The sequence below is a fragment of the Arthrobacter sp. R3-55 genome, from assembly GCF_054161505.1.
This window is the reverse complement of record NZ_CP096423.1, coordinates 2516044-2631386: the sequence shown is the minus strand read 5'-3', so window position 1 is coordinate 2631386 and position 115343 is coordinate 2516044. Positions and strand designations below refer to the sequence as shown.

Sequence of the window (115343 nt, the reverse complement as noted above, 5' to 3'; positions counted from 1 at the left end):
CGAGTGGTTTAGCCCCGCTTGTTGCCGGTGACAAGTTCGTCGGCGGGGAAGGGAGTCAACCGTTTGAACCACACCTGTAGGTCTTCGGCAAAAGCTTCGATTTCCTTCGCTGCGTAGTGAGCAGGATCCCAGGCGGCAAAGAAGTGGACTACGAGTGGTTTTCCTTGGTGAACCACGAAGGCATGCTGCAGGTCATAGGCGGCAGGCTCGATGACGACCGCATTTCCGCGACCCGCTGCTGCCATGGCTTGGGCAACGATGGGATCTGTAGTCGTCGTCGCCAATGACAAGTCGAGGCCAGCACGATCGGCGGTTAGTCTTACCTGGCTTTCCACGGCCCTGCCGTACCCCGGCAACAACACCGGATAGCGTACGACCTCAGCCAGTTCGGCGTTTCCGTCTTGCACTGGGAAGGGTGGAGTCCCTGAGTACTGAACTTGAATCAAGGTCGAGCTCAAGGTGTGCGAGGCCAGGTGGGCCGGAGGCTCGGAGGTATTGATGGCTACATCCGCACCCTTCCTGAGTTCCCCATAGACCTCCGATGGAATAGCTGCACGAATAGCGGCAACGGGCGCCCCACCGGCTATGAAAGGGGCGATGAAATGATGAGCCGTCATTTCCGGGCACGTCAATGTGAAGGACCTGGCCCCGAAGCGCAATGCCTCCATGACGCCGGCAGCTCTTTCGAGGCGGTTGCGCATATCCAAAGCCATCTCCCGCAGATGGTCACCCGCTGGAGTCAGGATCATGCCGGTGGGTGTCCGTCGAAAAAGTTGCACCCCGAGTTGGCGTTCGAGCGTGATCACCCGGCGCGAAACCGCAGGTTGCGAGATGTGCATCGATGCCGCCGCTCCGCGAACTGACCCAGTCTCGGCAACGCCCAAGAAATGCATGACGTCCACGTAGTCCATAACTTCAGGTTATCACCTGAAGCTGAAATGGTATTGGACAGTTATCACTCCGGATCCGAGGATGGAGATATGCATCACACGCATGTGGGGATGCGGTGGGAGGAGCTCGGAGCTCCTCCCACGCCAGTGAACCCGAGTAACACCGGAGCTGAACCATTCTCCGTTCACGCATCTAGCCTGCCGGTTCCGGTCAGTTGATCCGGACCCCAAGTCTGAACAAGGAGCACCCATGAGCACCTACATATTGCAGTCCTCCAATCACAGTTCCTCCGTCACTCCGGGGGTGAGCATCTGATGCGACTTTCTGTATCTGAACACTCACCGGGGGTGCGTCGAAACCTGGTAGTTGGAGCGCTGTCCCTCGGCTTGGTCGCTGCCTTGTCTGGCTGCGGCAACACTTCAGGTTCAGCCAACGCGGCGTCCGAGACGACGCCGCGGATTGCCTACTTCATGGGAGAGCGATCGAACAGTTACATGTCCGCTTCGCTCGAGGGAATCGAAGAAGTGGCCAAGAAGTACGGTGGCACCGTGACAGCCTTCGACGGCAACTTCGACCCTGCCACCCAACAGGCGCAGATCCAGGACGCTCTGGCGTCCGGGAAATTCAACGCGTTCATTGTCGGCCCCGTCAACAACACGGCTCTTGTCCCTGTGCTTGAGGATGCCATCGGCCAGGGCATCAAAGTCGCAAGTAACGGCTTTCCGCTGGGGCCGGATATCGGCACCAACAAAGCTCAGCTCCAGGGACAGGTCATGAGCGCTGTTGGATCGTCGACTCGCTATGGAGAGTTGATCGGTACCGCCACCGGGGAAGCCTGCGCAAACAAGAACCCCTGCAAAGTGGTCTATATGAGCGGTGATCCCAAGATTGCTTTCGAGAAGATCAAATTCGAGAGCTTTGAAAAGGCCATCAACGGGTTCAAGAACATTGAGGTGGTGACCAGGGTCCAAAGTGAGTATCTGGCTGACCCGGCCCGTCAAGTGATGCAGGACGTCTTGCAGTCCCACCCGGACATTGACGTCGTGGCCTCCAACGGCGATCAAATGGCGGACGGTGCAGCTCAAGCAGGTACCGCGGGCGGCGGCCACTTTGTGGTCATCGGACAAGGAGCCAGCGATATCGCGTACAAGGGAGTCCAATCCGGAAAGTGGTATGCGTCCGCAATTGGCCTTCCCAAAGACGAAGGCGTCCTCACGGCCGAAGCAGTCGCCAAGGCACTCAAAGGTGAGGACGTCTCGCCTGACTTCGCGGACCCCGCGGCCGTGGCCGGCTACACCAAGGGACTGCTGACCAAGGAATTTATTGAGCAGCACCCGGACTTCAAGCCGCAGTGGTCAGGCTAATGAACCACCAGACATCAGAACAGGTTTCACTCAAACTCGGCACGCCACAGCGCGACGATGTCATTGTGGCAAGAGGCATCTCCAAGCGCTTCGGTGGCGTTCTCGCACTGGACAGTGTTGATGTGTCTGTGCAGCGCGGGCAGGTCCATGCCCTCGTTGGCGAGAACGGCGCAGGGAAATCGACCCTGGGCAAGCTAATGGCTGGTGTTCATCTTCCGGATGGAGGCTCTCTGCTGGTGGACGGACGAGAAGTTCGGTATGGCGCACCCAGAGATGCGCTCAATGATGGGATCACCCTCATTGCTCAAGAGCTTGCCTTGGTTCCCGAACGCTCTGTCCTTGAAAATGTCTTTCTGGGCGCCGAAGGAGGGACGGCTGGCTTCGCGTCACGCAAGAACCTTCGTGAAAGATACGAAGAGCTGAGTGAACGTTCCGGGCTGAGGGTGGATCCCCGCGCCCGGGTTGGCTCACTTCGCGTCGCTGCGCAGCAGAAGATCGAGATACTGCGGGCGCTTGCGCGAGGGTCGAAAGTCATCGTAATGGACGAGCCCACGGCTGCCCTGACGCGGGAGGAAGCTGGTCAGTTGCTGCAAATAATTGATCAGCTCCGCAGCCAGGGAACCACCATTATTTATGTCTCGCATTTCCTCCACGAAGTACTGGAAATCGCAGATCAGACGACGATCCTTAAGGACGGGCGCTTGGTCCGAACCACCCTGGCGAGAGACGAAACCCCGGACACCCTCGTACAAGCGATGCTGGGTCGGGCCGCGTCTGTTGCATTTCCTGAGCGTCAACGCCCAAAATCTGATGCACCCGTGGTCTTGGCAGTTGACGATCTTAAAAGGGGCTCAGAGGTCATCAACGCCAGCTTCGAAATCCGGGCTGGCGAGATTGTTGGCATAGCCGGTCTGGTGGGTTCAGGTCGTTCTGAACTGGCGCGCCTTATTTTCGGGGCAGACCGCCCCACGGGCGGCAAGATATTCGTTCACGGCAAGGAAACCCGGTTACGGTCACCACGGGCAGCTGTCCGTGCCGGGATTGCCATGCTGCCGGAGAGCCGCAAGGACCAAGGCCTGGTTGTTGGAGCGACTGTTCGAGACAACGTGCTCATGGCACACCGTCCGACGGTTTCGAAGTGGGGCATTATTCAGTCAGCGAAGGCACGAAAGGTTGCTGAACGCACCTTACGGGACGTGGGTGCAACAGCCGGGCGACAGAATGTTCCCGTTTCAACGCTTTCGGGCGGAAATCAGCAGAAGGTCGCCTTGGGGAAGTGGCTAGTCAAACGCCCCGACCTGCTGGTTGTAGACGAACCGACTCGAGGCGTCGATGTCGGAGCGAAACGGGCCATCTACGAGTTGTTGATCAGATACGCCGCTGAAGGTATAGCAATACTTCTGATCTCGTCAGAACTTGAGGAAGTGCTCGGCCTGGCACATCGCACGCTAGTCATGCGACGGGGAGAAATCGTGGACCAAGTAGACGCCGATGACGCGACAGAGGAGATCGTCATGCCGATGATCTTGGGTACAGGGAGAAAATCATGAGTGGAAAATTGGATGAATTGCGGCCCACTAACTCCAATGTCGGTCTTGCCAGATTCAGATTCAGCCGCGGCAACCTGAGCGAGTATGGGATCATACTCAGTTTCCTGGTCCTTACGGTACTTGTCTCTGTATCAAGCGACGTCTTCTTGACGCCAAGAAACGCTTTGAACATCTTCGACCAGTGGGCACCTGTGGGGATCATCGCCCTCGGGCAAACACTCGTGATTATTGCAGGCGGATTCGACCTATCAGTGGCAGCAATCTTTGCCGTCGGTGGCGTAATTGCGGCACAAACCACGAATACGACCGGTTCAGTAGTGTTGGGTTGGCTCGCCGGGGCTGTTGCAGGCGCGGTACTTGGTGCCATCAACGGTGGTTTGGTGACATTTGGGCGGATCAACCCACTCATCGCCACCCTGGCTACGTCTTTGGCCTTCGGCGGACTTGCTCTTGTCCTGACAGGGGGCACTCTCATCACTGTGGAAGACCAAGCCTTCAGAATCCTGGGAAGGGACAGTTTCCTGGGCATCAAATGGACCATTTGGCTCTTCCTGACGGCGATCATCATCGCAGGCATTGCCTTGTCGCGGAGCAACTTTGGCCGCTACATATTCGCCACAGGCGGTAACAGCGAAGCTGCACGGCTATCCGGAATTCGGACAGCCCAGATTTCTGCCGCTACCTACGTCATTTCCGGCCTATGCGCCGGAGTGGCGGGCGTCATCGTCGCAAGCCGCATCGGAACCGGTCAGGCCGACGCGGGTGCTGATTTCGCACTCACGTCCATCGCTGCTGTCGTCCTGGGGGGCACGTCCATCAAAGGCGGCTACGGTGCTATCTGGCGCACCGTGCTGGGTGTCCTCATGCTCGCCGTCATCGGTAACGGGTTTAACCTGCTTGGGGTCAACCCCGTCTATCAGCAAATGGTTATGGGAGCAGTCATCGCATTGGCTGTAAGCATCGACGCCTGGGCAAGGAAGCCGGAGTAATTGTGATGACAGTCGAGAGCGGGACAGTGTCCTATTCATCCACAAGCCAAGGCAACAAGAAGAGAATGAACTTGCACATGCCAATAAACCACACATCTCCCGCTCGCGCAGGATTGAATTCATGAGTGTCGCACCGGGGCGGGTCGCTGGTAGGGTGGCGCTGGTTACGGGAGCCGCCAATGGAATCGGCCGGGCAACTGCGATGCTACTTGCCGAGGAAGGTGCTGCTGTTGCCTGCGTCGATATTGACGGGCACCGGGCGGAAGCAGTAGCCGGGGAAATCGTCGCTGCTGGCGGACGGGCCTTTGGTTGGGCCGCCGATGTTTCCACGATCGAGGGCACGCAATCAATGGCAGCCGCGACAGTAGAACGATTCGGCAGAATTGATATTCTCCACAACAACGCTGGCATCGCCGGTGTCTATGAACCCGTTCATACGTACCCGGTGGAAACGTGGGACAAGGTGATTGCCACGAATTTGACGAGCGTGTTCCTCGGATCGAAGGCCGTCCTGCCCTTCATGCTGCAACAAGGAACCGGCGTCATCATCAATACGTGCTCGGTCTTTGGCAGTTTCGCCTCCCGTACGTTGCCCGCCTATCACGCGGCCAAGGGCGGTGTACTCATGCTCACGAAGCAGATGGCTGTCGACTACGGCCCGGCAATCCGAGTCAATTGTATTTCGCCGGGAACAATCGACTCGGCAATGATGCGTTCGGTCATTGCACAATCCGACGATCCAGCCTCCCGTGAGCAGGAGTACAAGGACTCGAACCCAGTCCTTAAACGGATAGGGGATCCGCGGGAGATTGCTTATGGCGTTCTCTTTCTGGCCTCGGACGAGTCTTCCTTCATGGTCGGTGCCGACCTCTTCATGGGCGGCGGCCAAGGGCTCTTTTCCTCTCCCTGACAACACAGCCACCCGCGCCGCCTTTAGGGTTCGCTGGCCTCTCAGCCACCCGTGGTACTCAAACGTACCCAAAATTGATCGTAATTCAGAGAAAGATGACAATCAGGTGAGTTCAACTATCAACCCAAACATGAACCTCGACCTTCGCGGGAGAGTTGCCCTCATCACCGGCGCTGCCCGAGGACAGGGGCTTGTCACTGCCGAGTACATGCAGTCCCTGGGTGCACGCGTAGTGCTGACGGACGTCGACACTGAACCCGGATTGGAGGCGGCGAAAGAGCTCGGCAACGGAGCCGTCTATATTCCCCTCGATGTCTCCGACGCCGAAGCATGGACCGAATGTGTGGCAGAAGCTTCCAAGGTGTTCGACGAAGCGCCCACCATTCTGATCAACAATGCCGCTTTTTACAGGCCGGGGGAGGTAGCAGACGTTTCACCAGCTGATTTCATGAGCCACATCAGCGTCAACCTTCACGGTGCCTTGCTCGGGATTCAAGCCCTGCTGCCGGCAATGACCCAGGCCGGCCGTGGGTCCGTAGTGAATGTTGCCTCTGTGGCGGGTTTGGGCGGCTTCGAGGGCATTGTGGCATACAGCGCGTCAAAGTGGGGTTTACGAGGTCTCACGAAGGCCTGCGCCAAGGAACTGGGCCCCCGTGGAATCCGGGTCAATACTGTGATTCCAGGACTGATTGAGACACGGATGGCTTCCTTGAATTCGCCAGAAACCAACGCCGCCTATATAGCGGATTCACCGCTGCAGCGCATCGGTCAACCTTTCGAGGTTGCCACAGCTTCAGCATTCCTGGCTTCCGATTCAGCAAGCTTCATCACCGGAGCCGAACTTGTGATTGACGGAGGCCTAACACTGTCGTGAGTAAAAAGCGCATAACCAATTTCAAAACTAAGCAGAGGACACCATGCCACTGAATCTCCCCGGAGGGAAAAGACTGGCCGTTAACATCGGACCAGACTTCGACGCACACTCGGCGTGGCACGGAGCTTTCGCCAGGAATACGCCGTCTTACCTTTCACGCGGCGAGTTCGACGCCGAGGTAGGTGTTCCCCGGCTGCTCGCGCTCTTCAACAAATACGACATCCAGGCAACCTTCTTCACGCCAACCCACACCATGGCCACGTTCCCAGCCCGGCTCGAGGACGTTATGGAGGCAGGTCACGAGATTGCTGCCCACGGCTGCTACCACGAGAATATTCCGAGTCTGGATCCTGACGAAGAGCGCCGGCTGATGGAAATCTCAATCGGCATGCACGAAAAGTATGTCGGCAAACGCCCCCGAGGTTTTCGATCGCCGGCATGGGACTTCAGTGATGCAACGTTTGACATTCTCGAGTCATGGGGTTTCGACTACGACTCGTCACTCATGGGTCGAGATTTTCAAGCCTATGTGCCGCGCAGGGTGCACATCGACCTGGAGAAAGGAAACACTTTCGGGGACCCCGTGAATTTGGTCGAGCTGCCAGTCTCTTGGTATCTGGATGACTTCCCGCACCTCGAATTCATACCAGGCATAAATCACGGTCCATTCACGATAGACCAGCTCGCCAAGGACTGGACTGCCCAATTCGACTACGCATACGAGTTTGAGCCCGGCGGTGTATTCTGCCTCACTGTCCATCCTGGAACTATTGGCCGCGCTCACCATCTTGTTGCCTTCGAACGATTCATCCAACACGTCATCAAGCACGATGACGTCTGGGTCACCTCATTGGCAAACGTGCGGGACACGTGGTCAACGTAATGCGCCATCTTCGCGGACCGGGACCCGGCATTGAGTTCGTTCCGTACGAATCCAAGGCTGCAATCAAATATCGGATGCCAGCAGATACAACTAGGGACAGAGAGCAGTAAGTGAAAGAAGAAGCCTTTTTCATTCAGGGTGCTCAAGGGCAGATATCGGTCGCCATCGACGAGTGGGGCATTCCTCACATCGAAGCAGGAAGCTCACAGGATGTGTTCTTCGGACAAGGCTTCGTGACGGCCCGGAACCGAATGTTTCAACTGGACTGGTGGCGCCGCAAAGGTCTAGGCAGAATCGCTGAGATTCTAGGGCCGGATTACATAGAAAGGGACCGCGCTGCACGTCTTTTCCTGTACAGGGGAGATATGCGTGCTGAATGGCTGGCATACGGGAATGACACCCGACGGATCATTGAGGCGTTCACAGCCGGTATCAATGCCTGGATTGATCTGACTCACAAGGATCCTTCCAAGCTGTCACCGGAATTTGAGCTCTTGGGATATCAACCTGACCGTTGGGAACCCAGCGACATCACCAGAATTCGGAGCCATGGTCTCTACGCAAACCTGGAACAAGAGGTTAAACGTGCGGTCACCATCCGCGACTTCGGACTAGGCGCCGAAGAACTCCGGCGCCATTTGAATCCGCCGGTGAAGCTAGCCATCCCTGACGGCCTCGATCTCGACCTTATTAGCGAGGACATTCTCTCGGTATACCGACTAGCCACAGGCCACGTTGGTGTCAATGAGAATCAAACACCAGCCCCGGAAGGAAGCAACAACTGGGTCGTTTCCGGAACCAGGACCTCTACAGGGCGCCCAATCCTAGCCAACGATCCGCATCGAGCCATGACAGCCCCCTCACTCCGGCAAATCGTTCACCTCAAATGCCCTGAGTTCGACGTCATCGGTGCTGGCGAGCCACAATTACCCGGCGTCTCGATCGGGCACAACGGCGCCGTTGCATTCGGTCTGACGATCTGGAATGCCGATCAAGAAGACCTGTATGTCTATGAAACGCACCCGGACGATTCTTCGCTGTACCGCTACAACACCACATGGGTTCGAACGGAAAAGCTTGTCGAGTCCATCGCCGTCAAAGACGCCTCACCAGTGGACGTCGAACTTGAATTCACGCGCCACGGGCCAGTCATCCATACTGACCAGAACCGTACGGCATCCTTCGCAGTCCGCGCGGCGTGGCTCGAACCGGGCATGGCACCCTACTTAACGAGCCTTCAAAACCTCAAATATCGGAGTGCGACCGATGTACGCAGCGCCCTCAACAGGTGGGGCGCACCCGGAGTCAACCACGTCTATGCCGACACCAATGGCTCGATCGGTTGGTCACCCCGCGCACTAGTGCCCATCCGACCAAACTGGAACGGACTCCTACCCGTGCCTGGTGATGGTCGTTACGAATGGGACGGATTCCAGGACGCAAGCTCGCTGCCGAACATCATGGATCCGGAACGAGGCTGGGTGGCCTCAGCAAACGAAATGAACCTGCCAGACCCGAACAATTGGGACCCCGTGGAAATCTCCTACGAGTGGTATGCGTCCTACAGAATGGAACGAATCTGCGAAGTCCTGGGTGACAGCACCGCCGTAGATATCTCCGGCTGCATGAGCCTCCAGAATGACTACGTCAGCCTCCCCGCACGGGAAATCTGCCGCCATCTGCCTGACCGTCCGTTCGGCTCGAACTTGGCTGAGACCGGTCGTCGTATGCTGAGCGCATGGGACGCCCGCATCACCGCGGAATCCGGGCCAGCCACACTCTTTGAGCGATGGGTCCGAGGCCCACTTAGGAAGTACTTGCTTGCTGATGCTTTGGGCGGTCTTGTCGAGGATCGCGAAATTGCCGACGCAGTGATGAGCATTTCTCCGAAAGAGGACGTCATCGGTGATCTGACCATCGACTTGGAGCTGTTTCGCCAACTATCGCTCGATCCAGAGCGCTTGGGCGCCGTCATCGAAACTACGCTTGAGAAAGCAGTAGCAGACATGCGGGTGGAATTCGGCGAAGACCCGATCAACTGGGAATGGGGCAATGCAAACCAATCGATGATTCGGCACCCCCTGTACCCAATCCTGGATGCCGGCGAGGAATGGCTCTCGATTGGCCCACGGCCCAAGTCAGGTAACTCCGAGACAGTCGGTCTGGCCGCTCCGACCCCTGCGACGGGATTGCAAGCCACAGGTGCCTCATTCAGAGTAATTGTCGACGTCGGAGACTGGGACCGCTCTGTCGCCATCAACACCCCGGGGCAAGACGGTGATCCCCGGAGCCCCCATTACTCGGATCTCTACGATCTCTGGCTCAAGGACGGTTACTTCCCCTTGCTGTACTCAAGTAGCGCTGTGAATGCCCACACGTCGTCCCGGCTAGTGATCAATCCCGAATAGGGGGGGCAGGACGCTCGGCGCACCTATGGTCCCGGATTTTGATCGGGACCGTAGGTGCCGCACTGAGGGGAGTCTAGTTCGCACTCAGAATCAGACCGGCCACAGACGTCCCTTTATCAATAGGAGCGCGCTCGGCTCGCTGGCGAACCTGACCGGCACATCGACGTTGGCGTCCCGCCTCATCTTGTGGCTGAACTCTTTCCAGTCATGTCTTTTCGAAACCCCGCTGCAGGTTAAAGTCTCGTTCGGCTAAGAGGGACGGGCGTCTGACTTTCCCGGGCGTACCTCCAAACTTAAGCAACAGCAGCACGGGGTGCTGGCGTTCTGGGTTCAAGGGGGTCGACAGCGTAGGCGCGAACGCGGTCGAACTAGCCGAACCACTTCCGGGGCCACTAACCAACCTTCCTGGACGATACCCAGACGCAAGAACGGACAGTGGACCGCTGGGCAGAACTCCTTTTCAGCTGATCTTAAGGAGCCCCTTTTCGGCTTCGGCCTTCAGTGCGGTGAACAACGGCTGTCGCAACTCTGGCACAGGCAGGTCCGCTTCAGGGTGCCACTGGATGCCGACTGTCCAGTTGTCGTCCACCGACTCGATGGCCTCAAGCAGACCATCATCGGCCACAGCGGTGATACGCAGACCCTCGGCGAGGAAATCGACGGCCTGATGGTGGAAAGACGCTACCGGAATCCGGGATACACCGTTGAATGCGACGGCAACGCGGCTGTCCCGCTGGAGTTCCACCTCATGGACGGAGAAGTCCCTGGCGCCTTCTTCGCTTTTGCTTACATGTGAGACGCTGCTTGGTCCCAAGTCGACGTGCAGGGAACCGCCATAAGCAACATTGAGAAGTTGCATTCCACGGCAGATGCCCAGCACAGGGATTCCATGGTCTATGCCGTACCTGATGACAGCGAGGTCAAGGCTGTCTTGTGCCTCATCAACGCCAAAAAGGGAAGGATCCTCGGCCGATGCACCGAATAGGACCGGATTGACGTCGCCACCACCCGGGAGTACGAAGCCTTGGCAGGAAGCGAAGGTTGCCTCGAGCTCCGCATCGCTGGCTGGACCGATAATGACGGGTTCAGCGCCGGATTCCTGGATCAGGGCGACCACTGCATCAAAGGCCCTTTCGGCCTCCTGCATGACCGGGTCCGAAGCTCCGCAACTGAGGCCAGAGAGGCGGATTGGAATGCCAATCCTGGGGGAGTTCGTTGCAGATGTGGCCAAAATATGCTCCTGAGCGGTGTCGACCAGTTTTAAATGGTTGTGGATAAGTTTAGGTATTAGGTACGAGCCAAATACCTTAACAGAATGACGGCACTCGCTAGCTCCTGTCAATTGGATACGACGCTCCCGTGGAGGCTATCCTTGCTCAACTCTTGACACCTGAAAGTGTGTCATGTTTCATAGTTGGAAGGTCAATGGACCAGACCTCAGACCTTTACACCGAAGATGGGCTGTCCATTCACTGCGGCCTAAGTCGCACCTGCAGACCGCCGCCCTTTCTCACTACTCCCTGGAGCTTTAGATGAAGAAGCAATCCCTAGCCGCCGTCGCCTTGACGATCGGTGCCCTCGCCCTCACCGCCTGCGGTGGCTCGGCAAACTCGAGCTCGTCCAGTAATGCCTCCGCCTTCGGAGACTGTAAAGTCACTGGGCAGCCGGACAGCATCAAGCTCAAAACCCAGAAACCCGATGTCCTGACGGTCGCCGTCGTACTGCCAAACCCAGGCTGGTCCAATGGCACCAGCCCGGACACGGTCAAGAGCGGATTCGAGTACTGCATGGCCGCAGATATTGCCCACCGGGCAGGACTCAAATCGGTCCAGCTGAAAAACTTCGCCTGGGACCAGTTCATCTCTGGGACCGCATCAGGCTACGACATCGGACTGGCAACGGTGACAATCACCGATAAGCGGAAGGAAGTATTTGACTTCTCGCAGCGGTATTTCTCATCAAACCTTGGCATAGCCACCAAGAAGGATTCAAAGGTCACCGCGGACACCCTCCGTGACTCAAAGATCGCCGTTCTGCAAGGCAACGTTGGCGCACAGTGGGTGGCGGACGTGCTCAAGCCCACCAAGTCGGCCGCAGTCTTTCAGTCCGCCGCGGATATCTTCACAGCGCTCAATGCCGGGCAGGTCGACGCAGTTGTTACAGACACAACGATCGCTCTGACCAGCGTTAAAGAAACGGGCGGTGCTCTGGCCGTAACGGGGCAGATAGCTCTCGACCAGGGCTACGGGGTTGTGCTTCCTCGCAACTCGGAGAATACCTCGGCCGTCGACAAGGCCATCGGCGACCTGGATTCTGACGGGACGTTGAAGACTCTGGCTGCAGACTACCTTCAGCCGACGTTCGGAGTTGACCCCAATTCCGTCCCGTTCTGGGTAGTGAAGTGACCTCGGTTGCTGCCTCGCCTCTAGCTGCGACCCCACGTCTCAGCCCTCCGCCTAAGAGTCGAGCGCTTTCATCGGCAGCGGCCGTATTTGCCTTGGTCCTTGTCTTGGCAGTCGCGGCCCTCGGTGCAGCAGCCATGAATGGAGCCGAGGAGGGCACCACCCCCTACGCTATTGGCTGGCTTTTGAGTACTGTCGGTGTGCTCTTGGCTGGGGCGGTGCTGTGGATCGCAGTGCGGTCACTGCGTCGGTCTCTTCGCGCGTCCAAGGAAGTGAGTGAAGGGCGGATTCTCGACGCCCGGGCGAGCGGTGCATCATCGCTCCATGATGCAACGTTCACCTTCGGTCTTGGCATTGCCGTCCTTATAGCCATCACCGGTGCAGTGATGCTCACCGTAAACGACGCAGTCATCCAGAAGACGTTCCTCCGCTGGGATTTCATGGCTGAAAGCGCCGGGGACGTCCTTGCGGCCTTCGGCCTGAACATTTGGATCGCCGTCATCACCGAGATTTTCGTCCTCGCATTCGGGCTGCTGCTGGCAGTAGCCCGCCTTGCCCCTGGAAAATCCTGGCGCCCGGTACGGGCCATTGCCATTGCCTACATCGACTGCCTGCGGGCAGTGCCGGCAATCATCGTCATCTATCTGGTGGGATTTGGACTGCCGCTACTACAGCTACCCGTACTGTCGGACCTGCCGCCGGAATGGTTCGCCATCATTGCGCTGACTCTGACGTTCAGCGCCTACACCGCCGAGACATACAGGGCTGGCATAGAAGCCATCCACCCGTCACAGTGGTCCGCTTCCCGTTCGCTCGGGTTCTCCTTCGGAAAGACACTGCGCTTCGTCATCTTGCCTCAAGCCGTGCGGGGGGTCATCCCGCCCCTGCTCAGCTTGTTCATCTCGCTACAGAAGGACACTTCGCTGGTAAACATTATTGGCACGATGGACGCGTTCAACCAGGCCAAGTTCTATTCATCGGCGAACTTCAACCTTTCGTCAGTCACAGTAGTGGCCGTCCTCTTTGTCTTGATCACCATCCCGCAGACCCGCTTCGTTGATTGGATGCTGGCGCGAGGCGTTTCCCGCCGTGGACGAAAGGGAAGCAAATAATGTCTTTCATTGAATTGGTCGGCCTGCACAAGAGCTACGGCGCCCATACCGTGCTACAAGGTATCGACCTGCAGGTCGAGCAGCATCAAGTCGTCACTCTGATTGGTGCCTCCGGATCCGGAAAATCCACCCTGCTGCGATGCATCAATGCCCTGGAGCCGATAGATACAGGCGAGATCCGCATTGACGGAGACGTGGTCAGTGGATCCGGCGTGAATGTCAACAGTCTTCGCCGGACCGTGGGGATGGTATTCCAGTCCTTCAACCTCTTCCCGCATATGAGTGTCTTGGATAACGTTGCCATCGGTCCCATCAAACTCCTGGGACTTCGCCCTGAGGTCGCGCGTGAACGTGCCTACGCGCTACTTGAACGGGTCAACCTTGGAAATCGCTCGAGCTATTTCCCGGAGCAGCTTTCCGGTGGTCAGCAGCAGCGCGTAGCGATTATGCGGACACTCGCGATGGAGCCCAAAGCTGTGCTCCTGGACGAAATCACTTCCGCCCTTGACCCGGAGTTGGTGGCCGAGGTCCTTAACATCGTTCGTGAGCTCGCGGCGGATGGGATGACCATGATGCTTGCAACCCACGAAATGCACTTTGCTCGCGAAGTATCCGACCTTGTCGTCTTCTTGGAGCAGGGACGGCTCCTGGAGCAAGGGCCTCCGGAGCAGGTGTTTGGTGATCCAGTGCAACCACGCACGCGTGAGTTCCTTCGCCAAATTGTGGAGGCCGGCAGGCTCTAAATCTGGATTCATCCACGAGGTACATCCAACCGTTGGATTGGTTGTCCCGCGCCCGGCAGCGCTTCCTGAGGGGAGGCCTGCCGGGCGTTCTTTGTGGGCTTTCACTTATGAATGTGGAATTTTATGCGCATGCAGGGCATGAAGAATCTGTGGGCAAGACCGGAGGGGCCACAGCTCACGCAGGGGCGACAGGTGATCCCGGGAAGTCGGTGCCGTGACCTGGCAAATGTTCCTAGGTCTCACCAAGGGAACATCCCTACGTGACCTGTTCAGTTTCAGATTTGAGTATCCTCAGGATCTCGTGACGCGTGTGCTCAATGTGATCCAGCATGGCTTCATGTGCGAGCAGGGGAGCCCTGTCCTTGATGGCTTCGAACACACGTCGGTGCTGACGCTGATCATCCTCGACGGGATCGGGATGTTCCAGCATGTCCGCCGGACTGAAGAACTCGCTGCGCGCATTTCGAATGGCAGCCTCCAGCCGCTTACTCCCTGCCGCCCTTGCTACTGCATCATGGAAGGCAGAATCTGCAAGCCTGTATTCGGCCCGATTGGAAGCGGCGGCCTGTTGGTTGATGGCGGCCATCATGGCCTCGAGGTCGTCTTCAGTTCGCCGTGTGGCGGCCAGAGTCGCCGCGTGGGACTCCATTGCAACCCTCACGGTGGTCAGGTCGTCCAGCTCTTCCTCTTGCTCCAGAATGTTGCGACGCCACTCTGCAAGTGGCTGGCTCAAGGCCGTCACGAAATTGCCTCCGGTCTTGCCCCGCCGGACCACAATGTAGCCCTCCTCTTGCAGTTGCTTGAAGGCTTCCCGGAGGCTCACCCTTGCTACGCCCAGGGATTCAGCAAGTTGCCGCTCCGGCGGAAGCCTGTCTCCGGGTCCTAGTTCGCCTCGCCGGATCAATCCCTTGACGTACTCTGCGACGCCTTGCGGAACTGACACTGAATTCACTTCTTTGGGCATGGTTCCATCTTAAGGCCAAATAGCGATGCCGGGTTGCTCGCCAGGCCGTGTTGGTGGTGTGGGAAGATTTCTGCGACGATCCGGCTTCCGCTAGTTCGATCTTCAGCTACGCAGGCAGACGTCGGGGCTAACCCGGAGTCTGCCTGCGCATTTCGTATAACCCCATGACACCGTTCGGAAGGTGAAAGGGAAGAGCTTTCCTACGCCGCGACTGTCTCGTGGAGCGGGGCTGCGGGCAGCTGCGGCAGTGTGCGCTGCCACACGTAGCCGCTGGACCTGTTCTGGAAGCACTGCTACGAGGCGACCTCGGTGAGTCAGCTGTGCGTTGGCATCGGAATCAACCCACCGAGCCTGTATGCGGCGTTCGGCAGCAAAGCGCAGCTGTTCATAAATGCCGTTGATCACTGCGAGCCCATCTTCTTGGATCCGGAGTGGAATACCTTCGATCAAGAACCTCGTGTCGCGGAAGCCTTCAAACGATTCTTCGAAGATTTCGTGGACGTCATAACAGCGCCAGGACCTCATCTCGGGTGCTTGGTAGTCCATTCTGCGGTGAGTTTGGAAGACCGCGAAAGTGACGTCGCACGCGCACCGCAGCTAGGGGACGAGGCAGCGCGTCATTTTCAGGGCAAGCTCGATTTCGGTGTTCGAAGCGTCCAGATCCTCGCTGGGATGGATACGCTCGCGCATGCCGTCAACATGATTTCCGAAGGACTCGCACTCCGAACGCATGATGGCACGTAGGTGGTGACTTGAAAAGGTTTAGACGGGAAATCCTGTGGTTGACTCTCGCACGACGAGTTCTGTTCCGATAAGTGTGTGGCGGGGGGATTCGCCGGCTATCCCTGCGAGGAGCAGCCGGACCATTTCGCGGGTGATGTCGTCAAAGCGCTGGCGCATGGTGGTCAGGGAAGGGCTTACGGCCGGGGCTATCGAGCTGTCGTCGAATCCGATAATGGCAATCTCTTGGGGCACCTTGATGCCGCGGTTGCTGAGTTCGTCGAGGGCGCCTGCGGCCATGAGGTCGTTGGCGACGAAGACAGCATCGATGGTGTTGCCCGAATCCAGAAGCCTAGCCATGGCGAGGGATCCGCTGGAACGCGTGTAATCGCCCTCGGCGGTGATTGGTGTGCTTTTGCCTATGGCTAGTTGGTAGCCAAAGAGGCGCAACTTGGCGCCGGCGATGTCGGCGGGGCCTGTGATGGTTGCTAGGGCTGACCGGCCGAGAGAGAGAAGATGTTCGGTTGCTCGGCGTGCGCCGTCGACTTCGTCTGAGGAGACGTAGCTGACGGTGTCGGGCACGCCGGCAGGTATGCCGCAGACAACCAATGGAACGTTGGCTGTCGAAAGTTGTTCGAGTATTCCGTATTCGTCGTGGGCGGAGACCAGAAACGCGCCATCGACTTTGTTCGACTGGATCATCTCGATGGCGTTGGCCCGTTCTGTCGCTGTGCCTGCAATGAGCAGGCACAGCGACATCCCGGTTTTCTCGAGTACCGCTGCGATGCCCTCGATGATGACGGCAAAGTTGGGATCGGTGAACAGGCGGACTGCAGATTCGCAGAGCACCAGGGCGACCAAGTTGCTGTGCTGCCGGCGGAGGTTTCGGGCGTGTCCGTTCACTCGGTAGCCGGTAGTTTTAACGGCAGCCTCAACTGCGCGGCGGGCTTCGTCACTGACCCATGGCTTACCGTTCATCACCCGTGAGACGGTGCCTCGCGAGACGCCTGCCGCTGCTGCGACGTCGTCAATCGTGGATCGCACGCGGGGTACGGGGTGGTTGATGGCCATGGGTCTATTTCCTACTTAGCGGCTGTTGGTTGGTCTTTGTATGCTGCGTCCATCTTTTTGAGCACGCTTTCAGGGGTATCTTGGCCGCTGAACATGCCTTGGATGCCGGCGAACATTGCGGGCTGGACGGTGGTGCTCGGCCATAGTTGGTCCGGCCACGTGGAGTACTTCTCGGTGCTGGCGTACTCGTTGACCAAGGTGGCTACCTGGCTGTCCTGTTTAAGGTCCCCTGGCATGGCTGCGGTATCACCATAGGCGTTGGCGTATGCGATCTGTGTTTCGGGGGAAGCCAGCCATGCCATGAACTGCTTGGCTAGATCGGCATTTTTCGACTTGGAATTGACGGCAAAGGACGGGCCCGTCGTTGCCGAGAGAAAGTTCTCGTCCTTGTTGTCCGTGGCGGGGAAGGCGGCGTAAGACACTTGCAGGTCCTTGGGTCCTGTTTCCTTGATCGTGTTCGATTCAGCCGCGACGGTAACGGTTGCCAGGGTGTCACCCTTGCGGATGGCGTCCTGTACGGCGGAGTAGGGGGTGCCTGCCGGGGAGTCGTTGAAGCACTTGTTCTTCTCCATTTCGAGGTACTTATCCAAGGCAGTGCGCCATCCGGAATCGGAGAAGGACACAGAGCCTTCGGTCTGTTTCTTCACGAAGTCGCGGTCCTGCCCGTAGACCAGGGAAGCGGTTAGTGCGTACGGGATCAGCTGTGTGGTCCATGCGTCGGAGAGTCCAAGGCCGAAAGGTACCTTTCCTGCTGCGCGGGCGTCTGAGCAGAACTGAATAACTTCACTCCAGGTGCTGGGCTGCTTTAGGCCGAGCTTGTCCAGCTGGCCTTGGTTGTAAACTACGCCGATGGAAGAGAACGTCATGGGGACGGCTACGAGCTTGCCGTCGGAGGTCGACAATAGGGGCTTGGTGGACTCGGGTACCTCGGATGCCCAGGATTCTCCCGAGAGGTCAGCGAAGTAGCCGCGGCCACCGGCGATGACGGGGCTGACGTTGTTGCCGTTGCCCGGGAAGACCTGAAGGATGTCGGGGGCGGTGCCGCCGGTGAGCTGGGTTCCCGTCACCTGCAGGTAGTTCTCGGGGGAGTCTCGGATTTCTACGGTGACGTCGGGGTGTTCCTTCTCGAAGGCTGCGACGATGGCCTTCATGGGGGCGCCGCCGTTGGTGCCGACTGTCAGTACGTTCTTTGACCCGGAATTGGTGCTGGTTGAACAGCCAACGAGCCCGGCTCCAAGGACGGCGGCGCAAGCGCCCGCTGTCAGTACTTTAAGGAATGTCTTGGATGACATGGTGCCTACTTTCAATGGTGGGTGATGCGAGTTGGGAGAGCAGAGGTTTACTTAAGCCCGGACGCGAAGCCCTTCATGATGAAGCGCTGCATCAGGAAGTACGCGATCAGGATGGGGATGACGGAAATGATCAAGGTGGAGAAGACCAGGGGCCAGTTGGCGCCGTACTGGCTGACGAATGTGTAGACCGAGAGAGGGGCTGTTTGGGTTCCGCTGCCGCTGAGGTAAAGAAGCGGGGTGAAGAAGTCGTTCCAGATCGCCAGCGCGGTGAGGATGCTAACGGTGCCTGTCACCGGGCGCAGGAGCGGGAACACCACGGCCTTGAACATCCACAACGGGCGGGCACCATCTATAACGGCTGCCTCTTCGTAATCCTTGGGAAGGTCCCTGAGGAACACCGAATAAAGAAAGACCGCGAAGGGAACGAACCCGGCCACGTTGATCAGGATGACGGCAATCGGTGAGCCGACAAGACCCACCGACGCGAACGCCAGGTACAGGGGAACCAGAGCCAACTGTCCGGGGAAGATGAAACCGACCAACAGAAGGTAAAAAACGCCTTTCGACCACCGCTGGGTGCTCCGCGTGAGGGTGTACGCGGCAGTGGATGACACTGCGATGATGAGCACCACGGACACCGAGGTGATCATGAGGCTGTTCAGGATGCTGGGCCCCATCGCCGCCTGGGTCCAGGCGGTCCCGAAGTTTCCAAAGTTCAGCGGCCAGGTGAAGCCAAGGAACCCTGCATCTCCGCTGGTGTCTCTGAGTGCCACTGAAGCCAGGATGACGAACGGTATGAAGAACACCACCGCGGCCAGGATGAGGCTGATCTCGAGAGCCAGGCTACGCCAGGTGTAGCGGTTCATGCGAGGGCTCCCTTACGCTGGGTCAGCCGGAACTGGACGAAAGCAATGACGCCGACCAAGACGGTCAGGATCACGCCCTGGGCGAGGGCATTGGGATAGCGCAGGTAGGTAAACGCTGTCTTGTAAACGATGGTTGCCATCGTTTCGCTGGCCGACCCCGGTCCGCCTTCGGTCATGGAGAACACGGTGTCGAATTGTTTAAGGTTGCCGATGACGCTCAAGAGCATGTTCACCACGATGGATCCATTGATCAGCGGAATGACGATGCTGATTGTGCGGCGAATGGCACCGGCACCGTCGATCGCGGCGGCCTCAAGCGCTTCAGCCGGGACGGCCTGAAGGCCAGCCAGATAAATGACCATGGAATAGCCTGCGCCCTGCCAGATGATGGCGACGCAGATGGCGTAGATGACCAGATCCGGGTCGCCCAGCCAATCCTGCCGCAGGAATCCCAGGCCCATTCCTTCAAGGGCGGAGTTGAGTGAACCGCCGGGAGTGAGCAGGTACTTCCACAGGTAGCCGGCCACGATCGGGGTCAGCACGACAGGGAGGAAGAAGACCAGGCGGAGGATGTATTTGCTTTTGATTCGGGCGTTGAGCCCCAACGCCAGCAAAAGCCCGACGATGTTCTGGCCCAGGGTCACTACCAAGGTGAGAAGGAAGGTGTTGCCAATGGCGCGCATCGAGTTCGGATCAGCGAAGACGCTGCCGAAGTTAGCAACGCCGACCCAGTTCCAGGTTGTTCCGAATCCGTCCCAGTCGGTGAATGAGTACAACAGGCCTTGGATGTTGGGCAGGAACACCACTGCGACATACAGCAGCACTGCGGGCAAGACAAACCAGACCGGGGGCCGCAGTCCCATGGCCCTACGACGGCGGCGTGCTGCCTGAGCTGGCGCCCGGGTGGACGTTCCTGCGGTCTGGGGGGCGGTGACGGTCATGTGTTGACGTCTCCTCGGACGGCGGGCGAGGTAGTCACGGCGTCATCTCCTTCGATGCGGTATTGAACTAAAAACGTTCACAGCTTCTGGAACGATTCAAACTGTAGCCTTTGTCACTTATGCTGGTCAAGGCCCTATTTTCAGGCACCTTCCGACTGATAACGTTTTTAGGTAGGCTCTGACTTGAGTTCCCAATCCTCCAGATCCCCCACCACTGTGAAGGCCCCCCGTGACTGATCTTTCTTCTCCCCTCGTCCTGCGGCATCGCCCGTGGGAAACGCCGCTGACCCGCCCGGCAATGTCCAATTCCGAGGACCGTCACCAGCGTGTGGCGATCACGTCCCGATACGTCGAAAGAGACGGACGGCCCTACATCCCGGTCTCTGGAGAGTTCCATTTCAGCCGTGTGCCGCGCCGTGAATGGGAGCGCCGGCTCCGGTTGTTGGTCTCCGGAGGCGTGAACACGGTGGCCGCGTACGTGATCTGGATCCACCACCAGCCGACTCCGGAAGATCCTCGGTTCGACGAGAACCGTGACGTGGCCGCTTTCATCGAACTGTGCGGCTCGCTGGGCCTTGATGTCGTGCTTCGGATTGGGCCGTGGTGTCATGGGGAGGTCCGTAACGGAGGCTTCCCTGATTGGGTGCAGGAAGCGCCGGTGGCCCACCGTACCGACGACCCCGGATACCTTGCGTTGGTTCGGCCCTGGTTGGCCGCTCTCGGCTCGCAGCTGTCATCGCTGTGTGGTCCCGACAGTCCGATCACCGGCATCCAGATCGAAAACGAGCTGTACGATCAGGCGGGCCACATCGCCACGCTCAAACATCTGGCCCGGAATGCGGGGCTCACCGCCCCGCTTTGGATGGCCACCGCCTGGGGCGGCGCTGAGCTGCCCGGCGATGAAGTCCTGCCTATGTTCGGCGGCTACGCGGACGGCTTCTGGGTTGCCCCGGATGCCCCGTGGGACTACACGTTCCGGGAGCATTTCTTCTTCTCGCACGTCTGGGACGACCCTGGAATCGGCGCGGACGTCCGCAAAACCGTCGGAGTTGCTTTCGAACCGGATCCCCGTTCCCCGTCAGAGGCGTTCCCCCCGGTTACCTGCGAACTCGGCGGCGGGATGGCTACCGCCTATCACCGAAGGCCTTTGCTGACTGGGGACCAAATCGCTGCCGTGGCGAACAACAAACTGGGAAACGGATCAGCCTGGCAGGGCTACTACATGTACGCAGGAGGCCTTAACCCGGCCCCGGACATGCAGGAAAGCCACGCCACGGGGTACCCCAATGACATGCCCCAGTTCGATTACGACTTCCATGCACCGGTCGGCGCCAGCGGACGGACCGGTCAGGCGCACGCGCCGCTGCGGCTGCAGCACGCATTCTTGTCCGCTGTCGGGGATCGCCTTGCCCAGATGCCTTCCACGCTCCCGGAAGTCCTGCCCTCGGGGGTTGATGACGCCCGCACGCTGCGTTGGGCCGTTCGGAGCAACGGGACAGCCGGCTTCGTGTTTGTCACCATGTGCCAGCCCCACGAGCCCCTGGACGACATCGCCAACGTCCAGTTCCAGATCGAACTGCATGACCAGAACCTCGTGTTCCCCCAGGAACCTGTCACCATCCCGGCAGGAACAGTTGCCCGTTGGCCATTCGGATTCGCCACGGCCGGACCTGAACTCCGGTGGGCGACCGCATCCCTGGTTACCGTGCTGGAAGAACCAGGACAGATCCAAACCGTCGTCCTCGCCGCTGAGAAAAACGTCCCGGTCGAGCTGGCATTTGCCCCAGACACGGACATCACTTCCACGGACGAACTCTGTTTCCTCGAGCCGGGCATTGTTCGGCTGCATAACGGGCGGACAATCCTGACCGCGGGAGGAGTCCGATTCCTGGTACTTTCTTCCGACGATGCCGCCAAGACCTGGGTCCTCGACGTCAACGGTGCCCGACAGCTGCTGGTCAGCTCAGAGGAACTGACCATCGATGGATCGGATTTGATCGTTACGTCATACGGGGCCCGCAGCAGTGTCGAAGCCTTCGACCGCGCCGCTGGCCGGTTCGCCCCCCTATCTGTTCCGCAGGGCTTGCAGCCTGAACGAGCCGAAACACAGCTCATCCGCCCCGCAACGGCTCCACTTTCGGAGTACGGCGAACAAGACGGACGCCCCTCGGCACCCGGGTTCGCCGAAATCGATGAGCGGGCAGCACGGTTCTCCCTTCAGATTCCTGACTGGGCCTCAGATCCAGGCACGGACGCCGTGCTCGAAATCGAGTGGACAGGAGACGTGGCCGTGCTGAGCGTAGACGGGGTGAAGACTGCAGACCGCTTTGGTGATGGGTCGCTTTGGACAGTGAACCTGCGCGATATAGCCCCCACCGGTGGATCTTTGGAAATCCAGATCCTGCCGCTGGCCTTGGACACCCGAGTCTGGCTCCCGGCCGGTGCCCGCACCGAACTACCCGGCGCTGAGCCGGCTGTAAGCGTCAGCGCGCGCCGCCGGACAGAACACCGCTCGCCCCTGCCCACCGCGGCGCTGGCGGGCGCACGATGATTTCCGCCTACGGGCTCAGGGCAGACGGCCGCCATAACCCCTTGGGTGTCAGCACGGCAACGCCTTTCCTTTCCTGGCGGCTCCGCGGTGCGGCCAGCACAGTTGAAGCCATCAGTGTGCGGATTGACGCTACAGATGAGATTGTTCCCGAAGCGGGAACCCGGATCCTGAACCTTGTGCCTGGGACGACATCGGTGGAATGGCCTTTCGCGGCATTGTCTTCCCGGCAATCTGTGGCGTGGTCCGTGGGCGTGACCTCCGGTGGGCAAACCCGGTGGAGCGCGCCCGGGTGGATCGAAGCGCCATTATGGAGCGATGACGAATGGGAAGCCGCGGCCATCACTCATCCGGCGTGGACCCCCACGGCGGACCCCAAACTCCGCACGGGTTTTCCGGAGCTCGCCACCGACATCGAGGTTCGTCAGGGACTCCGGAAAGCACGCCTGTACATCACCGCCACCGGCGTTGTGGAACCGACCATCGACGGCATTCAGGCACTGCCGGCCGTCCTCGAACCCGGATATGCCCGACAGGATGGATCCACACCTGCCGTCGTCTGGGACGTCACAGAAGGCTTGGCCCCCGGCTACCACCGACTAGTCCTGAGCCTGGGCGGGGGAGCGGCCTACGTGCCCCGGATCGATGGCCGCTACACCAAGTACTCCGACGACGGTTCGTCCCTGCCCTCAGCCCGGGCGCGGCTGGAGCTGAGCTACGCCGATGGGAGCACAGACGTCGTTGCCACGGGCGAATCATGGCACTCACGTCAGGGACCCACCACCGTCGCCCACTGGTACGGCGGGGAAGACCACGACGGCACTGCAGCGGGAGCCTGGTACCCCGGCTCGGCCAGGGTCGCGGCAAGGCCGGTCTTCTGGCGCAGCGCACCCCCCGTGGTGCCCGGTAACCTGATCACACCGGTTGCAACAGATCGCGCCGCCGACGGCCGGCGCTTGCTGGACCTGGGTGTCAACGTCGTCGGACGTCCGGTCATCCGGACCAGCACAACAAACCCCGGAACCACGGTGAGGGTAGCGCCGTCGGAACTCCTGGACGACCAGGGCCGGATCGATCAGTCCACCACGGGCATGCCGATCTGGGATTCGGTCGTCATCCACGCCGACACAACTGAGTGGAGACCTTCCTTCGTCTACCACGGAGGCCGCTATTTGGAAGTCACCGGACTGGACAGCGCCGAACCCGCAGATGCCGTCCAATTCGAAACGATGCGAGCCAACAATAAAGCCGTGCAGGCCTTCACGATCGAAGATTCTTTCCTGCAACGGCTGCACGACATCATCGACAGCGCAGTCCGCGGCAACATGTTCAACGTCTTCACAGACTGCCCCCACCGGGAAAAGCTGGGGTGGTTGGAGCAACTGCACTTCTGTTTCGACAACCTCGCTCGCGGCTACGACGTCCAAGCGCACCTGAAGGACGCCGTCGGCCATATGGTCGCCGCCCAGACACCGGCGGGATTGATTCCCAACATCGCCCCTGAACAAGTCGTTTTTGACTTCTTTCCCTCCCGCGGCGACTACACGGCATTCCGGGACGACCCCAACTGGGGCCGCACCATCATCGAACTCCCCTGGAAGCTCTACAGCCACTACGGAGACCTCACTTCGGCACGCATCGCGGAACCGGCCATCGAACGCTACCTCGCCTACCTGCAGGACCGATCCACGGATGGACTGCTGGAGTACGGCCTCGGTGACTGGGTCGAGATCGACGAATCAACCCCCGTAGCGCTCGTCGCCACGTGGGGCTGGGCGCGAGCACTGGACACAGCGGCAAGACTTGCCACAGCTCTCGGCGATGTCCCCGCCGCCCACGCGCGGCAGCAACGGGCTGATGAGGTCTGGACCAGATGGCGGGAAGGGTTCTTCAACGAAGAATCCGGCCGGTGGGGAACAGGCAGCCAGGCTTGCCACGCTCTTGCCCTCGATTCACGCGCTTTGCAACCAGGCGAAGAAACCCACGTGTTCAGCCAACTGGTCGCCAGCATTGAGTCCGCCGGGCAATCCATCACCGTTGGCGAAATCGCCCTCCCGTCGCTGATCAGCGCGCTGTCCGACCGGGGCCACGATGCCCTGATCTACAATCTGATCCGGCGGGAAGACATAGCCGGCTACGGACACCAGATCGCCTCCGGTGCCACCTCGCTCACGGAATCATGGCAAGCCAACACCGCCACCGAGGGCGTCGCTTCCCAAAACCACTTCATGCTCAGCGCCATCGACGAATGGATCGTCGGTCGGGCCGGAGGACTGCGCAGGGACAGGAGCGATATCGGCTGGAGAAAAGTCGTCATCGACCCGGCACCTCTGTCGATACCGTCGGCATCTCTGCGCTTCGATTCACCTGCCGGACTTTTCGATATCCAATGGCACCGCAACGGGAGCACCGTCGAGCTGACCTACGACGCTCCACCTCACGTCGAAATAACCTTCGGCCGGGACGTCAATGCCGCCCGGCGGACGAGCGATGCCAGGAATCCGATCGAGCAGCCGGCATAGCAACCGGACCCATAGAAGCAATGGAGTCTCCGTCCCGACGGAATCGGAACTGGGATTCCTTTGCGTGATCGGATGCTCTAGCCGGCGTTGGCCGCCGAAGAGGACGTTCCGCTGTCATCCAGGACCACAGCCACTGCCGAGAAAGCAGGAACGGCAACATCATGCACTGTCACGTTCCCAGCCTTCACCGCAGCAGGGTTGGCATGCGTCGGCAGGTCACCGGTGTTCAACCCCGTATCGGCCGTGTAGACCCTTACGGTGACGTTCTTCGCGGTGTAACCGGTGGCCTCCAGTGTTGCATCAACTTCCTTGGGGGACGCCGTGTCATTGACCAGGATCACGCCCTTCTGGCCATGCACATTGGTGAAGGCAACGGCGTTGGTCAACCCACCGGCGGTGGTTGCCACGGTGGAAAATTCACCGTCACCGAGACCGGCGTCAACAGACATCAACCGGTAGGCGCGGGCTTGAGGCCAAAGGGCTGCTGAGTCGCCGTTCCAATCGTAGATCGCCTGATTGATGATGCAGCCAGGGCAATTCTCGACCGGATCCAGCTCGACGTTGCCCGGAACGGAGGACATGAAGCCCGCACCAGTGATGATCGGCTGGTTGGCGAGATTGATCAGAGTACTAGCAACAAAGGTTGTTGCCTGCCGTCCAACAACCTGCGGTGCCGTGGTGTCACCGAAGTAGTTATGGTTCCACTCGTTGAGATAAATGGGAATGCCGGCGTGACCGGTTGCCTCCAGAAGTGCCTTCAGCTCGGGGAGTTTGGCGTTGGCGACAACATCAGGGGAGTACACGTGGAAGGAGACGAACTGGATGTCGGTTGGCGACAGCCGGGGATCGCGCAGAATGGTCCCCATCGCTCCGAAGTCGCCGCCCTGCTTGTCGTCACCGTCGCCGCCGACGATGACACTCTGGTTCACCGAGCGGATCGCTTTGACCGTGTATAGGTATAGATCCGCGGCAGCGGACTGCTGGGAACGGTAGGGGCTTCCCGCGCGGGTAACCATCGGGGAAGTCATGGGCTCATTCAAGATGTCAATCTGGTCGATTTTGGCCGCATTGCGTTCAACTACCTTGCGGACTATGTCCTGCCAAATACTCCAATCTTTCGGGATCCCGCTGTTCGTTCCGCTAAACGTCAGCCAGGCGGGAGCCTGAAGGATGTTCATTTGGGTAGTGATTCCACGGGCCTTGGCCTGGTCCAGCCAGGAAAGAATGCTCCAGTCCCAATTGTCAGGGTTCTGCACTTCCCCAACGTTGCTCAGGTAGTCCTGAACGGTCATATTGGGGAATTTGTCGGTGAACAAACGGTCCATGTGAATGGTGCCTCGTTGAAGCTTCACACCCACCCGCTGGAACAGCGGGTACACCGCATCCTGATGCGCCCGGCTCGGCTCATTCGCCAATCCAAACAGTGACGGCTTCGCCGTCGGGTTAATGACCTGCGTGTAGTCGGCGTTTACCACGACGCTTTCGATGGCGGTAGCGCCGCTGTCTTCGGCAGGCGCTGGGACGGTGGACATCGCAGCTCCTGCCGCAGTGAGGACCGCGGCAACTGCGGCAGTCAGGGTTCCGGTTGATTTCACAGGAATTTTACTCCGATGTCGACGTTGAAAAAGAGACACATGTCTACTAAAAACGCTTGAGTTGAAGCTTCTCTGGATGTCAGCCACTTCACAGGGCATTGACAACGTTGGGCTGCAAGATGTCGGGTATAGGCTGAAAGCGGTTGCAGAATCGGGCCCGGTCTAGTGGTTGGTGTAGTGGGCTGATCGAAGGATGATGGATAAACGAGGGAGTTCCATGGAAGAGCGGGCGCTCACCAAGCCAAGGCCAAGAAGGCCTGGCCGGGCCGTGACGATCCAAGATGTCGCGCGGGTTGCCGGGGTCTCCAACGGCACTGTTTCGCGGGTAATCAACGGACATGACTGGGTAAGTGCCAAGACCCGCGCGGCCGTCCTGGAAGCTGTTGAATCCACTGGTTTCGTAGCAAGCGCCAGTGCAAGATCGCTCGTCAACAGCCGGACAGGACTCATTGCCTTCGTCCTGGGCGCCCCGCCGGTGCGCTTGTTCGAGGATCCGAACTACGCGGTCCTACTCCAAGTTGTTGGCGAGGAGCTGGCCAAACATGACTATGCTCCGATGCTCCTCACGGCCGCATCACCATCCGAGCGCGCCCGGGTGGCACGTTTCGTCAACGCAGGACACGTCGACGGCGTCATCCTCGTCTCTGTAGGAGAAGGGGAAAATGATGAGCTGACCGCGCTGCTGACGAATCACCGCATGCCGGCAATTGCCTGTGGGCATCCATTCTCCGGCGAGGACCCTCTGCCGTTCGTCGCCGCGGACGATGCTCCGGGAGCGCGGCAACTAGCACGCCACTTTGTCGCCCGGGGTTATCGCCAGACCGCCGTAATCGCCAGCCATCTCGAAACCAGCGGCACACAGTCGCGCGTCGCTGCCTTTACAGATGCGGCGCCCGGCCTCGTTCAGAAGGACCGGATCATTGATGCTGGCGAGTACTCACGCGCTGCCGGAAGAGCGGCAATGCAAAGGCTACTCACTAAACACCCCGGCATCGACTCAGTATTTGCAGCCTCTGACCTCCTCGCAGCGGGCGCTCTGGACGTCCTGCACGAGTCACGCATCCCCGTTCCAGGTCAGATCGCACTGGCCGGATTCGATGACTCAACCATTGCAGAGCAAACCAGCCCGCAACTGACAACTGTTCGACAATCACTCGCCGATGTCGCACGTCAGATGGTCGTTCAGTTGAAGATAGGCCTCGATGGAGGCGCCATGGCCTCCGTCACGGTGCCTACCTCCCTAGTAATCCGAGAATCTGCCTGAAAACTTGGACAAAACAAGCCTGCCCACGCAGTACGCATCGCCGCACTCTCGACGTTTGGGATCTTTGCTTCCCGGTAGGCTTGGTTTGTATGTCACACGGCACGGAATACTCCTCGTCAGAGTGTTTTTGCTCCAATGTTCGCGCATTGGCCGCTGCAGCCCAACGGATCGTAATTTAGGCATCATGTCTCAACTTCGCCGGCTGCTCGCGCGGCTCTTGTACCGGACCAGAAGCTAGCCCGACGAAGTCTCTGCGGATCGAGGGTGGCTATAGCGACTACCCAGCGGTGGACGGTCTATTTGCCACCGTCGGAGTACCAAGCGTCATGGTGTCCAGCACTACCCGGGCAGCTAGTTGACCGCCCCCAATGAACCCTCCATCCGATCGCTGCGTTGACAGTTTGACCGATAGGCCGCGACTTATGATCGGCAGTGAGTGTTCATAAATCGCCGCCCGCACTCCAGAGAGTACCTCGTCACCCAGGTACGCCATATCGCCGCCCAGGATGACGGTTCTCGGATTGTAGAAGTTGGCAGCGGAGGCAATGAGTTCGCCTGCCAGTGACGCATACTCGCGAACCCGGTCCAAGGTGGCCGGGTCACCCTGCCGAAGCCTGAGTCTCAGTGCCGCCATTCCGGATTCCTGATCCTTCTCATCCAGGAGGCCTAAATCCGCAAGCACTGAGCGTCGGGTAACTTTTTCCCCGAGGCATCCTCTGCGGCCGCAGGCACACAGTTTCACGGACCTGTTTCCAATTCTCTGATGCCCGATATCTCCCGCAACGCCGTCTGCACCCCGGTAGAGCTCACCATCGGCGCCTATGATTCCGGCTCCTATCCCTGTGGAGAGGTGAACGTAAATCATGGGACCAGCCCCCGGAGCATTCGTCGATTCGCAGATGGCACGTAGGTTGGCATCATTCTCCATGGTCACGGGAACATCAGTGTGGAGCACAATCTCATCCCGCAACTTCACGCCATCCCACCAGTAACCGGACCGCGACACGGACTCGGCAACATCGCGGAGCGCATCTACCGGAGAAGGAACACCAAGGACCAGCCAACGAAGGCCGTCATTTTGTCCAACGCTACTGAGCACTTCCTTTATGGAGGAAACAACGTGGCCAGTGGCATCCTGCACGGAGGCCATCGGCCGTGTGGGTACGGACTTTCGCGCCAGTATGGTTGAGCCCAAGTCCAATACGGCAATGTGCGCAGAGGTTGAGTCAAGCTCAACGACGGCCACCACGCCGGCCTTTTCGCCCAGTTTCAGACGCCGTGAGGGACGCCCACTGCCCCTGTTCAATTCGGCACTCTCAACGAGCCAACCTTGGGTGATCATCCGGTCTACGTATATGCCCACCGTCGATCTCGCCAAGCCCGTGATGCGAGCAATACCTGCGCGGCTGGTTGCTTGTCCCATCACTACCGGTACAAGAATCAAACCATTACTTCCTTCATGCCCAAGAATCTGCAAGTTTCATCCTTTGTTCGATATCAAATTTATCCCGGCATCTGGTGAACAATCTTAGTTTCTTTCAATATTGAAAAGAAGCCAGTAAAAAACCCGCAGAGATACGAGCGGGCCGGATGGAACAAGGAAAATGATGAACATCAATAGGAACCGCATTGCCCTTAACCCTCTCCAGTACATGGCCACGGACGATGGCTGGATCGACCCCAGCATCGCCCCACCGTTGGAGCAGCAATTGGACTACATCGCCTCTCAAGGCTTCGAGTTTGTCCACTGCGCCGTGCCGGCGGGAATGTCCCCTGACACGTATCGCAAGAAACTTGAGAGCGCTGGGCTTGCTGCGGGACCGGGATACGTTGGACTTAGGTGGTCCGACGACCCCGAACTTCGCACGGAACACTTGCGGCGTAGTAAGGCCACAGCGGAGGCAAACGCTGCCGCAGGCAGCGAGCTGTCATTTCTCGCGCTGGGTATGGCCTTGGGCAGCGCACGCGTAGATCAGCATTCGGCTGTTGGGCATCAGTATTCGGATGACAGGATGAACATTATTATCGACTACGTGGGAACCGCAGCTGAGGTTGTGACCGCAGCCGGGGTGGTTCCAGCCCTCCATCCCCACGTGGGGACCTGGATAGAAACAGAATCAGAGACGCGCTCCGTGCTCGATGCCATACCGTCCAGCCTGTTGAAGTTCGGTCCGGACACTGGCCATTTGGCGTGGGCAGGGGCTGATGTCACGTCAATCCTGGCTGATTATGCTGATCGGGTGGAAGGTGTCCATATTAAGGACCTCTTTATGGACGCGGCCAGGGACGCCAGGTCTGAAAAGCTTGATTACAAGAGCGCAGTCCAGAGAGTCCTATGGACGGAACCGGGCACCGGCGACACGGACTTCAACGAGATTTTCGGCGCCCTGCTTCCTGGATATTCGGGCTGGACTGTGATCGAGGTGGACAAGGGGAACCGTCCCACGGCTGAAGAAAGCATCAAAGTTTGCGGTGACTGGTTCAAATCACTGTCATGAGCCTTCCAAGACAACGCCGTGACCATTACGCGTGAGGGAGACCGAAGTGAACAATGAGCAATTAATTGCGTTGAGGCGAGAACTTCACAGGCACCCCGAACCAGCGTTCGCGGAAGTGGGCACTGCTGCCAGGGTAGAGGCGTCTCTTGCTGGGCTGCCCGTAAACATCACCTCAGGCGCCGCCGCCAGCAACCTCAGCCAGGTAGTTAACTTCCCTACGGCGGACACGATGGCCGCGTGGACGGACCTCGCCGTCGAGTCGGGAATTGCGCCCGATAGGGCCGTCTACTTTCGCGATAACGGCACCGCCCTGGTCGTTGATCTTGCAGGTGATAGGGCCGGTCCACGCTGGGGCTTGAGGGTTGATATGGACGCTCTGCCCATGTTCGAGTCGGTTGCTGAGGGGCACTTTCCTGCTGACCAGGGTTTCGCTTCAAAAGTCGGTGCCATGCATGCTTGCGGTCACGACGTGCATACGAGTATTGGGGTTGGGCTGTTGCATCGGCTTTCCGACCAAGGTTTCCCGGGATCGCTCCGTGTACTTTTTCAACCCGCCGAAGAGGGCGTCCGCGGCGCTCAAACGATGATTGATGCAGGGGTTGTGGACGGAATTGACCACATGCTCGCGATTCACGTCGCAGGCGGAATGCCCTTCGGAGATGTTGTTGGAAGCTTCACGGGCGGGATGGCAACACGGAAGCTTCTGGTTAATTTCTCGGGCCGCGCCTCTCATGCAGCTGGAATGCCGGAAGCGGGAAGGAATGCACTGATTGCCGCCTCCACAGCAGCAATCGGGATAATGGGTATTCCCCGGTTCAGCACGGCGGATACCAGAGTCAATGTTGGCACCCTGAATGCAGGCGAGGGTGTAAACATCGTTCCGGCTTCGGCAACCATGACCTGTGAGGCACGGGCAACCGACGACGACGTCGTTGAGGAGGTTACTTCAAGGATCCGGGAGATTGTCGCGGGAGCAAGCCTTGCCCAGGGGGTGGAGCACGAGGTTTCCGTCATGGGACAATCGGCCACAATCCGCCCGGATGAGCAGATGATCGACCTCGTCGTCGACGCTTTCGCAAAGCATCCTCAGGTCCAAACAATCCACAGGACGCAAACACTGGCTGGCAGCGATGACGCTAATCTCATGATCCGACGAGTTCAACAGCAAAACGGCATCGGGGCGTACCTCATGGTGGGCGCGGCCAGCTCTGGTCCTCATCACAGCGCCACTTTTGACGCGGATGAGAGAACCATTCCTTTGGCCGTGGACGTCCTGGAGGCACTCCTGCGAGGGTGACCCTCAGCGCGTGATACTGTCCCACAAAACTTGGGGGTTCAACACTAAGTGCACGGGCCGGAAGCTGGTAGCCTCCGGCCCGTCTTTCTTACAGCTGCTTGGCTAGTGCTTAGTGGCCTTGGAACGCCTCCGCCAGCCACCACGATCCGCCGTCGGAGGCGATTTTCGCGTCGATCACCAGAGGCCGGTCCTGGGTTCCGGCTTCGTAGGCCGCGATCCACGGACGCACAGCTTCCAGGTCCGCCACGGTCCGTACCGTCACACCTTCAGCCCCGAATCCGCGCGCAATTGCAGCTATGTCCGTCTCCGGGAACACCACGCTGGCGAGCTCTGCTTCGGAGTGTTCCGAAGCGAAGTGATGCACCTCGGCACCGTAAGCTGCGTCGTTGTAGACGATGCACACCAGGGGCAGCTTCAGCCGGGCGGCTGTTTCGAGTTCGCTGATGCCCATGAGGAAGCCTCCGTCTCCGGCACCCAGCACGGGCAGGCGGTGTGGTTGGGCCAGGGCCGCCCCGACGGCCGTGTAGAGGCCCAGCCCGATTGCCTGGAACGCTTGGGTGAAGCAAAAACCGAATTCATCCGGCACGGCGAGGTATTGGCTGGGGTAGCCCATGAAGTTGCCCGAATCCACGGCCACGATCCGTTCCGCAGGGAGCAGGGTATCGAGTTCACGGGTGAGGACGCGGGGATCGATAGCCATGGAGGTGGACAGATCAGGGGTTTCTACATCCCGCCACCTTGAGCCCTGCTTGATGGCCAGGGCGTTGGCTTCAGTGCGGTACTTTTCAGCCGGCTCGGACTGCCCGGAGCGCAGGGCCGTCAACGCATCCGCGGCAGTGAGCGCTGAGTCCCCCAGCAGGCCGAGGGTGATGGGCCGGTTGGCGCCGAGCGCGGAATCTTCGACGTCGATCTGCACTACTTTGGTGCCGGCGGAGATCAGCCGTCCGTGCCGCATGGTCCACATGTTCAGCGCGCATCCCCACCCCACAATCAGGTCCGCGCCGCTGATCAGCTCGGCCGTCAGCGGTGAGGAGAAACCGCCGGAAATTCCAAGGTTGTGGGAGTCACCGTTGAACAGACCGCTCGCCACAGCGGACGTTGCCACCAGCGCGCCCGCGTGCCGGGCCAGCTCCAGGATCTCTTCCCGTGCGCCCCTGCCGCCGCGTCCGGCGACGAACACGGGCCGTTCCGCGGCAGAAATCAGCGACACCAGCTGCTCAACGGCGCCAGTATCCGGGCGAACCTTTAAAGGCTCAGGCACGACGGCGGCACTCACCTCATCTGCCGAACTGGCACCTTGGACATCCAGCGGCAGGCTCAGGACCACCGTGCGGCGCTCGTTCACAGCCGTCCGGAAGGCCCTGACAGTGTCCGCAACAGCGCTTGCGGGGGAGTGGATGCGCTCGGCCACAGCTCCTACGCTGCGGGCTAAGCCGTCCTGGTCGATCTTGAAGTTGGACCTGATCGCGGCGGCCTGGGTGTCAGCGGTCAGCACGATCATGGGCGTGCGGCTTTTGGCTGCTTCGCCGATCCCAGTGATGGCGTTGCTCAGCCCGCACCCCTGATGGGTGGAGACCACACCCACCTTGCCGGACATCCGAGAGTACGCGTCCGCCATGGTCGCGGCGCCGCCCTCGTGCCGGGCCGCGGTGAAAGGAATTCCTTCGGCCATGAGGGTGCCCGTGACATCAAAATTACCGGAGCCCACCACACCGAAAACGTGTCCGACGCCGAGCTTCGCCAGCGTCCTACCCACCAGCGTGGAAACCCGTACCTGCTCGCTCATGCCTTTTCCACCGCATCTTTTTCAATCAGTGCGTACACGCGGCTGGGACTTCCCGTGCCGCCCACGATCGGCAGCGGCGCCACCACCAGCGTGGCGCCCGTGACGGGGAGCCGGTCCACGTTCCGCAGCGAGGTCACACCATACTTGTCCGCGCCCAGGAGGAACGAGTGCACGGGAAACATCGGATCCAACGAACCGGCCTGGCCGGCGTCGATCCCCACGGTCTCCACACCGAAACCGCTGATCGAGGCGTTGCCCGCAAGCCACTTGGCACCCGCGGCTGAGACCCCGGGAGTGTGGGGACCGGCGTCGTCCGCGTTGACGAAAGCCGCAGCGTCAGCGCCGCGGGCCGCCCAACCGGTGCGGAAAATGACCCAGCAATTCTCAGGGAACAACCCATGCTCAGACTGCCACTGCTCAAAGTGTTCCGGTTCAAGGAGGAAGTCAGGGTCCGCGGAAACCTCGGCGGTCTTGTCGATCACCGCTACCGGTCCCACCAGGCGGTGCGGCTCGATCTGGTCCACGGACTTGCCGTCCTTGCCCGTGATCCAGTGCACCGGAGCATCCAGGTGCGTCCCGGCGTGTTCGCCCACGGTGACGTCGTTCCACGCCCAAGCCGGTCCGGCGTCGTCGAAATTGCTCACCGGGGAGACGGAAAGCCCCACCGTATTCGCGAACGGCTGCGGCAGGTTCAGGATGGGGGTCTCGGAACTCAGGGGCGTGGTGAGATCGATGATTTCCACCGAACCACTCGAAAGGGCTGCAGTGAGCCCGGCCAGAACAGACATTGTTCTCCTATCGCTTGCTGCGTAAGTTGGTGTGAAGAGGACTTCACGAAAATGGGGTGATGACTTCAGGCGGTGGTGTCAAAGACGGCGTCGAATACGTGGCCTTCATCCAAACTGTCCGGGTCCGGGAGCTGAGCGGCCAGATTCCACTCACGGGAGGGCCAAGCACTGTCGGTTGGTACGGTGATCCAGTTCAAACGGCCACCCGCTTCGTGCTCGGGGCAGACACCCTCGTTTCCGGGACAGCCCGCTGTCACCGCTTTGACCCCACGTCCCAGGAGGCCGGCGATGACAAAATGGCCCAGCATTGAGCAGCCATCGGTGACCAGGATCCGCATGCCACTTGGGTCGCCAAGGAAATCGTCCTCTTGCGGTCTGGAATGTGACGTGCTCGAGGCCAAGATTTGGTTTGCGGGCCGAGCAACCACCACCCCACGTCCGGCCGGATCCAATCGCAAATCCATGAGCACGGGCTCGCCTGGTAAACATCCCTTCAACAGGTGGGCCAGGATGGATGGTCCTTCCTGGGACGCCACTGTTCCGACGGTCCATGGCAGTCTTTCCTGAAAGTAGGGTTCGTTACTTGCATGAATTGTGGTTTTCGCTGACAGGACCCCTCTCCGATCAGCGTCTTCCCAGACCAATTCAATCCCCAGGCAATTGTGGCAGGCGTCCCGTGGCGGGTATTGCACCTTGCTGCAATCCTGGCATCGCTGCAGGATGAATCGCCCGGTTGCGGCGCCCCGGACCAAGCCCGCCGCCGCCACGCTTCGGGCGTGTGCCGGGTGCGTCCCGTTGAAGGTAGTCATGAGTTGCTCCTGGAGAGGACAGCAGCTGCGGAACACAGGCCGCGGTCGTAATTGATCATCCCGAAACCAGAAACCACGCCGATTCCGTTTCTGGCCGGGAGTTGTTTAGGTGCAGTGTCAGCGAGTTGTCGGATTGCTTCCACCACTCCCAGATGGCCTCCGGCAGCTCCGGCCTGTCCGGTGGAGAGCTGGCCGCCGGAAGTGTTGTGCGGGAAGGTGCCGTCAACGCCGAATTCATGCGCCCGGACAAAGTCCGGTCCTTCGCCCTTGGCGCAGAAGCCGAGATCCTCAAATTGGAGCATCGAAATGACGGGGTAGTCATCATAGGTTTGGACGAAGTCCGTGTCCTCCGGGCGGATGCCGGCAGTGGTCCACAGTTCACCGGCGTCTACTGACCAGCCACCGCGGTGTTGGACCACGTCACCGGAGTATGCGTTGTGGCGTTCGATGGTGCCCCTGATGCGAGCGAAGGGGATTCCCAGGTCCTGGGCCATGTCATCGCGCATAATGAGGAACGCTTCCGCGCCCGCACAGGGCAGCACACAGTCGAAAAGCCGAAGAGGATCCGCTATGGGCCGGGCGTCGAGGTAGTTGCGCATTGTTAACGGCTTCTTCAGCAGGGCCCACGGCGTGGCGGAAGCATTCTCCCTCTGTGAGACAGCCAGCTTCCCAAAATCCTCGGCCGTCGCACCATAGGAACGCATGTAGTAGTCCGTGAGCAGGGCGAAGTTTGCATTCGGGCCAGCGCCCCCGTAGGGATAGGAAGCATCTTGTGCGAACCTACTGAAGTTGGACACCAGGCTCCGGAATGAACCAGGACGATTCGTATCGGCGGCAATGCAGGCAATAACGTTCGCATCACCTGCCTGTACAGCCCTTGCGCCTCTTCGCAGTGCCACCACACCCGAGGCTCCCCCCAAAGCGATTCCGTCCAGCCAGCGCGGGGAAAGGCCCAAGTGCTGCGTGATGCTAACGGGGTTGTCGGGGGCAAGGGTGAAGCTTGACAGGGCAAGCCCGTCAATCTGCTGCTTCGCTAGTCCGGAGCCGTCCAACAGCATCTTGAGTGCTCTGGCGATCCACCATTGTGCGGAGTTATTCGAAAATCTCTCGTACGGCACCGTGACCGGCACGGCGACGGCGACGCCGTCGTACTTCATTCGCGGGGAAGACATGCTGCAACTTTCTTCGATGGGGAATTGGTTCCCGACTTTTGGTCGTCAACGTTTGACGATGTATCCGTTCTGTTCCCTGTCCCAGGTGGTCGGGGTAATCCCAGATTCGCGCAGCTGGAATTTCTTGATCTTGCCGTTCTCGGTAACAGGCAGTGCCTCGACAAAGTCGACATAGCGCGGAACGGAGAAGTAGGAGATCAACTGCTGGCAGTGGTCCAACAATTCCTCGGCAGACAGGCGCGCGTTGTCACGAAGAATCACCGCGCACATGACGTCGTCTTCTGCGAGCTCGGACTGGACAGGGAATACTGCGGCCGTCTTCACTGATGGGTGGAGGGCTATGGCCTGCTCAACTTCGTACGAGGAGATATTCTCACCTCGTCGGCGGATGACGTCCTTGATCCGGTCGACGAAGCGGAAGTATCCGTCCTCGTCGCAGACGACGCGGTCGCCAGTGTGCAGCCAGAGGTTGCGCCACGCTTCCACCGTTTTGTCCGGCATCCCGAAGTAGCCGGTGGCGAAGGCGAAAGGGTCCTCTGCCCGAAGAATCAGTTCACCGGGCACGCCCGGTTGAAGCTCGTTGTCCAGTTCGTCGACGACTTTTGCGTAGAAACCCGGCCGGACTTTGCCCATGGTTCCCAATCTCCTTTGGCTGGGCGGTGAGCCAATGACGAAGTTGGTCTCGGTGGATGCGAAACCGTCGATGAGCTCCACCCCGAATCTGCTGTCAAAGGCGATGGAAGCTGCTGCTGGTACTCCCGGTGCGAGAACTGTGCGCAGATGGTGGTTGCTGTCCCGGTCCGTGCCAGGTGTGGATAGCAAAATCGGAACCATCGCACCTAGCAAATACGTCACGGTGGCCTTGCTGGCCTGCAAGGATTCGAGGAATCCGGACGCTGAGAAGCGTTTCTTGATAATGAGCTTGGATCCAGTGATCAGCGCTTGGAAGAAGGCGCTAAGTGCGTTTACATGAAAGAGTGGAAGGGTTGTCAGTAAAACGTCCCCTTGCTGCAGTTCCAGGACCTTGGCACTGTTCGTTGCCCACCAAAAGTACTGTGCATGGGGGCAGAGAACGCCCTTGGACAGGCCCGTTGTCCCGGAGGTGTAGAGGATGGCCAACGGTTCATTTGGGTGAATTTCGGACGGCCCTGAAACTGATTCGTGCGAAATCGCCCACCGTGCTGTCGGAAGCGAAGTGCCGTGCGTTGGATGGTCCCCGTCGCTTGGAATAGTGAGGATGCGCTCAAGCGCGGTGGCAGTGACGGAGACCGATGTCAGACGGGCAAGGAACTCGGTCTCGCTGATGAGGAGGCGGGCTTCGGAGTTTTCTAGAATGTGTTGAAGCTGTGCCCCCTTGGAGGCTGTGTTCAACGGAACGGTGATGGCGCCGAGCCAGGATGCTCCGAGGAAGACTTCGAGGAATTCCGGACGATTTCCGCATATAAGAACAATACGGTCACCCTTTTTAACGCCAGCGTGTTCGAGTGCTGCGGCCCCGCGCCGGGCCAACGATACTGCTTGGTTGAAGGAGATCTCTCCGGAGTCGAAGGAGCACAGCGCTCGGTCGCCGTAGAGGGCTGCTTGCGCCAGAAGCATGGCGGGCACCGTACGTTCTTCGGGGGGAAATTTCTCAGTGAGACCAATCCACGGTTCAGCGTCCGGTTCGTGGAGCTCTGACGTCAGAGTCCGCCGTGTTTGATGGTCTTGGATCTGTGGTTCTGGAGGGGTCATTGCTTTGCGCCTTTGGTAATTGCCACGCCTGCGAAGATAGGGCTGGCCAGTGACTTTGAAGGAATTGGGCATGAAGGATCAACCGGCGGAGTCCGCAATTCACTGAAGTGACTGGACCGGGCCGCCGGTAATGACAGGAAAGCTAGGGGGTCAGCCCGGGGCGTCTCGTGGCTGGTTCCCTTCACTGAAAGCGGCCTTCATCTGGTGGACCAGGTCCGGCGAACCCAGCAGCTGAACGGCTGTCATCGCCAGGACCAAGGCGCCATCCACTACAGCCTGGTCTCCCTGTGAACTACCGGCCAGAGCCGACGCTTCCCTGCTGTGAAGGCCAACACCGGCCTCCAATTCGATGACGGGATGGATTGACGGTATGTGCTGGCTGACATTCCCCATGTCGGTCGAGCCTGGCAGGACATGACGGAGAGGAGGCTCGGGCTTCCGGCCAACGCGAAGAAAATTGGACTCAACTAATTGGGCCAGGATTGGATTCGGCGTCATAGCCGCATACGGTGGGGCGGACGAGGTGATCTCCACCGTGGTGCCTGTGGCCAAAGCGGCGCCCCTGGCGCAGTCTGAAACCCGGGGAACGAGGTTGTCCATCAGCAATCTGGTGTCTGGCGCGCGGACAAATGCCCGAATGGAGGCAGTTTCGGGAATGATATTTGGTACATCGCCACCGTGAGTGACGATTGCGTGCACCCGCACATCGGAGGGTAGTTGTTGGCGCAGCAAGCCTATGGCGGTGAGGGTTAGAACGGATGCATCAAGAGCATTGATGCCCTTTTCCGGGCTCACTGCGGCGTGCGCGGCCTTGCCGCGGAAGTTGAAGTCCAGCATGGCACGGGCCAAAGTGGTCATGGCAGACAACGTGTATCCTTCCGGATGGATCAACATTGCAGCATCGATGCCGTCCAAAGCATTGCCGTCCAGCAGCAGAGCCTTACCCCCTCCGCCTTCCTCGCCCGGGCTGCCGATGACCACTACCTTCCCTGGCCACTGCGGATTTTTCATCAACCACCTTTTAGTGAGCAGTGCTGCACCAATTCCGGCTGCTGCGACTATGTTGTGCCCGCAGCCGTGTCCGATCTCTTCCAAGGCATCGTACTCACAGAAGAACGCCAGCGTGGGGCCGCCTTCACTGACTGTGTACTCTGCACGAAACGCCGTGGGTAGACCTGCCAGGTTCTGCGTAACCAGAAAGCCTTCCGAGCTGAGTTTGTCCACCAGAAGTTTGGAGGCGAAGTACTCCTCGAATCTGGTCTCGGGCCGGGAATGGATAGCATGGCTTATGTCCAGAAGGGCTTCGCTGATCCCATCGAGTTCAGCACGCAACAGCTCATCGTCCCTGTGGCCAAAGTCGGGCGTGCCCCCGCGATATGTGGATTCGCCGATCATGCAATTTCTCGATTCTCGTCTGAAGTAAACTCCGTTACATCAGGATCGAGGGAGAATCCAGGCGTCCCCGGAACTGCCCTGAGCAATGACTGAGTGTAGGGATGCTGTGGGGCAGCGAACAGCTCCGACGTCCCGCGATGTTCCACAACCCGACCTTGGTACATGACAGCTACCTCGTCGCTGACCTGCCGAACCACCGCGAGATTGTGGGAGATAAAGATCATTGTCAGGTTCAAATCGCGGCGCAGGCCAGAGATCAGGCTGAGAATTTCGGCTTGGACGGAAACGTCAAGAGCAGAGGTAATTTCATCCGCGATCACCACAGTGGGCTCAGGAATCAGCCCGCGTGCAATGGCTACCCGTTGTCGTTGCCCTCCGGAAAATTCGTGCGGGTACCGGTACATGGCGTCAACGGGCATTTTGACCCGCTCGAGCCATTCGGCAATAACATTCCGGTGTTTCTTGACGTTCGCATGCCGTGGGTCCAGGGCTTCGGCCAGAGCTTCACCGATGGTGTGCCTTGGGTTGAGGGAGGAGAACGGATCCTGCGGGATCATTTGCAGAACTTTCCTCCTGAGCTTCAAGCGTTCGGCGCCCCGCACGGATGAGACATTTACGCCGTTGATCGTGACTGCCCCACCGGTTGGCGTGAGTGTCCCAACCAAGGTCTTGGCGAGCGTTGATTTACCGGATCCTGACTCTCCCACGACGCCCACCGTGCACCCGGCGGGGACATCCATGGAGACGCCGTGCAGGACCTGGACTGAGCTGCGTCCCCAGCCGTACCTCACGTCGAGGTCCTTGATTTCGATGACATTGCGGGGTTCAGACATGGAGTACTCCCTCACTGGAGTCGATGATGGCACGTCTTCGGTCAGGCAAGGGATCGCTGATGTCCGGCGTGGCCGCCAAAAGGGATTGGGTGTACTCGTGCTGCACTTGGTCCACCGTCAGCTTGGCGGCGTCGATCGTTTCTACGATCTCTCCGCGGTACATGACGACCACCCGGTCGCATAGGGCTCGAACAACGCCGATGTCGTGTGAAATGAACATCATGGACGTCCTATAGTCCCGATTAATGCGCTTGAGTTCCCGGAGAATGTCAGCTTGAACGGTGACGTCCAAGGCGGTGGTGGGTTCATCGGCGATGATCAACCGAGGCTCATTTGCCAAGGCGGAGGCGATCATCGCCCGTTGCCGCATGCCGCCTGAGAGCTCGTGGGGGTGTTGCTTCATCCGCAACTCAGGAAGGGTCATCCTTACCATGCGAAGTGATTCAAGAACCCGTCTGCGGGCCTTCGTTTTGGTCATCCCCTTGTGCGTTGTCAGTACCTCTGTGAGCTGTGTCCCCATGCGCAGTGAGGGGTTGAAGGTTGAGCCTGGATCTTGGTAGATCAGCGCCACAGTCTCAGCCATGCGACGTGCAGGAACCGGGCCCAGGAGGTCCAGCTCATCAACCGTCAGCTGCGAAGCCCGTGAAGACAGACCGTCCGGAAGCAACTTCGCCAGAGCCATGGCGGTCAATGTTTTGCCTGATCCGCTTTCACCTACGATCCCAAGGATCTCGCCCTCTTTGATGTCCAAGGAGACCCCCTTGACCAGGGGCACGCACCCTGCTGAGATCTGCAGGTCCCTGATGCTTGCCGCCAAGTTTTTGTCCTCATTCTGCGGCATGACGTTTCCGCTGGAAACGGTCAAGGCAGGTGCACGCTTCATCGATGACCGAGGATTCGCCATGGCGGCAAGACCGTCGCCTATGAGGATCGCGGCGATGCCCGTCATGATGATCAGCGAAGCCGGTCCCACCATCTGGTAGGGACGACCCGCCAGAAGCGATGGGAGCGCTTCGTTGAGGAGTTTGCCCCAGTCGTACGCCGGTGATTGCACGCCAAGGCCCACGAAAGACAGCGCAGAGATTGCGGTCAGCGACTGTGCAAACGTTGATGCTGAAAGCACCAGCAGGGGCTCTGCCATATTCGGCAGCATGTGCTTCACCACGATTCGGGTGTTCTTGACTCCGAGCAGGCGGGCTGTAGTGATGTAGTCCTGCTGGGAGACTTTGGCGGCCAGGTTGCCGGTCAGCCGCGCAAAGTACGGGACGCCGGCAATGCCAATCGCCACCACAGCCGATGTGCCTCCTGCCCCCAGGACAGCAGCCACCACGAGGGCCAAAAGCAGGGCGGGAAAGGCCACCATACCGTCGATCACTCGCAGGCAGACCTCCCGGGTCCGGCCTCTCATGAGCCAGACGCTGGTACCCAGCAGGACCCCTGCCACGACGGCAATGGCCGTGGCGCCGATGGTCATGAGCAGTGTTAGCCGGGTTGCCACCAGGCTGCGGAGCAGCATGTCATGTCCGGCGGTGTCGGTTCCCAGCCAGTGCTCTGCCGAAGGTCCTTGGCGTGATCCAGATTCTTCCGCAGCACTTCCGAAAACAATGGGTGCGACGACGGCGATCACGACTATAGCCAGGAAGAGCAGCAGGCCGGAAATCAACCCTGCGTTCCATGTCATCCGTCTGCTACGCGTTTGCATGGCTACCTCCAAGGTTTCGGGAGTCAATGAGGCCAAGCACGACGTCCACCAGCAAATTGATCGCTGCGGCGATCATGCCGATGACAATGACCATGCCTTGAATGACTGGGTAATCACGGTCAAGAATCGCTTTGATGATTCCCGTTCCAAGCCCGGGGAGTGCGAAAACGGATTCGATGACAATGGCTCCGCCTATCATTCCGCTGAAGATCAGTCCGCTCAGTGTGAGCGTCGTGGTCAGTAAGTTCGGAAGTGCCCACTTCACGTACTGCTTGGAGGCCGGAAGTCGCCATCCTCGTGCTGTTCGCATGTAGTCGTTTTCAAGAACTACAGCAGTCTCGCGCCGAACTACTCTGGACACGGTGCAAATCGGCCCGATGACGAGTGCTGCCACCGGGAGCATGAAGGATTCAGCTACCATTCTGGTGGAGTAAGCGGGTGGAAGCATCGGGAAGATTCCAATGCCCAAAGCGAAGAGAACCACAAGGAACGTGGCCACGATGTATCCCGGGATGGAATCGAGGAAGCCCGTGACGACTCCGAACCCGGTATCCAACCAGTTCCGCCTACCGCCTCGGGTGAGCAGTCCCACAAGCATGCCTAGTGGGATGGCGATCAACAGCACAGTGACAATGCCTGCGACTGCGATTGTTGCTGTGAATGGCAAACGGCTCAAAATGACGGTGGCCACGGGTTGGCGGTAAATGAACGATGTTCCCAGATCACCGGACAGCACCTGGCCCATGTAAGTTATGAACTGCTGAGCAAGGGGAAGATCAAGGCCCAGTTCCTGGCGAACCCGCTCAACATCGGCAAGGTCGGCGTCGGCACCGGCGATAGCGAAAGCCGGGTCGCCAGGAATAAGTTGAACGATCAGGAAGGACACCACCACCAGAGCCAGGAACGTGACGATAAGGCTCGCTCCGCGCCGGATAGCGAAGGACAGCCAAGGAGGCATTGCCCTTGGCGGTGTCTGCACAGCGTTGGGCGGTGGAAATGCTTCGAGGACAGAGGCCTCTGAAGATTGAACCCCCCGGTTTGTGTTTTCAGTCATCTCAAAGCTGCTTTCAAACTGGGATGGAAATGCTATTTGTCGATCCGAATCGTGGCTGGGTCCATGTATTCACCAAACTGGCGAATGCTGAATCCTTTGGCAGCGACGGTGACAAACGGCAGGGTGGCCAGGGGAACGGCGTCTACACGCTCGAGGAAGGAAGTCTGTGCTTTCATGAATGCGTCGCACTGCTTTTCTGCATCAACGGCATTCATGCCTGCCACGAGAGCCGCGTAGCCTTCCTCATTGACGGCGCCGGTTTTGTTGCGGCCTCCGGTCTCGGAAGGAGGGCCCATCACCCGTAGCAAAGAAGAAGGCAAGGTGCCCATCAGGTTGTTGTCGCCTTGGACGTTGATATCCCAGTCGGTGCCGCCCTTGCCCGTCAGTGCAGACCACGCGCCATTGTCCAGTGACTTCACGTCCACATCGGCTCCGGCCTTGCGAAGGGCTTCGGCAACATATTCATTTCCTTCCGTCAGGAAGGTGGTGCCCACAATGCGGATCTTGACTCCGGCTAGGACCTTGGCTGCGGCATCAGGGTCAAGAGGCGTGATTAGGGCAGTATCCGTGTTCACGCACTTGATGTTTTCCGATCCGACAGAGAGGATCGGCTTTCCCCTCGAGTCGCTAATGATATCGCTGAAGGCCTTTGGGTCGATCGCTTGAGCGACTGCCTTTCGAAGGTCGGGCCTGTCAGCAAACGCGGTGCCCGGACGTTCGTTGAAGAGTATGTACGTGGTGTTGTTAGCCGCGCTTTGCTGGGTGAATCCATCGTTGTCTTTGAAACGGGCAACGTTTTCGTCGGCCACGCCTCCGATGTCCAAGCTGCCAGCGAGCAATTGGGTGGCGATCGTCGAGTATTCGCTGATCGGTGTGAAGACCAGGTTCTTCGCTGGAGTGCCTTCCAAGGGTTTGCTGAACGCGGGCCATGCACTGTAGTCGCCCCGGAGTGCGAGCTCATACTTAACAGCCGGTTGGGCAGATTCCACGGTGTAAGGTCCCGAGAAGGCACCCTGAACGGTGCCAGCAGACAAGCCCTTGAGATCAGCGAGACCGGCCGGACAAACGATGCCTGATTGTGGCAGGGCCAGCCCGGTGAGGAAATCAGACCATCCGGCCGACAGCGTCACTTTGACGATCTTGGCAGCGTCGTCCGCGGCGAAAGTGGCTTTCGCGGCTCCAAATGCGAGGGACCGGCCAGACGAGCCGGTCTCAGGCGACGCGAATCGGCTGAGGGAAGCCGCCACCACGGCCGGCGTAATAAGTGTGCCATCGGCACACTTTGCATCGTCGCGGATCTGGAGCGTGTAGTTGGATGCATCGACTGCTTCCCACTTGCTGGCTAGGCCCCCGACCAAGGCTCCATCGTCGTCTTTGCGGAGGAGAGTGTCGAAAAGAAGCGGAGCCATAGTGTAGTCATCCGCGCCTCGTGCAAGCGTGGGGTCAAAGGATGACGGATCAGTGGTGAGAGACATGTTCACGGTGTCCGTCGCGGCCGTAGCGCCGCCATCGGCGCCGCCACTGCAGCCGGAAACCACGAAGACGGCCGCGGTAACGGCGGCAACTGAAAAATACGCGCGGTGATGCATTCGATCTCCTAGGTGGGTACTTAAGCCGGGGCCCAAGGAATGTGCTTTCAAGCCTAGGGGAGCCGCCACGTACGGGGTGTTTTCTGTCACACAAGTGCAAGATATTGCCATTTCCAGCAATAAGGGCGCATGATCCTGTTCATGGCGGACGCTCTGGATTTCCAAATTATCAACGCACTGCAGATTCACCCCCGGGTTTCCTGGGCTCAGCTCAGCAAGGTCCTGGCTGTAGATGCTTCCACAATCTCCCGGCGATGGAGCACTCTGGTTTCCGAAAGACGGGCGTGGATGACCTGCTACGACAGTGGTGCGCAGAAGACGCGTAATGGTGGTGTGTCCGCGCTCGTAGAAGTGCGCTGCATATCCGGCCGTCGCGGCGAGGTGATTGAAGAGCTGGCCAACAAGCCCCCGATCTTTAGTGTCAATTGCACTTCTGGATCACGCGATCTGTTCGTACTTATCTCCACACCCAGCCTCGTCGAAACTGATCGCTACGTTGATGAGCATATAGCCTCGATACCCGGGATAATCGCCACCCAAACCCATTACCTGCGCAAGGTGTTCTTCGAGGGTTCGAGTTGGCGTCTTCAAGCGCTCAGCCCCGCGCAAATCAAGGCGCTTGAAAATCTGAAGCCTCCAGCGAAGAGCGTGGAGCGGAAAGCCTCCTACCAAGAAATCATCAAGGCACTCGAGACTGACGCTCGCAGAACAGCGGCTGATGTCCAAGCCGAGACCGGGAGGTCAAGTGCGGTAGTTGCACGGGATATTGAGGCCGTGCTCTCCGCCGACTGGGTGCGTTGGCAGGTCGACTTCGCGCAGCAACTCATGGGATGGTCAGCTGCGGCGGTGTTGTGGCTCAACGTCAACCGAACCGATCAGGACCGAGTGGTGGACTCCCTGACGAGGTTGAACCAAGCCCGGTTCTGCGCCTTGGTGACAGGCCAGGCAAACCTTGCGGTCCTTCTTTGGCTTCATGATTTGGAAGAGTTGGACAACATCGAGCACAGGATCACGTCCGCATATCCGCATATTGAGATCCATGACCGCTGGATCGTTCCCCGGATTGCGAAGAGACTGGGTCATATTCTAGAAGTCGATAGTAGTCACCGGAGATTTGTTCCACTGAACGGAAACGAGAATGTTCTTGAGGTTTGATCTGCCAGGGTGCGCCGTGTGAAGCAAACAATAACTGGCGCCAAACTACCGATCTCACGGCAGTTCGCCGTGCACGTAAGGGCCGGGCCTCTCCCAGATCTCCAACGTAGCAGTCGCACCGAAGGCTCTGTTCAAAAAGTCTCAGAATAATCATGCAGCCTCTATCCACGGCTGCAACGGAAATCAGAAATGACGAGCCATGAGCGATCGTTGCTGTGTTGCTAGGAAACGTTGAATGGGTTCTGACGCTGTGTTCCTTAGGTTTAGGACGAGTTGTTGCGCGTCTTCTCCGGGCTCAAGAGTCGTTGCCGCGATCGCTGCGCGACTCATTGGCTGATCAGCCTAAAGAAGTTGGCGAGATGGGTCCATGCGTATCCTCATCGCCACGGACAAGTTCAAGGGATCACTGACCGCCGCCGAAGCCGCGTCAGCCATGGCCGAAGGCGCCCTCCGTGTTTACCAGGGTGCCATGACCACCCAGCTCCCGGTGGCCGACAGTGGCGAAGGCACGCTGGATGCCGCTATCGCCGCCGGCTAAGAAGAGCGAAACAACGCAGTCGTGGGCCCCATCCTTAAGCCTGTCGGAGCTTCCTGGGCGATCCGCAAGGACGCTTTAGGCGGGGCCGGCGCCGTCACTGAGACCGCGATGGCTTCAGGCCTGGCGCACATCGCTCAGAGCACTTCTATGTGCGCCCTGACGTGGCTGCCATCGTCGGAGAGCCAGCCCTTACCGGCGGCATAGACCAGCATGTTGGCAAAGCGATAGTTCCAACCCATACCGATACGGCCGGCGCATTCGTTCTTGAGCCAGGCCACGGACACAAGAACACCGTCATCATCCAGTCGGCCAGCGGAGCTTGATGAGAGCAGTTCCGGCAGCGCTGCTCGGGCATTCTCCGCCAGTGATACCTTGAACTTGGTGCAGTCATCGGGTTCATCCAGGGCTATGGATCCCGGGCTGACTCGTACGTGCATGCGGCTCTCCTTTTGGGCTGATCGTGGGATTCCACTATGCCCAGCGGCCTTCCCGAGCCGGAAGACGAGCTTTTTGATACAGGGTATTCGCTCCGCTTATGCCGGCTCATGCCCAGTGGCGGCCGGTACCCTCGCTTGCAGGTAGGAGGCCACCATCTCAGAGAGATTGGAGGCTATATCTTCCCAAGCCAGATCACCACCGCCCTCCTCAGTGCTCCCGAGGCCTAGCCTCCGCGCCACAACGCTGTACACCACGTTGAAGCACCAGTCGATGCCTGATTGGTCCAGGGTCGCCAGTTGCCAGCTTGCCAGGACTCGGCAGAAGTGTCCGTCGAGCGCTGCATGTGATGCGATGCCCCGGCGTGAAATGGCGGGATCATGAGTGGCACGGAGCATGAATGGCCGCAGGATATCTGCATAGCGCACCAGCACCGCGATCACCTGATCTATGGCCTCCCGGGCTACATCCTGCAGCTCTGCGGCTGGCCGTAGTGGCAGCGGGGCAAACAGGTGCTCGGACACGGCGTCGATGTCGTCCATTTTGCGGTCGTGGGCGACGCTAAGCAATCTGTCCTTGCCGTCGAAGCGGGCATAGATCGAGCCGATGGATACCCCCGAGCGGCTGCTGACCTCGGCCAAGGTGAACTCATCGTTGCCGCGCTCTTGGAGCAGCGCCAGGGCCGCTTCAATCGTCTTTTCGAACGATTCGCGGCTCCTGGCCTGCTTGGGCTCACGGTAGGTGCTGTCCGGAGGAGTCACACCCCGATCCTACAGGCGATGCCCGGGCTGCCCGCGTCGCGCGCCACACGGAGTTCCCACTCTCCGCGTGGGATGGTCCAGTTGGAAGCTTCAGCATTCCACCGGCGGAAGCTGAGGGGATCAAGGACTACGTGGACGGTGGTGGAGTCGCCGGCATCCAGATGAACGGTGGCGAATCCCACCAGCCGTGATTCGTCCTCGCCCGGGGCTTTGCCGTAGACCTGAACGATGTCCCGGCCCGCAGCCTGACCGACGTTGCGAACCGTGACCTCAATGAACAATCCGTCGACGCCGTCCACTGGGAAGCTGACCGGGTTCGGCGGGACCGGGCCTGCCTGCGCTCCCTCGAGCTCGAACGTCGTATATCCGAGACCGTAGCCAAACGGATACTTCGGCGCCCTGCCCGTGGCCTCGAAGTGTCGGTAGCCTAGCGGCTCTCCGGCGGCATAATCGAGGGTGAGGTCTACGTCAAGGCCGACACCCCAACCTGGAATGTCTTCGTTGTTTTTGGGGAACGACAAGGGAAGCCGCCCGCAGGGGGCGGAGCGGCCGGTCAGGACAGCAGCCAAAGCCGGTCCAAATTCCTGGCCCGGGAACCATGCCATGAGAATGGCTTGCACGTCGCCGGACCAAGGGAGGAGCACCGCCCGGGACGCATTAACCACGGCGACCGTGGCGGGATTGGCGGCGGCTACAGCACCTAGTAAACGGTCGCAGGCAGGCTCAAGTGCCGCCGTCGACCGGTCAGCGCTCTCCCTCGAAGACCCCTGTTCGTCGCCTATTACGGCGATGACGACGTCGGCTCGCCTGGCCAGGTCCACAGCGTCAGCCAGCAGGTCGGATCCTGTCTCCGGTATGGCTACCGCTGTGATGGCTTGAACTCGGCCGGGCTGGAAGGCCATTTCGATGACGACGTGGCTGGCGCCGCCGGGCAAGTCAACAGGCACTTGCGTGGTTTCCGCGCGGGCCACCACACCCATGACATCGTCCGGGGCAGGGGGTGGTACTTCCAGTACGTTAGTGCCGTTGACCATCAGGGAGGTGATCCCGGTGCCGCCTGCTCCAAGCTCCCATCGCGCAGCTTCCGGCAGGTGAAGCTGCGCGGTGATCCTTGCCCGGCCGGGTACTCCGGCGCCGAGCCCGGGGACTGGGCCGAACCATACGAACGATGATGCACGGCGAACTTCACTGTACACAACGCGGTCGGGCCCGTCAGTGGCCGGCAGCAGGATTTCCAGGAGGGCCCCGGGGCTACCGTCAGGGGAGGTGCTGCCCAGTTCCGTCAGGGACAGCGGTGCCGAAGGTGCCGCCCCCGGTGCGTAGAGCACGTTCACTTCCGGGCCAAACGCATCGTGGATGGCATCGAGGGGTGTCACAACGTCTCCCTGGGGCCTCACCGTGGCGAAGGTCCCGCCTTGGAAGCAGGGGTTCACGGCATTGGGACCGACCACCGCTACGGTGCGGACCGTTTCGGGGTTCAAGGGCAGGAGTCCATCCCGGTTTTCCAGCATCACAAACGATTCGGCGGCGGCACGCTGGAGTAGTTCGCGTTGTTCCTCTCCGCTGCGCAGCCGCGCAGGTGCCGGAAGGGGCTGCCCGCTCCGTCGGCCGGTACGGTCCGCGAGCAGGGTAACGCGCTCGACGGCGTCGCGCAGACGTTCCGCGGGAACGTTGCCATCGGTAACAGCCTGGGCGAATCGTTGACCAAGGAACGTCGCGGGTCCTGGCATCTCAAGGTCAAGTCCGGCGTTCGCGGCGTCCAGGGTGTTGTCCACCCCGTACCAGTCGGAGACCACCACGCCGTCGTACGTCCACTCGTCCTTGAGGATGCCGATCAGCTCTGCATGCTGTGAGCAATGGAGGCCATTAACACGGTTGTAGGCCATCATCAACATCCACGGATTGGCCAGCCGCACAGCAGTTTCGAACGGCCTCAGGTAGGTCTCCCGCAAGGGGATGGACTCCACGCTGGAGTTCATCCTGCGGCGTTCCTTTTCGGTGTCGTTTGCCACCACGTGTTTGGCGCAGGAGCCCACGCCTTGGGACTGGACACCCTCCACCCACGCGGCACCCAGAACGCCGGTAAGCAACGGATCTTCGGAGAACATCTCGAAGCCGCGGCCCGTCAAGGGGGAGCGGGGCATGTTCAGGTTGGGACCCAGGATTGCTGAAACTCCGCGTTCGACGCCTTGCTGACCTATGAGCTCACCGATCTCGGTAACAAGGTCCGGGTTCCAGGTGGCGGCCAGAGCTGTGCCCGACGGCATGAGGAGGGCTGTGTCCCGTTCGTCCATGGCTTTGCTGACGATGCCCAAAGGGCCGTCCAGCAGCACCATCTCTTCCACGCCCAAGTCCGGGCTGGCCGTGGTGCTCCAGCCGTTGAGGCCGCCAGTTAGCTCGGCGCCAACCAGCACTGATTCGCCGGATTCGTGTGGCGCCGTGTCAGTTGCTGCTCGGGCCGTCACAGCGCAGCTGCTTTCTCAAGTTCGTTGGCGCGGAGGAGGGGCTGGACGCGGTCAGCGAACAACTGCATGGACTGGGCTGTGAAGCGCTGCCGTTCTTCGGTGAGGGGACCGCCCATCATGGCCATCAACACATTGCCAATGCCCAGGTCTGCGTACTTCTGAAGTTCGGCGGCCACGGTCTCCGGGCTGCCGTAGAGGCACCAGGTTCCCTTGTAGCCGGCCGTCCGGGCATCCGGGGTTGGGCGCAGGTCCACGCCGCTGATCGCCTCAGCCGCTTTGTTGGCGATGTACTCGTGTTCCACCGTCTCCTGGTACTGGGCAAGGATAACGTCCATCTCGGCAGCGGCCTGCTCATCCGTCTCGGCAATGTGGACGTGCTGATACGAATGTGTGGTCCACTCCAGAGCGGCAGCGATAGCTTCCTCAGAATGGCCGGCAGCCTCAAGCGCCGTCCGATAAGTGGCAAAGTTCCGCTTGACTTCTTCGTAGGCATTGCCGCTGTCAATGACGGGTGGGGTGAACGCCAGGATGAATGCCGGCTGTGCTTTCCTGGCGGCTCGCTCGACACTCGATGGGCGAGCCGCAACTGACATTACGCAGGGTTCGGGCTTGCTGAAGGGAGTAGGGACGATGCGGGAAACGACGGCGCCGCGATAGTGACCGTTGTCGAAGGACACAGGTTGGTCTTCAGGCTTTTTGGCCCATAGTTTTTCGACGATCTCCAGGTTCTCATTGGCCAGCCGTGAGCTGTCTTGGTAGTTGACGCCGAAGCCGATCATCTCCTCGGGGGTCGTGCCACTTCCGACACCCACCAACAGTTTGCCGTCCGTCAGTTGGTCCAGGATGGCCAGGCGTTCGGCGAAGCGGACCGGGTGGTGCAGGGCCAGGGTCTGCACAGAGAAACCGAAATGCATCCGCTCAAGTTTGCCCGCCAGAAAGGCGGAAAAGACGAACGGATCACTGGCGGGAGGGGCGTAGCCGGTGAAGTGGTGGTCCGGCATGAACACCGCGTCAAAACCCTTCTGCTCGGCGTCCACAGCATGTTCGATCATTGCTTTCATGACGGGGCGATCCTCTTCCGGGCCGCGGGAACGGGACGTGAGGAACAGGGAAAAATGCATGGAAACTCCTATATGTCTGTTGAAACAAGGGGCGGGCGGTCTAGGACCGCGGTGGATAGTTCTGGGACCGGGGCGAAGTCAGTGTCCGCGTTCACGGGATCGTGAGGGTTGATGGGCTTTAGCCTGGCCCCGGCTGAGGCAACCAACCGGCGGAACCACTGGTGTCCGGGGTCGGCGGATTTGGAGGGGTGCCACCAAGCGCATTCCACCAACGTGGGCAGGCTGATGGGCAATCGCATGATCTGAATGTCAGCCACCGCGGCGAGCTTCAGAGCTATGCGCTCCTGAACCAGGGCCAGCCGGTCCGTCCCAGTGACCGCGAACGGAAGCATCAGAAAAGTGTCCACAATAACGTCTGTGCGTTCACCCAACTGCAGGTCGTAGACGCGCCGGTCGGCCAGGGTTGAGTTCACCTCGGTACCGAATAGCCTCGCCCATCTGGCGTCACGCATATCAGCAACTGTCAGCTCACGGTTCTGAGTGCCCGATCCAGTGACGCACACCCAGTTGTCCGTGAACAGTTCTGTGTGGGGATACCCGGAGAAATGGCCCTTGGGAATCAGAATCAGGTCCGCGGCCTGAAGGGTATCCTTGATTCGTTCCACCGCGAACGGAGTCACTGCGTCAAAGTGGACTTGAACGCCCGGTGCTGCTTCCCGCAGCATGGGCATCAGCTCCTCGGATAGTGCGGTCAAGCAGTAGTCCGAGGTAACCACCCGGAAGCTCCGGGTGGAGGACATCGGATCAAATACCGCCTGAGTGTCAAAGGTCCGCTCCACCCGCCTGAGGATGTCTGCTACGTCGTCCTTGAGGACCTGCGCCAAGGGCGTCAATTCGTAGGCAGACCCCACGCGGGTCAGCAGTTCATCGTCAAACTGCCGGCGCAGGCGCTGCAATGATGAGCTCATGGCGGGTTGGCTGATACCGATCCGTGCTCCAGCCCGGGTGACATTCCGCTCCAAGAGCAGAGCATCGAGGGCCACCAGCAGGTTCAGGTCGGCTGTCAGCAAATTGACCACGGGAACTCCGATGTCCAGGGGATCGACTTAGCTATTGAGGCGTCATCGACCCAAAATCACGAATTAGAATACTGATACTAATTATGAGTCATGCGGTATCCGACGGTCAATGGCTCCGTCAGCAGCCGGATTGGTCAGCGAGGATATTCACCGCCGATGCTGCGGGTGATGGCTTCTGCGGTTGCCAGCATTCTGTCCCTGCACTCCAACAACGCCTCCGCGGACTCAGTGCCGGAGAAGCCGTTGACGGTCACGGTGATGGCCACCTGTCCGGCGGCATCGAAAACGGGAGCGTGCAACGATGTGACGCCGTCCGGATTATCGATGGTTGCCGGTCCCGATGCTTTAAGGTGAGCCAGCAGTTTTGGCAGTACCCCGCTCAGGTCCGGGGCTTCGCTGTCGCTCGGCGCCAGAACGATTCGCTCGAACTCCGCCGCAGCGCCTACGTCTACCGAGACGGAGTATCCTCTGGCCCGCGCCTGCGTCAGCTCGGAACGGGCGAGGTCTGGGTCCACATTTCCAATGATGTCCTGAGCGTTATCAAGCCACCGGGCTTCAGCAACGTCGCCGGCCCAGGCCACGTGAAGCGGCGCCAAAGGAGCGGCAAGTCCAAACGAGACACCTACCCGCGACGGCGAACCGCCCGCGGATTTGTCCACTCCAGCAGCCGCCAGGACCACCAACGAATCCTCCACCACTCCACTCACCATGACTTCCAGGTTCAGCTCTGCGGCAAGAGCCTCGATTTCAGGGCGGGCGGCATCGGCGGCTTTGACATGGCGCGTCAACGCCGTCGCGGGGGAAATGATTGAGGGAATGCTGAACGAGCCGTATCCCCCTCGGAGGAAAAGGAGGGGCAAGTCTTTTGAGGCTCCTACGCCGAGGGCGTTCACCTTACCGATCACGATGTCGTGGTCGCCGGCGCGAATCACGTCGACGATCTCACAGTCGACCCACGCTGCGGCGTCCACCAGCCGTGGGCTCCCCGACGGAGTTTGCGCCCACTCACTGGCAGAGAATCGGTCCTCGGCTTTGCGTGAAAAGGCGCGGCATACGTCCTGCTGGCCCGCCGTGAGAATGTTGGCGCAGAACGAGCCAGCCTCGCGGATCTTAGGCCAGCTGGTGGAGCGCACATCAGGCATGAATGCCACCAGCGGCGGTTCCAAGGAGACGGAGCTGAATGTACCGACCACCATTCCTGCGGCTTCGCCGGCGTCGCTGGTGGCGGTAATGAGGGTCACCCCGGTTGGGTATTGGCCCAGCACGTATCGGAACCAAGCCGCGTTCTCCGGGCTGGTTTCCTGCGTTTCGGCCGTAATCTGCGCATTGGCTGTTGTCATGGAAGTTCTCCTCCTCGTTGAGATCCCCTTCAGTAAACGGTGCCGTGGGACATGCAGGGAAATAGTTCCCGGGTATGCGCCCTATCGGATTTTCCGATGCCAGGAATTCTTGACCTGCGACCAATCCGCGATGGTAGCTTCGACAAGACGCTGGGACCCGAAAGGGTCCGTCGGCCGGGGCGGATGTTCCCCGTACGCGCAGCTGGCCGGTGTCGAGCCAGTCTTCTGGCTTAGCCAAAAAGAGGTTGCGGTGCGCCGTTCCGATCCACACTTGTCTCCTGCGCTCAACCCGTCCGTCGAGGCGAGTCCTGCGTCCGCGACGCACGTGAGTGCGGGCGTTTCAGTGGTCCGTATCGGACCCACCTACGCGGCCCTGCTGATCATCGTCTTGTTAGGCGCCTTGGACCACACCATCGTGGCGACGGCCTTACCCACTATCATCGGCGAGCTCGACGGTGCCAGCCACATGGCGTGGATCGTCACTGCCTACGCCCTGGCCATGGCCGTGGGCATGCCCGTGTTCGGCAGACTGGGGGACCGGTTCGGCCGTTCCATACTCGTGATGGTGGCGCTCGCAGTCTTCCTGGGAGCTTCTGTGTTGTGCGGATTTGCTCAGGACATGATTCAACTGGCAATCTTCCGCGGGCTGCAGGGTCTTGGTGGAGCCGGCCTTGCCGTCCTGCCGGCGGCCATCATTGCCGACCTCGTTCCGCCAAGGCAACGACCGAAATACCTCGGTCCCTTAGGGTCAGTGTTTGGCATCGCGACCATAGTCAGTCCTTTGGTGGGCGGAGCCATAACTGATTCGGTGGGCTGGCGATGGATCTTCTGGATTAACCTCCCCATCGGTCTGCTGGCACTGGCTATGGCCTTCTCCCTTCGCCGCCTCCGGACCTCCCGCGGCAAAGGCGGGGTGGACTGGCTTGGGACATTGCTGGTGGTCATCTTTACGTGTTCGCTGGTGGCTGTTGCCACGAGCCTCACGGGTCAGGAGTCCCCGGCGTGGCTGGTTTGGTCCCTTGGTGGTGCCACAGTTCTTGCTGGTGGTCTGTTCATTGCCGTGGAAATCCGTTCGGACCATCCCCTGATCCCCATGACGATGTTCCGCAGTTGGCCGGTAGTAAGTGCTGCCAGCTTGGGGCTGGTCATTGGGGCGGGGCTTTTCAGTGTTGTGGCTTATTTGCCCACCTACGTTCAGATGGTCTACTCAACGTCGGCATCAACGGCCGGACTCATCCTGCTGCCCATGGTGCTGGGCATGATGTTTTCGAGCAACCTCAGTGGCTGGATTGTCACCAGAACCGGCCGGTACAAGATCTTTCCCCTCGTCGGCTGCACACTGGCAGCTGCAGCCGCTGTGGGTTTGCGTCTTCTGCAGCCGGAGACTCCGCTGCCCGTGGTGGGGTTGTTGTTGGCCGTTCTGGGTCTGGCCGTCGGAAGTTTCATGCAAGTCACTGTTGTAGCAGCACAGAATGCCATGCCGCACTCTGTGGTTGGAGGAGTGACAGCCTCCTTGGGCTATCTCAAGGAATTGGGAGTCACCGTTGGAACCGCAGTCTTCGGTGGTCTCTTCGCGGCTCAATTGGCATCAGGCGCCGTCGGGAACCGTCTGGGGCTGGACCCTGCGACTGTTACCGATCCGGCCGCGGGCTTTGGTTTGACGGCTTCACAGAAGGCAGGTGTGGCGGAGATCTATGCAAACGCTTTTCTGCCAATTTTCGCTTTGCTGGCCGTCATTTTCGCGGCTGGCGCTGTGGTGTCGTTCCTTATGCCTGAGCAGCGGCTGGCGGAGACCGCGAAGGCTGACTGACTGGCAGCTACTGACCCTGGGTAGAGCCGCGCGCAACGGCATTTCGATGATTCGTTTATTTATCTGACCACGGCGGAGGGAGTGCTCTTGCGTCGCGTCAGGGGTCGAAGCGCTGTGGTGATGGCATCCTCCATCGTCATTCGTAAACCCTATGCCGAGCATGCCGTTTGCCGATGAAGAAACCATATCCATGGCCCCGGCAGCGTGCCTATTCTGGAGTCAGGTAAGCGGGTGAGCTTGATCACAGCTTGACAGGCAAGGTTCAAAGAACCTCAGCCGGCCGCCCCGATCAAAACCTGTTCACAGCCGCGCTGATTGCGGCATGACAATGACGTCCCGAAAGGAATGTGAAACATTCTAATGAAGAATACTAAGAAATGGCAGAGAATGATCGCCATCACCGCAACCCCGGTCCTCGGTGCCCTGCTGCTAACGTCCTGCTCGGGCGCTGATGCGCCCTCCACGGAATCCGGCCCGGTCACAATCAAATTCGGATACCAGACGGAAAACAACCCCGAAAAGCCCAAGCAGAAGTTCGTCAAGGAATTCGAGGCCGCCAACCCAAATATCACCGTAGAGGTCCAAGAGACGCCGACAGAATCGTATCCCCAGGTCCTGCGCACTCAACTGCAGGCCGGCAATGCACCTGACGTCTTCTACGGGGCGCCCGGCCGCGGAAACTTGAATGCCGTGCTGAATTTCGCGTCTGCAGGTAATGTTCTGGACCTGACGGAGTATGACTGGGCCAAGAAGACTATCCCGGAAAACGCAAAAGACCTCTTCTACCAGGACGAGAAGCTCTGGGCTCTTCCTTTGGATCTCGCGCCATCCGCGGAAGTTATCAACCTCACCGCACTCAAAGGGCTCGGTCTTGAGCCAGCTACCACTTTGGACGAGTTGAAGAAGCAATGTAAAACTGCTTCCGACGCCGGTTTGTCTCTGCTCAACGTGGCAGGATCAGCAGCTCCGAATGCAGGCCTGTTCGCTTCCCAGATAGCGGCCAGCACCGTTTATGCCCAGGATTCACAGTGGAATGCAAAGCGGGCCAGGAATGAAGTCACCTTTGCGAATTCGGAGTGGAAGACGGCACTCCAGACCATTGTTGATTTGAAAGAGGCAGGCTGCTTTCAAGAGGGTGTTGAAGCTGGAACGTTCGACAGCATGACCACAGCGATCGTGTCAGGGAAGTCCACGGCCTTCTTCGCCCCTGCAGGTGCGTCTGGCGACGTTCAAAAGCTCGCCACTGGTTCTCAGATCGGGGTTGGGGTCTTTCCTGGCAAGACTGCAGGCGACACCCGCCTGTCAGCCTCCCCAACGAATGCCCTGGCTGTCAACGCAGCATCCGAGCACAAGGAAGCGGCGTTGAAGTTCATGGAGTTCTTTGCTCAAAAGGAGGTTCAGGACGCCTACGCCAAGGCCAACGGCAACCTGTCCATCGCACCGGGTACCGCAGGCACTGAAGTTTCTGCCCTCAAAGGCTTGGAGCCGTTCCTGGATGACAAGTCCAAGATTGTGCCGCTCGCGTTTCTTGCCTGGCCCAATGGTGACGTTTACCAGTCCCTGGGTGAAGGTGTTCAAGGCCTTTTGACCGGTCAGGCAACGGTTGATCAAGTACTCGCCAACCTGGACTCAGCCTACGCGGGCTAAGTTCAGCAGACATAACGCAAGGAACACGCTCATGAGCCTTTTCACCAAGTCCATTGAGCGGGACGCTGGGTTGACGGCCGAGCCGCAAATGCGGTCCGGCCGTCAACCGGGGAACCGCCGACAAAAGAATCGGGCCGCTGCGTGGTGGTGGGCGGCGCCGGCGGTTGTCTTGGTCTTCGCTTTCCATTATCTCGGCGTTGGCGCGGGTTCCTTCTATGCCTTCACGGACTGGAAGGGCATTGGCCCGTTCAAGATCATCGGCTTCGACAACTTCACCAAGATCTTCACCAGCGAGAAGAACCGGCTGGGGCTCATCAATACTTTCGTTATTGCCGGCCTGTTTCTGATCCTTACGAATTTCCTGGGTTTGTTGTTTGCACTCGGCCTCAACCGCCAATTGAAGTCCCGCAACTTCCTGAGGGCCCTCCTGTTCGCGCCGGTCGTTCTCAGTCCTCTGGCAGTCTCTTACATCTGGAAGTTCATTTTCGATCAGAACGGACCCTTGAACGCCGCTCTCGCCTCTGTCGGCCTCGATGGCCTTCGGACTGCCTGGCTTGGAAACCCCGCCACCGCGCTGGGAACCATTGTGACAGTGATGGTCTGGCAGCATATCGGATTGGCAATGGTGATCTATCTTGCGGGCTTGGCGAACATCCCCGCTGAACTCGAAGAAGCAGCAGCAGTGGATGGTGCAACAACCTGGCGTCGCCTCCGGTACATTGTCCTGCCACTGCTGCGCCCAACAGTGGTGGTGGCTTCCACCCTCATTCTTATTCAGGGCCTGAAAGTCTTTGATCAGGTCCAGGCGCTGACCGGCGGTGGGCCGTTCGGGGCCACTGAAACCCTCGCCACGCTCGTCTATAAGGAGACATTCGTCAACGGAAAGTACGGGTATGGATCGGCGTTGTCACTGGTCCTATCGCTGATCGTCCTGGTCTTCGCACTACTGCAGATACTTCTGCTGCGCCGGAAGGAAGCGTGAGCAGCAATGTTTAAATACACCCGCAAGACACTGACTCGTGAAGTCATCATTATCGCCCTGGCATTGATCGTCATGGTGCCGTTCTTCTTCTTGATCAACATCGCCTTCAAACCGGACAGTGAAGTTTTGTCGACGTCGGCTATGTCACTCCCAGAGGCGGCCACCGGGTCGAATTTCGCCGCTGCGATGGCGGGCCAGGGCAGCAGGAGCCTGTGGTTTGGCATGCTCAACAGCTTGGTCATTACCGTCGGATCGCTGGTGATGCTGATCGGATTGGGCTCCATCACTGCCTACACGATCAGCCGAATCCCTGGTCGAGTGAGCAACGCTGTGTACGCCCTGTTCCTTGTCGGAATCATCCTCCCTTTCCAACTGGGCATGGTCCCCGTCTATGTAGCCATGCGCAGCGTTGGTTTGATCGGGAGCCATATCGGAATGATTCTGCTGTACACGGCACTTCTCATGCCGCTGTCAGTCTTTCTCTACAGCGGATTCGCCCGCTCTTTGCCCAAGGAATACGAAGAGGCTGCGCAGATCGACGGGTCGAGCAGATTCACAACCTTCCGAACTGTGGTCTTCCCCCTGCTGTCACCTGCAACTGGCACGGTGGCCATCTTGGGCGGACTCATCATCTGGAATGACTTCTTCACATCCCTGATCTTCCTTAATGGTTCCAAAGCCGTGACTCTGCCCGTGGTGGTGTACAGCTTCGTTGGCGAGCTGGTGTCAAAGTGGAATGTCATCTTCGCTGCGGTCATCATTTCGATGATTCCCATCCTGGCCTTCTACTTGTTTGCGCAGAAAAAGTTCATACAGGGTTTTGCCGGCGGGATCAAATAACGCGACCTCACCGAAATACCCCTGGGCAAAGAATCGGGAGTTCTATCTCAAATATCGGATCTTGCCGTGCCGTCACATTCTTGATTGACCCTCTATACGAACGAACGAAGAGAAGAGCAAATAATGGGCTATCGCCTTTCTGCCAATGTGGAAATCTTGTTTACAGAAGCGGGTGACATTCCCGACCGAATTCGTGCGGCTGCGGCCGCCGGTTTTGACGCTGTCGAATTCTGGAACACTCTTGACCGCGACGTGCACGCGATTCGCAGGGCAGCGGACGAATCGGGAGTTGAAATTACCTCCGTCGTCGCCGAGCCGCGCACTAATCTCACGTTCCCGTGGAGCACGTTCGATGAGTACTTTGACGGATTGGCCAAGGGCGTCGAGAATGCCAGGATTCTGGGCTGCCCGCGCCTGGTCCTCGGGTCTGGAACAGGCTTCGGTGGCGCGAAGCGGGCAGGGCAGCTCGACCGGCTCGCAGAGATCTTTGGTGACGCCGTCGAACGGACGTCCGGATCGGACGTCAAGCTGATCTTGGAACCGGTCAACACCCGGGTGGATCACCCCGGCACCCTTGTTGATCGAACCCGCGAAGCGGTTCACATCGCCCGGGCTGTGAACTCGCCGCGGTTTGGCATCCTCTACGACCTCTACCACTCGGTGACCGAAGGCGAAGACCCGGCAGGTGAGCTCGCTGAGGCCGGAGACCTTGTTGACTATGTTCAAATTGCCGATGCGCCCGGCCGGGGGGAACCTGGTACCGGTTCGATTGATTGGCCTGGCGCCTTCACCGTGCTGCGCCAGTCCGGATATATCGGTGTCGTCGGTCTCGAATATATTCCCACTGTCGAATCAGCCAGCTCGGTTGAATACGTCAGAGGCATCGCAGCCACGATCTAGCTGCTTGCACGACATGTGAGGGAGCGCCCAATCTGGGACGCTCCCTCACTGTTTCTGTCAGTCGTGGAACAGGCGGCGGTCACGTTGGCCTCGGTGGGGGACATGCCCGCACATTAGGGGGCATTGCACGCCGACCACAACTCCCGCGTGCTTTAAGAGTCTGTTTTGTCTTGGGAGATTGGAGTGTGCTTCGGCCTGGCTGAAACGGTCCTTTTGCGAGGGAGCCTGACAACGCGGGAGTCCGGCCCGCCGCACGCTGACGGCCAGCCGGACTCTCCGCCGTTACACCAGCTGGGAAATGATGGCCCTGGCGCCCAGCACTGCCAGTGCCACCGACGTCAACGTAGGGTTACATGCCGTCGACGTGGGGATGACACCGTTGCCTGCGACGTATAGGCCCTGAGTACCCCAAACATGGCTGTCCGGCCCACATACTGACTGGCCGTCGTCGTGCTGGCCCATCCGGACTGAACCCTGGTAGTGAAGGGAAGTGCCAGCGGGGAGGAGAAACGGGGGCCTGTCGTCCAGGAACGTGCCGAGCGCTTGACCGGCCCGGGTCACTGCGGCCTTGGCCGCCTCGATGGTGGCAAGGTCCTTCGGCGTGAGTTTGTAGTGGATGCTCATGCGCGGCATGCCGTAGTGATCCACATCTTCTGCAGAGAATTCCACGCGGTTATCGGGCACTGTCTCCGAAGCGCAGAACCAGCCCAGGCCGACGATGGAGCCGGGAAGTATCTGATCGTCATCTGCAAGCTTGATGGGTGAGGCATCCATTTGCATGACTTGACCATGGAAGGGTTCATCATCCGTGAATGGCACCCAGGAGACTCCGCTAAGTTTTGTCGCTCCAGGAGCGCTTTCTGCTGCGGGCTCTGCGTCAATACTGTCCGACGGGAGTCTGACAGCGGTGATGACCTGAGGCTGGTCGTTAAGATATCGCCCCAATGCCGGGAGGCTGAGGCCCGAGGCAAAGAGGACCTGAGGTGTGCGGAGGGCATCAGCGGCTACTACTACTGCACGCGCATCAACGGTGTATTCGGCACCAGTGCGGAGATTGCTGAGCGCGACGCCGGTGGCTTGGCCGTCGTCGCTCAGTAGCACCCGCTTGCAAAGGGTTTCGGTGCGCAGTTCGAAGGTCCCAAAGGTTGTTTCAGCGAGGGGACCCAGAACGACGTCGGTCCCGGACCAGGTGACGGTCCCGTCATCGTCCCTGCGTACCGCCAGCGGCATGGGCTGGACAGCAGCAGAACCTGTGCGGTGAATGCCAGCGGCAAGTCGTTCGCGGACCACGGACGACAACGGGGCGTCCTTGAAGGCCTCGTTGGTCACCGCGAGCAATCTCTCGCCGTCGGCCAGCGCTGCATCCATTATGGCGTCGTCAAGGAAGGCTATGCGCTCAGAGCCGCCAGGGCGCGGGCACGCGCATGTCCAGTGGGCTCCCATGCCTCCGACATTGCTGGACATGGCCGCAGCCGGCATCTCCGACACCTGACCGGCGGTGCTGAGTAGAAAGGTTCCTGGACGGCCGGAGCCGGGGATGGAAGCCTGCGGAGCGAACGAGGTTTCCGGCCCTTGAGAGGCTTGCTGTGCTGCCTCGCGCTTGTGTGCCTCGGTGATGTTCTTGACGTGCACGCCGGGGCGTGAGGTCAGGGATGGCCCCACCTCCACCATAAGGACGCTGAGTTGGGGTGCTTCCTCGTGGATGATCCGTGCGTAGGCGGAGCCGGAGGGGCCACTGCCGACGATGATTACGTCAAAGTCGTGGGCGGACTGGTCTGATGGAGCGGTCATGGAAATCCTTCGCGGGACATGCGGTGCCCTGTTGGAGAGCACGGTGCCCGGGAGCATCGGCGCAACATGAGTGCGGTCTTTGATGCAGGCACCTGCTCAAAACGCTACCCGTCAGACGCCCTCACAGGGATCCACGCGGCATTGAAAACCACAATGCGCAGCATCCACGGAAGTGATCATTCCGGCGGTGCCCAGATAGCAGGTGAGCCGGTACCGTGGATTTACGCCCGTCGTTGGTCGGTGCGAAATGATGCGCGAAGGTGCGCCGAGACATGAGGAGTGCGGTATGAATACCGCCCATCAGATCAAACGTGGAGTCAGCTTCTACAGCTACCAGGAAGAGTATTTCCTCCGGACGATGTCCTTGGAGGACTGTGTTCGGGAAGCTGCGGCAATTGGTGCCTATGGCCTGGAAATCATCCCCGAGCAATCGATGGTTGGGTACCCCAACCCGGGCGAGGGGTTTTATGCGCAGTGGGACAAGTGGATGGAGCAGTACGGCACCACCACTATTGCCACTGACCTGTTTATCGACACCAAGCGGTACCCGGGCCGCTCCATGACGTTGGCCGAGGGCGCCGCGTCGGTTCGACAGGACTTGGATATCGCCAAGCGCCTCGGAGCCAAGTTCGTCCGCGCAATTATCAACACACCGCCCGAGGTCATGGAGGCCTGCGCACCCTATGCGGAATCGTTGGGCCTCAAGCTGCTGCTTGAAGTGCATGCGCCCTTCCACTACGAGCATCCTTGGATCCTCCGCCACTTGGAAGTCATGCACCGGATTGATTCACCCGCGCTGGGCTTCATGCCGGATATGGGAACTTTCGTGGAGCGTTTTCCGCGGTTGATGTCCGAACGTGCCCTCCGGGATGGGGCTCGCCCGAAATTTGTCGATATGGCAGTGGAAACCTACAACAACCGCGGGGATGTCCATGGTCTGATGGATGCCTTTAACTACATGGGGGCCAACCCCGTTGAGCAGGGCATTGCCCGGCTTTCCACCTTTTTGACGTGGAACGATCCGCGTGTGCTCTTGGACCACATGCCGCTGATCCACCACATTCAGGCGAAGTTCTATGAGATGACGGACGAAGGGGTGGAGTTCAGCATCCCGTACGACAGGATCATCCCTGTACTCATCGAGGGCGGCTACAACGGCTATCTCTCCAGCGAATACGAAGGCAACCGCCACATCCAGGACATCCACGAGGTTGACAGCGTGGAACAGGTCCGGCGGCAGCACCGGATGTTCGAACGACTGCTCGGCGAAACCCCCACCGCCGGTGCGGCGTCTGCCGTCCGCATGGAAGCCACAGGAGGCCGCAATGTTTGAGAAGTACATCATCGTCGAGGACACACTCCGAAACACCGAGCTGGACGGTTCTATAACCGGGTTCCAGGTGGGAGTCAGGCTTCCGTATTACCGGGGCCTGGGCTTGTCCATGGTGGAGGCAGTCGAAGTGTCCATCGACGGCGAGACCATGCGCGCAGAGGACACCTCACTGACAGTGCATGGAAACACATACCGGCTTCTGGATCTTCCCGGCATCTTCGATGACCGGTGGGAGATGGGCGAGGTGGCCACGGTGTGCATTGCCAAGCCGGGAGGTCTTGCCGAGGGTGAGCATGAGGTGGCCGTGGTGGAACGCCTGCGGGTTTCTTATATGCCTGTACCCAGCGGCGGGGCCGACAGGAAGAAGCTTGCCCTGCAGGCCTGACGCTCACCTCACGTTGACTTCACCAGCCGGACCGATACTTGAAAGGCAGGTTTCATGACCATGGTCAGCAAACCTCAGCAGCACATTAAATGGAGCTACATGGACCATTGGCGAAGCAACGGGCCTTCGGGTCCCGTGGACCAATTCTTCTCACGGGACACGATGGACCGCTTCCTCAAGCAGGTGTCGGCATCAGGGTTCGATGCGATCGACACCTTCGACTTCCGGATCTGGCAGATTCTGGAACAGTACGGGTCAGTGGAGAACTATCAGGAGTTTGTGCAGGAGCGTGGGCTGGAGCGCATCGTCAATACTTTTCACGCGGCGGATTATGACAACCGAAACTACGCGCCGCACCTCCCGGAGACGCATGAGAACATCCTGGAGGACTTCCGTCGGACCATGCACTTCTGGTCCGGCATTAAACTGGACAACATCATTGTTATGCCTGCGGGCCTGGCCATCGATGTTCACCCCAACACTCAGGACAAGCTCAAACACACCGCGGATCTGTGGAACAAGGTGGGCGCCATCACCAAGGACGCAGGTGTCAAGCTGACCTGCCACCACGAATTCTTCTGCGGTATTCAGAGTGAAGCGGACCTCGACACCTTTTACAGCTACACGGATCCGGAGTACGTTCACCTGTTCGTTGACACTGCCCAGCACTGCATTGCCTCGGTGGATCCGGTGGCCTTCTACCGGAAGTACAGTGACCGCACCTCGGGCTTCCACTTCAAGGACACCAGGAACGTCGACCTTGTGGGTGACTACTTGAACCGTCCCGACGCCGAGATTATGGCCAAAACCACTGAGAAGTGGTTCTACGAGATGGGTACCGATGAGGGCCTGGTGGATTTTGAGGCCTTCATGCGCGAAGTCCGCGACGCGGGTTTCACTGGCTACATCAGCGTGGAGCACGATAAGGCCAATAAAGCCGGGGGCGATTACGCCGAAAGTACTGCCATCGCGGGCTGGTACGCCAAGAACGTCCTCACCAAAATCTACAGTTAGGCTGGCGCATCATGTCTATCAAGTGGGGCTATGCCCTCAACCAGTGGAAGCCGCAGTTTGATGATTTCGTGCGTCGACGTGACCACGAAAGGGCTTTCAAAACCATCTCCATTGCAGGTTTCACCGGTGTGGAGCTGGCGGCCGGCTCCGGGCGCTGGGAACCGTTCGGAAATCCTGTCCAGATAGCCGCCAACTTCGGGTCGGTTGCCAAACTGCTGGACTTTGTCCGCAGCTGCGGCGTTGATGCTGTCTCCAGCTATTGCTTCGACCCCGAGACCAGGTTTGGGGAGGACCTCAGCCACGGTCATTCAGCGCTCAAGACGGAAGATCGGGACTCCATTGTTCAGAAGGCGCGGTGGTTCGCTGAAGCGCTGGCCCAGGTGGGCGGCTCTGTCTTGGCGGTCCGCCCTGCGCCGTCAGCCTGGCGGCAGCCCGAGCTGACCCAGGACGACATCGAGGTGCTGGCTGCATGCTGGAACGCAGTGGGGAAGGAAACTTCTGCGCTGGGCATCCGGACGGCTCTGCACGTGGATTTCCTCTCAGCATTGCGCGCAGGAGACGCTCTGGAACGGCTCATGGCCGCCACGGAACCGGAATTGGTTGGCTTGGTTATGGACACTGGAGAGCTCGCCGTCAGTGGTATCGATGCCCTTGAATTCCTGGAGAAGTATGGGGACCGCGTCTGGCACGTTCAGTACAAGGACGCCGCAGCCGTAGACAGCGACAACGAGTACTTGGCGGAGCACGCCGACCACGAGCTCCGGCAGGTTGGTGGTGCCCGAAAAGTTCCTCGCTGGTTCCTTGAACCAGGCCAGGGCTCCGGGCTGGTGGACTTCCCTGCCCTCACTGCGGCCTTGGACATCAGGGGTTATCAAGGGTGGGTGGTGGTGGAGACTGACCCTAGCCCTCATCCGGCCACCAGTGCTCTCCTCAGTGGTTGGTACTTGAAGAACGTTCTTCTTTCCGTCTAATGTCAGCGGGCTGAGCCCGAGATTGACGTCGCCTGCAGAATAGCAATGCATGAGTACTCAATGACTCATTCCGAGTCCCAGATGTTAGCGCGCAGACGAACTGGAAAATCGACGCTTGGCGTGGCGATGATTGGCTACGCCTTCATGGGTAAGGCCCGCTCGAATGCGTGGCGGAAGGTGGCCAGTTGCTTTGACGTCCCGGCCTTCGAGCAGGAAGTGCTCGTGGGCCGGGACGCCGATGCCGTTGCTGAAGCCGCCGCCAATTACGGCTCGGCCGAGTCCGCCACCGACTGGTGTTCAGTGATTGAACGGGACGACATCCACATCATGGATATCTGCGCCCCGGGTGAATGCACGCCGAAATCGCCGCGGCCCTGGCTGCCGGCAAGCACGTGCTCGTGGAGAAGCCTCTTGGCCACACCATCGCCGAGGCCATAGACATGACCGAGGCAGCTGCCGACGCCCGGACCCGCGGCGTGCAGTTGATGATCGGCTTCAACTACCGCCACGTCCCGGCGCTGGTCCTGGCACGTGAACTCATTGCGGAAGGACGTCTCGGCACTGTCCGGCACGTCCGCGCCGCGTACCTGCAGGACTGGCTCTCCGACGCTGAGTCCCTGATGAGTTGGCGCCTGTGGAAGGAAACCGCCGGGTCCCGGGCGCTGGGCGACATCACCTCGCACGCCATCGACCAAAATCCACTACCTGACTGGGCAAACCGCTCTTGAGGCGTCAGGGACGCTGAAGACCGTCGTTTCCCAGCGGCCCGGTTCACGTGGTTCGGCCAGGGGGGCTGGAAGATGTCACGGTCGACGACGCGGTATGGGCAACGGTTCGGCTTACCGGCGGCATGGGCGCTCCCGTTGAGGCGTCCCGGGTTGCGGCCGCCGAAAAAAACAGCCCACCGATCGATGTCTATGGCACCGCAGGTTCCCTGACGTTTGACCTGGAGAACCTGAACGAACTGAACTTCCTTGATGGCACGGTGCCTGTTCGTGAGCAGAGTTTCCGGCGGATCCTGGTCAACGAACCCGAGCACCCGTACTTGGGCGCGTGGTGGCCGCAGGGACACATTATCGGCTGGGAACACATCTTCACGCACCAGATCCGGGACTTCCTCACCGCGATTGCGGCCGGTGAGGCTCCGTCGCCGTCGTTCGAAGACGGGCTGCAGGTCCAACGCGTCCTCGATGCTGGGCAAGCCTCAGCCAAGAACAGGAGCACCATTCGCCGACCGCTGGAACCCCATCCTGGATGTCTTCGATGAATGCGGTGTCCGCTTCGCCCATGAGGTCCACCCCTCCGAAATCGCCTACGACTACTGGACTACGGCCCGGACCCTCGAAGCGATCGGTCACCGGCCTGCGTTAGGGTTGAACTGAGGTCCGTCCCACTTCATGTGGCAGGGCATCGACCCCGTGTCCTTCATCTGGGACTTCAAGGACCGGATTTACCTCGTGGACTGCAAAGACACCAAGCTCCGCCCCACAGGCCGCAACACCGTGATGGGTTCCCACCTGCCTTGGGGCGATCCCCGACGCGGCTGGGACTTCGTCTCCGCAGGACGCGGCGACGTTCCGTGGGAATCGTCCTTCCGGGCCCTCACCGCCATCGGCTACGACGGCCCTATCTCCATAGAATGGGAGGACGCAGGAATGGACCGGCTCCACGGGGCCCCGAAGTCCTGGCCGCACTGAAGAAGTTCGACTTCCCCGCCTCGCGTACCAGCTTCGACGCCGCCTTCAGCAGCAAGGGCTGAGCCCTATCCCGAGCTGCCCGAAGAGAACCCGGACGGCGGCTGCTGACCTTCACAGCCCTGACCACCACCCCAAGACGGTTTGGGCCACATCCATGATCGGTCGCCCGTAATTATCCCGAAGGACCGGTTGAAACGATTGCCTCGATTCGGGCCTGACTAGCAAAGCCGACTTCCAGCACCTGTTTAACTCCTTGCCGGAACCCATGCTGACTCCGCGGACTGTCAGCATTCGAGTGAGCAACGTCCGCAACGACGGACTCAGCTCGTAATGAGGCCGGTCAGTCCGGGAGGACGGCGTTGACTTCGGGAGTTCGAGCAGCTTTTTCCACGCCGTTGCTTCAACGGCTGATAACGGACGTTCGGTATACCTGTTCTAGGGCATGCCGAGTCGAGTTTTGTAGGCGGTGTTTTTGTTGGTGTTCCAGCCGGCGATGATGCCGGCTCCGAGCATTTGGTCGGTGAGTCGTGCGAAGCGGTAGCCGGGGTCTGTGTCGAGGGCGAGTTGCATGTATTGGTGTGCTTTGGATCCTCGTCCTTCCCACCAGTTGATGTAACCGATGGTGGTGAGGATGGGGGCTGCGTGTTGTGGGCTGGTTCTGGTGTAGGCGTGGAGGAGGAGTTGTTGGGCCCACTCGACACGTGACCATTGAGGTGCATTGTCGGTTTGGGCGAAGAGGATGTGTTGGGGTGGTTCGTTGATGCCGGGGATGTCGGCCAGGAGGCGGTCGCGGATGTGGGGGAATTGGAAGTTCGCGATGAGGGTGGCGCAGTCATCGTCGGTGGGGAAGTTGTTGCTATCGAGCATGGTTGTCCAGAGCTTGCTGGCTTGAAGTGCGGCTTGTTGAGGTGTCTGGTTGCGCATGGTGAGCATGCATTTTTCGACGGCGGTGGCGTGGTCTGCTTCTTGAGTCGGTGTGGGGAGGACAATTCGGTTGGTGGGTTCGATGGTGCTGCCGCGGTAGATGAATTCGGCGTTGACCCGGCTGTATTCGGTGGTGCTGATGGGCAGGCTGATGAATTGACCGGGTTCGCTGTCGTAGGGGGAGTAGGCGTCGTCGCGGACGAAAATGCCGTCGCGTATGGTGATGCCGTTCTCTGCGAGGACCCCGGTAAGTGCGGCGATAGTGGCAGCGTGCGGCTTGGGCTGGCCTGATTCGCTGTGCTGGGAGGTGTAGAGGGCAAAGACGATGCTAGTCGCGCTGGTGAGGTAGCTGCTGACAGTGCGGGCGTAGGGGAGTTCTGTGCCTGGTTGGCGGGGGAGGTCGATGCGGAGGGTGGCCCCGACCTTGCCCTTGTCCAGCGTGATACAGACGAGACTCTCTTGTGGCCAGAATCCTAGCGTATGCCCGATGAAGCTGAGCAGGTCCGCCGGGTCTTTGATGGTGAGCGCATTCATTGTCCTGTTCCTTTGCCCTTATTTCTTGCTGTTTCGCTTGGCCGTTGGGAGTGTTGCCGGTCTGATGTGTCTGCGGGCGGGCGTCACCACTGTGGCGAGTGACGCCGTCGACGTCGGCGCTGGGCGCGCTGGTTGCGCGGAGGTACGACCCGGCGATGATCGGGAGATCAGAGTTATAAACGGCGGCGTTGCTTCTGCCTATTCATGGACAAGTCGTTGAGTCGCAGCATGACTCAGCCATCGACTCTGCGGTACGCCAACGTCGAGTATTCTCTCGTGTGCGACGTGACCGGGAGCTTCGCCGTGGGTCCGTGTATGTGGCCCGATGGGTCAATTGCGCAGCAGGCTGCTGCGCAATTGCCGTGGGGCCACATCATGGTCCTGTTGGATGAGAAACTTGGGTCCGAAGCTACGAACGCCTATGCCGCGGCCGCTTTGCAATACGGCTGGTCCCGGAACGTGCTACTGGGGGCATGATCATGAACAAAACCTTGGAACGTACCGGGAACGCCCCTTCGAACTTTACGCAGCAACTTGCTGCGCAATCATCCGAGCTGGCCCAGCAAGTTGCCAAGGACCCCTACAACTTCGAATTCCTCGGTCTCTCCGGAGAGGTCGCAGAACGCGATCTGGAGAATGCCCTCACCAGCCGGATCACCGAAACCCTCCGGGAACTTGGCCCCGGCTTTTCCTGCGTCGGCCGTCAGGTGCACGTCGACGTCGACGGCGATGACTTCTACGTGGAGCTGCTCTTTTTCCATGTCGACCAGAACCGCTACGTCGTCGTCGGCAAGTTCCAGCCGGAATATGCCGGCAAACTCAACTTCTACGTCGCCCTCGTCGATGACATGCTGCGCCGGGAGCACCATAACGAAACCCATCGGGATTCTCTTTTGCGGTACCAAGAACGATCGCAGCGTCCGATACAGCCTCGGCCGCTCAAACTCACCCACGGCGGTCGCAACCTACACCTACGACAAACTCCCGGCAGACGAAAAGCGCGCCCTGCCCAACGAAGGGGACGTCGTCGCTGCCCTCGAATGGGCCGAGCCAACCACGGACTCAGAGAACTGAACCCACCACAGCCCGGCTGGAACGCCGATAAGCACCCATATGTCGGGCTGGACGCTGTGAGTGTCACGTTTGGACTTAATGTCTTCTTAAACTGCTGTCCAGGATGAACGTTTTGGTCCCGGTGGGGATCTGACATCAGGTTGAGGTGTGCCTCACCTCGTCGGGATCAGCCGCTGAAGGTGCTAGTGAACCTCCAGGCGATTGCCACGCCGATCCACATTACGTGGCTCGGTTAGACGTTCACCACCGCGTCCTGGACCGGTGTTCCAGCTGGTATCTGAATCTATCCACGATTATCGAGAAATCGGATAAAGCCGGGGTGACCCGTTCGGCATGTTGAACCCCGGAAACAGACCGGCCCGGTGTTCTTCGCTTATGCAAGCAGGGTCCTCAGCTGATCTGTTGCAGCTGAGGGTGACCACGCAGACCGCACTGGATGCTCGGTGAGCGTTTGCCTGCGACCGTCGCCCCAGGCAGGGCCAAGTCACTCGATCCTGTGGTCGTGCCGTCGTTCGCCCGCCAAACCGTCTCGACATGCAGATCACGGCGTCATCCGCCAGTGGACCACGATGTCGGCACGCTGCCCGAACCGCTCCAGATGGGAGCCGGTGACTTCTTTGATTCGCTCCAGCCCTTCCGCTGTGTGTGATTCTGCCCGCAACTCAACAGCTTCAGCCCGTGACAACAGCAGGCAGCTTCCCGTGGTGAGAACAATCCGCTTTCCGTTGGGTTCGATGCGAATCTCAGCTTTGCGCCCCAGATGAGTTGCCAGGTGTTTGATGTAGCGCTCCGCGAATTTGGTGGGAACAACGGCGCTGGCTGTGTAATAGACGGTCATCGGGTTTCCTGTTCTTCTGATTTTCTGAAAGGGAGTGGCAGGCAAAGTAGGAGCAGGCTATCCACAACCCGCCGTGGGCAGAGGGTGTGAAGTGCAACTTGGGGGACGGGGAATAGGTCAAGGTTTGGGTGAAAGAAGCGACCAGGGAGCGGCACACGAAACCTCGCCACGGTGCCCAAAGTGCCTTGCCGGGGAAAATGGAGTATCAGAATGACAAGTTGATGATGATGCGTCTTCTTCGGTGGCAGACTATTAAAACAGGCGGCATACGGAACGCTCTGCCTGTGGTCGGGAATGGGACAGCGACAAACAGCCAGGCTGATTAGAAGAATCTGTATCCTGCACGAGGGAGCATCACGAGCCCGGTTGGCATCCGACTCTGTAGAGGAGCCTCCGCGGCGATACTCGGTTGCCTCGCCGACCGAACAAGTGCGCGTTTCGGAACACCGGTGACTTAGCCGAACCGGGACCCGCAGCCTATGACTGTTCTCCGGAGACCTCGCGAAGTTCATTGCTTTCAGCCGGCGATTTACCCAGCAAATAGTCGGGTTGCTCCGCGAGATGTGGAGCAACCCGACTACCTGATTCAGTGATTCAGGCCAGGGCTCCGCTCAAACAGACCCGGAGCGCTTGTCTATTTAGCTGCGCCTGCGAGTGATTCATCAATTCCGTTGTCTTTGAGGATCTTGGCGATTGTTCCGTCGGCAAGCAGTGCTGTGATGTTCTCATTGAAGGCTTTGCTGAGGGTTTCGTTCCCCTTTGTGCTGGCGAGGACCACATTGCCGGGTTTCGTGGAAGCAGCGATTTGGTCGTCGGCTTTGAAGATGACCGACTTGAACTGGCTGTCCTGCGTCACGCGGTAGCTGCTTTCAGCTGTTGTGAAGATCCCAGCCTTGATGCGTCCGCTCTTAAGATCGGAGATCAGACCCGCTGCGTCGGGGTACTGGGTCACGTTGTCGTTGCCGAGGACGGCGCTGAGATCCTTGTTCCACAGGTACCCCTGGATGACGCCGATCTTGTTTCCTTGCAGGTCCGCGAGACTGGAAAGACCCGCCGGGGATAGTATCGCCATCCCGTCACGGTACATCGTGCTGCTGAGATTGAGCTGCGCTGCTCGTTCTTCTGTGAAGTAGATTCCTCCGATTGCAACATCGGCGCGCTTGGAGTCGACGGACTTCAGCAGAGCGGGGCCGTCGACGGGAGTGGCCTTCACTTCAAGGCATTCCTTTTTGGCGATGGCCTTGACGATTTCGCCGTCGACACCTCCCAGGTTTTCGCCTCCGGCGCCAAGCTCGCTGTAGGGGGGCGTGACCAACACGCTCACCTTGAGGGTTCCCTTGGTAACAGTGGTCATGTCTGGGTGGGCTGGTGTGCAGCCCGCCGTCGCGGCGCCTTCCGCTGCGGGGGAGGCACAGCCGGCCAGGGCGAGACCGCTGATTAGTAGTGCGGTGGGAATCAATGCGGACTTATGCAGGGACTTCATGGTTCTCCTCGTTGAGGGTGGAAACGGAACGGGCAGTGCGTGTGATGCGGCGGCGCCTGTAACCGGAGATGGACCGGGTGCAGACAATGACGGACAGAGTAAAGATTGCGTAGATGGCACCTGCCGTAAGTAGTGCGGGTGTCCATTCGAAGGTCAATCCGGCGATCATGTAAGCCTGCCCTAGTAGTTCCGGAACGGTGATGGCATAAGCCAATGCCGTGGCTTGGAAAATTCCAATGGAGAGACCGATCAAAGGCGGGACAACTTTCTGGATAGCCTGCGGGAGGACAACAAGCAGCAGCTGTTTTGACCATGAAAGGGCCAGGGCCGAGGATGCTTCGAACTGGCCAACAGGTACCTCTTTGATGCCGGCGCGCATAATCTCGCTGGAGTAGGCGGCCGTCGTGAAGGCCAGGCCGATGGCCCCGGCGGCGAACGCGCTCGGTAGGAGTCCAGCCTCAGGCAGTCCGAAGTACACGAGATACAGGACAATGATGCTGGGTACGCCACGTCCCAACTCGACGATGGTGATCATGACGTAACGGATGAAACGGTTGGCGCTGAGGGAAACTACCGCGAACAAGGCCCCCACGGGCAGTCCGATCAGCAGGGCTAGGGCGGCAAGTAGCAGAGTGGTCCAAAGGCCGGAAAGGTAGGCCGGCCAGTTTTCCGCGATGAAGTCCAGATAGCTCATGCGGTCTTCAGCTTTCGTTCGATCCAATGCGCACTGCCTCGCGCGGCCGCAGCGATGGGAACGCTTAGGAGCAGGTAGAAGGCGGCGGCGGCGAGGAAGGGAATCAGCGGGTCTCCGCTGGTTCGGGCTGTTTGATTGGCGAGGAATGTGATGTCCACGGCTCCGATGATCGAGGCCGCGGCGCTGTCCTTGAGGAGTCCTATTGCGAAGGTCGCTGAGGGAGGAATAGTAAGCAGAACGGCTTGGGGAAGGATCACGCGGATCATCATAGGAATGCGTCCGAGACCAAGGGCGTTGGCGGCCTCCCATTGTCCGGCAGGAACAGCGTCAAGGGCGCCCCGGTACACCTCTGCAAGGTAGACGGAGGAAATGATTGTGAACCCGACGATTGCTGCCTGGAAAGTGTCGAGGGGGATGAGGTCGGACCCGACCGCATAGAAAATGATGAACAGCCACACCAAGGAGGGGACCGATCGCACCCCTTCAACGATGGCGATTCCGGCTGCCTTGGCGATGGGGTTGGTGGAACGCCTCAGGGAAGCGATGGGCAATGCGAGGACGGCGCCGAACAGGAATGAAAGCCCGGTGATCGCCACTGTGGTGCCAATGCCCCGCGATATGACCAGAAGGGCGTCGATCATCGGTCCCGCACCGCCCGGAGAAATTGTTGGGTGCGGGTGTGCTGCGGATTCCGGATCAGCTCTTTCGAGGTGTTCTCTTCGACGACCCGGCCGTCTGCCATAAAGACGATGCGGTCAGCGACCTCCTCGGCAAAGTGCATCTCATGCGTCACCACGACCATGGTCATTCCTTCACCGGCGAGCCTGCGCATGGTGTTCAGGACTTCGATCCCGAGTTCGGGATCCAGTGCCGATGTGGGCTCATCGAAGAGCATCAACTTCGGATCCATGGCCAGGGCCCGGGCGATGGCGATTCTTTGCTGCTGCCCGCCGGAGCAGGTGTTTGGTTTCTTGTCGGCGAACTCTTCAAGGCCGACGTGTCGCAGTTCCTTTAGTCCGCGGGTGCGGGCCTCTTCTTTAGTGCGTCCAAGGGCGTGCACTTGGGAGAGCATGACGTTTTCAAGTGCTGTGAGGTGCGGGAACAGGTTGAAGCTTTGGAAGACCATCCCGACGTCTTTGCGGAGTCGTATCAGGTCCTGTTTGGTGGGGGATTCGGCGGTACTGATGCTTCGATCCCCGATTCGCAGGGTGCCATTGGAAGGGTGCTCGAGGTAATTAATGGAGCGGAGCAGGCTGCTTTTACCCGCCCCGGAGGGGCCGATCAGGGCAACCACCTCGCCAGCCGCAACTTTGAGGTTGACGTTGTGGACGACCTGGTGGTCGCTGTAGCTAATGCATACGTTTTCCAGTGAGAGCAGACTCGCCGACGAGTTCGCTCCCTGGGGCAGGACTTCAGGGGCTGATTCAGGTAACACGAGACTCACCGATTGGCCTTTCCATGACGACATTTCATGTATCTATTTCCTCAGCAACAGTGCTGCGGCGGCTTGTTCACAGTGCATTCATCTGGATGCCCCTCGTCGACATATGTCAGTATACGTGAGACGCATCACATGGTATAAGGCTTCTGTGAACGTTGGAGGAACCGCGTGCCGACCGCTTAAGGCAGGGACCAGGCGCCAAAACCGATTGCTGCATCCGGAATTCAGGCGCCGTGCAGATGCTCTTTGACGTGGAACTGCCCCGGGCCTCATCTCAGCGTTTGAGTCCGAACCCCGGTGCTTCGTGAGCCATTCCTGTTCATATGGAGCGGCTAAAAGCAGGCGAGCACGCCGTGATGGAGGTGTAATTGAGCTGCTCACCATATTTGGGGGATCCGACCTGCTTCAGGACTGGCCAAGTCCTTGTCCTTGCCGTTCGCAGATTCGCCTGATGCCTTGAACCGTCGTCCGTCTTCCGGCATTTGTAGGGCTCTTAATCGGGGAGGCGGACCATTGGTAGAGGCAAGGTCCCTGTAGCCTCGTAGGGTTCCTCAATTTGGAACGGGAGTACACCATTGAAGACCGAATATCAGACGATCGTGATCGGCGCCGGGGCGATCGGATCCACGACGGCGTACCAGCTGGCCCTCAAGGGTCAACGGGACGTCCTTGTCTTGGTACAGTTCCAACTCGGGCACCCACTGCGAGCGTCTGAGGACCATTCCCGGATTACTCACCACAGCTACCACCACAACGGATATGCCCGCCTGACACGGTCAACGTTCGGTTCGTGGCAAAGGCTCGAAGAGGCAAGTGGGCAGCAGGTTGTCATCCGGTACGGGCGGCTTGGACATCGCGTTGAAGGGACTCCGGGCGAGAGATCGCTCAACAATTTACCGCCAGGTCATGGCAAGCCAACGGGGTGCCCTTTGAGGCGCTGGACAAGACAGGGCTCGCTGACCGGTTCCCGCAGTGGAGCCTAACCGAAGACCAGATCCGGGCAACATTTCAGGACGAATCCGGCATCATCGACATCCGCCGCTCCCGACGGGTCGAAAAACCACATCCGCCGCCCGCGTTATCACTGACGATGCGGTTCTCTCTGCACAATGCGTCATCCTCTGCACGGCCTAGTGCGCGGACGAGCTACTCGGACGGTTTGGACAAGCAGGGGGACGACTATCTGCCTGGGATAAGTGCTCTATCTCGCCCCCCATTTGAAGGACTTGTCCGTTGGGAACTTCCCGGTGGGCCTTGGCTCGGGCGGGACCCTTTTTACGGGTTCCCGGTCAATGGAGAGGTCGCCTGGTCCCGGGGTATCGGACAATCTCTTGGGAATGGGCGCCGGACACGCGGGTAAGTTTGTCGCACGCTTGGGAGAAATCCTTGCCGAACTGGCCCCCAGGACGGTCCACCCATTCGGTCAGTGCCTTTTAGGCAGACCGCCCTGCCTTGGTTGGCCCCACCCAGACACCGGTCCTTAGCCTCGGGAATCAGTATCCCTGTGTCATAGGCCCTCGAGCCTGCGTCGTGCTTTCAGCCATAAGTGCAGCAGGAGTCTGGTGCCTCCGTCCTCCAGGCTAAGCCCCGACGTTTCCTGGAAACGTCCCAGCCGGTAGTAGACAGTTGTGCGGTGAAGGTGCATTTGCTCGGCGGTTCGGATCACGTTGCCTGCCTGGTCCAAAAAAACCTCCACAAGTTCCAGCATGTCAGCGCACCGCGATTCAACGGTTCGGATCACGTCGGGAACCAAATGCGGGCGCGCCTGTGGCGAGAGCAGGGCATCAAAAAGCACCTCGAGAGAGTCCTCGCCCCAAACTTTCAGCTCGGCGCCGACCCGGCGGGCTAGGTGCGCGGCCTGCTGCGCCCGGTCGAATGATGTGGCGATGTCGGCGAGATCCTGCTGCGTAGTTCCGATGCCGATGTGGACATGGCGTCCCCGTTCAGGGCTGAGCCGTTTGAGCTCCTTTAAGACTCTGATGCCGATTTCACGCAGTTCGCCCTCTGGATAGGTGGTTCGGTGGCCCAAGATCACCACGGAGTCGTTATCGCTCACACCGGTCATGGTCATTTTACTGGCCCGCGAACGGACAAGATGGTGGAATGCCCTGCCGAGAAGGGTGGCAGCACTTTCGGTCTCTGATTCATTCCCGACAATGTTGTCAGCCGAGACGGCGAACACAGTGAAATGGGTCGCTCCCTTGAAGAAGCCGAGATCCATCGCATCCGTCGCCGCTAATTGTCGGTCATGAGGATCAGGCGAGAGCAGGGAGAACGCCAGCGTCTCCATCTCCTGGGTCTCGTCCGCCTCGGCCTGGACCTTGCGCGCCAGGATCTCCCGGACCTTGAGCGCCGCCGCGTTGGCGACACCGACTTCCTCGGCCGACATCGGGGTTGCTTCCATGACCCACATGAAGCCCAGCAATTCATATCGTGACCACAAAGGGTAACAATGCCGTGCGTTATCGGCGCCAATCTCAGGCTTGGGACCGAGTCGCTTTGGTGCGCGCCAAGTCCGGACGCCAGCGGCGAGTACGTAGTCCCGCGCCCGACCACTAACCCGCCGTGTTGTCAGCGATTCCAACCGGACGCGGTCCGCATCTTCGAAATGAGTGCTCGATGCGACCAACGCAAGATCTGCATCATCGACGGCGACGGAGCGGTGCAAATCCTGCGCGAGCGCTTCGATAACGTCCTGCACCGTTTCCATACTCTCGGGATCTCCTCACAACTTTTTCGACAATTGTAGCAATCACGGTCGCAATTCAGAGACAGTATGCCAACGACCGGGCATGGTCTCCTCGGCCAGCATTGATTTCAGAACTAGAGAGGAGGGCACCATGCCCTTGGGTTACACCCACATCATTATCGGCGCCGGAGCCATCGGATCGGCGGCAGCGTACTGGCTGTCTCAGCGTCCAGGGACCCGCGTCCTCGTCATCGAGCAGTTCGACCTGGTCAACACGCTAAATTCCTCAGGAGACCACTCCCGCATAATCCGCCATGCCTACCACAGCACGGGCTATACGAAACTGACTCCTTCCATGTTTGAGGCATGGTCCCATGTCGAGGAACGCTCCGGTCTGAAGCTTTACATCAAGACCGGAGGCCTGGACCTGGCCACAGCGACGGAGCAAAGCCTACTTGAGCTGAACAATTACCGGCTAGCCATGTCAGCCGAGGGCATTGACTATGAAGACCTCACAGCAGATGAAATCCGTGCCCGCTACCCCCAGTGGCGGATCTCCGATGACATCACCGGCATGTACCAAGAGGCCGGCGGGATCATCGACATCCGGAAGTCGGTGGCAGCGCATACGTCCCTGGCCATGGCCCACGGCGTTGATTTCCTTGCCCACACGAAAGTCACTGGCGTCGACATCCGTTCGACATCCGTCACGGTCAAAACGGCCGGAGGCGACTACCATGCCGACAACCTGATCGTGGCCGCATCGTCCTGGTTGGGGGACTTAATGCCGGATCTGGGACTGAATTTCCGGCTATCTCTTTCCCAGGAGCAGGTCAGCTACTTCACCTCGCGCAACCTTGCTGAGTACACGCCGGAGAAGTTTCCAATTTGGATCTTTCACGACGACGACCAGCCGTTCTACGGGTTCCCTGTCTACGGCGAGGCAGCCATCAAACTCGCCCGCGACATGCGCGGACATTTCATCTCGAGCGAGGACCGCGTCTTCGAGGGCGACGACACGGAAGCGTCCATCCTTCGCGGCTTCCTTGAAAAGTACCTCCCGGCAACGGCGGGTCCTACGTACGCCAGCAAGACCTGCGTGTACGACATGCCCCCGGACCGGGAATTTGTTCTGGACACCCTCCCCGAACACCCCCACGTGGCCGTGTTCAACGGCGCCGGCCATGCCGGCAAATTCGCCAGCCTGGTCGGCAAGATCCTGACGGAGCTCGTCACGGACGGCAGCACTCCGCTCCCAATCGAATCATTCAGTCTCCTCCGACCAGCCATCACCGATCCGAATTTCGAGCCGGTTTTCCGACTCGTCTCACAGAACCAGGACTCCCAATCATGACGACCACCATGCGCGCCACCGACATACCCGCGGCAGAACTCGAAGAATCGCTCCTCGCACCCCCCAGTGCACAGCCTCTCTCCGGGGACATCACGGTGCGGGGTCGTCTGGCGTTCACCACCGATGACAAGAAAATCCTGTCCGGGGTCTGGGAATCAGAGCCTGGAGTCTCCCGGTGGGAATTCCACAACCGCGGGGAAATCATCACCGTCGTCGAAGGCCGGATGACAGTGGCCCAAGACGGAAAAGACGCAGTGCAGCTTTCCGCAGGCGACTCGGCCTACTTCCCGGTCGGCTGGACAGGCACGTGGACTGTCCACGAACGGCTACGCAAAGTCTTCGTTGTCTACGCCGCCTAACAAACCAACCCCATCGAAAGGAACAAATGACATGAGCGATATCTCCTTGGAACAAGCCCAGGCCGTTGTGAGTGCCGCACTGGCAAAGTCCGCCGAGATCGGTACGTCGATGAACGTGGCCGTCGTTGATGCTGGCGGCAACCTGAAAGCCTTCGGGCGGCAGGACAGCGCCTGGCTCGGCAGCATCGACATTGCCCAGAAAAAAGCACGCACCGCCCGATTCTTCGAGATGGACACCGGCGTCATCGGTGAGCTGTCCCAGCCAGGTGGCCCGCTGTACAACATCGAAGTCTCCAACGGCGGCCTGATTACTTTTCCAGGCGGTACCCCGCTGGTGATCGACGGAAGAACTATCGGAGGCGTAGGCGTCAGCGGCAGCACCGTCGACCACGATCACATCGTCGCCAAGGCCGGAGCATCCGTCCTCACATAGCAAGCAGGCGGGTGGTGCAGGTTCCTTACCCGGAACCTGTACCCCCGTAGGCCCCCCCATCTACGGGCGCTGCCCAGGACGGGACAACCCTGCCGGGAAGTGAACCTGACAGCAATGGCCCTTGGCCTCGCTGCGGCGACCTTCACCGTCACGCAGGCCCGGACGTTCAACTACCAACATGCAAGGTGCGCTCTTCTATGACTCTACAATCTCTCAATCTCTCAACCGCAGTAGCTAAGGTGGTGCATCAGCGTTCCAGCGTCCTCTTCGGACTCATGGGCAATGGCAACGCACATCTGATCAGCTCTCTGACGAGCAGTGGATTCCGCTACGTCAGCGCACGGCACGAAGCCGGCACTGTGGCAATGGCCGATGCATACTTCCGGGCTTGCCGTGAGATTGCCACCAGCACAGTGACCTACGGGGCAGGCTTCACAAACTCGCTGACATCGCTGGCGGAAGCCAGGCTCGCTCGGATACCGCTGGTGTTGATTGTGGGCGATGCGCCCACAACCGGGCCGCGGGCCTGTGACATCGATCAAAATCTGGTCGCTGCTGGCCTTGATGTTCCAACATTCGTCTTGTCCACTGAGAACGTTTCCGCCACAGTGTCAGAGGCATACGACATTGCGCTGAGGGACAGCGTACCCGTCATAGTCTCGATTCCCTTTGACCTGGTGACCGCACCAGTCGACGCCGATGACGAACCGATCCGTCCCGCGCCAAGTGCCAAGGCCAGCTGTGTGCCGGATGGGGACGCAATTGCTGCCGTGCTCAAGGCGCTGCTCGCCGCCAAGCGTCCGCTCATCCTTGCCGGACGGGGAGTTGTCGAATCACCAGGGTCCGCCGAAAGCCTGCGCGATGCCGGAGATCGGCTTGGCGCGCTTTTCGCTACCTCCGTCATGGCCCGGAATGCATTCGATTCGCCTTGGGATCTGGGAGTCTTCGGAGGCTTCTCGCAGCTCCCGTCAGCGGAAACCATGCGCCAGGCTGACGTTGTTGTAGCGGTAGGGGCGAGCCTGAACATCTTCCAAACACGTTACGGAACCCTGTTCGGTCCGGATGCTCTACTCATACAAATTGATACGCTGCCCGAAGCGACCTCCGAACGCGTGAACTTGTACGTCCAGTCCGACGCTGCAGCGTTTGCGCAGCAGCTCCTCAGCGAAATAGAGGACGACCACGGGCCAAAATGGCGGGCCGATTACTCCGGACGGCCTCCGCAGCACCCCCTGCACCCTGACTCGGTCGGAAATATGACCGAAGACGGACGCCTTGACCCCCGGCCCTTCACCCTGGCACTTGAAGACATCATGCCTAAGAACCGCACAGTCGTGCAGGATGGCGGACACTTCTCCGGCTGGGTACCGATGTACTGTTCCATCCCCGACCCGCAGGGACTGATGCTCGTCGGGACGGCATTCCAGACAATCGGACTCGGTTTCCCGGCGGCTGTCGGCGCGGCTGTTGCCAGACCCGATCGAACTACCGTCCTGGTGACCGGAGACGGGGGCGCTCTGATGGCCCTGGCCGACATGGAAACCTTCATCCGCACAGCCCGAAGCGGTTTGGTTGTCGTCTTCAACGATGCCGCCTATGGTGCCGAACTACACCAGTACGGTGCCCGCGGACTCGACAAAACCGCGATGCTCATCGACGAGGTGGACTTCGCCGCGCTAGGGCAGGCCTTCGGCGCTCAAAGCATAAAGGCCGGTTCCCTGGCCGATCTGGATCGAGTACGACAGTGGGTGGAGGCTGGCGCAGAGGGCGTGTTCGTTCTCGATATCCCCGTGTCCCAGACCGAGGTAGCCCCTTACATGCGGGAAAGCGTCGAGCTGGCCATAGCCCGCGAACGCCGTCTGGCAGACGTCTAACAGTCCAAAGAACCACCAACGGTTTCCGCCGTTCCACCATCGCGGCGTCCACTGAACGCCTTGCCCTAGGAGACACCAATGAACATCGGACAACGTCCAGGCCTGGAACTCGTCCCTGCCTATAAACAGGGACGAGCAGCAAAAGTAGTATCCCAGCACTCATACAAGCTGTCCTCGAACGAAAACCCCTACGAGCCCCTAGCCTCAGTGAAGGCAGCGTTGGAAAGGGAACTCGGCCAAATAAACCTGTATCCGGACATCTCAGCCAAAGCGCTCATCCAGCGGCTCGCCGATCGGTTCAGCGTAAGCCCGGAGAATATCGCCCTCGGCGCCGGCTCGGTTGAGGTCGCCTCCCAACTCATCCACGCCGTGGCCGGCCCCGGTGACGAAGTCATTTTCGCGTGGCGCTCATTCGAGGCCTACCCGTCTCTGGTACGTATCGCGGGGGCCGTCCCTGTTGAAGTTCCCTTGGATCCGGAAGCACGGCACGACCTCACGATGATGGCTGATGCGGTCACCAGCAAAACCAGGCTGATCTTTATTTGCAACCCGAACAACCCGACCGGCACGACCGTCAGTACGGATGAACTGGATGTCTTCCTGACGAAAGTACCCGCGAACGTCCTGGTGGTGATCGATGAGGCATACCTTCACTTCAACCTCGACCCCACCACCGCGGTTGGCATCGATTTCTATCGAAGGTATCCCAACATCGCCGTTCTCCACACGTTTTCCAAGGCCTACGGGCTGGCCGGCCTCCGGCTTGGCTACGCCATCGCCGACCCCGAAGTAATCGGAAACCTCCGAAAGGTCGCCGTGCCCTTCGCAGTTACGTCCCTTGCCCAAGCAGCCGGTATCGCATCCCTGGATGCAGAACACGAACTCCAAGAGCGAATAGATCAGCTGACCAAGAACAGGTCGGCACTCATCGAGCAACTCAAAAGAGCGGGGCTTCATGTAGGGCCGTCCGAGGGCAACTTTGTTTGGGCCGCCACGGGTCCCGACACACTCCGAATCTCTGCTTATCTCGAAGGGGCCGGGGTAACAGTCCGCGCCTTCCCCGGAGAGGGCATGCGCATTTCCGTCGGAACCCCCGAAGCGACGGCCGCCGCCGTGGCGGCCATAGAGCTGGCCTTGGCCGAAGATGACCGCTCAGCGGCAGCGCTGATGTAGCCGTCGCCGGCAGTGCCATCTACAGTGCAGCCTTTCACGCTCTGGCTGCTAAGGAACTTGCAGCGGCCATCGCCTAAGTCGGTCACCTTGGCGAAAAGGTGATTCTTCCGAGGTTGAGGGCCGCTGCATCCATGCCCGCAAGGAGACAGGGCGCGGTCGCAGCTACTTTCGGCGGCTTTGACCATCTAAGTCGAGCAGAAATGCCCATGCAGCGAGAAACACACGCGGCGGAGCCGCCGGAAGGAGTCCTCATGAAGCGCCGACGAAATAGCGGGTCTGTCGAGCGGGTACAAAGCGTGACCACCGAGCGGCCGAAACCTCCGGGGATGTGCCGGCAGTGGACCTTCTTCAAGCAGGGGGATCGTGTTGAAGTTTGGTCCATGGATTCGTTCCTGTTCACGGCTTATGTGGACGACCGTACCGAGGATGGGGAAGTCCTATGGGTCATTGAGGAGCGCATAGGCACCCGCCGGCTCTTGCTCCGCAGCGACGATGCCACGCTGTATCCCGTCTAGATTCCTGGCCGTCTGGCCGCCGAGGGAGTCCAGCTGGCTGCTATCCAGCATCGAATTTTGAACTGAAAGAACGCAAGTCATGCCAACCCAAGCCATCGGACACGTAGAACTCTTGGTTACTGCGAGGAGCCAACTACACGAGTTACTGACGGGCGCCGAGGCAATTCTTCGCCCAATTGCAATTGCTCACGGCGCCCTCGGCATCCTGGTGACCCGACACGATCCGCGTCGTTACACCGTCGCACTAAGCGACAGTGTTCCCTTTGGAGAAACACACGAGCAAATACTCTCCTGAGCTCGTCGAAAGCACGCTGCACCCAAGTACCGGTCGGCACCCACCCCCGGGGGCAGTTCCGGAGTCCCATGTCAAAGAAACGCGACAGACCGAGCCAAAGAAAGTACCAATGCCTTACAACAACTTGGAACCCGGATCAGGCCACGGAAGGAATCCCCTGAGGGATCCGCGCGACCGCCGTCTGAACCGGATCGCCGGCCCTTCCTCGTTGGTGCTCTTTGGGGCGACCGGGGATCTTGCCCGTAAGAAGCTCATGCCGGCCGTGTATGACCTGGCGAACCGGGGGTTGTTGCCGCCGAGTTTCGCGTTGGTGGGCTTCGCGCGCCCGAGCAGAAGCGACGAGGACTTCGCTGCCGAGGTGAAGGAATCGGTGCAGTCCTATGCGCGGACGCCTTTTGATGAGGCGGTGTGGAACCAGTTGTCCGAGGGAGTCCGGTTTGTGCAGGGTGAGTTTGACGACGACGACGCGTTTGAGCGTCTGGGTGACACGATCGCGTTGCTGGACGAGGAGCGCGGGACGCGAGGTAACCACGCGTTCTACCTGTCGATCCCGCCGAAGGCGTTCGAGCAGGTCTGCCGGCAGCTGTCCAAGCACGGTCTCGCTCAGGCGAAGCCGGGCCAGTGGCGTCGCGTGGTCATCGAGAAGCCGTTCGGGCACGATCTCGAGTCGGCCCGGCAGTTGAACGACATCGTGGAATCGGTGTTCCCGGCTGATGCCGTGTTCAGGATCGACCATTACTTCGACGGCTCGCCTCAATCGGAATACACCTGGCCCCGGCTCAGCACGGTCGCCCAACCCGTAAAGGACCCGGCACAGGCCGCCCTGAAAAGCCCTCCTGGCCTCGCCCGGAGAGGAAACGCGGACCAAAATCTTCCCCGCCGAGCGTGTGCTGCGCTATTCCTGCGGCTGCCACTGACAGAAAGTTACCCTCCGGCTGCGCGAAAGGAGAACCCCGCCGGTGGAGGGTCGGCACGCCCCAGCACAGGGGAGAAGTCGCCCCATCCGGGCCGTGACTTCCGTCCCGAAATGACTTGGCCCGCACAGGTACCGGTGCCCAACGCAAAGCTATTGGCCCTGAGTCGGTAGGGCTGAATGACCCATGAGTAGGTCCTCCCCAAGCTCACGGGTCATCGCTGATGCCACCCCACCCGAAAAACTTGGTAGGCGGGTCACTCTCGAGCTCACGGATAATTGCCAACCTTTACCTCGCCTTTCACTCGACAATGTTGTTGCTTTGAGGCAAGCCATGCACGAATCGCGCGATCCATCCTTAGAAACGTCCAGCTGGCCCAGCACAGTCATGACCTCCGGGCGGAGCTAAACCGAGGCTCGAAGCAGTCAACCGAGCAGGCACTTCGCTAAGTCTTTGGGCGCCGACCGGCCTGCTCCACCAAGTCAGCAAACCAGGGCCGGTGCCCGCGGTGGAATACTATCCCGTCGGGCAGTCCCTTGACGATCGCGGCGGAACCGGCGATGTCGATGGTGATCCGGCCGCCCGCCATTGCCGCGTTGGTGATGTGCAGGTCACCGTAGGACTCCGGGAGGACCGGTTCCATCCACAGACCGCCCCGAGACACATGGGCGTCATACCGCATCAGGCTTCTGATCAGCTGGATCGGGGTGGTCGCGGCCCAAGCTTGCGGTGAGCATGCCGTCGGATAGGGAACCGGCCCTGTGAACTGGTCCCGGCTGAAGCCGCAAAATAGTTCCGGCAGCCGACCATTGGAGTACTCGGCCGCCTCCAGCAGGGCTGTGGAGATCCGTTGCGCTTCCTCCACAAAGCCGTAGCGGACCAGCCCGGCCACGATGATCGCATTATCGTGCGGCCAGACCGACCCGTTGTGGTAGCTCGCGGGGTTGTAGGCGCCCATGTCACGTGCCAGGGTCCGCACGCCCCAGCCGCTGAACATCTCCGGGGACATCAGACGTTCGACCACCTGCGGCACCTTGTCCACGTCAATGAGGCCAAGCAGCAGGCAGTGGCCCATGTTGGAGGCGCATGCGTCGACCTGCCGCTTCTTGCCGTCCAAGGCGACGGCGAAGTACCCCCGCTCGGCCATCCAGAAATGCTCGTTGAACCGTTTCTTCAACGCTGCCGCCCGATCAGCGAGCTCGTCACCAAAGGCCGCGTCACCGGCGTCGTACGCCATCCATGCGCGAGCTATGTATGCGTCGTAGACGTAGGCCTGAACTTCGCAGAGCGCGATCGGGGGCTCGGCAATCGTCCCGTCGGCGAAGTTGATGCCATCCCAGGAGTCCTTCCAGCCCTGGTTGATCAGCCCCTGAGGGTTGAGGCGCTCATACTCGACGAACCCGTCGCCGTCTTTGTCCCCATAGTCGCGGATCCAGTCCAGGGCCCGATCGGCGTGTGGCAGCAGCGCCGCGATCGTATCCGCTGCGAATCCCCATCGGCTCACTGACGCAAGAACAATCACGAACAGAGGAGTCGCGTCCACACTTCCGTAGTAGATGGACTTGCCTCCCAGGGACAACCCGCTGGAGACATCTAGTCTGACCTCGTGCAGGATCTTGCCCGGTTCCTCCTCGCTCGTCGGATCCACGACGCTGCCTTGGCGGTCCGCCAGCGTCTGGAGCGTACCTAGGGCCAGGGACGGATCCACGGGCAGCGCCATTTCCGAGGCCCAGAGCGAATCCCGGCCGAACAAGGTCATGAACCAGGGCGCCCCGGCGGCCACCACTATACGGTCCGGATGGTCAGGGTCCTCGATGCGGAGGGCGCCCAGGTCGTCGTAGCTGCGCCGCAAGGTCCGTTCGATCGAGCGGTTTCCCAATCTGCAGCACCGGGATCTTGGCCACCCATTCCTGCCGGCGCCGATCGCTCGGGGACACTCCGTCGCCGTCAGCATGGTCGAACGCCGCCGCGGCACCGGCCCCCTCCGCGTGGGGCACAACGGTGATCACAGTGCGCCACTGCCCGTGCGGCGGAACGGTCACACAGTACGTCAGAGCTTCGGGCGTGACCTCGGCTCCAGGCGCCTGGACGGTGACGCCCTTCCAGACCTCCTGGCAGAGACCCCGGATGCTCAGCGCATCGCCGTCCACGTGGCGGGTCTCGTCCCAGCGCCGACGGATCCGGGCCTCCTTGACCTCGAAAAGGTCCGCGAAATCCGCCTCAACCCGCAGGCAGACCGCACACTCGGCCGGTTCTCGGGAGTAGTTGCGGACGGTTACCTGCTCTTGGATTCCGGCCCCCACTTCGCGCAGCCGCTCGACGATCAGTGGGCTGTCCGCATACCCGTCCGAGCGGGGGACGCGCCCGGCGAATAGCGCCCGGTATGGCTCCTTCGCCTCTGCGGCGAGGGGCTCCAGCGGCTGGCCGTTGATGGTCAGGCTCCAGCCGGACAGGATCCGGGTGTCAAGGACGAAAAGACCGTGCGGATGTTCGGGATCGATGTCCCCGTTTGCCAGGGAGATGCAAAAGGACGATCCCTCCACCAACGTGACCGCCCCGGCCCCCAGCGGGCCGGCCGCCGTATCAGCGTTCCATCCAGCCATTCCGGTCCCTTCCAGGTCTACGAAAACTGGCAGGGCGTGCCTTGGATTCATAGGTGACGCCGCTACATTCGCCGCCAGATTCTGCAACCGACGCTACTCTTGCTTGCTCGACGATGCCAGAGCCCGCGTTGCCTTCCGGAGTCAGTTTCTCCGCCCGGGAACGGGCCTCTGCCCTGCGATGAGCGCCAAGCCCCTTCGTGCGCATTCAGAAGCGGCGGCGCAGTCGGTATGCACGAGAATCCTGTGCCGCCTTCGTGAACGAAAGCCGCTTGACCGGCACCGCGTCGTCCGTTGTGCGCTTGGGAGTGTTCCATTCGAAGCGCATCTGGTTCGGATTATCGCCGAATGTGCATTGGCAGAATTGACCCATCCATAGCCGGGAAGGGTCAATTAGGCGCAGAACATCGCCAAGGCATTGCTGTAGGAGCGCAAGCTGGTCGGGCTGATCGGCTTCACACCGGAGCGCAGGTCAGTGAGGAACCATCGACGTCCACCGGGCGCCACTGCCAGGGAAACTCGCAAATCCGCTGCGCTTTGGACCCTGGCCGCGCCGTGGCTCGGTCCTCCCGAAATGAAGCCGCTTTGCAAGATCGGGTGTCGTCCACGATGAAGAGCCTTCCCTGGCGGTAGGGAGCCTGCGACGCCGCCAAGGAGGAGGAAATGAAAGACCGCCAATGAGCTGTTGACGATTTGTCTGGATTTCTTTCTATGGGCAGGAGTCGGTAGACGGCTTTATCATCGCCTCGAACGCGGGGCGGGCCGAAGGCTCTGCGCCATCGTAAATCATCGCGACGTGCTCTGCTGCGTCCCAATGAGGCCAGGGCGCAGCGTGATGGCGGACAAAGTGCACCCAGGCGGAGTGCATGACATCCGCCAGGGCTTGCGGTGGGTTGGGTCCGGTCGTGTCTTCCACGCGCTCCGCGTCGAGGTGGTCCCAGACGAAAGGTAGCTCGGCGCAGTGTAGGGCAAGGCCGGGGCCTGGTGACAGATAGCGGTAGTCGTACAGCCAGGTCGGCGCGCGTCTCGACGACGCCCATGAAACCATAGGGGACCGGATCATTGAATCTGTGACGAGCTGTGCGAGCAGCCCGGCCGGTCCTCCAGGCCCGGCATGGTGGCTGGCGCACCATGCCGGGCCGGCGCTGCCCAGTGCCGCGCTTACCGCGATTTCGACGTCCTTACGGCCCAAGCCGGCGACGAGCGAAGTGAACATCGGCGCCGCCAGCGCAAACTCATGCGCGCTCGCCCCGATGATGAGGGGCACGCTGCCACCTGGGCCAGCGGCCAGAGCTTCCCCGGGGGCGCAGGGAAGGACGTCTCCGTCTATATAGGGGGCGAACGGCAGGCGGAGTCCGCCGGTCGCGACGATGTCCTGTGTTGTGGCGTGAAGCTCTGAAGGCGTAGGCAGTTCCTGCTCGATGCGCGCTTGAAGGTCGAGGACGTGGTCCTCGGTGAGCGCAGCCAGAGCTGCGCGGGTGGAGGGTTTCCCTGCGAGTTCCGCGAGCCGTAGGCCCAGAGCTCGCGCAGACTTGAGGTCACCTACCCGTACCGGTGGCGACTGTGCGATGGCGGCATGGAAGAGTCCGGATGCGAGTGGCGAAGCGAGGAGGCAGAGGACCGACGCGCCGCCTGCCGACTGACCGGCAATGGTAACCCGGCTGGGATCGCCGCCGAAGGCCAGGATGTTGTTGCGGACCCACAACAAGGCGGCGATTTGATCTCTCAGCCCGCGGTTGTGTGGTGCGTTCTCGATCCAGCCGAAGCCATCGAAACCCAGTCGATAAGAGACCGAAACTGTAACCACGCCGTCCCGGTTAAACGCGGCGCCGTCGTACCATTCGCTTGAGGGTGAGCCGGCCTTGAAGCCTCCACCATGTATCCACACGAGGACAGGCAGCAGGGCGGCCTCATCTTTGGGGGCAGGGGTGAAAATGTTGACGTTGAGCGTCTCCTCTCCAGGGTAGGAGGGTTCGGGAATGGTGGTGACGTCGCCGAATGGACGGCGCTGGGGTGTCGCTCCGAACGTCGTGGCGTAGCGGACACCTGCCCAACCAGGGTGCGGTCCGGGTGCAGCAAATCGCAGTGGTCCGACGGGTGCTGCCGCGAACGGGAGGCCCAGATACGCCGCCGACGATCCTCGCCAAAAGCCGCGCACGCGACCCAGCTCTGTTGCCACAATCGGAGCCCCCGTGACTCCGCGCTGTCGGCGGGATCCCTGGTCGTGCATGCTGATAGCGTCACGCCCCTGGTTCTCGAGCGGGGTCCCGCCGGTGTTGACCGTTCCGGTCAGATGGTGCCCACGAGTGATAGCGGGCATTTAGCGCACCTTCCGGATTGGGAAAACGAACACCGACGAGAGGAGCACTAAGGCGATTGACCACACGAAGATTGACGCGTAGCCGAACATGGTGATGAGCGCGGCGTTAATAACCGGCGCCAACATTTGGGGCAAGTTGTTTGCGATGTTAATGACGCCAAGATCCTTGGCTGCATCCTCGGGGTTGGGAAGGACGTCCACGACCAGCGCTACGTCAGCGGCCAGGTACGAGCCAAAACCGATGCCGGCCACGATGGAGTAAAGCAGGATGCCGGTGGCAGTTGGCATCGCGAGCGGGATGGCCACGCCGACGGCGACCAGGATCGACGCGGCGAACACGAAGATTTTGCGGCGCTTATACCGGTCAGAGAGCCAGCCGGCGGCGAAGGTCGCCCCTATGCTCGCCGCGGCGCCCACGATTGACTGGACGCCCATGAATGCTCCAGCCTCAGCGGGAGGCATCCCGACGTAGCTCAGCAGGATGTAGAAGACATACATGACGATTCCCATGTAGCCGAGGAACATCATGAAGCGGCCTGCGAAGGCCCACGCGAAGTCCGGGTGCTTACGGGGGCTGATCCAGAAGCCTTTAAGGAACTGCCTCCAGCTGAAAGGCTGGACCTGGGCGGACTTGCTCGAAACGTCCGGGTTGAGTGCAACGAAAAGGAATGCGAGAACGATGACCGCCACAGCGAAAACCGCGTACGCCACGCCTAGCTGGAAGAGCAGGAGGCCAGCGATGGTGATTCCCAGCGTCATGCCGAGTGTGGAACCGACCCCGGAAAATGCAGATGCCTTGCCCCGGTCTTCTTTCGTGAGCCGATCCGAAATGGTGGCGGAGAGAGGGCTCTGGAGTGCATTCAGGGATACCTGCGCGAGGACCCACATGAGCGCGATGAGTCCAACGTTAAGCCCGATCCACGGGAGAAGGATGAGCATGAGCCCGCCGAGTACCGCACCGCCCACCATCCATGGCGCTCGGCGACCCCAGCGGCTGCGCGTCCTGTCTGAGAGCGCACCGACGATCGGTTGGACAAACAACGTCGCGAAACTTGAGATCGAGGTGACGACAGCCAGGTTCACTTCCTTGTGGCCTAGGTCCAGTGCAGCGATTTGGACCGGGAGCAGGACCGATCCGGCTGCCATGTAACAGGCGTAGAGCATGACCGTCAGGGTCATCATTGTCCAGAGGTACTTAGTGCGGGACCCGCCGGGAACCTTGGACGAAACACTTGATTCTAGGGATGGTGCTGTCTCGCTAATGTCGATATAGGGCGTGGGCTGAACGGCCATTGTCCTGCCTCTTTCGTTGTTTCGGTGGATGGATGGTTGCTGGGCTGATGAATCAGGGGAGTTAAAGGACGACGGCACCTGCGGGCATGCGATCGAGGGCTGAGGAACCCACCTCGATGCTGAAAGCACCTGGTTCGACGGCCCATGTATGGTCCTGCGTGCTCCAATGCTCGAAGGCGCGCGGCGGAACCGGCACCTCGATGCGCCGGGACTGGCCTGGGCTGAGAGAGACCCGCTCGAAAGCTGCAAGCCAGACGGCCGGGCGTTCAACGGCGGATTCCGGACGCGAGACGTACACCTGCACTACGTGGGAGCCTTCGCGGTTTCCGGTGTTCGTCAAAGTAACGCTGGCCGCACCTCCCACTATCGCCCCGCCGTCGAGCGTCAGTGCGCGGACGGACGGATCGGAAAGCCTCCATGTCGTGTATCCAAGGCCATGCCCGAAGGGAACGGCGGGCTCGATCTCCTGGCGCAGGTACGCCTTATAGCCGAGGTGCAGGCCCTCGTGATACTGCAGGGTGCCACGTGTGGGTACGTTCTCGGGCTGAATGACGCCTCCGGCAGCGGGCCACGAGGTCGGCATGCGCCCACCTGGTTCGGTGGCGCCCGTCATGACTTCGGCAAGGGCCGCCCCCATTTGCTGGCCAGGGAACCACACCAGAAGGACAGCCTTCGCCTTCTTCAGCCAAGGCATGAGGACGGGGGCGCCGGCATTGACGACGACGACCGTGTTGGGGTTTGCTTCGATGACTGCCTCGACGAGCTCATCCTGCCGGCCCGGCAGGGCGAGGCTGTCTCGGTCATATCCCTCGGACTCGACCTCCTCGGTGGTGCCCACGAGGACCAGGGCCGCATCGGAAGCTCGCGCGAGCTCCACAGCGGAGGCAATCTCGACCTCGTCCGTTTCGTGTGGCCCGTCCGCGTTGACGAGCGTAACCCACAAGGGGGCTCCGGCAGTCGGGTCGGTAACGGGGGAGTACGTCGTGGTCAACAGGACAGACTCACCCTTTTCAAAATGGTGTTCGATGAGAAGCTGTGGCGGCAGCATCAGCCCTTCGATCATGTCCGCACCCTCCCGAAGCTGCATGGTCTCGTCCGCCAGCACCTCGCCATCGAGCGCGACGGTGATGTGACCCACCCCTGACGCTCCGAACCGGTGTGTGCCCGAGCGTTCTGCGGTGACGCGCACGGTCGTCCGGACGGTGGCGACCTGAGTGGCCGAAACACCCGGTGCAAAGTCGTCCATCCAGACGAAGTGGCCGACACGGCGCACCTCGGTGAAGAGAACCTCAGCATCCGCCGCCAGGAAGTCAAGTCGCATGCCCTGCCCTGCCCGGTCTGGCAGTTGAGCCGCATCCCCTTCGAGGACGCCGGCCCGCTCGGAGGAACGGACGCCGAGGGCGGTTAGGACTCGGACATTGGGCAGCGCTGCCGAGAGTCCCTCCGCCGGGTGGACGACGTGCCGCGGCAGAACCTGGGCGGAGCCACCTCCCGCGATGCGTCCTCGAACGGCGTTGGGGCCGACGACCGCAAGTGAGGCTAGTTCGGCAGGTAGCGGCAACACCTTCTCGTTCTTCACCAGGACGAAGCCCGCAGCCGCGGCCTCCCGCATGAGCGCGTCCATCTGCTGGTCCGAAACAGTCGCCGCTGCAGAGTTTTTGTATCCCTCTAAAGCTCCTGTACGGGCGGCGAGCCGAAGGAGGCGCAAGACTTTATCGTCAATCTTGGCCTCGTCCACGTCTCCGGCGAGTACGGCGTCTACCAGGGCCTGGCCCCACGGCGAATGCGGGCCGGGCATGGCGAGGTCAAGTCCGCCCGTGGCAGCGGCGACCGTGGAGCGGGTCGCGAACCAATCCGACATGACGAGCGCGTCGGAGCCCCATTCTCCTTTGAGGACGTCGTCGAGAAGACCGGACTCGGTCATGGACGTGCCGTTGACCTTGTTGTACGAAGCCATATAGGACCACGGCTTAGCATCCCTCTCGATGTGCTCGAAGGGCGCCAGATACAGCTCGCGGAGCGTGCGCTCATCGACGACGTTATCCACGCCCATGCGATCGGTCTCCTGGTCGTTCGCGACAAAATGCTTTACACAAGCGCCGATACCCTGTGCCTGCACGCCACGCACCCACGCCGAGCCGATCACTCCAGAGAGAAGCGGGTCCTCTGAGTAGCATTCAAAATGACGACCGCCGGCCGGTGTCCGCTGCAGATTCACCGTAGGGGCCATGACGACGTCGACCCCCTTGCGGTGTGCCTCGGCGCCCATTGCTCGGCCGATCCGCTCGACGAGTCCCGGGTCCCAGCTGGCTGCGACGGCTGTGGGGGACGGGGCATTAGCCGACCATTCGCGATCGTCCCACTTCTCCCCGCGGACGCCAACTGGTCCGTCCGAGACCACGAAGCGCCGGAGGCCGGCCTTCGGTTCGGGTCCAATGGACCAAAAGGAACTGCCGGTGAGGAGGCGAACCTTCTCGGCCAGGTTTAAGCGGCTGACGCGTCCGCGCAGGGCGCCGTCATAAGGGCCATCTTCGGCGGCCCGGGGCGCGCAGTTAGCGACGCTCATATCAAACTCACTTTCACGTGTCAGTTAATCGTGTCAGTTAGACTATGGGCAAGATGCCATATGCGCAAGGGTGTGGCTTGGAGGATTGAGGAGTAAATGATGCGAGCTACGAGCAAGGACGTTGCCCATGAGGCGCAGGTTTCCCGCGCGACTGTCAGTTACGTGCTCAACCGCACTCCCGGGCAGACCATCCCACTGGCAACACGCCAGCGCGTGCTCGATGCGGCGGCACGGCTGGGCTATACGCCCGATGCGTCAGCACGGGCTTTGCGCTCGGGCACCTCGAGCCTGGCCCTGTTGGTGTCAGAGGAGCTCCCGTTCAGCGTCACCATCGGCCGCCTCGTCGACCGCCTGACCCGCGGGGCTGTTGAACTTGGACTGTCTCTCGTGACGTGGCAACGCGGAGAGGGTGAGGATCTAGCCTCGACGCTCGCCAACCTGCGTCCGCGCATCGTGGTCGCGATGGTCGGTCTCAGTAAGCCAGAACGAACACTGCTCGAGAATGCGGACATTCCGGTTGTCGACCTCGCCGCAGGTGGGGCCCTCATTCCCTATGGGCTGATCACGGGACAGGTCCAGGTCCAGAGACTGGCCCTGTCAGGGCACCGGAGCCTCGCTGCGGTCACCACGACGAACCCTGCGCTCTCAGTCTTTGCCAATTCCCGACTTGAGGGCGTACGCCGGGGTTGCCATGAGCTGGGTCTCCCCGAACCGGAGGTCCTTGAACTCGACGACCCTGACGAGGCTGCCACGGACCGGATTGCAGATGCGCTTTCCACATGGCGGGCCGGTGCGGACCCTGTGACCGGAGTGTGTGCCTATAACGATGTCTACGCTGCTGCCTGCCTGGCGGCTGCTCGCTCTCTCGAACTTGATGTTCCTGGTCAAGTAGCAGTGGTCGGCGTGGACGACGAGCCGATGGGACTGTTCACGTCGCCGGCTCTCACGACTGTCCGCCTACGAATGGATGAGGTGTCGGACGCCGCCCTCGAGCAACTGCGGCTCGCTCTGGCGGGTGAAATTCTCCGTCCCCGCGGTTCATCCCTCCACGTCGAACTCATCCCGCGCGGAAGTGCTTGATGACGGGCCGGGCAGCTCGGCGTAGGCAGGATATCCTGTGGCTTGTCAGACCAGTTGGCGTGATTGACAAGACAGGTGGCGGCGTTGAGCCGGTCCGGACGGATCCGGGCCCGGCTGGGGTAACCCCAGTTTGATGGGACAGCGGCAACAGGTGGGCATCAAGCCCTTCGAGCGGGCCTCCTCGGACTGACATAGTCAGTCGAGGAGGCGGCACGATTTTTACTGCCCTCGGCGATATGTGTCTGCGGCGCGGCGCACTCCGAGCGTCAGTTCAGCGCGGCGGCGATCGAGTGGGCAATCGGAGTTGTGGGCCGGCCCGTCAAGTTGGCTAGCACGCCATTAGTCATGGCGAGCTCTCCCATTTCGATGGAGGCCTCGACAGCCGTCAGGACGGATGCCAGTGGTGTGGGGAACCCGGCGCGGCCGGTGAGGATGCCGAAGTAGTCGTCGACTGAGACAGGCTGGTAGCTGATGTCTTTGCCGGTCTGCCGGCTGAGCTCGACTGCGTATTCGGCAAAGCTCCAGGCGGTGTCGCCGCTGAGTTCGTAGGTCTTGTCCTCGTGGCCTTGGCCGGTGAGTACCGCCACGGCGGCAGCGGCGTAGTCGGCCCGGGAAGCTGAGGCGACAAGTCCCTTTCCTGAGGCCTGAGTGACCGTGCTGTACTGGAGCACGGGTGCCAGATGCTCGGTGTAGTTTTCGTTGTACCAGCCATTGCGCAGCAGCGTATAGGGCAAGCCGGACTCTATGATCGCGGTCTCGGTGTCCCTGTGGTCCTCGGTGATGGGGCCGTTCAGGGCGCCCAGGGCACTGGTGTATGCGAAGAGGGCGACCCCGGCAGTTTTCGCGGCATCGAGCACTATCTTGTGCTGGCTGACGCGGCCATTGTGGAACTCGCTGCTGGAGATAAGGAGTACCTTGTCTCCTGTGGAAAAGAGACCGTCAAAGGACTCGGGGGTGTTGTAGTCGGCGATAGCGATCTTCACTCCGCGGGCCGCGAAGCCTGCGGCCTTCTCCTCGCAGCGGACGACGGCGGTGATTTGCTCGGCCCGGACTTTCTCGAGTAGGCCCTCGATGACGTAGCGGCCTAGATTTCCGGTGGCGCCGGTGACGACAATGCTCATGTTCAGTTACCCCTTGTTGTGGTCGCTATTTGCACCTTCAGCCTAAAAGTGGCCTTTCCCTTTTAGAAGTACCCACTTTGAAGTAAGGTACTGGCATGAGTGGAAGTGGGACAACGCTCGTGGACCGGGTTCGGAACTACGACGGTGACACGATGTGCCCGCACGGGTTGCTTCTGGAGCACGTTACTAGCCGCTGGGGTACCTTAGTCTTGATCGCGCTGCTGGAGCGGCCATACCGCTTCAGCGCGTTGCGCCGGGAGATCGGCAGGGTCACAGAGAAGATGCTTGCCCAGACCCTACAGACTCTGGAGCGCGATGGCCTTGTCCACCGCGATGCCAAGCCCGTGATCCCACCCCACGTGGACTACTCACTTACGGACCTTGGCCAGGAAGTCGCCGATCATGTCAGCGTCCTTGCCCGGTGGACCGACCACCGGATAGCTGCCGTGCAGAAGGCACAGGCGGTATACGACGCAGCCAAGGCGTGATCCGCATTCTGGGTGCTTTCGCGCTTCGGATTAGTCGGGTCCCAGGGAGGTCCGCCACCGGATAGGGGCCGCCCGGAGTTGCTGGCCACTGGGCCGGCTTCCGATCCGAAGCACTCGACCCGTGATGTGAGGCCCGCGGACGTATTCGCGGGTGCGTGAGCCGGGCAGTTCGTTGTGGGTGGTGTTTGGTGCGGACCAGGACGGCGTGCACGGTCGAGGCCGGAATGCCCAGCCGCCCGGCGATCTGCACCGGCCCCAGCCGCTTGCGCCACCGCAGGGCAACGATGCGTTTGACCAGTTTCCCCGGGGTCCGGTTTGGGGCTGCGGCGGGGACGGGATGACTTGTCACCCTTTCCTTCGGGCCCGTGTTCGAGGTTGCGGGTGACCCAGCGTTTAGCGGTGGGCCAGGAGACCAAGTAGTGCTTGGCTGCCTCGGTGATCGTCCAATGCTGTCCAACGACCAATTGGGCGAGCTTCAAACGGGCTTTTGGGGTCAACATTGCGTTAGCGTGGGACACGAAGGCCTTCTAGGTGTGCAGCGGTTTCTTAGACAGCTCCACTCCACACCGGGAGGCCTTCGTCATCCCGGAAATCTCACGCCGTGACCTCACACGGCCTCAACCAACCTCCCTGGGCAGTACAACTAGACCGATCCACGCCTCCACTCGCGGACATTCTCGGAACTACGAAACGCAATTTGACGGCGGCTCCGTCACTCACGTCATCAGCTACACACCCGATGCCTAACTTCCGCGTCTGGTTCGGACGGGAGACACAGGTATTTTTGCCTGAGCGACTATTCGATGGCTGACCCTACGGAATAACTGCGCCGCCAAACACAGGCTAGCTGTAGTGTCCCGCCAGCCGCGTCACCAACCAACCGGGTTACGTGGCTTCGAATACCTGATCTCTCACAAGCCAATATTGCGCCGGGGGTAAAGCCCGGCCGTGGAGCAGGCCTCGATCAGATGCGTCACGTACGAGTGCGTCAGAGTGTGCAGCGTCAGGTCCTCCGGAAGCCCGGCGCTTGTCGCACCCGCGGGAACGAACGGTCGAAGCTGCGGAAGACAGTCGACCTGGAGCGCTCAGATGGCCACAGGCTGGCCGACCGGTCAGCGGTGGGGAATCGTGCGCCGTCAGACCCCGATGTCACACGCAGCCGATCGTTCACGTGGAGGTATCGCTGCATCCACGTAAACTATGCCAACATCAGAAGTCTGATTGTGAGACGCTCTTCAGCTACTTCTACTCCCGCACAATCAAGGCCGATAACGGACGATATGTCTTGTTGGGGACGCAGGAGCGCGCCGAGCGGTTCGTTTGGGTGTCCGCGGAGACATGACATAACTCATCGATCGCCAGTACGGTGCCGTCAAACCGCTTTCGGTGGGTGCTTCTCAAGGGCGGACCGCAGTGGCCCGTGCGCGCACAAAAGGGTTGGATCCGAGCCATTCAGGACTCGAGGGGCGCTCCGACGTTAACGACCACGACGGCGGGAGGTAACCTCCCGCCGTCGTGCGCTGTTCGGCTTGGTGCCTCGCGTTGTTGGCGAGGCGCTTAGCCGTCGAGCTTGGAGTGCTCGCCCAGGCGGTGCCAGGAACGGTTGTGGTAGACCAGGGCGTCGCCGGGTTCGCCCGCTTCGATGTCACGTATCACGCGGGACTCCAGGGCGTGAACGGCGATGATGGTGGAGGTCCCTACCTCCATGCGGTTGATGACGGCGCAGCGCACCCAGGCGCGGACGTCGTCATACACCGCTTCGCCGGTTGCCAGGGCCGACCAGCGGTGCGTCTGGTTGAAGCGGTCGGCGCCGGGGGTCGCGCCGAACTTCGCCAAGTCGACGTCGTGCGCGTCCAGCAGGTGCACGACGACGGTTTCGGCGCGCGAAAGCACCGTCGACGCTGAGGACAGTGCCGAGACCGAGAAAATCAGCAGCGGAGGTTCCGCACTTACTGACACCACGGACGATACCGTCAGTGCCACCGGTCCTTCGCCGGCGTCGGCCGTGATGACTGCGACACCGCCTGGGTGGCCACGGAACAGTGCCTTGAATTCGTCGGCCGAGAGGGAGGACGGGAAGCTTTGCTCCGGAGCCCCCAACCAGGTGTCTGGGGGGTAGGCGTGAAACATCGCTAGGACACCTTGGGGGTGGAGCGGGCGAGTTCCTCGCGAACGATGTCCGTCCCTGCGCTGAGGGCACTGAGCTTGGCCAGTGCGACGTCCCGGGGGAACGGTGCCATGCCGCAGTTGGAGCTGGCGATGAGCTTGTCCGCATCGACGAACTGCAGGGCCTTGCGGAGAGTGTCGGCGACTTCCTCCGGGGTCTCGATGGTCTCGCTTGCGACGTCGATTGCCCCGAGCATGACTTTCTTGCCGCGGAGGAGCTCGATGAGGTCCATGGGCACGTGGGAGTTCTGGGATTCCAGCGAGATGATGTCGATGCTGGAGCTCTGAAGCAGCGGGAACGTTTCTTCGTACTGCCGCCACTGTGAGCCGAGCGTCGCCTTCCAGTCGTTGTTCGCCTTGATCCCGTAGCCGTAGCAGATGTGCACGGCGGTCTCCGCACGCAGTCCTTCTGCCGCTCTCTCAAGTGCAGCGACGCCCCAGTCCTTGACCTCATCGAGGAAGACGTTGAACGCGGGCTCGTCGAACTGGATGATGTCCACGCCGGCCGCCTCCAGTTCTTTCGCCTCCTGGTTCAGGATCGCAGCGAACTCCCAGGCCAGCTTCTCGCGGCTCTTGTAGTGGTCATCGAAGAGTGTGTCCACCATGGTCATGGGACCGGGAAGCGTCCATTTGATCGGCCGGTCCGTGGTTGCACGGAGGAACTTCGCGTCGTCGACGAATACCGGCCGCTCGCGGCGCACGGGTCCGACGACGGTCGGTACGCTCGCGTCGTAGCGGTCGCGGATGCGCACGGTCTTGCGCTGTTCAAAGTCGACCCCGCTGAGATGCTCGATGAAGGTCGTGACGAAGTGCTGGCGGGTTTGCTCGCCGTCGCTGACGATGTCGATGCCGCGTCGGCTCTGCTCGTGGATGGCGATGCGCAGCGCATCCTGCTTGGCCTCGAGCAGCGCATCTCCCTCCAGCTTCCAGGGGGACCAGAGAGTCTCCGGCTGGGCGAGCCACGATGGTTTGGGCAGGCTTCCAACAACGGTGGTGGGCAAAAGTGTGTTCATGGTTGACGTTTCTCCGTGGGTCAGTTGACGAGAGCGGGGTATTTGGCGGTCCACTGGTCCAATAGATCCTTGTGGGGCGTGATGAAGTGTTCCTCGGTGTACTTCGCCTGAGTGACCGCCAGCTGACTGCGCTCGACGCGGTCGTAATCGATCTGGGTCCGCGAGTAATCCTGCTCTCCCAGGCTCGGTTGGTAGACGACGGCGGCGGCGGAGTTCGCGTTGTAGACCTCCGGGCGGTAGATCTTCTGGAACGTCTCCATGGTGCTGATCGTGCCGATGAGCTGCAGGTTGGAGTAGTCGTTGAGCAGGTCGCCGCGGAAATAGAAGGCCAGCGGCGCAACGCTGCCGCGTGGCATGAAGTAGCGGACCTGCAGCCCCATCTTTGCGAAGTACGCGTCCGTCAGTGAGAACTCGTCCTGCTGGTACTCGACGCCCAGGACGGGGTGATGGTTTTCCGTTCGCCGGTACGTCTTGGTCGTGGAGACGCTGATGCACACCACTGGCGGCTGCGGGAAACGTTCCTGGCATGCCGTCGAATCGAGGAATTGCTGGAACAGTTTGCCGTGCAGATCGCCGAAGTTCTCGGGAACGGTGGGCTTGCCTGCCTCCGCTGCTGCCGCCGGCAGTACGACGCTGAAGTCGAAGTCACGGACGTAGGAGGAGAAGTTGTTCCCCACGATCCCTTGGTGGCGGACCCCGTTCAGCTGGTCCACGATCTGGATATCGAGAACCTCGAACAGGGGGAACTTCTGATCGGTGCCTTCGGCAGTGAACTCTATCTGCACGGAAACGATCTCAAGCTCGAGCCTGTAACGGTCCCGGTCCGGGTTGTCCCAGCAGGCGAGATCGTTGAAGCGGCGCCGGATCATGGTCAAGGCGTTGCGCAGGTTCTCCTGGCGGTGCTCGCCCCGTGCCAGGTTGGCGAAATTCGTGGTGATCCGCGAGCCTTCCGACGGGGAGTAGTCCTCGTCGAAGGGGGTCGTGGTGATACTGAAGGTGAAGTCGTCTGCCATGTGCTGCCATTCCGTTGATGGGCCGGAGACGGCCTTTCCGAAGGTGATGTATCCATGGTGCAGTCTGGCTAGGGATATCAGGTAACTAGTGGTTGCTATGCATTGATATAGAATTTTCCTATGGCCCAGATTTCGAGTGGACTGACCCTGCAACAGCTCCGCTACTTCATAGAAGTTGCAGCGGAGGGCTCGATCTCCGCGGCCGCCGATCTTCTCTACGTAGCGCAGCCGACGATGTCCGCATCGATGAAGGACCTGGAGGCCCGGGTGGGCCGTGCGCTCCTGGTTCGCTCCGCCCGCGGGGCCACCCTCACCGCCGACGGGGTAGAGTTCCTTGGCTACGCGAGGCAGGTCGTGGAGCAGTTCGCTCTCCTCGAGCAGCGCTACCTTGGCAGGCCACCGCGGCGGCGTCTGCTCGGGGTGTCAACGCAGCACTACTCGTTCGCGGTGGACGCCTTCGTCCGGATGGTCAAGGCCACTGATGTAGCCGAATACGAGTTCTCACTCCGTGAGTCCCGCACCTGGGACATCATCGAGGATGTCCGGACGCTCCGCAGCGAGATAGGCATCCTCTACCGGAACGATTTCAACCGGAAGGTCATCGACAAGCTGCTCCGGGAATCCGGGCTGGCGTTCACTCCGCTTTTCCTCGCCGATCCGCACATTTTCGTTGCACGGAACAACCCGCTCGCTTCAAAAGAGCGTGCGACCCTCGATGATCTCGCCGGGATGCCGCGGCTGACCTTCGATCAAGGTGCGAACAACTCCTTTTACTTCGCCGAGGAGATTCTCTCCACCATGTCCAGTAAGCAGGAGATCCGGGTCTCTGACCGTGCCACGATCTTCAACCTCATGATCGGGCTCCATGGCTACACGATCTCCACGGGCATCATCAGCGGGGAGCTCGATCCGGAAATCGTCGCCATCCCGCTCGACGTCGACGAACGCATCGAGATCGGCTGGATCGGCCACGCCGCGATCCCGCTCACCGACCAAGCGCAGCACTACCTCAGGGAACTGCGGGCCGTCGTCGCTGAGTTCGGCGTAGCGCTACTCGACTGACCGCAGGTGAGCCGGCGGGTCATTACCCCTTCGGTGATTGGACGTAGTTGTTGCACCCGAGCGGGTTGCCGGTGTCGTGCCGGCCCGCCGTCGTCGTTGCCGTGACCCGGGTGGACGCCGACGAGGAAACCGGCCTGTTCCAGGTGGTGGCGATCCAGCCCGGAGACATCACGCCGGGCTTGTGAGGCCGCCAGGGTGGGGCCATTCGAATCCCAAAAAACGCAATTCGGCCGACATGTTAGTTACGAATTTCGCAGTGACTGGTGACTGATAACGGAGTCCCGCTCGCAGCCGCACCAAATCGGCATCGGTTCTTTGCGAAGTGTTGTGGCGGCTGTTAACGTGGAATTTCAATCTGAAGACTCCTCGGTCATCCGAGTATGTACCAGTGGAAGGATCGTTTTGGGGGCGGCTTTCAGCACGACTATGTTCACGATTGCGTTCTTGGTAGTAGCAGGTCTACTCCAAATGCTGGCTTCTCAGGTCGAGTCCGGCGATTCAAAACCCAACTATACGTTTGGCATCCGTTCGAAGGCCACTTTGTCGTCTGAACGTGCATGGAACGCTGCACACACTTTAGCTCTTGGTGCGCTGAAAGCCATTCCGGTAACGCTAATCGGGTTTGTGGCCACGTTGTGGATAATATTCGCAGCCCTACCTAAGGATGACTCAAGCATCCCGTGGATCTTTTTCTCGGGCATGGGGTTCACGGCCATCATGGTGGTCCTGCTCATGCACATGTACTACAAGGCTGATTCTCTGGCTCGTCGTATTGCTGCGGGTGGTGAGTAACCAAATGCAGAGACCACTTTATAACTGAATTTTTTAGAATATTTGTGGGATATTGTGTTTTAGGTTCATCTAACCGAAACCTTCGCATCAGCCTAGCAATGATGCTATCCCTGCTGATTGGTTCGGGTGGTCAACAGGCAACTTAGTGGCAGTACAGATTGTTTAGGGCAAGCATCCGAGACGCAGTGGGCTCAGTTGAGTCGACTCTGGTGTCAGTCCGTCATGCCGTTCAATGTTCAAGTGTCGTGCGCCCGAATGCCCCAGACCCGCCAAAAATATCCGAGAGCTTCACATTCCGGCGCGCAATGTTTTAGCGACTTTTTCAGCTTTCCCATAGGCGTAGGGCAAGATCATTCTGGGGGAGCTAGGCATGTTGATCTGAACTGCTGGGTGATGAACCCAGCAGTTCATGTTTCGACGACGATAGGTCCCTTAGTGAGCGTTCCCGCCGGCTGGTACACCGACCCACAAGACTCTGCCCTTGTCCGTTACTGGGACGGCATGCGCTGGACCGATCACGTCCAACCTGCTCAGCCCGCGCAGCCGGCACCTGTGCCGAGCACTCCCCAGGTGCCTGTCCGGGCTCAGCAACAATTCCAGCAACCGCAGGAACTGAATCAGGGGCGCACCGGAGGTGCGCGCAAGGTCGGGTTCTTCGGTGCCAAGAAGACAGCCGAGACCGCCCTTGCCGACGTCGAGCGGCTCCAAAGGATCCTGGATGAGCGCGGCCTGCTTGAGTTCGACCAGATAGAAGCCAGCCGGGATGAGCTCCGCCGCACGGTCGAGAACGAACGTCGGGAATGGGCAACCGAGAACCAGCAGCTGCAGTCTCAACTGCAGGCGCTGCGTTCGGAACTTGCCGAAGCCGAAGGCGAGCTGGTGACGGCTCGCGCCTCGGCCGCGCTGCAAGAGGTCGGCGTCTTCGACTTCGACCACCCAGCAGAACACTCCGCACACCTAGCAGCCAAACTGGATTCCGTCCGCGCCCAATACAAGGAAATGGCCCGGGCAAAGCAGGCCATCCACGCGACGTCGAACTTCACCTTCAACAACTCCGCGAAGCAGGGCATGAAGTTCGTGAACCAGATGTCGACCATCATGCTGCGCGCCTATAACGCCGAAGCCGAGAACTGTGTGAAAACCGTCAAAGCCGGAAACCTGGCAACCGCGACGGCTCGCCTGACCAAGGCGAAGGAACAGATCGAACGCCAAGGCACCATGATCAACCTACGAGTCGACGAGACTTACCACCACCTGCGTATCCAGGAAATGGTGCTCGCCGCCGAACACCTCCAGGCTCTTGCCGCGGAGAAGGAACTGGAACGTGCCCGACGCGAAGATCTGCGAGAGCAGAAGAAAGCGGAAGCGGAGCTCGCAGCCGCCCGGCAAAAGCTCGCCAAGGAACGGGCCATGCACCAGGCAACCCTGGACGCACTCATAGCCAACGGAGATCTCGAAGGCGCAGAACGAATGCGCGCCAAGATTGCTGAGGACGAACTCGCCCTCGCAGACGTTGAACGGCGCGCCGCGAACATCCGCGCTGGCTACGTGTATGTCATTTCCAACATCGGCGCTTTCGGGGAAAACATGGTCAAGATCGGCATGACCCGCCGGTTGGAGCCCATGGACCGGGTCAACGAACTCGGAGATGCGTCCGTACCGTTCCGGTTCGACGTGCACGCGCTCTTTTACTCCGACGATGCCCTCGCCACAGAGGCAATGCTGCACCGGACGTTCGCCGAGCAGCGCGTTAACAAGGTCAATCTCCGCCGCGAATTCTTCCGGGTCACCCCGCATCAGGTCCTGGAAGTACTGAAGGAACACCACGTCGAACTCGTCGAATTCACCGAACAGCCCACCGCCGAAGAATTCCGTCTCAGCACACCGGAGGCAGAGGCATTGCCTGTGTAACGCAGAACTACCAGGTCCCGGTGAACGATCCACAGTGCGGGGGTAGTTCGCGGTTCTTTCGGTGCCTGTCATAGGCGCCGTTATCGGCGTTAATCATTTCCGTCAGAAGGGAGGTGGCCAAAAGTAATTGCATGCGAAAGTTACGAGTTGGCTAGCGTGACAGCCCCGACCCCTTAACTGGCGTCATCGTGTATACGGGAATATCGGCTCATCGCTCCGTCGAACACAACACTTTAGGTGTACTGTCCCGGCACGTTGGTGCTCTGATCCGCGACGATGCCGGTTCGGGCGAAACGATAGCCTGGTCGGTGTTGGGATGGGTGCGAGGTCACTGAATCCTTTTGGAATCGATCGTTGGTGTCGCTCCTCACGACAAATTTCTGAACAAGGCGCGGATGCTGTTGTCTTCGCGGATTCTCGCCGCTTGTGGGTTTCTTGGTGCTGATGATCCGGACGGTCCGCTGAAAGCTTGGTCGCCTATCGTTGGCGACAAGTCCTCAGAGTCAACCTCAAGGTTCTGTCGTTGGTTGATGTCCTCTTCTGTGCTGGTGAAAGAGTCCTCCAAGTCAGTTGCCCCGTAGTCCCTTCCTAAGTCTTGGAGTTCAGCAAGTCTCTGACGCATGTCGTCGGGATCCTCGTAGTCGGAGGTTACCTGCCCAAGGTCGTCACGAATGTATGTCCGCACATTCTCAAGAAATATTCCTTCGTTGTCTGAATCCAGCCAAACGGCGGTGTTAGCGTCGTCGGAGATGCGACGATAGATGGCGAATTCACTTTCGGATCGGGCTTCTTCTGCCAAGGCCAGTCCGAGCAAGGCAATCGACTGTTCGATTTGATCCATCCGGTCACTCTGTGAATCAGCACATGACAGATGCCTCTGCGTCATGAAAAGAACAAGGTCTGCAAGCGACTCTAGGTCGTGCCACGAGGAGTGCCTGTAGCGGCTTAGCTCGTTGATCTTCGCTTCAAGCCAGTCTTCACTTGTGCCTCCTATCAGCGAAACGCTGGATAGCACTGCTTTGAGCAGGTGTTCAAGTGTGCTTACGTCGCTGTTGGCCTTGACAGCGTCAGTGAAGAGATCATCCAAGTGTGTTAGGAGGTCTACCCCTGTTTCAGCAATGGCCGCCTTGATTCCAGGGTGAATGTCACTCGTACGATGTTCTTCTTGCGTAACGGAAACGGCGTAGCGCAACAGGAGTACGGCTTGCTCCGCAGTGTGCGTGGCCAGTATGAGCCGCATGGCCTCTTCTGGATTCGAGTCAAGGTAAGCAAGCACGTAGTCGCGGCAGCTGGGGTCTGCGAAGGAAACTGAGAGCTTTGGCCCCGAGCCGGTCAGTCGTACCCAAGTCCCTTCAAGAGCACGAAAGGCCTGATTTGTCGGGAGAGATTGTGCCTTTATCGAACAGACGGCAAGTAGTTCTGACTTGAGAACGCCTTCAGTAGGGTGTGTCACGAGGGTGAGAAGAAGCTCTCTTGCAAAGTCGGAAAGACCGTGTTCGAAACTGGGACCCCAAAGCTCGACCGGGCGATCCAGGGCTTGGGCCAACTCGGCCGCAAGCTGACGGGAGTCTGTGTGGGGGCGGCGCAAAACCTGTTCGACGATACGGGGGCTAAAGTTCCGATGGTTTAGGGCAGCCCAGAAAGCCTCAGTCTTCACGTATTCGCGAATAACAGTCCGTGGGAGCTCGCTAAAGTACAGATGGTTGTAGACTATTCGGGCGCGATGAAGGCGATGATAGTCAGAGAGCTTTATGACACAGTTATTCAGGTCGAATGCCGCGCGCCTAAGTGGCTCGCGGCTGTCCTGAGCCTGCCTCAAGACTTGGGTTCTAGTTGTGAGTACGAAGCGCTTGTCGGGCCTGGACGCGACAAGATGAGCAAATTTTGCAATTTTTGCGTCTTCGTTCTTCGATAGTCGCTCTCCAGAATTTGTTTGGCCTAGAAAGTCATCGTAAAGAAAAATCTGACGACCCTTGGGTTTCCAGGCATTCCAAGCCTCTTCAATATCCGAACCGACTTGGACAACCTGCCAGGATTCCTTCCAGTGAGTCAGAAGAAGCATTTCGGCCAACATTGATTTGCCGACACCCGGTGAGCCTGAAATTACAACTACCTGTCGTTTATCAAGAATATCGCGAGCCCGTTTGTAGCCGTCATGAGGCACATATAGGCGGACACGAGACTGGATGTCTTCAAGTAGCGCCTCGGATCTTGCCCAGATGCCGCTGTGCACGATTGAAGTGAGCACCTCACTAGATGCCAGCCAGAGCTTGAAATGCTTACGTTCAACCTCGGGATGATTTCCGAGCATTACATTCAAGTCGTAATTATGGAACAAGTCGTCAGCGGAGGCGTCACAGCAATTGCAATTGATTCATGCTGGGTCTTGCTGAGTTTACGGCTTGTCGCGACGAAATATCTGCCCGGTCGCTCGGTTATCATCTTTGTCTTTTCGCCTTCTAAGCTTTTCTTAAGCTGGGCCGGAGTTGAGCCAGCGTAGTGCTTACATTGCACTACGATCTTGCGGCTTCCCGAACCTACTTTGAGATCCACTCCGCCATCAGGTCCGGCCGCAAATGCCTTCAATTTCCAGCCGTAGGATGCTTCAAGAAGGTCACGCATGAGATGCTCAAAGTCGTGAGGGGACAAGGTCATGAAGTCGTACACTGAGCCTCCAATCGTTGGAGCAGTATAGAAAGCACCCAGGTACCTCCACTAGCGGCCCACGATGCTTTCTGCTCCATCTCAAGAACAGCTTAGATGGAACATCGATAAAGCATGGCAGCCCAGCCCATATGTGGTTGTGAGAGCAGGAAAGGAACTCTCAATACCCCTCAAGGGGTGTATGCCGCTCGAACGTCACTCATCGAACTCCAGTAGTAGTTTGGTGTCAGAGTTCACCCGCGGGGCCCGGGTGGATAGACGAAGAGCCGTGCCGCTCCCTTCGGCGAATCGGAACTTACTGTAGAGGACCTTGTCTGTTACCCAACAACGCCTTCGTGCGTGGCCTACGCACGAAGGCGCTGTTCACGGAAGCACCAGGGAGTCCGAGCGCCTTGTTGAAATCGAAGCTCGTGCGAACCGGAGCAGTCAAACAACAAGTGTCCCAGAAGAGTGCAGCCATCCAAGAACACCTGTTTCTTCTGTACGACCCTGAGCTGCAATGAACTAGTCACGGAGGCAGACGTCATAATGTGCCGTATTTAGGGGAGCGGCGTCTAGTCGGTTTCAATATTCCGTATGGGGCGAAGTAAAGCTGGGAAGCCGAAGAAACAGCGTCGGAGCAATCTGGACCGGTTGGATCCACTGGCACGCTCGTTTAGTAGGTACGATGAAGACGAATTGTGGACGCTTCTCTTCGCGGCGGCGTCGTCTCCGTCGGTGCGCCATCGTTCTGCATCGGTTGGCAGCGCTCTCGCTGCCGCGCTTCGTACTCGCTCTATCGGGCCAATCAGTCAACCGAGTCCTCTTCCTGCGATTCAGGAGCTTGTCGATAATGCAGCGTTAGCGTCGGGGATCGACTATATGCAGGAAGACTTTATTCCGAAGGATCCGTCCGAGTTCACAGTGGTTCGCGTTGGTGACAGTGTGAAGCATTCGGTGCCAGGCGCAACCGAACGACCCATTGCGGACCTGTCTCGTGCATTGCGATTGGCTGAAGTTCTGGATATTTTCCTCGTAAAGAAGCATGGGTTTGGTTTGTCAAATGTCATTCGAGTGGCATACGACTGGGCGGATGTGGCGACCAGAGCTCTTCTGTCCTCGTTTGTTTCGGCTCCGAACCTACAATTGGGGGATAGGGTCGACGTTCCCACCGGAGAGGTGCAAGCCGCCGGAGGCCTCACGTCTCGGGAACCATTGATGACGGAAGAGCTCACGGAAGCCGATGCCGCAGCTCTCGAGTGGATGACTGCTTCCTCCGACAATGCGAAATTTGATGCCTCAAGCCCGACAAGTCCGTTTGGTTGGCACTTGCGTTACAGGACAGCGGGACTTCCGGACCGGTGGTTACCGCCCACTTATGTGTCTGAAATTGTGGGTGCTGCAGTGTCCGAATTGGTGTCTACAGTCGACCGGAACCCGGACGCCAGAAGTGCCATACGCATTTCCAGTCTCGGTGCGACACGGAAGGCGCTCTGGCGCTTTACTCGATCTCTTTACGGCACTGCAGACGTTGAAGGAACGGTGCCGCTGACCGGAGACGACATCCATTGGGTGCTGCCGGTAAACGCCAACACTGCCGTTGCTGTTTCGATAGTGCAGACCCAGGACTTGCTGCCCCAAAGTCAGACGTTTGGTAGCGAAAGACTCGCTAAGAACGCAGCAGGCAGTAGTGGCCCAATTACCGTGAAACTCGCAGGTGGCGGTTCATTGACGCTCCCTCCCAACACTGAGATTGTTCCACTCGTTGTTTTCTCTGGACCGGCGCATCTCGCCGTACCGCAGAGGAGACTTTCAGCAAGAATGGCCCTAGAGGATCTCACGTGGATTGCTGAGACAGCAGAGGATGCAGACGACCTGTATCTATTCTGCCGAGACCTGAGCGATCCCAATTTTTCGTCGACTTTCGGTTGGGAGGTCATAAACTACTGGGAACCTTGGCGATCAAATGGAAAATCCTTCTTTGTCGGCGGCGTAACCCCATCGTTCTTCTACTTCGAAGCCCACGCAGGAGATGCCGAGTGGGAGCGCGCCGCCAAGCTCTCACGCCTTGAGCAAGCGCTGCACGCTGTCGCGCTTCCCCCGCTTCGGCATTTGCAGGTCGCCGAGGTCTCTTCAGCAGGCGTGGCAACTATAGCGATCCAGAAGAAGGACATGTCGTATGACCCTCGCCGAGGCTTGCACCACGCGCCCTCGTTGTTGGGGTGGTCTATAGCGCTTACGAATCCACCTGTAGCAATCACTCGATCAGATCAGTCCTGGAGCCCGTCGGTGCATTTCGACTTTCTCTTCGACTTCAGCGGCGGCCTGGTTTTTGGTTTTGACGCGGTTCAGGAGGTGTGGGAGCGAGCGCACAGGAAATCGACCACGGCCGGCTATCGGGTGGAGCTCCAAACGCTCAAACCACAGGAACGTACCTCACCTGAAGATCCGATAATTAGAACTGCGGTTGTTGACGAGCCTCAGGAAGATGGCGCTCGAGTATTCCAGTGGACTATCGACGTCGAGAAGTTCATTGAAGCGGCAGACGGTGATGCCCGAGCCGCAAACCGAATAACAGCAGATGCCTTCATTTATCTGCTTGAAGCAAACGCTCTTGACCCTGACGAACTTGCGGAGCTCAGAGAAGTATGGGTTACTGGCAAGCCCTTTCTGATTCTGGAGACGGCTAGCTCGAAGACTGTTCTCAATAACCTGCACTCACCGTGGAAGCTGGACCCGGCTGACGAATCGGCTACTATTGCTGCCTCAGCGCGGGCACTTAGGGTCAGTGGCGTCGAACCTGGCACGTACCGGGGGAAGGCTGCCAACGATCTTGTGCAGCAACATCTCGCACCTCTTGCCCTTGCTGCGCTCACTGACCGGATTCGACCTCACGATCATCGGACGTTGGTTGAGGTGGGGCTGGAGCAGCTAAACCGCGTCATGGATGATGGCACTAGGCAGCGAGGGGACCTCTATAGGGTGGCCGCCCACCTTGACATCAGTTGGGATCCCGAGGAACGAATGGCTGAAGCCATGGCCGCCACGCTCATGCTCCGACAGTGTAACGAGATCATTGTTGAAGCAGCGCTGCGGGGCACGGCTCACGACGCGCCAAGGGAAGCCATAACCAACAGAAAATGGAGCGGACTTTTGGCAGCAGCCGACGCCTACCGGACCATGACTACAATCAGTGAACGCCTGCATCATCAGGTTGCCCCCTTATGCATCGAGATCACCCACTCGTACGAAATCAAATTCGTAGACGACGACCTGCCCGCTCCGGGCTCATGGTTGCTCGACGCGAAAGCACTGGACAAAGCTGCAGCCGGAGCCGGCCTCTATTCAGGGCCGTCCTTCGAGAGACATTCGCCTGCCTCGTTTGAAGATCTCGATCAGGCCATGCTGAGGGCCGAAGGCGCAAGCATGCGTGACATTTTTCATGTTCTCGAATCATTGGTTCGGTGGCGCTCTTTTCCGTCAGACAGTAGCGTTGCAGCGGTTCCGGAAGCAGAGTTGCTGGACTGGATTTCCGCCGAAGCCGAGCAGGGATCCGATGCGCAAAGGCAGCGATATCGCCGAGCGCTTACGCTTCTTACCTGCGCACCTGAGAAGCTTCAAGAGTCTGCTTGGGAACCTTGGCAGACGAGGACGAGGCGGCACCGTCTTCTGGCTCAGCCGATTGTCCAAAACAGCAACGGCAGTTTACTGATTGCGCCGCAGTACCTCATGACAAGTCTCAGCGTCTACAACAACCATCTACGGCAGGGCCTCCTACCGTGGACGGCCGGACTCCCTTCAGAAGTTGCGAAGGCCCTTGAGGGAATTAGAGACAAACGCAACAAACAATTCGAAAGGACGCTTGAAGAGGAACTGCAGGATCTCGGGTTCGCTACAATTGCTCGGGTGAAAGCTGGAGATCATAAGCGGCTAGGAATACCAACGCTCACGACAGAAATCGACCTTATTGCCGCTAAACCAGGGGAAGACACGATTTGGCTCATTGAAGCAAAAGACCCTGCGACCGTGCATGCCATAGCCGAGACTGCAAGACAATTGAGAACCTTCTACGTCGATTCCACAAACTCGCGAGGCAAGACAAAGCCGTGCTACGCGACGCAGTTGGCGCGCAAGAACGCAGAACTAGCACCTTTCACTGATCAAGTCGCCGCTAAGCTCGGGCTCGAGCGTCTTACAGACGGCTCCTCCTACAAGCTGTCCACATTGTTCGTGACTCGCAGAGTTTCCGCCGTCGGTTTCGTAGGCGCCATGTTTCCCGTGAAGACCCTAGAGGAATTCCTGAAGCCGTGGTTGGACAGCTAACGCTGAACTCGACCTGTCCGCCCGGTTTCGTTGAATCCTTGATCTGATGGGTTCGTGCTCGTAGAAGCACGTTGATCTTCCCTCGCGGCTAGCATTGGACCGGAGCTAAGTCTTATGAAGGGAAACGCTGTCTCATATGACCGTAAAAGTACAAAAGGACGATGCCAGCAAGTCTAAAAAAGAGGACTTAGGCGTCAGAGGTAGCTGGATAACAGGGCGACCTCTTCTATTCGTCTCATTGCTGACAATGGTTGTCGGGGTGGTTTATGTTGCTGGGTTTGCTGGTTGTCGGACGGCTGGCTTCAGTGAGGGCGCCTTGTGTAGGAACTCGTTGACTCAGCCGTGGGCGACCCTTATTGCGGGTACTCTAGTTCTGCTGGGTGCCATCTTGACTTACCTTTCAACGGAGAAAACGCGAGGTCTTACCCGCCAAGAATTGAAGCAGACTCAGGATGAAGCCGAGCGTGGGCACCAGCGCGAGATGGAGTCCGCACTCAATGACAGATTTGTTACGGCAGTAGCGCAGTTGGGGAATAAGGACCAGCATCCGGTCAAACTCGGAGGGGTCTACTCACTCGTGGCTCTAGCGGAAGACTGGGTAGCTTTCGGCGATCAATCGAATCAACCAGAACGCACTAGAAAGCAAGCCCAAGTGTGCATCGACGTTCTGTGCTCATATGTGAAGTCCAACACGCACAAACGCGGAAAGTTGAGCGTGGCGGGTGTCGTTGCAACTGGGATACCCATGTCCGTTTCCAGGCCGGAGTCAGATTTGAGGGCTGTGATTTTCAGGGTTCTAATTTCCACCCGACAGCACGTCCATCCTAGGACAATCTCACACCCTCTTAGCTGGGCCCGTCTGAACTTCGATGGCGCCGACATGACCGACGTAAATATGAGTAGCGTTCAAGGAGAGAACATTTCACTTATTGGGGCGGATCTCTCGGGAGCGGATTTAAGTCACTCCACATGGTTCTTTGGAAATTTCCAGCGGACGCGCCTACGCGGAGCCGATTTGTCGCAGACTGACCTAAGAGGTGCCTGCATGGAATGGGCTGACTTTGAAGGCGTTGACCTCATGCACGCTCGAGTTGACGGCGCTCACTTGCATGAGGCGCACCTAAGAGGAGCTGACTTATCCAAGGCGGCCGGCCTGACAGATGAACAAATTGAAGAAGCTCATTGCTGGGACGACACGACATCGTGGCCCGAAGGGTTCCGACCCTCGTGGGCAGTGAGAATACCTGAGGACGCATGTAGATGATGGCAGTGCCTGTCCAGCCTGTCGGATAATAACTGCACCTTTAGACGCCGGTTCGCTCGGTACCGATAAGGGCGAAGGAAAATGTGTGGACAATGTCCACACTTTCCGCCTCGGACTGGCCCGTTCAGCCACCGGACTGCCCCGGATTCCGTGTGTTTCCGCCATTTCCCAGTGTTTCCAAGGACCGGAATCCCGTTCGAGTCCCACCTCAGGCACGGCATACCCCCTCGTCAGAGGGCTCTGCTGCATTGAACACGGCGGAGTTAGCGTTGGTGGCCGGCGCCATGGTTTCTGCCTGCTTTCCCTACGCCCAAAGGCGAGCGTATCGATCACAAATGAAGTAATCCCTCTAGGGCCCTCTTTCAGGGTACGAAGGCCTGGGCGATTGTGCCCGGGCCGCTAACCCTGATCCCTCCTTGGTTGTCCGGGATAAAGAGAGACTGGCCACGGGTGATGGCCATGATATCCGCCGAGGCTTGCACCTTTACCCTCACGCTGGCGTCGAGGCATACCAGGATGCGGGGGCCACTGCCCGGCAAATCAACGAATCCTGTGCTTGCCCGCTCCGGACGGGTGATGCTCAGCGCGTAATCGGGGACCGGCGGCTGGAAGATGTGGGTGGCAGCGCTGATGGGGGCGGAGGCGACATCTACGCTGCAGGAGGAGAAATCCACCGCCCCCAGCATGGCATCGATGTCGATATGTTTGCTTGTCAGTCCCAGCCTCAGGACATTGTCTGAGTTGGCCATGACTTCGAGGCCAAATCCGCCCAAATAGGCGTGGGGAACGCCATCAGCGAGGAACATCGATTCCCCGGGTGCGAGGCAGACCCTGTTCAGGACAAGGGAAACGACGGTCCCGACGTCGCCCGGAAAGGTGTTGGCAAGTTCGCCAACTGTGGTGCAGGCCGTCCTGACCAGGGGATGCGGGTGGGTCAGGGACAATGACGCAGCAATTCCCAACACTGTCCGGATGTCCTCGGGGGACAATCCCACCAGTGCTTCCAGCATCAGCCTCATGCCTTGTTCGCCGGGCACGCCCAGGAGGTCCCGCGCGGGTTCCAGGGGTCCGGCGATTTCCCCAAGGAACAGGGCTATCTCCTGCCGCGGTCGGAATCCTGCCAGTCCCTCGAATTGTGAAATGGCGTAAACCATTTCGGGCTTGTTGTTTGTGTCCTTGAAAGTCCGGCGGGGATCGTCCAGGGGAACACCCTGCCGTTCTTCCTCCAAGTATCCGTTCGCGGCCAGTTCTCGGGTGGGATGGACCTGGATGGACAGGGGCTTGGCGGGTGCCAGGAGCTTCACAAGAAACGGAAGGCATCCGAATGCTGCATCAACCCTATGCCCGAGATTGCCCAGGCGATCCCGGGCGACCCAGTGATCCAAACCCTCAGTTCCCGCGGGCCCGGTGATGGTGGACGGCCCCGTTGGATGCGCTCCCAGCCATAGCTCGGCGAAGGGCTTTCCGTCGGAATCCGTACCAAGGAATTCGGGCATGGACGTGGTGGAGCCCCAGTCATAGGAGCGCCTGGCGCCGGTTAGTAGGTGCACGTTTCTGGTCCTTAAGAAATGGTTGGAGGGTCCGGCTATGACAAGCCCTGCAGGGAGGCCGAATGCAACTGTGGATGCAGCGGGTGGTCCGGAGGGAGGGTGGCCAGCCGGGCCACCCCATCCATGGGGCCGCCCAGGGGTGCAAGGATCTGCGCATGTGGCCAGGCCTGTTCGAGTTTGCGTTGCAGCGGCAGGGCAACGTTGGGGTTCGACAGGATTTTTCCTACCCAGCTGATCGCGGGGCTGTCCTGCGGAGTCCAACCGGTATTGCGGAGGCCGGCACCCACCGAGAGGGCCAGCTCATCGGTAGCGTGGGCAACAATCCGGGCCGAGACTTCATCCTCTTCAGAGAGGTCGATGATGGCCCGGGCATAGGAAGCCACAAGGGAAACTCGTTCGGGATTGGACTGGATGTCGATGTACGCAGCCTCGACGTCGGGGAAGTCGCGCCGAAGAATGTCCAGGATGGCAGTGGGCCGGCCTCGGCCGTCATGAGCCCGCATGGCAGCGTCCAGGCCGGCCCGGCCTATCCAGTACCCGCTTCCGGCGTCACCCATGATGTTCCCCCAGCCATCCACCCGGGAGTACCCGGTGGGTCCGGTAGCCAAGGTCACGACGCCGGTGCCGGCGGCGAGCGCTGCTCCACCGCGCTCGCCGAGGCAGCCGAGGTAACCCGAGATGGAGTCGTGCGCCAAACGGATCGCGGTGACGCCCAAGTCTTCGCACGCCTGCAACACTCCATCGGCGTCGGCATTATCCGGAGTCAGGCCCGAAAGCGCTGCCGCGACGTGCACTTCTTGCCGCGCCTGGTTGGCGAGGACCGAGCGGATGACGCTTTCGAGCTGGGGCATGAGCGGCCCGTTGGTAAGGAGGGGAGGAAATTCCCGCTCCAACTCGGTGGTAGGCCCGGCCATCAGCCTGGCACGGATGGAGGACTGACCGCCGTCGATGGCGACAACGGTGGAAGGAGAAGTCACAGGAGTTTCTTTTCGTCAGCTGGTGGGAGTGTCCACACCCGCGGGCATGGGTGCCGTTTCCGGGGTGAGCGTGATTTTGAGGGTGTTGATGCCGTTCAGGAGCAAGGCGTCAACGTCATGGAATGCCGGACCTTGGGCGGGACCGGGCTGCAGTGCATGGCCATTGATGCTGGCTGACGCCGTGGGGGAGAGCCCGTGGAAGATCAGCTTGGCCCTGCCTCTTCCTGAGGAACGCCAGGGAAAGTCCACGCTGTACTCCCATCCGCAGTGCGCCACCCAATCAACGGATGGGGTCGTGGCGGATGCAGATACCGGGGGCAGGAGCCCCACGGATGCGAGGTCCTGGAAGACGGCTCCAGGCCGCGAAGCAGGGATCAGTTGGCCCGATACCTGGCGGGGTGCCGGCCCCTCTACAAGTCGCATGTGCCAACCCGAACTGAGTGCCCGATTGCGGACGCCCAGTTCAAGTTCCGCCCGGAATTGATGTGTCATGGTGAGCCTACGCGGTGGTGGCGGCAGTTGAGGCGAGCGCCTTGGTGGGGACGGCCCGCAGATCGTTGGCCGTCCTCAGCACTGCTGAGGAGATGAACTCTGCCGGGTCCAAACCTTCGACGTCGGAACTCACCTTGAAGGTCCACTCCGCTCCCGCAGGCAAGCTGACCAAGGCGTGATCGACGCTGGCAGCCGGATCCACACGATCTACGTGGAGAGTGATGTCGCGGACCAGTGAGTGAGCCTTCACGGTGATCTCGTATCCACCTGCCACGGCCTTGGCCGAGGCTTCCAGTGGGGCAGGGTTGAGCTGTAAGTCGACGTCCTCCACGAAAGTGTGGATAACCAGCTTCGGTCCCATGCTGACAACCAGGGCTTCCGTGGACGGGTCCTGCGGTGTACCGAGTTCCGGTCTCACCGGCAGCGTAAGCACGCCCCGGGCAGGGACCTCAACCTGTTCTTCGTGGTGGCTTCGGACCTCGCCATCAAGGGTTTGCAGGGAGAAAGCAACCGGTCCGACCCAAGGCTGGTCAGTGTCATTGACCAATGACACGGAAAGCTGCCCATCGCGTTCACCAAGGGAAATGATCTGCGGTGCGTAAGCAAGGCGGAGGGCGTGCCAGAGTGGCTTGGGCCGTTCCTCGGAGTCCACCGCCGCCCACGACGTCACGGGCCAGCAGTCATTGAGCTGCCAGACGATGGCGCCGGCAGTGCGCGGCCACCAGGAACGGTAGTGCTCAATTGCGTAGCGGACAGCGCGGGCTTGGTTGAGCTGTGTGGCCCAGTGCCAGTCTTCGAAGTCGGCCGGAATACCCAAGTGCGGGGCAAGCCCGCGGTCGAGTTTGCCGTTTCCGTCGTCTGCTTTTTGGTGGACAAGGAAGACGGGGTCTTCCTTGGGGTCAACAGCGTTAGCCAGCGGCCCGCCGTCGTTCGCGTGCACGAAGTCGCTCAGCGTCCGCCACGTTGGCGGGCCTTGGAAGCCGAACTCCGAACAGAACCTCGGTACCTCGCTGCGGTATTCGGAGTAGTCAATCCTGTTCCAGACTTCCCACTGGTGATGTGTTCCGTGGTCCGGGTGGTTGGGGTGGATGTCCTCCGGATTCCGGCCGGGGGAGTAAGGGCTGTTATCGCAGTAGGGGCGCGTGGGATCGAGTTCGGCCACAATGGCACCCAGGAGTTCGTGGGCGTAGCGGTCTCCCCAGCTGCGACCTGCCAGCTCTTCCTTCCAACCCCAGTCCTCGTGCCCCCACACGTTCTCGTTCCCGCCATTCCAGATCACCAGGGAAGGGTGGGGAGCCAGGCGCACAA

At 59.9% G+C, this 115343-nt stretch carries 90 protein-coding genes and 6 pseudogenes (1 of these 96 running past the window's edge); 48 read left to right on the top strand and 48 right to left on the bottom strand.

Going from position 1 to position 115343, the window contains the following annotated elements; all coding sequences use genetic code 11:
- Positions 1-8: 8 nt before the first annotated feature.
- Positions 9-911: a LysR family transcriptional regulator gene (locus tag M1D51_RS12150; protein ID WP_458106670.1), complete on the bottom strand. Its 903-nt coding sequence runs from the start codon at positions 909-911 to the stop codon at positions 9-11.
- A 327-nt stretch (positions 912-1238) separates the two neighbouring features.
- On the opposite strand from M1D51_RS12150, the gene M1D51_RS12145 reads away from it, so the two are divergent.
- The 7 genes from M1D51_RS12145 (at position 1239) to M1D51_RS12115 (ending at position 9869) form a co-directional block, all read left to right on the top strand.
- Positions 1239-2255, top strand: coding sequence for a sugar ABC transporter substrate-binding protein (locus M1D51_RS12145; protein WP_458106669.1), 1017 nt, complete (start codon positions 1239-1241; stop codon positions 2253-2255).
- Positions 2255-3805: a sugar ABC transporter ATP-binding protein gene (locus tag M1D51_RS12140; RefSeq protein WP_458106668.1), complete on the top strand. Its 1551-nt coding sequence runs from the start codon at positions 2255-2257 to the stop codon at positions 3803-3805. The genes M1D51_RS12145 and M1D51_RS12140 overlap by 1 nt, the downstream gene beginning before the upstream one ends.
- Complete coding sequence (locus M1D51_RS12135) at positions 3802-4794, top strand: ABC transporter permease (protein ID WP_458106667.1); 993 nt, start codon at positions 3802-3804, stop codon at positions 4792-4794. The genes M1D51_RS12140 and M1D51_RS12135 overlap by 4 nt, the downstream gene beginning before the upstream one ends.
- Positions 4795-4915: 121 nt before the next feature.
- Complete coding sequence (locus M1D51_RS12130; protein WP_458106666.1) at positions 4916-5704, top strand: SDR family NAD(P)-dependent oxidoreductase; 789 nt, start codon at positions 4916-4918, stop codon at positions 5702-5704.
- Positions 5705-5834: 130 nt separating this feature from the next.
- Positions 5835-6578 (top strand): SDR family NAD(P)-dependent oxidoreductase, encoded by a 744-nt coding sequence (locus M1D51_RS12125; RefSeq protein WP_458106665.1) that lies wholly within the window; start codon positions 5835-5837, stop codon positions 6576-6578.
- Positions 6579-6621: 43 nt separating this feature from the next.
- Positions 6622-7461 carry a polysaccharide deacetylase family protein gene (locus M1D51_RS12120; protein ID WP_458106664.1) on the top strand — a complete coding sequence of 280 codons (840 nt, stop codon included), beginning with the start codon at positions 6622-6624 and terminating at the stop codon, positions 7459-7461.
- 110 nt (positions 7462-7571) lie between these two features.
- Positions 7572-9869 carry a penicillin acylase family protein gene (locus M1D51_RS12115; RefSeq protein ID WP_458106663.1) on the top strand — a complete coding sequence of 766 codons (2298 nt, stop codon included), beginning with the start codon at positions 7572-7574 and terminating at the stop codon, positions 9867-9869.
- A gap of 460 nt (positions 9870-10329) precedes the next feature.
- Here M1D51_RS12115 and M1D51_RS12110 read toward each other — a convergent pair whose 3' ends face one another.
- On the bottom strand, positions 10330-11016 hold the full coding sequence (locus M1D51_RS12110) for a gamma-glutamyl-gamma-aminobutyrate hydrolase family protein (RefSeq protein ID WP_458106662.1): 687 nt from the start codon (positions 11014-11016) through the stop codon (positions 10330-10332).
- 385 nt (positions 11017-11401) lie between these two features.
- Here M1D51_RS12110 and M1D51_RS12105 point away from each other — a divergent pair, with 385 nt between their 5' ends.
- From M1D51_RS12105 to M1D51_RS12095, 3 genes are all read left to right on the top strand, one after another.
- Positions 11402-12274, top strand: a complete 873-nt coding sequence (locus M1D51_RS12105; RefSeq protein WP_458106661.1) for an ABC transporter substrate-binding protein — start codon at positions 11402-11404, stop codon at positions 12272-12274.
- Positions 12275-12378: 104 nt separating this feature from the next.
- Positions 12379-13383, top strand: coding sequence for an amino acid ABC transporter permease (locus M1D51_RS12100; protein WP_458106660.1), 1005 nt, complete (start codon positions 12379-12381; stop codon positions 13381-13383).
- Entirely contained in the window at positions 13383-14126 is a 744-nt protein-coding gene (locus M1D51_RS12095) for an amino acid ABC transporter ATP-binding protein (RefSeq protein ID WP_458106659.1), read from the top strand. The genes M1D51_RS12100 and M1D51_RS12095 overlap by 1 nt, the downstream gene beginning before the upstream one ends.
- A 256-nt stretch (positions 14127-14382) precedes the next feature.
- Here the strand turns inward: M1D51_RS12095 and M1D51_RS12090 are convergent, their stop codons facing one another.
- Positions 14383-15090, bottom strand: coding sequence for a FadR/GntR family transcriptional regulator (locus M1D51_RS12090; protein WP_458106658.1), 708 nt, complete (start codon positions 15088-15090; stop codon positions 14383-14385).
- 309 nt (positions 15091-15399) lie between these two features.
- Between M1D51_RS12090 and M1D51_RS12085 the strand changes: the two genes are divergently transcribed.
- Positions 15400-15834: a TetR/AcrR family transcriptional regulator gene (locus M1D51_RS12085; RefSeq protein ID WP_458106657.1), complete on the top strand. Its 435-nt coding sequence runs from the start codon at positions 15400-15402 to the stop codon at positions 15832-15834.
- An 18-nt stretch (positions 15835-15852) separates the two neighbouring features.
- On the opposite strand, the gene M1D51_RS12080 is transcribed toward M1D51_RS12085, so the two are convergent.
- Genes M1D51_RS12080 through M1D51_RS12065 form a run of 4 tightly spaced genes read right to left on the bottom strand, consistent with a single transcriptional unit; the run spans position 15853 to position 19980 of the window.
- Complete coding sequence (locus M1D51_RS12080; protein ID WP_458106656.1) at positions 15853-16881, bottom strand: LacI family DNA-binding transcriptional regulator; 1029 nt, start codon at positions 16879-16881, stop codon at positions 15853-15855.
- A gap of 11 nt (positions 16882-16892) precedes the next feature.
- Complete coding sequence (locus M1D51_RS12075) at positions 16893-18173, bottom strand: ABC transporter substrate-binding protein (protein ID WP_458106655.1); 1281 nt, start codon at positions 18171-18173, stop codon at positions 16893-16895.
- Positions 18174-18220: 47 nt separating this feature from the next.
- Positions 18221-19039 carry a carbohydrate ABC transporter permease gene (locus tag M1D51_RS12070; RefSeq protein ID WP_458106654.1) on the bottom strand — a complete coding sequence of 273 codons (819 nt, stop codon included), beginning with the start codon at positions 19037-19039 and terminating at the stop codon, positions 18221-18223.
- A complete protein-coding gene (locus tag M1D51_RS12065; protein ID WP_458106653.1) occupies positions 19036-19980 on the bottom strand; it encodes a carbohydrate ABC transporter permease in 945 nt (314 codons plus the stop codon). The genes M1D51_RS12070 and M1D51_RS12065 overlap by 4 nt, the downstream gene beginning before the upstream one ends.
- 229 nt (positions 19981-20209) lie before the next feature.
- On the opposite strand from M1D51_RS12065, the gene M1D51_RS12060 reads away from it, so the two are divergent.
- Both M1D51_RS12060 and M1D51_RS12055 read left to right on the top strand, forming a co-directional pair.
- On the top strand, positions 20210-22531 hold the full coding sequence (locus tag M1D51_RS12060) for a beta-galactosidase (protein WP_458106652.1): 2322 nt from the start codon (positions 20210-20212) through the stop codon (positions 22529-22531).
- On the top strand, positions 22528-25050 hold the full coding sequence (locus M1D51_RS12055; protein WP_458106651.1) for a family 78 glycoside hydrolase catalytic domain: 2523 nt from the start codon (positions 22528-22530) through the stop codon (positions 25048-25050). The genes M1D51_RS12060 and M1D51_RS12055 overlap by 4 nt, the downstream gene beginning before the upstream one ends.
- Positions 25051-25127: 77 nt before the next feature.
- On the opposite strand, the gene M1D51_RS12050 is transcribed toward M1D51_RS12055, so the two are convergent.
- The gene (locus M1D51_RS12050) at positions 25128-26645 is read right to left on the bottom strand and encodes a cellulase family glycosylhydrolase (protein WP_458106650.1); all 1518 of its coding nucleotides are present in this window, start codon (positions 26643-26645) and stop codon (positions 25128-25130) included.
- A gap of 268 nt (positions 26646-26913) precedes the next feature.
- Here M1D51_RS12050 and M1D51_RS12045 point away from each other — a divergent pair, with 268 nt between their 5' ends.
- The gene (locus M1D51_RS12045; RefSeq protein WP_458106649.1) at positions 26914-27909 is read left to right on the top strand and encodes a LacI family DNA-binding transcriptional regulator; all 996 of its coding nucleotides are present in this window, start codon (positions 26914-26916) and stop codon (positions 27907-27909) included.
- Positions 27910-28186: 277 nt separating this feature from the next.
- Here the strand turns inward: M1D51_RS12045 and M1D51_RS12040 are convergent, their stop codons facing one another.
- Positions 28187-29353, bottom strand: a complete 1167-nt coding sequence (locus M1D51_RS12040; protein ID WP_458106648.1) for an ROK family protein — start codon at positions 29351-29353, stop codon at positions 28187-28189.
- Between the two features lie 160 nt (positions 29354-29513).
- On the opposite strand from M1D51_RS12040, the gene M1D51_RS12035 reads away from it, so the two are divergent.
- Both M1D51_RS12035 and M1D51_RS12030 read left to right on the top strand, forming a co-directional pair.
- Positions 29514-30407 carry a sugar phosphate isomerase/epimerase family protein gene (locus tag M1D51_RS12035; RefSeq protein ID WP_458106647.1) on the top strand — a complete coding sequence of 298 codons (894 nt, stop codon included), beginning with the start codon at positions 29514-29516 and terminating at the stop codon, positions 30405-30407.
- 46 nt (positions 30408-30453) lie between these two features.
- A complete protein-coding gene (locus M1D51_RS12030) occupies positions 30454-31704 on the top strand; it encodes an amidohydrolase (protein WP_458106646.1) in 1251 nt (416 codons plus the stop codon).
- A 109-nt stretch (positions 31705-31813) separates the two neighbouring features.
- On the opposite strand, the gene M1D51_RS12025 is transcribed toward M1D51_RS12030, so the two are convergent.
- Together M1D51_RS12025 and M1D51_RS12020 are read right to left on the bottom strand one after the other, a co-directional pair.
- Positions 31814-33490 carry a thiamine pyrophosphate-binding protein gene (locus M1D51_RS12025; RefSeq protein ID WP_458106645.1) on the bottom strand — a complete coding sequence of 559 codons (1677 nt, stop codon included), beginning with the start codon at positions 33488-33490 and terminating at the stop codon, positions 31814-31816.
- Positions 33487-34278 (bottom strand): cyclase family protein, encoded by a 792-nt coding sequence (locus M1D51_RS12020; RefSeq protein ID WP_458106644.1) that lies wholly within the window; start codon positions 34276-34278, stop codon positions 33487-33489. The genes M1D51_RS12025 and M1D51_RS12020 overlap by 4 nt, the downstream gene beginning before the upstream one ends.
- Positions 34279-34337: 59 nt before the next feature.
- On the opposite strand from M1D51_RS12020, the gene M1D51_RS12015 reads away from it, so the two are divergent.
- Positions 34338-34589, top strand: coding sequence for a hypothetical protein (locus tag M1D51_RS12015; RefSeq protein WP_458109641.1), 252 nt, complete (start codon positions 34338-34340; stop codon positions 34587-34589).
- Positions 34590-34811: 222 nt separating this feature from the next.
- Here the strand turns inward: M1D51_RS12015 and M1D51_RS12010 are convergent.
- The 8 genes and pseudogenes from M1D51_RS12010 to M1D51_RS11975 form a co-directional block, all read right to left on the bottom strand.
- Positions 34812-35087 (bottom strand): annotated as a pseudogene (locus M1D51_RS12010) (Zn-ribbon domain-containing OB-fold protein); the annotation flags it as partial.
- Complete coding sequence (locus tag M1D51_RS12005) at positions 35084-36259, bottom strand: thiolase family protein (RefSeq protein ID WP_458106643.1); 1176 nt, start codon at positions 36257-36259, stop codon at positions 35084-35086. The gene M1D51_RS12005 and the pseudogene M1D51_RS12010, both read right to left, overlap by 4 nt.
- Positions 36260-36304: 45 nt before the next feature.
- The gene (locus M1D51_RS12000; RefSeq protein ID WP_458106642.1) at positions 36305-37855 is read right to left on the bottom strand and encodes an ATP-dependent acyl-CoA ligase; all 1551 of its coding nucleotides are present in this window, start codon (positions 37853-37855) and stop codon (positions 36305-36307) included.
- A gap of 285 nt (positions 37856-38140) precedes the next feature.
- Positions 38141-39385 (bottom strand): M20 family metallopeptidase, encoded by a 1245-nt coding sequence (locus M1D51_RS11995; RefSeq protein WP_458106641.1) that lies wholly within the window; start codon positions 39383-39385, stop codon positions 38141-38143.
- Complete coding sequence (locus tag M1D51_RS11990; protein ID WP_458106640.1) at positions 39382-40218, bottom strand: ABC transporter ATP-binding protein; 837 nt, start codon at positions 40216-40218, stop codon at positions 39382-39384. The genes M1D51_RS11995 and M1D51_RS11990 overlap by 4 nt, the downstream gene beginning before the upstream one ends.
- The gene (locus M1D51_RS11985; protein WP_458106639.1) at positions 40211-41899 is read right to left on the bottom strand and encodes a dipeptide/oligopeptide/nickel ABC transporter permease/ATP-binding protein; all 1689 of its coding nucleotides are present in this window, start codon (positions 41897-41899) and stop codon (positions 40211-40213) included. The genes M1D51_RS11990 and M1D51_RS11985 overlap by 8 nt, the downstream gene beginning before the upstream one ends.
- A 7-nt stretch (positions 41900-41906) precedes the next feature.
- Positions 41907-42878, bottom strand: a complete 972-nt coding sequence (locus M1D51_RS11980; RefSeq protein WP_458106638.1) for an ABC transporter permease — start codon at positions 42876-42878, stop codon at positions 41907-41909.
- Between the two features lie 128 nt (positions 42879-43006).
- Positions 43007-44563 (bottom strand): ABC transporter substrate-binding protein, encoded by a 1557-nt coding sequence (locus tag M1D51_RS11975; RefSeq protein ID WP_458106637.1) that lies wholly within the window; start codon positions 44561-44563, stop codon positions 43007-43009.
- 129 nt (positions 44564-44692) lie between these two features.
- On the opposite strand from M1D51_RS11975, the gene M1D51_RS11970 reads away from it, so the two are divergent.
- Both M1D51_RS11970 and M1D51_RS11965 read left to right on the top strand, forming a co-directional pair.
- On the top strand, positions 44693-45718 hold the full coding sequence (locus tag M1D51_RS11970) for an Lrp/AsnC family transcriptional regulator (RefSeq protein ID WP_458106636.1): 1026 nt from the start codon (positions 44693-44695) through the stop codon (positions 45716-45718).
- A gap of 367 nt (positions 45719-46085) precedes the next feature.
- Positions 46086-46388: pseudogene (locus M1D51_RS11965) on the top strand (glycerate kinase); the annotation flags it as partial.
- A gap of 2 nt (positions 46389-46390) precedes the next feature.
- On the opposite strand, the gene M1D51_RS11960 reads toward M1D51_RS11965, so the two are convergent.
- The 6 genes from M1D51_RS11960 to M1D51_RS11935 all read right to left on the bottom strand — a co-directional run bounded on the left by M1D51_RS11960 (position 46391) and on the right by M1D51_RS11935 (position 53397).
- The gene (locus M1D51_RS11960; RefSeq protein ID WP_458106635.1) at positions 46391-46693 is read right to left on the bottom strand and encodes a hypothetical protein; all 303 of its coding nucleotides are present in this window, start codon (positions 46691-46693) and stop codon (positions 46391-46393) included.
- Between the two features lie 96 nt (positions 46694-46789).
- Entirely contained in the window at positions 46790-47452 is a 663-nt protein-coding gene (locus M1D51_RS11955; protein ID WP_458106634.1) for a TetR/AcrR family transcriptional regulator, read from the bottom strand.
- Positions 47449-49917 carry a beta-glucosidase gene (locus tag M1D51_RS11950; RefSeq protein WP_458106633.1) on the bottom strand — a complete coding sequence of 823 codons (2469 nt, stop codon included), beginning with the start codon at positions 49915-49917 and terminating at the stop codon, positions 47449-47451. The genes M1D51_RS11955 and M1D51_RS11950 overlap by 4 nt, the downstream gene beginning before the upstream one ends.
- Complete coding sequence (locus tag M1D51_RS11945) at positions 49914-51038, bottom strand: LLM class flavin-dependent oxidoreductase (protein ID WP_458106632.1); 1125 nt, start codon at positions 51036-51038, stop codon at positions 49914-49916. The genes M1D51_RS11950 and M1D51_RS11945 overlap by 4 nt, the downstream gene beginning before the upstream one ends.
- Positions 51039-51046: 8 nt before the next feature.
- Positions 51047-52057 (bottom strand): LysR family transcriptional regulator, encoded by a 1011-nt coding sequence (locus tag M1D51_RS11940; RefSeq protein WP_458106631.1) that lies wholly within the window; start codon positions 52055-52057, stop codon positions 51047-51049.
- Positions 52058-52191: 134 nt separating this feature from the next.
- On the bottom strand, positions 52192-53397 hold the full coding sequence (locus M1D51_RS11935; RefSeq protein WP_458106630.1) for a flavin reductase: 1206 nt from the start codon (positions 53395-53397) through the stop codon (positions 52192-52194).
- A gap of 250 nt (positions 53398-53647) precedes the next feature.
- On the opposite strand from M1D51_RS11935, the gene M1D51_RS11930 reads away from it, so the two are divergent.
- The 5 genes from M1D51_RS11930 to M1D51_RS11910 all read left to right on the top strand — a co-directional run bounded on the left by M1D51_RS11930 (position 53648) and on the right by M1D51_RS11910 (position 59576).
- The gene (locus tag M1D51_RS11930) at positions 53648-55207 is read left to right on the top strand and encodes an MFS transporter (protein WP_458106629.1); all 1560 of its coding nucleotides are present in this window, start codon (positions 53648-53650) and stop codon (positions 55205-55207) included.
- Between the two features lie 387 nt (positions 55208-55594).
- Positions 55595-56854, top strand: a complete 1260-nt coding sequence (locus M1D51_RS11925; RefSeq protein ID WP_458106628.1) for an ABC transporter substrate-binding protein — start codon at positions 55595-55597, stop codon at positions 56852-56854.
- 31 nt (positions 56855-56885) lie between these two features.
- Positions 56886-57836, top strand: a complete 951-nt coding sequence (locus M1D51_RS11920) for a carbohydrate ABC transporter permease (protein WP_458106627.1) — start codon at positions 56886-56888, stop codon at positions 57834-57836.
- A gap of 6 nt (positions 57837-57842) precedes the next feature.
- Positions 57843-58676: a carbohydrate ABC transporter permease gene (locus M1D51_RS11915; RefSeq protein ID WP_458106626.1), complete on the top strand. Its 834-nt coding sequence runs from the start codon at positions 57843-57845 to the stop codon at positions 58674-58676.
- 147 nt (positions 58677-58823) lie between these two features.
- On the top strand, positions 58824-59576 hold the full coding sequence (locus M1D51_RS11910) for a TIM barrel protein (protein WP_458109583.1): 753 nt from the start codon (positions 58824-58826) through the stop codon (positions 59574-59576).
- A 282-nt stretch (positions 59577-59858) separates the two neighbouring features.
- Here M1D51_RS11910 and M1D51_RS11905 read toward each other — a convergent pair whose 3' ends face one another.
- Complete coding sequence (locus M1D51_RS11905; protein WP_458106625.1) at positions 59859-61367, bottom strand: GMC oxidoreductase; 1509 nt, start codon at positions 61365-61367, stop codon at positions 59859-59861.
- A gap of 286 nt (positions 61368-61653) precedes the next feature.
- On the opposite strand from M1D51_RS11905, the gene M1D51_RS11900 reads away from it, so the two are divergent.
- The 6 genes and pseudogenes from M1D51_RS11900 to M1D51_RS11875 all read left to right on the top strand — a co-directional run.
- The gene (locus tag M1D51_RS11900; RefSeq protein WP_458106624.1) at positions 61654-62700 is read left to right on the top strand and encodes a sugar phosphate isomerase/epimerase family protein; all 1047 of its coding nucleotides are present in this window, start codon (positions 61654-61656) and stop codon (positions 62698-62700) included.
- Positions 62693-63085, top strand: coding sequence for a C-glycoside deglycosidase beta subunit domain-containing protein (locus M1D51_RS11895; RefSeq protein ID WP_458106623.1), 393 nt, complete (start codon positions 62693-62695; stop codon positions 63083-63085). The genes M1D51_RS11900 and M1D51_RS11895 overlap by 8 nt, the downstream gene beginning before the upstream one ends.
- Before the next feature lie 54 nt (positions 63086-63139).
- Positions 63140-64099, top strand: a complete 960-nt coding sequence (locus tag M1D51_RS11890; RefSeq protein WP_458106622.1) for a sugar phosphate isomerase/epimerase family protein — start codon at positions 63140-63142, stop codon at positions 64097-64099.
- 11 nt (positions 64100-64110) lie between these two features.
- Positions 64111-65070 carry a sugar phosphate isomerase/epimerase family protein gene (locus M1D51_RS11885; protein WP_458106621.1) on the top strand — a complete coding sequence of 320 codons (960 nt, stop codon included), beginning with the start codon at positions 64111-64113 and terminating at the stop codon, positions 65068-65070.
- Positions 65071-65151: 81 nt separating this feature from the next.
- Positions 65152-66337 (top strand): annotated as a pseudogene (locus M1D51_RS11880) (Gfo/Idh/MocA family protein).
- Positions 66297-66829 (top strand): annotated as a pseudogene (locus tag M1D51_RS11875) (sugar phosphate isomerase/epimerase family protein); the annotation flags it as partial. The pseudogenes M1D51_RS11880 and M1D51_RS11875, both read left to right, overlap by 41 nt.
- A gap of 373 nt (positions 66830-67202) precedes the next feature.
- Here M1D51_RS11875 and M1D51_RS11870 read toward each other — a convergent pair.
- The gene (locus M1D51_RS11870; RefSeq protein ID WP_458106620.1) at positions 67203-68225 is read right to left on the bottom strand and encodes a DUF4192 domain-containing protein; all 1023 of its coding nucleotides are present in this window, start codon (positions 68223-68225) and stop codon (positions 67203-67205) included.
- Positions 68226-68453: 228 nt separating this feature from the next.
- Between M1D51_RS11870 and M1D51_RS11865 the strand changes: the two genes are divergently transcribed.
- On the top strand, positions 68454-68702 hold the full coding sequence (locus M1D51_RS11865; protein WP_458106619.1) for a hypothetical protein: 249 nt from the start codon (positions 68454-68456) through the stop codon (positions 68700-68702).
- Positions 68699-69406 carry a PDDEXK nuclease domain-containing protein gene (locus M1D51_RS11860; protein ID WP_458106618.1) on the top strand — a complete coding sequence of 236 codons (708 nt, stop codon included), beginning with the start codon at positions 68699-68701 and terminating at the stop codon, positions 69404-69406. Before M1D51_RS11865 ends, M1D51_RS11860 begins: the two co-directional genes overlap by 4 nt.
- 434 nt (positions 69407-69840) lie before the next feature.
- On the opposite strand, the gene M1D51_RS11855 is transcribed toward M1D51_RS11860, so the two are convergent.
- The 5 genes from M1D51_RS11855 to M1D51_RS11835 all read right to left on the bottom strand — a co-directional run bounded on the left by M1D51_RS11855 (position 69841) and on the right by M1D51_RS11835 (position 73758).
- Positions 69841-70137 carry a DUF2218 domain-containing protein gene (locus M1D51_RS11855; protein ID WP_458106617.1) on the bottom strand — a complete coding sequence of 99 codons (297 nt, stop codon included), beginning with the start codon at positions 70135-70137 and terminating at the stop codon, positions 69841-69843.
- 634 nt (positions 70138-70771) lie between these two features.
- On the bottom strand, positions 70772-71620 hold the full coding sequence (locus M1D51_RS11850) for a substrate-binding periplasmic protein (RefSeq protein WP_458106616.1): 849 nt from the start codon (positions 71618-71620) through the stop codon (positions 70772-70774).
- Positions 71604-72314: an amino acid ABC transporter permease gene (locus tag M1D51_RS11845; RefSeq protein ID WP_458106615.1), complete on the bottom strand. Its 711-nt coding sequence runs from the start codon at positions 72312-72314 to the stop codon at positions 71604-71606. The genes M1D51_RS11850 and M1D51_RS11845 overlap by 17 nt, the downstream gene beginning before the upstream one ends.
- The gene (locus M1D51_RS11840; RefSeq protein WP_458106614.1) at positions 72311-72955 is read right to left on the bottom strand and encodes an amino acid ABC transporter permease; all 645 of its coding nucleotides are present in this window, start codon (positions 72953-72955) and stop codon (positions 72311-72313) included. The genes M1D51_RS11845 and M1D51_RS11840 overlap by 4 nt, the downstream gene beginning before the upstream one ends.
- Positions 72952-73758, bottom strand: a complete 807-nt coding sequence (locus M1D51_RS11835) for an amino acid ABC transporter ATP-binding protein (protein WP_458106613.1) — start codon at positions 73756-73758, stop codon at positions 72952-72954. The genes M1D51_RS11840 and M1D51_RS11835 overlap by 4 nt, the downstream gene beginning before the upstream one ends.
- Before the next feature lie 596 nt (positions 73759-74354).
- On the opposite strand from M1D51_RS11835, the gene M1D51_RS11830 reads away from it, so the two are divergent.
- Positions 74355-74738, top strand: a complete 384-nt coding sequence (locus tag M1D51_RS11830) for an FAD-dependent oxidoreductase (protein WP_458109582.1) — start codon at positions 74355-74357, stop codon at positions 74736-74738.
- Between the two features lie 524 nt (positions 74739-75262).
- Here M1D51_RS11830 and M1D51_RS11825 read toward each other — a convergent pair.
- Positions 75263-76465: a PucR family transcriptional regulator gene (locus tag M1D51_RS11825; protein WP_458106612.1), complete on the bottom strand. Its 1203-nt coding sequence runs from the start codon at positions 76463-76465 to the stop codon at positions 75263-75265.
- A 130-nt stretch (positions 76466-76595) separates the two neighbouring features.
- Between M1D51_RS11825 and solA the strand changes: the two genes are divergently transcribed.
- From solA to M1D51_RS11790, 7 genes and pseudogenes are all read left to right on the top strand, one after another.
- On the top strand, positions 76596-77798 hold the full coding sequence (solA, locus tag M1D51_RS11820; protein ID WP_458106611.1) for an N-methyl-L-tryptophan oxidase: 1203 nt from the start codon (positions 76596-76598) through the stop codon (positions 77796-77798).
- The gene (locus tag M1D51_RS11815; protein ID WP_458106610.1) at positions 77795-78157 is read left to right on the top strand and encodes a cupin domain-containing protein; all 363 of its coding nucleotides are present in this window, start codon (positions 77795-77797) and stop codon (positions 78155-78157) included. Before solA ends, M1D51_RS11815 begins: the two co-directional genes overlap by 4 nt.
- 31 nt (positions 78158-78188) lie before the next feature.
- On the top strand, positions 78189-78590 hold the full coding sequence (locus M1D51_RS11810) for a GlcG/HbpS family heme-binding protein (protein ID WP_458106609.1): 402 nt from the start codon (positions 78189-78191) through the stop codon (positions 78588-78590).
- A 197-nt stretch (positions 78591-78787) separates the two neighbouring features.
- A complete protein-coding gene (locus M1D51_RS11805; RefSeq protein ID WP_458106608.1) occupies positions 78788-80464 on the top strand; it encodes a thiamine pyrophosphate-binding protein in 1677 nt (558 codons plus the stop codon).
- 78 nt (positions 80465-80542) lie between these two features.
- Entirely contained in the window at positions 80543-81637 is a 1095-nt protein-coding gene (hisC, locus tag M1D51_RS11800) for a histidinol-phosphate transaminase (RefSeq protein WP_458106607.1), read from the top strand.
- 380 nt (positions 81638-82017) lie between these two features.
- Positions 82018-82152 carry a hypothetical protein gene (locus tag M1D51_RS11795; RefSeq protein WP_458106606.1) on the top strand — a complete coding sequence of 45 codons (135 nt, stop codon included), beginning with the start codon at positions 82018-82020 and terminating at the stop codon, positions 82150-82152.
- A 404-nt stretch (positions 82153-82556) separates the two neighbouring features.
- Positions 82557-83186 (top strand): annotated as a pseudogene (locus M1D51_RS11790) (glucose-6-phosphate dehydrogenase); the annotation flags it as partial.
- Between the two features lie 620 nt (positions 83187-83806).
- On the opposite strand, the pseudogene M1D51_RS11785 reads toward M1D51_RS11790, so the two are convergent.
- From M1D51_RS11785 to M1D51_RS11770, 4 genes and pseudogenes are all read right to left on the bottom strand, one after another.
- Positions 83807-85964 (bottom strand): annotated as a pseudogene (locus M1D51_RS11785) (amylo-alpha-1,6-glucosidase).
- Between the two features lie 706 nt (positions 85965-86670).
- Positions 86671-88281 (bottom strand): carboxylesterase/lipase family protein, encoded by a 1611-nt coding sequence (locus tag M1D51_RS11780; protein WP_458106605.1) that lies wholly within the window; start codon positions 88279-88281, stop codon positions 86671-86673.
- Complete coding sequence (locus tag M1D51_RS11775) at positions 88282-89463, bottom strand: MFS transporter (RefSeq protein WP_458106604.1); 1182 nt, start codon at positions 89461-89463, stop codon at positions 88282-88284.
- 172 nt (positions 89464-89635) lie between these two features.
- The gene (locus tag M1D51_RS11770) at positions 89636-92140 is read right to left on the bottom strand and encodes a glycoside hydrolase family 3 protein (protein ID WP_458106603.1); all 2505 of its coding nucleotides are present in this window, start codon (positions 92138-92140) and stop codon (positions 89636-89638) included.
- A gap of 96 nt (positions 92141-92236) precedes the next feature.
- Here M1D51_RS11770 and M1D51_RS11765 point away from each other — a divergent pair, with 96 nt between their 5' ends.
- Positions 92237-93220, top strand: coding sequence for a LacI family DNA-binding transcriptional regulator (locus M1D51_RS11765; protein WP_458106602.1), 984 nt, complete (start codon positions 92237-92239; stop codon positions 93218-93220).
- Positions 93221-93486: 266 nt separating this feature from the next.
- Here the strand turns inward: M1D51_RS11765 and M1D51_RS11760 are convergent, their stop codons facing one another.
- The gene (locus tag M1D51_RS11760) at positions 93487-94341 is read right to left on the bottom strand and encodes an NAD(P)H-binding protein (RefSeq protein ID WP_458106601.1); all 855 of its coding nucleotides are present in this window, start codon (positions 94339-94341) and stop codon (positions 93487-93489) included.
- Positions 94342-94436: 95 nt separating this feature from the next.
- On the opposite strand from M1D51_RS11760, the gene M1D51_RS11755 reads away from it, so the two are divergent.
- Entirely contained in the window at positions 94437-94829 is a 393-nt protein-coding gene (locus M1D51_RS11755; protein ID WP_458106600.1) for a winged helix-turn-helix transcriptional regulator, read from the top strand.
- Here the strand turns inward: M1D51_RS11755 and M1D51_RS11750 are convergent.
- The 4 genes from M1D51_RS11750 to M1D51_RS11735 form a co-directional block, all read right to left on the bottom strand.
- Positions 94742-95329 (bottom strand): helix-turn-helix domain-containing protein, encoded by a 588-nt coding sequence (locus M1D51_RS11750; RefSeq protein ID WP_458106599.1) that lies wholly within the window; start codon positions 95327-95329, stop codon positions 94742-94744. The genes M1D51_RS11755 and M1D51_RS11750 overlap by 88 nt on opposite strands.
- A gap of 1057 nt (positions 95330-96386) precedes the next feature.
- Entirely contained in the window at positions 96387-96959 is a 573-nt protein-coding gene (locus M1D51_RS11745) for a flavin reductase family protein (protein ID WP_458106598.1), read from the bottom strand.
- Between the two features lie 2 nt (positions 96960-96961).
- Entirely contained in the window at positions 96962-98008 is a 1047-nt protein-coding gene (locus tag M1D51_RS11740; protein ID WP_458106597.1) for a methionine synthase, read from the bottom strand.
- A 20-nt stretch (positions 98009-98028) separates the two neighbouring features.
- On the bottom strand, positions 98029-99021 hold the full coding sequence (locus M1D51_RS11735) for a DUF1852 domain-containing protein (RefSeq protein ID WP_458106596.1): 993 nt from the start codon (positions 99019-99021) through the stop codon (positions 98029-98031).
- 120 nt (positions 99022-99141) lie between these two features.
- Between M1D51_RS11735 and M1D51_RS11730 the strand changes: the two genes are divergently transcribed.
- The 4 genes from M1D51_RS11730 (at position 99142) to M1D51_RS11715 (ending at position 102786) form a co-directional block, all read left to right on the top strand.
- Positions 99142-100083 carry a LysR family transcriptional regulator gene (locus M1D51_RS11730; protein WP_091551424.1) on the top strand — a complete coding sequence of 314 codons (942 nt, stop codon included), beginning with the start codon at positions 99142-99144 and terminating at the stop codon, positions 100081-100083.
- A gap of 47 nt (positions 100084-100130) precedes the next feature.
- Positions 100131-100268: a hypothetical protein gene (locus M1D51_RS11725; protein WP_458106595.1), complete on the top strand. Its 138-nt coding sequence runs from the start codon at positions 100131-100133 to the stop codon at positions 100266-100268.
- A 157-nt stretch (positions 100269-100425) separates the two neighbouring features.
- Positions 100426-100875, top strand: a complete 450-nt coding sequence (locus M1D51_RS11720) for an SdpI family protein (RefSeq protein WP_458106594.1) — start codon at positions 100426-100428, stop codon at positions 100873-100875.
- 435 nt (positions 100876-101310) lie between these two features.
- Positions 101311-102786, top strand: coding sequence for a DUF4041 domain-containing protein (locus M1D51_RS11715; RefSeq protein ID WP_458106593.1), 1476 nt, complete (start codon positions 101311-101313; stop codon positions 102784-102786).
- A 367-nt stretch (positions 102787-103153) separates the two neighbouring features.
- On the opposite strand, the gene M1D51_RS11710 is transcribed toward M1D51_RS11715, so the two are convergent.
- Together M1D51_RS11710 and M1D51_RS11705 are read right to left on the bottom strand one after the other, a co-directional pair.
- Positions 103154-105097 (bottom strand): nSTAND3 domain-containing NTPase, encoded by a 1944-nt coding sequence (locus M1D51_RS11710; protein WP_458109581.1) that lies wholly within the window; start codon positions 105095-105097, stop codon positions 103154-103156.
- Positions 105098-105102: 5 nt separating this feature from the next.
- Positions 105103-105453, bottom strand: a complete 351-nt coding sequence (locus M1D51_RS11705) for a restriction endonuclease (protein WP_458106592.1) — start codon at positions 105451-105453, stop codon at positions 105103-105105.
- 630 nt (positions 105454-106083) lie between these two features.
- Between M1D51_RS11705 and M1D51_RS11700 the strand changes: the two genes are divergently transcribed.
- Positions 106084-109752 (top strand): hypothetical protein, encoded by a 3669-nt coding sequence (locus M1D51_RS11700; RefSeq protein WP_458106591.1) that lies wholly within the window; start codon positions 106084-106086, stop codon positions 109750-109752.
- A gap of 136 nt (positions 109753-109888) precedes the next feature.
- Complete coding sequence (locus M1D51_RS11695; protein ID WP_458106590.1) at positions 109889-111016, top strand: pentapeptide repeat-containing protein; 1128 nt, start codon at positions 109889-109891, stop codon at positions 111014-111016.
- 362 nt (positions 111017-111378) lie between these two features.
- Here the strand turns inward: M1D51_RS11695 and manA are convergent, their stop codons facing one another.
- The 4 genes in view from manA to M1D51_RS11675 are tightly spaced (at most 35 nt apart) and all read right to left on the bottom strand, a layout consistent with a single transcriptional unit that may run on beyond the window.
- A complete protein-coding gene (gene manA, locus M1D51_RS11690) occupies positions 111379-112566 on the bottom strand; it encodes a mannose-6-phosphate isomerase, class I (RefSeq protein WP_458106589.1) in 1188 nt (395 codons plus the stop codon).
- 35 nt (positions 112567-112601) lie between these two features.
- Complete coding sequence (locus M1D51_RS11685; RefSeq protein WP_458106588.1) at positions 112602-113543, bottom strand: BadF/BadG/BcrA/BcrD ATPase family protein; 942 nt, start codon at positions 113541-113543, stop codon at positions 112602-112604.
- Positions 113544-113558: 15 nt separating this feature from the next.
- Positions 113559-114035 (bottom strand): glycosyl hydrolase 2 galactose-binding domain-containing protein, encoded by a 477-nt coding sequence (locus M1D51_RS11680; protein WP_458106587.1) that lies wholly within the window; start codon positions 114033-114035, stop codon positions 113559-113561.
- A 7-nt stretch (positions 114036-114042) separates the two neighbouring features.
- A protein-coding gene (locus M1D51_RS11675; RefSeq protein ID WP_458106586.1) for a glycoside hydrolase family 2 protein crosses the window boundary here: on the bottom strand, positions 114043-115343 show its 3' portion. The gene runs 1246 nt beyond the window's last position; the window shows 1301 of its 2547 coding nt (coding positions 1247-2547); its start codon lies beyond the right edge, outside the window; its stop codon occupies positions 114043-114045.

What these genes read in the sequence shown, in the direction of transcription:
- M1D51_RS12065 (WP_458106653.1), bottom strand. Translation starts at nt 19,980, where the DNA reads ATGACCGTCACCGCCCCCCAGACCGCAGGAACGTCCACCCGGGCGCCA.
- M1D51_RS12120 (WP_458106664.1), top strand. Translation starts at nt 6,622, where the DNA reads ATGCCACTGAATCTCCCCGGAGGGAAAAGACTGGCCGTTAACATCGGA.
- M1D51_RS11960 (WP_458106635.1), bottom strand. Translation starts at nt 46,693, where the DNA reads ATGCACGTACGAGTCAGCCCGGGATCCATAGCCCTGGATGAACCCGAT.
- M1D51_RS11905 (WP_458106625.1), bottom strand. Translation starts at nt 61,367, where the DNA reads ATGACCGCTCCATCAGACCAGTCCGCCCACGACTTTGACGTAATCATC.
- M1D51_RS11885 (WP_458106621.1), top strand. Translation starts at nt 64,111, where the DNA reads ATGTCTATCAAGTGGGGCTATGCCCTCAACCAGTGGAAGCCGCAGTTT.
- M1D51_RS12020 (WP_458106644.1), bottom strand. Translation starts at nt 34,278, where the DNA reads ATGTCTGTTCTGGCCGGGCTCACTGCAGCCCTTTCGAGTGGTTCGGTG.
- M1D51_RS11945 (WP_458106632.1), bottom strand. Translation starts at nt 51,038, where the DNA reads ATGCATTTTTCCCTGTTCCTCACGTCCCGTTCCCGCGGCCCGGAAGAG.
- M1D51_RS11865 (WP_458106619.1), top strand. Translation starts at nt 68,454, where the DNA reads ATGACTCAGCCATCGACTCTGCGGTACGCCAACGTCGAGTATTCTCTC.
- M1D51_RS11995 (WP_458106641.1), bottom strand. Translation starts at nt 39,385, where the DNA reads ATGATCGGCGAATCCACATATCGCGGGGGCACGCCCGACTTTGGCCAC.
- M1D51_RS11985 (WP_458106639.1), bottom strand. Translation starts at nt 41,899, where the DNA reads ATGACATGGAACGCAGGGTTGATTTCCGGCCTGCTGCTCTTCCTGGCT.
- M1D51_RS11780 (WP_458106605.1), bottom strand. Translation starts at nt 88,281, where the DNA reads ATGCCCGCTATCACTCGTGGGCACCATCTGACCGGAACGGTCAACACC.
- M1D51_RS11920 (WP_458106627.1), top strand. Translation starts at nt 56,886, where the DNA reads ATGAGCCTTTTCACCAAGTCCATTGAGCGGGACGCTGGGTTGACGGCC.
- M1D51_RS11805 (WP_458106608.1), top strand. Translation starts at nt 78,788, where the DNA reads ATGACTCTACAATCTCTCAATCTCTCAACCGCAGTAGCTAAGGTGGTG.
- M1D51_RS11970 (WP_458106636.1), top strand. Translation starts at nt 44,693, where the DNA reads ATGATCCTGTTCATGGCGGACGCTCTGGATTTCCAAATTATCAACGCA.
- M1D51_RS11845 (WP_458106615.1), bottom strand. Translation starts at nt 72,314, where the DNA reads ATGAGCTATCTGGACTTCATCGCGGAAAACTGGCCGGCCTACCTTTCC.
- M1D51_RS12105 (WP_458106661.1), top strand. Translation starts at nt 11,402, where the DNA reads ATGAAGAAGCAATCCCTAGCCGCCGTCGCCTTGACGATCGGTGCCCTC.
- M1D51_RS12125 (WP_458106665.1), top strand. Translation starts at nt 5,835, where the DNA reads ATGAACCTCGACCTTCGCGGGAGAGTTGCCCTCATCACCGGCGCTGCC.
- M1D51_RS11895 (WP_458106623.1), top strand. Translation starts at nt 62,693, where the DNA reads ATGTTTGAGAAGTACATCATCGTCGAGGACACACTCCGAAACACCGAG.
- M1D51_RS11745 (WP_458106598.1), bottom strand. Translation starts at nt 96,959, where the DNA reads ATGTTTCACGCCTACCCCCCAGACACCTGGTTGGGGGCTCCGGAGCAA.
- M1D51_RS11740 (WP_458106597.1), bottom strand. Translation starts at nt 98,008, where the DNA reads ATGAACACACTTTTGCCCACCACCGTTGTTGGAAGCCTGCCCAAACCA.
- M1D51_RS12035 (WP_458106647.1), top strand. Translation starts at nt 29,514, where the DNA reads ATGATGAACATCAATAGGAACCGCATTGCCCTTAACCCTCTCCAGTAC.
- M1D51_RS12080 (WP_458106656.1), bottom strand. Translation starts at nt 16,881, where the DNA reads ATGGCCATCAACCACCCCGTACCCCGCGTGCGATCCACGATTGACGAC.
- M1D51_RS12090 (WP_458106658.1), bottom strand. Translation starts at nt 15,090, where the DNA reads ATGCCCAAAGAAGTGAATTCAGTGTCAGTTCCGCAAGGCGTCGCAGAG.
- M1D51_RS11825 (WP_458106612.1), bottom strand. Translation starts at nt 76,465, where the DNA reads ATGGAAACGGTGCAGGACGTTATCGAAGCGCTCGCGCAGGATTTGCAC.
- M1D51_RS11900 (WP_458106624.1), top strand. Translation starts at nt 61,654, where the DNA reads ATGAATACCGCCCATCAGATCAAACGTGGAGTCAGCTTCTACAGCTAC.
- M1D51_RS12075 (WP_458106655.1), bottom strand. Translation starts at nt 18,173, where the DNA reads ATGTCATCCAAGACATTCCTTAAAGTACTGACAGCGGGCGCTTGCGCC.
- M1D51_RS11915 (WP_458106626.1), top strand. Translation starts at nt 57,843, where the DNA reads ATGTTTAAATACACCCGCAAGACACTGACTCGTGAAGTCATCATTATC.
- M1D51_RS12130 (WP_458106666.1), top strand. Translation starts at nt 4,916, where the DNA reads ATGAGTGTCGCACCGGGGCGGGTCGCTGGTAGGGTGGCGCTGGTTACG.
- M1D51_RS11850 (WP_458106616.1), bottom strand. Translation starts at nt 71,620, where the DNA reads ATGAAGTCCCTGCATAAGTCCGCATTGATTCCCACCGCACTACTAATC.
- M1D51_RS11760 (WP_458106601.1), bottom strand. Translation starts at nt 94,341, where the DNA reads ATGAGCATTGTCGTCACCGGCGCCACCGGAAATCTAGGCCGCTACGTC.
- M1D51_RS11795 (WP_458106606.1), top strand. Translation starts at nt 82,018, where the DNA reads ATGGATTCGTTCCTGTTCACGGCTTATGTGGACGACCGTACCGAGGAT.
- M1D51_RS12000 (WP_458106642.1), bottom strand. Translation starts at nt 37,855, where the DNA reads ATGCTTCTGGCGCAAGCAGCCCTCTACGGCGACCGAGCGCTGTGCTCC.
- solA (WP_458106611.1), top strand. Translation starts at nt 76,596, where the DNA reads ATGCCCTTGGGTTACACCCACATCATTATCGGCGCCGGAGCCATCGGA.
- M1D51_RS11810 (WP_458106609.1), top strand. Translation starts at nt 78,189, where the DNA reads ATGAGCGATATCTCCTTGGAACAAGCCCAGGCCGTTGTGAGTGCCGCA.
- M1D51_RS12015 (WP_458109641.1), top strand. Translation starts at nt 34,338, where the DNA reads ATGACTTCAGGCGGTGGTGTCAAAGACGGCGTCGAATACGTGGCCTTC.
- hisC (WP_458106607.1), top strand. Translation starts at nt 80,543, where the DNA reads ATGAACATCGGACAACGTCCAGGCCTGGAACTCGTCCCTGCCTATAAA.
- M1D51_RS11990 (WP_458106640.1), bottom strand. Translation starts at nt 40,218, where the DNA reads ATGTCTGAACCCCGCAATGTCATCGAAATCAAGGACCTCGACGTGAGG.
- M1D51_RS11730 (WP_091551424.1), top strand. Translation starts at nt 99,142, where the DNA reads ATGGCCCAGATTTCGAGTGGACTGACCCTGCAACAGCTCCGCTACTTC.
- M1D51_RS11870 (WP_458106620.1), bottom strand. Translation starts at nt 68,225, where the DNA reads ATGAATGCGCTCACCATCAAAGACCCGGCGGACCTGCTCAGCTTCATC.
- M1D51_RS11695 (WP_458106590.1), top strand. Translation starts at nt 109,889, where the DNA reads ATGACCGTAAAAGTACAAAAGGACGATGCCAGCAAGTCTAAAAAAGAG.
- M1D51_RS11925 (WP_458106628.1), top strand. Translation starts at nt 55,595, where the DNA reads ATGATCGCCATCACCGCAACCCCGGTCCTCGGTGCCCTGCTGCTAACG.
- M1D51_RS12005 (WP_458106643.1), bottom strand. Translation starts at nt 36,259, where the DNA reads ATGTCTTCCCCGCGAATGAAGTACGACGGCGTCGCCGTCGCCGTGCCG.
- M1D51_RS12135 (WP_458106667.1), top strand. Translation starts at nt 3,802, where the DNA reads ATGAGTGGAAAATTGGATGAATTGCGGCCCACTAACTCCAATGTCGGT.
- M1D51_RS12140 (WP_458106668.1), top strand. Translation starts at nt 2,255, where the DNA reads ATGAACCACCAGACATCAGAACAGGTTTCACTCAAACTCGGCACGCCA.
- M1D51_RS11815 (WP_458106610.1), top strand. Translation starts at nt 77,795, where the DNA reads ATGACGACCACCATGCGCGCCACCGACATACCCGCGGCAGAACTCGAA.
- M1D51_RS12110 (WP_458106662.1), bottom strand. Translation starts at nt 11,016, where the DNA reads ATGCAGGAGGCCGAAAGGGCCTTTGATGCAGTGGTCGCCCTGATCCAG.
- M1D51_RS11765 (WP_458106602.1), top strand. Translation starts at nt 92,237, where the DNA reads ATGATGCGAGCTACGAGCAAGGACGTTGCCCATGAGGCGCAGGTTTCC.
- M1D51_RS12070 (WP_458106654.1), bottom strand. Translation starts at nt 19,039, where the DNA reads ATGAACCGCTACACCTGGCGTAGCCTGGCTCTCGAGATCAGCCTCATC.
- M1D51_RS12055 (WP_458106651.1), top strand. Translation starts at nt 22,528, where the DNA reads ATGATTTCCGCCTACGGGCTCAGGGCAGACGGCCGCCATAACCCCTTG.
- M1D51_RS11980 (WP_458106638.1), bottom strand. Translation starts at nt 42,878, where the DNA reads ATGCCTCCTTGGCTGTCCTTCGCTATCCGGCGCGGAGCGAGCCTTATC.
- M1D51_RS11735 (WP_458106596.1), bottom strand. Translation starts at nt 99,021, where the DNA reads ATGGCAGACGACTTCACCTTCAGTATCACCACGACCCCCTTCGACGAG.
- M1D51_RS12095 (WP_458106659.1), top strand. Translation starts at nt 13,383, where the DNA reads ATGTCTTTCATTGAATTGGTCGGCCTGCACAAGAGCTACGGCGCCCAT.
- M1D51_RS11750 (WP_458106599.1), bottom strand. Translation starts at nt 95,329, where the DNA reads ATGTTGACCCCAAAAGCCCGTTTGAAGCTCGCCCAATTGGTCGTTGGA.
- M1D51_RS11840 (WP_458106614.1), bottom strand. Translation starts at nt 72,955, where the DNA reads ATGATCGACGCCCTTCTGGTCATATCGCGGGGCATTGGCACCACAGTG.
- M1D51_RS11890 (WP_458106622.1), top strand. Translation starts at nt 63,140, where the DNA reads ATGACCATGGTCAGCAAACCTCAGCAGCACATTAAATGGAGCTACATG.
- M1D51_RS11975 (WP_458106637.1), bottom strand. Translation starts at nt 44,563, where the DNA reads ATGCATCACCGCGCGTATTTTTCAGTTGCCGCCGTTACCGCGGCCGTC.
- M1D51_RS11855 (WP_458106617.1), bottom strand. Translation starts at nt 70,137, where the DNA reads ATGACCGTCTATTACACAGCCAGCGCCGTTGTTCCCACCAAATTCGCG.
- M1D51_RS12150 (WP_458106670.1), bottom strand. Translation starts at nt 911, where the DNA reads ATGGACTACGTGGACGTCATGCATTTCTTGGGCGTTGCCGAGACTGGG.
- M1D51_RS11680 (WP_458106587.1), bottom strand. Translation starts at nt 114,035, where the DNA reads ATGACACATCAATTCCGGGCGGAACTTGAACTGGGCGTCCGCAATCGG.
- M1D51_RS11860 (WP_458106618.1), top strand. Translation starts at nt 68,699, where the DNA reads ATGATCATGAACAAAACCTTGGAACGTACCGGGAACGCCCCTTCGAAC.
- M1D51_RS11770 (WP_458106603.1), bottom strand. Translation starts at nt 92,140, where the DNA reads ATGAGCGTCGCTAACTGCGCGCCCCGGGCCGCCGAAGATGGCCCTTAT.
- M1D51_RS12025 (WP_458106645.1), bottom strand. Translation starts at nt 33,490, where the DNA reads ATGAGCGAGCAGGTACGGGTTTCCACGCTGGTGGGTAGGACGCTGGCG.
- M1D51_RS11935 (WP_458106630.1), bottom strand. Translation starts at nt 53,397, where the DNA reads ATGACAACAGCCAATGCGCAGATTACGGCCGAAACGCAGGAAACCAGC.
- M1D51_RS11755 (WP_458106600.1), top strand. Translation starts at nt 94,437, where the DNA reads ATGAGTGGAAGTGGGACAACGCTCGTGGACCGGGTTCGGAACTACGAC.
- M1D51_RS11775 (WP_458106604.1), bottom strand. Translation starts at nt 89,463, where the DNA reads ATGATGACCCTGACGGTCATGCTCTACGCCTGTTACATGGCAGCCGGA.
- M1D51_RS11710 (WP_458109581.1), bottom strand. Translation starts at nt 105,097, where the DNA reads ATGCTCGGAAATCATCCCGAGGTTGAACGTAAGCATTTCAAGCTCTGG.